Source organism: Ruegeria sp. BHSC037, assembly GCF_059613045.1.
Map to the genome: position 1 here is coordinate 1 of NZ_JBXWRT010000011.1, position 112,254 is coordinate 112,254.

General features: G+C 63.8%; 110 protein-coding genes (1 of these 110 only partly in view). 66 read left to right on the forward strand and 44 right to left on the reverse strand.

Translation table 11 applies throughout. From position 1 onward, the window contains the following. The 4 genes from AC2FMN_RS11830 to AC2FMN_RS11845 form a co-directional block, all read left to right on the forward strand. Positions 1 to 817: DUF2339 domain-containing protein (locus tag AC2FMN_RS11830; RefSeq protein WP_496688367.1), on the forward strand; the 817-nt coding region annotated here is incomplete at its 5' end. Positions 818 to 983: 166 nt separating this feature from the next. Beyond that, on the forward strand, positions 984 to 3,902 hold the full coding sequence (gene ileS, locus AC2FMN_RS11835) for an isoleucine--tRNA ligase (protein WP_496688369.1): 2,919 nt from the start codon (positions 984 to 986) through the stop codon (positions 3,900 to 3,902). A gap of 85 nt (positions 3,903 to 3,987) precedes the next feature. Further along, entirely contained in the window at positions 3,988 to 4,443 is a 456-nt protein-coding gene (locus AC2FMN_RS11840; RefSeq protein ID WP_496681329.1) for a methylated-DNA--[protein]-cysteine S-methyltransferase, read from the forward strand. A 76-nt stretch (positions 4,444 to 4,519) separates the two neighbouring features. Then, positions 4,520 to 4,987, forward strand: a complete 468-nt coding sequence (locus AC2FMN_RS11845; protein WP_496681332.1) for a hypothetical protein — start codon at positions 4,520 to 4,522, stop codon at positions 4,985 to 4,987. Between the two features lie 27 nt (positions 4,988 to 5,014). On the opposite strand, the gene AC2FMN_RS11850 is transcribed toward AC2FMN_RS11845, so the two are convergent. From AC2FMN_RS11850 to fsa, 4 genes are all read right to left on the reverse strand, one after another. Further along, entirely contained in the window at positions 5,015 to 5,710 is a 696-nt protein-coding gene (locus AC2FMN_RS11850; protein WP_496688370.1) for a CDP-alcohol phosphatidyltransferase family protein, read from the reverse strand. A gap of 91 nt (positions 5,711 to 5,801) precedes the next feature. Continuing rightward, the gene (locus tag AC2FMN_RS11855; RefSeq protein WP_496688372.1) at positions 5,802 to 6,722 is read right to left on the reverse strand and encodes a tyrosine recombinase XerC; all 921 of its coding nucleotides are present in this window, start codon (positions 6,720 to 6,722) and stop codon (positions 5,802 to 5,804) included. Then, positions 6,719 to 7,426 carry a DUF484 family protein gene (locus tag AC2FMN_RS11860; RefSeq protein ID WP_496681337.1) on the reverse strand — a complete coding sequence of 236 codons (708 nt, stop codon included), beginning with the start codon at positions 7,424 to 7,426 and terminating at the stop codon, positions 6,719 to 6,721. The genes AC2FMN_RS11855 and AC2FMN_RS11860 overlap by 4 nt, the downstream gene beginning before the upstream one ends. Positions 7,427 to 7,629: 203 nt before the next feature. Next, positions 7,630 to 8,283, reverse strand: a complete 654-nt coding sequence (gene fsa / locus AC2FMN_RS11865) for a fructose-6-phosphate aldolase (RefSeq protein WP_005977921.1) — start codon at positions 8,281 to 8,283, stop codon at positions 7,630 to 7,632. A 91-nt stretch (positions 8,284 to 8,374) separates the two neighbouring features. On the opposite strand from fsa, the gene AC2FMN_RS11870 reads away from it, so the two are divergent. From AC2FMN_RS11870 to AC2FMN_RS11885, 4 genes are all read left to right on the forward strand, one after another. Continuing rightward, positions 8,375 to 10,570, forward strand: a complete 2,196-nt coding sequence (locus tag AC2FMN_RS11870) for a primosomal protein N' (protein ID WP_496688374.1) — start codon at positions 8,375 to 8,377, stop codon at positions 10,568 to 10,570. A 77-nt stretch (positions 10,571 to 10,647) separates the two neighbouring features. Further along, complete coding sequence (locus AC2FMN_RS11875; RefSeq protein WP_496688376.1) at positions 10,648 to 11,880, forward strand: MFS transporter; 1,233 nt, start codon at positions 10,648 to 10,650, stop codon at positions 11,878 to 11,880. 68 nt (positions 11,881 to 11,948) lie between these two features. Continuing rightward, a complete protein-coding gene (locus AC2FMN_RS11880; protein WP_496688378.1) occupies positions 11,949 to 12,827 on the forward strand; it encodes a 50S ribosomal protein L11 methyltransferase in 879 nt (292 codons plus the stop codon). Positions 12,828 to 12,925: 98 nt separating this feature from the next. After that, positions 12,926 to 13,279, forward strand: coding sequence for a hypothetical protein (locus AC2FMN_RS11885; protein WP_490362348.1), 354 nt, complete (start codon positions 12,926 to 12,928; stop codon positions 13,277 to 13,279). A gap of 99 nt (positions 13,280 to 13,378) precedes the next feature. Here the strand turns inward: AC2FMN_RS11885 and AC2FMN_RS11890 are convergent, their stop codons facing one another. Next, complete coding sequence (locus tag AC2FMN_RS11890; RefSeq protein WP_496681344.1) at positions 13,379 to 13,591, reverse strand: DUF1127 domain-containing protein; 213 nt, start codon at positions 13,589 to 13,591, stop codon at positions 13,379 to 13,381. A 327-nt stretch (positions 13,592 to 13,918) separates the two neighbouring features. Between AC2FMN_RS11890 and ruvC the strand changes: the two genes are divergently transcribed. From ruvC to AC2FMN_RS11980, 18 genes are all read left to right on the forward strand, one after another. Further along, positions 13,919 to 14,416, forward strand: a complete 498-nt coding sequence (gene ruvC / locus AC2FMN_RS11895) for a crossover junction endodeoxyribonuclease RuvC (RefSeq protein ID WP_496681345.1) — start codon at positions 13,919 to 13,921, stop codon at positions 14,414 to 14,416. Continuing rightward, positions 14,413 to 15,084 (forward strand): Holliday junction branch migration protein RuvA, encoded by a 672-nt coding sequence (ruvA, locus tag AC2FMN_RS11900; protein WP_496681347.1) that lies wholly within the window; start codon positions 14,413 to 14,415, stop codon positions 15,082 to 15,084. Before ruvC ends, ruvA begins: the two co-directional genes overlap by 4 nt. 4 nt (positions 15,085 to 15,088) lie before the next feature. Continuing rightward, the gene (ruvB, locus tag AC2FMN_RS11905) at positions 15,089 to 16,108 is read left to right on the forward strand and encodes a Holliday junction branch migration DNA helicase RuvB (RefSeq protein ID WP_149775762.1); all 1,020 of its coding nucleotides are present in this window, start codon (positions 15,089 to 15,091) and stop codon (positions 16,106 to 16,108) included. Between the two features lie 62 nt (positions 16,109 to 16,170). Then, a complete protein-coding gene (locus tag AC2FMN_RS11910) occupies positions 16,171 to 16,794 on the forward strand; it encodes a hypothetical protein (protein ID WP_496688380.1) in 624 nt (207 codons plus the stop codon). Further along, entirely contained in the window at positions 16,791 to 17,174 is a 384-nt protein-coding gene (gene ybgC, locus AC2FMN_RS11915) for a tol-pal system-associated acyl-CoA thioesterase (protein WP_496681352.1), read from the forward strand. The genes AC2FMN_RS11910 and ybgC overlap by 4 nt, the downstream gene beginning before the upstream one ends. Before the next feature lie 108 nt (positions 17,175 to 17,282). Further along, complete coding sequence (gene tolQ, locus AC2FMN_RS11920) at positions 17,283 to 17,978, forward strand: protein TolQ (RefSeq protein ID WP_496681354.1); 696 nt, start codon at positions 17,283 to 17,285, stop codon at positions 17,976 to 17,978. Between the two features lies 1 nt (position 17,979). Continuing rightward, complete coding sequence (gene tolR / locus AC2FMN_RS11925) at positions 17,980 to 18,456, forward strand: protein TolR (protein ID WP_496688381.1); 477 nt, start codon at positions 17,980 to 17,982, stop codon at positions 18,454 to 18,456. 9 nt (positions 18,457 to 18,465) lie between these two features. Further along, entirely contained in the window at positions 18,466 to 19,557 is a 1,092-nt protein-coding gene (gene tolA / locus AC2FMN_RS11930; protein WP_496688383.1) for a cell envelope integrity protein TolA, read from the forward strand. Next, positions 19,554 to 20,873, forward strand: coding sequence for a Tol-Pal system beta propeller repeat protein TolB (gene tolB / locus AC2FMN_RS11935; protein ID WP_496688385.1), 1,320 nt, complete (start codon positions 19,554 to 19,556; stop codon positions 20,871 to 20,873). The genes tolA and tolB overlap by 4 nt, the downstream gene beginning before the upstream one ends. Positions 20,874 to 20,962: 89 nt before the next feature. Beyond that, positions 20,963 to 21,463, forward strand: coding sequence for a peptidoglycan-associated lipoprotein Pal (pal, locus tag AC2FMN_RS11940; protein ID WP_496688387.1), 501 nt, complete (start codon positions 20,963 to 20,965; stop codon positions 21,461 to 21,463). A gap of 4 nt (positions 21,464 to 21,467) precedes the next feature. After that, positions 21,468 to 22,292 carry a tol-pal system protein YbgF gene (gene ybgF / locus AC2FMN_RS11945; protein WP_496688389.1) on the forward strand — a complete coding sequence of 275 codons (825 nt, stop codon included), beginning with the start codon at positions 21,468 to 21,470 and terminating at the stop codon, positions 22,290 to 22,292. After that, positions 22,289 to 23,542, forward strand: coding sequence for a tRNA lysidine(34) synthetase TilS (gene tilS, locus AC2FMN_RS11950; protein WP_496688391.1), 1,254 nt, complete (start codon positions 22,289 to 22,291; stop codon positions 23,540 to 23,542). The genes ybgF and tilS overlap by 4 nt, the downstream gene beginning before the upstream one ends. Before the next feature lie 76 nt (positions 23,543 to 23,618). Further along, positions 23,619 to 25,535 carry an ATP-dependent zinc metalloprotease FtsH gene (gene ftsH / locus AC2FMN_RS11955; RefSeq protein ID WP_496681367.1) on the forward strand — a complete coding sequence of 639 codons (1,917 nt, stop codon included), beginning with the start codon at positions 23,619 to 23,621 and terminating at the stop codon, positions 25,533 to 25,535. 95 nt (positions 25,536 to 25,630) lie between these two features. Continuing rightward, on the forward strand, positions 25,631 to 26,206 hold the full coding sequence (locus AC2FMN_RS11960; RefSeq protein ID WP_496688393.1) for an MOSC domain-containing protein: 576 nt from the start codon (positions 25,631 to 25,633) through the stop codon (positions 26,204 to 26,206). Positions 26,207 to 26,371: 165 nt separating this feature from the next. Then, positions 26,372 to 28,048, forward strand: a complete 1,677-nt coding sequence (locus tag AC2FMN_RS11965) for a formate--tetrahydrofolate ligase (protein ID WP_496681371.1) — start codon at positions 26,372 to 26,374, stop codon at positions 28,046 to 28,048. 57 nt (positions 28,049 to 28,105) lie between these two features. Next, positions 28,106 to 28,411: a chorismate mutase gene (locus AC2FMN_RS11970; protein WP_496688395.1), complete on the forward strand. Its 306-nt coding sequence runs from the start codon at positions 28,106 to 28,108 to the stop codon at positions 28,409 to 28,411. Between the two features lie 55 nt (positions 28,412 to 28,466). Beyond that, complete coding sequence (gene folD, locus AC2FMN_RS11975) at positions 28,467 to 29,357, forward strand: bifunctional methylenetetrahydrofolate dehydrogenase/methenyltetrahydrofolate cyclohydrolase FolD (protein ID WP_496688397.1); 891 nt, start codon at positions 28,467 to 28,469, stop codon at positions 29,355 to 29,357. A gap of 233 nt (positions 29,358 to 29,590) precedes the next feature. Further along, on the forward strand, positions 29,591 to 30,325 hold the full coding sequence (locus AC2FMN_RS11980; protein ID WP_496688398.1) for a LytTR family DNA-binding domain-containing protein: 735 nt from the start codon (positions 29,591 to 29,593) through the stop codon (positions 30,323 to 30,325). A gap of 4 nt (positions 30,326 to 30,329) precedes the next feature. On the opposite strand, the gene pdeM is transcribed toward AC2FMN_RS11980, so the two are convergent. From pdeM to AC2FMN_RS12055, 15 genes are all read right to left on the reverse strand, one after another. Then, positions 30,330 to 30,992: a ligase-associated DNA damage response endonuclease PdeM gene (pdeM, locus tag AC2FMN_RS11985; RefSeq protein WP_496688399.1), complete on the reverse strand. Its 663-nt coding sequence runs from the start codon at positions 30,990 to 30,992 to the stop codon at positions 30,330 to 30,332. 43 nt (positions 30,993 to 31,035) lie between these two features. Beyond that, positions 31,036 to 33,444 carry a ligase-associated DNA damage response DEXH box helicase gene (locus AC2FMN_RS11990; RefSeq protein WP_496688401.1) on the reverse strand — a complete coding sequence of 803 codons (2,409 nt, stop codon included), beginning with the start codon at positions 33,442 to 33,444 and terminating at the stop codon, positions 31,036 to 31,038. A gap of 52 nt (positions 33,445 to 33,496) precedes the next feature. Further along, positions 33,497 to 34,804, reverse strand: coding sequence for a DUF8689 domain-containing protein (locus AC2FMN_RS11995; RefSeq protein ID WP_496688403.1), 1,308 nt, complete (start codon positions 34,802 to 34,804; stop codon positions 33,497 to 33,499). Between the two features lie 118 nt (positions 34,805 to 34,922). Beyond that, the gene (locus tag AC2FMN_RS12000) at positions 34,923 to 35,468 is read right to left on the reverse strand and encodes a prepilin peptidase (RefSeq protein ID WP_496688405.1); all 546 of its coding nucleotides are present in this window, start codon (positions 35,466 to 35,468) and stop codon (positions 34,923 to 34,925) included. A 3-nt stretch (positions 35,469 to 35,471) separates the two neighbouring features. Continuing rightward, a complete protein-coding gene (locus tag AC2FMN_RS12005; protein WP_496688407.1) occupies positions 35,472 to 36,323 on the reverse strand; it encodes a tetratricopeptide repeat protein in 852 nt (283 codons plus the stop codon). 30 nt (positions 36,324 to 36,353) lie between these two features. Next, complete coding sequence (locus tag AC2FMN_RS12010) at positions 36,354 to 36,935, reverse strand: tetratricopeptide repeat protein (RefSeq protein ID WP_496688409.1); 582 nt, start codon at positions 36,933 to 36,935, stop codon at positions 36,354 to 36,356. A gap of 4 nt (positions 36,936 to 36,939) precedes the next feature. Continuing rightward, on the reverse strand, positions 36,940 to 37,923 hold the full coding sequence (locus tag AC2FMN_RS12015; protein WP_496688411.1) for a type II secretion system F family protein: 984 nt from the start codon (positions 37,921 to 37,923) through the stop codon (positions 36,940 to 36,942). A gap of 10 nt (positions 37,924 to 37,933) precedes the next feature. Further along, entirely contained in the window at positions 37,934 to 38,902 is a 969-nt protein-coding gene (locus tag AC2FMN_RS12020) for a type II secretion system F family protein (protein WP_496681400.1), read from the reverse strand. 11 nt (positions 38,903 to 38,913) lie between these two features. Then, complete coding sequence (locus tag AC2FMN_RS12025; protein WP_496688413.1) at positions 38,914 to 40,362, reverse strand: TadA family conjugal transfer-associated ATPase; 1,449 nt, start codon at positions 40,360 to 40,362, stop codon at positions 38,914 to 38,916. A gap of 27 nt (positions 40,363 to 40,389) precedes the next feature. Continuing rightward, positions 40,390 to 41,625: a CpaE/TadZ family protein gene (locus AC2FMN_RS12030; RefSeq protein WP_496681406.1), complete on the reverse strand. Its 1,236-nt coding sequence runs from the start codon at positions 41,623 to 41,625 to the stop codon at positions 40,390 to 40,392. A gap of 198 nt (positions 41,626 to 41,823) precedes the next feature. Then, positions 41,824 to 42,453, reverse strand: coding sequence for an OmpA family protein (locus tag AC2FMN_RS12035; protein ID WP_496681407.1), 630 nt, complete (start codon positions 42,451 to 42,453; stop codon positions 41,824 to 41,826). A gap of 16 nt (positions 42,454 to 42,469) precedes the next feature. Next, positions 42,470 to 43,879 carry a type II and III secretion system protein family protein gene (locus tag AC2FMN_RS12040; protein WP_496688415.1) on the reverse strand — a complete coding sequence of 470 codons (1,410 nt, stop codon included), beginning with the start codon at positions 43,877 to 43,879 and terminating at the stop codon, positions 42,470 to 42,472. Between the two features lie 207 nt (positions 43,880 to 44,086). Beyond that, positions 44,087 to 44,968 carry a Flp pilus assembly protein CpaB gene (gene cpaB / locus AC2FMN_RS12045; RefSeq protein ID WP_496688417.1) on the reverse strand — a complete coding sequence of 294 codons (882 nt, stop codon included), beginning with the start codon at positions 44,966 to 44,968 and terminating at the stop codon, positions 44,087 to 44,089. A gap of 232 nt (positions 44,969 to 45,200) precedes the next feature. Further along, the gene (locus AC2FMN_RS12050) at positions 45,201 to 45,437 is read right to left on the reverse strand and encodes a Flp family type IVb pilin (RefSeq protein ID WP_496681412.1); all 237 of its coding nucleotides are present in this window, start codon (positions 45,435 to 45,437) and stop codon (positions 45,201 to 45,203) included. A gap of 227 nt (positions 45,438 to 45,664) precedes the next feature. Then, entirely contained in the window at positions 45,665 to 45,907 is a 243-nt protein-coding gene (locus tag AC2FMN_RS12055) for a Flp family type IVb pilin (protein WP_496688419.1), read from the reverse strand. 352 nt (positions 45,908 to 46,259) lie between these two features. Between AC2FMN_RS12055 and AC2FMN_RS12060 the strand changes: the two genes are divergently transcribed. Continuing rightward, a complete protein-coding gene (locus tag AC2FMN_RS12060; protein ID WP_496681417.1) occupies positions 46,260 to 47,126 on the forward strand; it encodes a lytic transglycosylase domain-containing protein in 867 nt (288 codons plus the stop codon). Between the two features lie 49 nt (positions 47,127 to 47,175). Here AC2FMN_RS12060 and AC2FMN_RS12065 read toward each other — a convergent pair whose 3' ends face one another. The 5 genes from AC2FMN_RS12065 to tldD form a co-directional block, all read right to left on the reverse strand. Continuing rightward, positions 47,176 to 47,802, reverse strand: a complete 627-nt coding sequence (locus AC2FMN_RS12065; protein WP_490361858.1) for a 3-oxoacid CoA-transferase subunit B — start codon at positions 47,800 to 47,802, stop codon at positions 47,176 to 47,178. Then, complete coding sequence (locus AC2FMN_RS12070) at positions 47,802 to 48,506, reverse strand: CoA transferase subunit A (protein WP_040634234.1); 705 nt, start codon at positions 48,504 to 48,506, stop codon at positions 47,802 to 47,804. Before AC2FMN_RS12070 ends, AC2FMN_RS12065 begins: the two co-directional genes overlap by 1 nt. Positions 48,507 to 48,620: 114 nt before the next feature. Beyond that, the gene (topA, locus tag AC2FMN_RS12075; RefSeq protein WP_496688421.1) at positions 48,621 to 51,236 is read right to left on the reverse strand and encodes a type I DNA topoisomerase; all 2,616 of its coding nucleotides are present in this window, start codon (positions 51,234 to 51,236) and stop codon (positions 48,621 to 48,623) included. A gap of 144 nt (positions 51,237 to 51,380) precedes the next feature. Continuing rightward, complete coding sequence (dprA, locus tag AC2FMN_RS12080; protein ID WP_496688423.1) at positions 51,381 to 52,517, reverse strand: DNA-processing protein DprA; 1,137 nt, start codon at positions 52,515 to 52,517, stop codon at positions 51,381 to 51,383. Between the two features lie 226 nt (positions 52,518 to 52,743). Beyond that, entirely contained in the window at positions 52,744 to 54,165 is a 1,422-nt protein-coding gene (tldD, locus tag AC2FMN_RS12085; protein WP_496688425.1) for a metalloprotease TldD, read from the reverse strand. 176 nt (positions 54,166 to 54,341) lie between these two features. Between tldD and coxB the strand changes: the two genes are divergently transcribed. The 11 genes from coxB to AC2FMN_RS12140 all read left to right on the forward strand — a co-directional run bounded on the left by coxB (position 54,342) and on the right by AC2FMN_RS12140 (position 64,309). After that, positions 54,342 to 55,253 carry a cytochrome c oxidase subunit II gene (gene coxB, locus AC2FMN_RS12090; RefSeq protein ID WP_496681428.1) on the forward strand — a complete coding sequence of 304 codons (912 nt, stop codon included), beginning with the start codon at positions 54,342 to 54,344 and terminating at the stop codon, positions 55,251 to 55,253. 82 nt (positions 55,254 to 55,335) lie between these two features. Further along, the gene (cyoE, locus tag AC2FMN_RS12095) at positions 55,336 to 56,292 is read left to right on the forward strand and encodes a heme o synthase (RefSeq protein WP_496681431.1); all 957 of its coding nucleotides are present in this window, start codon (positions 55,336 to 55,338) and stop codon (positions 56,290 to 56,292) included. Further along, positions 56,289 to 56,450: a cytochrome c oxidase system small membrane protein gene (locus tag AC2FMN_RS12100; protein ID WP_170587672.1), complete on the forward strand. Its 162-nt coding sequence runs from the start codon at positions 56,289 to 56,291 to the stop codon at positions 56,448 to 56,450. The genes cyoE and AC2FMN_RS12100 overlap by 4 nt, the downstream gene beginning before the upstream one ends. Then, a complete protein-coding gene (locus tag AC2FMN_RS12105; protein ID WP_496681434.1) occupies positions 56,450 to 57,025 on the forward strand; it encodes a cytochrome c oxidase assembly protein in 576 nt (191 codons plus the stop codon). Before AC2FMN_RS12100 ends, AC2FMN_RS12105 begins: the two co-directional genes overlap by 1 nt. A 22-nt stretch (positions 57,026 to 57,047) precedes the next feature. Then, on the forward strand, positions 57,048 to 57,863 hold the full coding sequence (locus AC2FMN_RS12110) for a cytochrome c oxidase subunit 3 (protein WP_496681436.1): 816 nt from the start codon (positions 57,048 to 57,050) through the stop codon (positions 57,861 to 57,863). Between the two features lie 172 nt (positions 57,864 to 58,035). After that, positions 58,036 to 58,713 (forward strand): SURF1 family protein, encoded by a 678-nt coding sequence (locus tag AC2FMN_RS12115; RefSeq protein ID WP_496688427.1) that lies wholly within the window; start codon positions 58,036 to 58,038, stop codon positions 58,711 to 58,713. Beyond that, positions 58,710 to 60,098: a threonine synthase gene (gene thrC / locus AC2FMN_RS12120; protein ID WP_496688429.1), complete on the forward strand. Its 1,389-nt coding sequence runs from the start codon at positions 58,710 to 58,712 to the stop codon at positions 60,096 to 60,098. Before AC2FMN_RS12115 ends, thrC begins: the two co-directional genes overlap by 4 nt. Continuing rightward, positions 60,095 to 61,357, forward strand: a complete 1,263-nt coding sequence (locus AC2FMN_RS12125) for a M16 family metallopeptidase (RefSeq protein WP_496688430.1) — start codon at positions 60,095 to 60,097, stop codon at positions 61,355 to 61,357. The genes thrC and AC2FMN_RS12125 overlap by 4 nt, the downstream gene beginning before the upstream one ends. Continuing rightward, complete coding sequence (locus tag AC2FMN_RS12130) at positions 61,357 to 61,941, forward strand: GNAT family N-acetyltransferase (RefSeq protein WP_496681444.1); 585 nt, start codon at positions 61,357 to 61,359, stop codon at positions 61,939 to 61,941. The genes AC2FMN_RS12125 and AC2FMN_RS12130 overlap by 1 nt, the downstream gene beginning before the upstream one ends. Positions 61,942 to 62,033: 92 nt before the next feature. Beyond that, a complete protein-coding gene (locus AC2FMN_RS12135; RefSeq protein WP_496681447.1) occupies positions 62,034 to 62,852 on the forward strand; it encodes an MBL fold metallo-hydrolase in 819 nt (272 codons plus the stop codon). Between the two features lie 38 nt (positions 62,853 to 62,890). After that, complete coding sequence (locus AC2FMN_RS12140) at positions 62,891 to 64,309, forward strand: FAD-binding oxidoreductase (protein ID WP_496688432.1); 1,419 nt, start codon at positions 62,891 to 62,893, stop codon at positions 64,307 to 64,309. Positions 64,310 to 64,346: 37 nt separating this feature from the next. Here AC2FMN_RS12140 and AC2FMN_RS12145 read toward each other — a convergent pair whose 3' ends face one another. The 4 genes from AC2FMN_RS12145 to AC2FMN_RS12160 form a co-directional block, all read right to left on the reverse strand. Then, a complete protein-coding gene (locus AC2FMN_RS12145) occupies positions 64,347 to 64,829 on the reverse strand; it encodes a fasciclin domain-containing protein (protein WP_005977763.1) in 483 nt (160 codons plus the stop codon). A gap of 169 nt (positions 64,830 to 64,998) precedes the next feature. Further along, positions 64,999 to 65,538 (reverse strand): adenine phosphoribosyltransferase, encoded by a 540-nt coding sequence (locus tag AC2FMN_RS12150; protein WP_170337941.1) that lies wholly within the window; start codon positions 65,536 to 65,538, stop codon positions 64,999 to 65,001. 105 nt (positions 65,539 to 65,643) lie between these two features. Further along, positions 65,644 to 66,273 (reverse strand): LysE family translocator, encoded by a 630-nt coding sequence (locus tag AC2FMN_RS12155; RefSeq protein ID WP_496688434.1) that lies wholly within the window; start codon positions 66,271 to 66,273, stop codon positions 65,644 to 65,646. Positions 66,274 to 66,334: 61 nt separating this feature from the next. Next, complete coding sequence (locus AC2FMN_RS12160) at positions 66,335 to 67,207, reverse strand: S-methyl-5'-thioadenosine phosphorylase (protein ID WP_496688436.1); 873 nt, start codon at positions 67,205 to 67,207, stop codon at positions 66,335 to 66,337. A gap of 216 nt (positions 67,208 to 67,423) precedes the next feature. On the opposite strand from AC2FMN_RS12160, the gene AC2FMN_RS12165 reads away from it, so the two are divergent. Then, positions 67,424 to 69,058, forward strand: coding sequence for a SulP family inorganic anion transporter (locus AC2FMN_RS12165; RefSeq protein WP_496688438.1), 1,635 nt, complete (start codon positions 67,424 to 67,426; stop codon positions 69,056 to 69,058). A gap of 133 nt (positions 69,059 to 69,191) precedes the next feature. Here AC2FMN_RS12165 and AC2FMN_RS12170 read toward each other — a convergent pair whose 3' ends face one another. Further along, positions 69,192 to 69,797, reverse strand: coding sequence for a flavin reductase family protein (locus tag AC2FMN_RS12170; protein ID WP_496688440.1), 606 nt, complete (start codon positions 69,795 to 69,797; stop codon positions 69,192 to 69,194). Positions 69,798 to 69,869: 72 nt separating this feature from the next. Between AC2FMN_RS12170 and AC2FMN_RS12175 the strand changes: the two genes are divergently transcribed. The 5 genes from AC2FMN_RS12175 to AC2FMN_RS12195 all read left to right on the forward strand — a co-directional run bounded on the left by AC2FMN_RS12175 (position 69,870) and on the right by AC2FMN_RS12195 (position 72,908). Further along, positions 69,870 to 70,364, forward strand: a complete 495-nt coding sequence (locus AC2FMN_RS12175) for a GNAT family N-acetyltransferase (RefSeq protein WP_496688441.1) — start codon at positions 69,870 to 69,872, stop codon at positions 70,362 to 70,364. Positions 70,365 to 70,418: 54 nt separating this feature from the next. Beyond that, positions 70,419 to 71,168, forward strand: a complete 750-nt coding sequence (locus AC2FMN_RS12180; RefSeq protein WP_496683365.1) for an EcsC family protein — start codon at positions 70,419 to 70,421, stop codon at positions 71,166 to 71,168. Positions 71,169 to 71,273: 105 nt separating this feature from the next. Next, on the forward strand, positions 71,274 to 71,768 hold the full coding sequence (locus AC2FMN_RS12185; protein ID WP_496688442.1) for an NUDIX hydrolase: 495 nt from the start codon (positions 71,274 to 71,276) through the stop codon (positions 71,766 to 71,768). 51 nt (positions 71,769 to 71,819) lie between these two features. Beyond that, positions 71,820 to 72,266, forward strand: a complete 447-nt coding sequence (locus AC2FMN_RS12190; RefSeq protein WP_496688444.1) for a DUF1178 family protein — start codon at positions 71,820 to 71,822, stop codon at positions 72,264 to 72,266. A 3-nt stretch (positions 72,267 to 72,269) separates the two neighbouring features. Beyond that, on the forward strand, positions 72,270 to 72,908 hold the full coding sequence (locus AC2FMN_RS12195; RefSeq protein ID WP_496688446.1) for an SDR family oxidoreductase: 639 nt from the start codon (positions 72,270 to 72,272) through the stop codon (positions 72,906 to 72,908). Here AC2FMN_RS12195 and AC2FMN_RS12200 read toward each other — a convergent pair. Next, complete coding sequence (locus AC2FMN_RS12200) at positions 72,902 to 73,258, reverse strand: hypothetical protein (RefSeq protein ID WP_496683357.1); 357 nt, start codon at positions 73,256 to 73,258, stop codon at positions 72,902 to 72,904. The two genes, AC2FMN_RS12195 and AC2FMN_RS12200, sit on opposite strands and share 7 nt — an antisense overlap. A gap of 166 nt (positions 73,259 to 73,424) precedes the next feature. Between AC2FMN_RS12200 and AC2FMN_RS12205 the strand changes: the two genes are divergently transcribed. From AC2FMN_RS12205 to AC2FMN_RS12230, 6 genes are all read left to right on the forward strand, one after another. Then, the gene (locus AC2FMN_RS12205) at positions 73,425 to 74,663 is read left to right on the forward strand and encodes an aspartate kinase (protein ID WP_149775707.1); all 1,239 of its coding nucleotides are present in this window, start codon (positions 73,425 to 73,427) and stop codon (positions 74,661 to 74,663) included. A 46-nt stretch (positions 74,664 to 74,709) separates the two neighbouring features. Next, positions 74,710 to 76,953: a phosphoenolpyruvate--protein phosphotransferase gene (gene ptsP, locus AC2FMN_RS12210; RefSeq protein ID WP_496683355.1), complete on the forward strand. Its 2,244-nt coding sequence runs from the start codon at positions 74,710 to 74,712 to the stop codon at positions 76,951 to 76,953. 147 nt (positions 76,954 to 77,100) lie between these two features. Further along, positions 77,101 to 78,546, forward strand: a complete 1,446-nt coding sequence (zwf, locus tag AC2FMN_RS12215) for a glucose-6-phosphate dehydrogenase (RefSeq protein ID WP_496683352.1) — start codon at positions 77,101 to 77,103, stop codon at positions 78,544 to 78,546. 1 nt (position 78,547) lies between these two features. Then, positions 78,548 to 80,353: a phosphogluconate dehydratase gene (gene edd, locus AC2FMN_RS12220; RefSeq protein ID WP_496688448.1), complete on the forward strand. Its 1,806-nt coding sequence runs from the start codon at positions 78,548 to 78,550 to the stop codon at positions 80,351 to 80,353. A 4-nt stretch (positions 80,354 to 80,357) separates the two neighbouring features. Continuing rightward, entirely contained in the window at positions 80,358 to 80,993 is a 636-nt protein-coding gene (eda, locus tag AC2FMN_RS12225) for a bifunctional 4-hydroxy-2-oxoglutarate aldolase/2-dehydro-3-deoxy-phosphogluconate aldolase (RefSeq protein ID WP_496688450.1), read from the forward strand. 52 nt (positions 80,994 to 81,045) lie between these two features. Beyond that, a complete protein-coding gene (locus tag AC2FMN_RS12230) occupies positions 81,046 to 82,236 on the forward strand; it encodes a pyridoxal-phosphate-dependent aminotransferase family protein (RefSeq protein WP_496688452.1) in 1,191 nt (396 codons plus the stop codon). Here the strand turns inward: AC2FMN_RS12230 and AC2FMN_RS12235 are convergent. Further along, on the reverse strand, positions 82,233 to 83,342 hold the full coding sequence (locus tag AC2FMN_RS12235) for a pyridoxal phosphate-dependent aminotransferase (RefSeq protein ID WP_496688454.1): 1,110 nt from the start codon (positions 83,340 to 83,342) through the stop codon (positions 82,233 to 82,235). The genes AC2FMN_RS12230 and AC2FMN_RS12235 overlap by 4 nt on opposite strands. A 144-nt stretch (positions 83,343 to 83,486) precedes the next feature. On the opposite strand from AC2FMN_RS12235, the gene AC2FMN_RS12240 reads away from it, so the two are divergent. Further along, on the forward strand, positions 83,487 to 84,269 hold the full coding sequence (locus tag AC2FMN_RS12240; RefSeq protein ID WP_496688455.1) for a crotonase/enoyl-CoA hydratase family protein: 783 nt from the start codon (positions 83,487 to 83,489) through the stop codon (positions 84,267 to 84,269). A gap of 27 nt (positions 84,270 to 84,296) precedes the next feature. Here AC2FMN_RS12240 and AC2FMN_RS12245 read toward each other — a convergent pair whose 3' ends face one another. Then, complete coding sequence (locus AC2FMN_RS12245; protein WP_496688456.1) at positions 84,297 to 85,463, reverse strand: benzoate/H(+) symporter BenE family transporter; 1,167 nt, start codon at positions 85,461 to 85,463, stop codon at positions 84,297 to 84,299. Positions 85,464 to 85,590: 127 nt separating this feature from the next. Beyond that, complete coding sequence (locus tag AC2FMN_RS12250; RefSeq protein WP_496688458.1) at positions 85,591 to 88,752, reverse strand: valine--tRNA ligase; 3,162 nt, start codon at positions 88,750 to 88,752, stop codon at positions 85,591 to 85,593. Positions 88,753 to 88,897: 145 nt separating this feature from the next. Between AC2FMN_RS12250 and AC2FMN_RS12255 the strand changes: the two genes are divergently transcribed. Next, positions 88,898 to 91,189: a xanthine dehydrogenase family protein molybdopterin-binding subunit gene (locus AC2FMN_RS12255; RefSeq protein ID WP_496688460.1), complete on the forward strand. Its 2,292-nt coding sequence runs from the start codon at positions 88,898 to 88,900 to the stop codon at positions 91,187 to 91,189. Then, positions 91,167 to 92,246 carry a T6SS phospholipase effector Tle1-like catalytic domain-containing protein gene (locus AC2FMN_RS12260; RefSeq protein WP_496688462.1) on the forward strand — a complete coding sequence of 360 codons (1,080 nt, stop codon included), beginning with the start codon at positions 91,167 to 91,169 and terminating at the stop codon, positions 92,244 to 92,246. The genes AC2FMN_RS12255 and AC2FMN_RS12260 overlap by 23 nt, the downstream gene beginning before the upstream one ends. Positions 92,247 to 92,249: 3 nt before the next feature. Here AC2FMN_RS12260 and AC2FMN_RS12265 read toward each other — a convergent pair whose 3' ends face one another. Both AC2FMN_RS12265 and AC2FMN_RS12270 read right to left on the reverse strand, forming a co-directional pair. Further along, positions 92,250 to 92,894: an NUDIX hydrolase gene (locus tag AC2FMN_RS12265; RefSeq protein ID WP_496688464.1), complete on the reverse strand. Its 645-nt coding sequence runs from the start codon at positions 92,892 to 92,894 to the stop codon at positions 92,250 to 92,252. A 6-nt stretch (positions 92,895 to 92,900) separates the two neighbouring features. After that, on the reverse strand, positions 92,901 to 93,479 hold the full coding sequence (locus AC2FMN_RS12270; protein ID WP_496688466.1) for a GcrA family cell cycle regulator: 579 nt from the start codon (positions 93,477 to 93,479) through the stop codon (positions 92,901 to 92,903). 126 nt (positions 93,480 to 93,605) lie between these two features. Between AC2FMN_RS12270 and AC2FMN_RS12275 the strand changes: the two genes are divergently transcribed. After that, positions 93,606 to 94,409 carry an ABC transporter permease gene (locus AC2FMN_RS12275; RefSeq protein WP_496688468.1) on the forward strand — a complete coding sequence of 268 codons (804 nt, stop codon included), beginning with the start codon at positions 93,606 to 93,608 and terminating at the stop codon, positions 94,407 to 94,409. On the opposite strand, the gene AC2FMN_RS12280 is transcribed toward AC2FMN_RS12275, so the two are convergent. After that, positions 94,399 to 95,289 carry a DMT family transporter gene (locus AC2FMN_RS12280; protein WP_496688470.1) on the reverse strand — a complete coding sequence of 297 codons (891 nt, stop codon included), beginning with the start codon at positions 95,287 to 95,289 and terminating at the stop codon, positions 94,399 to 94,401. The genes AC2FMN_RS12275 and AC2FMN_RS12280 overlap by 11 nt on opposite strands. 295 nt (positions 95,290 to 95,584) lie before the next feature. Between AC2FMN_RS12280 and AC2FMN_RS12285 the strand changes: the two genes are divergently transcribed. The 3 genes from AC2FMN_RS12285 (at position 95,585) to AC2FMN_RS12295 (ending at position 98,168) form a co-directional block, all read left to right on the forward strand. Further along, positions 95,585 to 96,772, forward strand: a complete 1,188-nt coding sequence (locus tag AC2FMN_RS12285; protein WP_496688472.1) for an aspartate aminotransferase family protein — start codon at positions 95,585 to 95,587, stop codon at positions 96,770 to 96,772. 68 nt (positions 96,773 to 96,840) lie between these two features. Next, positions 96,841 to 97,767, forward strand: coding sequence for an ornithine carbamoyltransferase (gene argF, locus AC2FMN_RS12290; RefSeq protein ID WP_149775691.1), 927 nt, complete (start codon positions 96,841 to 96,843; stop codon positions 97,765 to 97,767). 56 nt (positions 97,768 to 97,823) lie between these two features. After that, complete coding sequence (locus AC2FMN_RS12295; protein WP_496684125.1) at positions 97,824 to 98,168, forward strand: 5-carboxymethyl-2-hydroxymuconate Delta-isomerase; 345 nt, start codon at positions 97,824 to 97,826, stop codon at positions 98,166 to 98,168. Positions 98,169 to 98,182: 14 nt separating this feature from the next. Here AC2FMN_RS12295 and AC2FMN_RS12300 read toward each other — a convergent pair whose 3' ends face one another. Then, positions 98,183 to 98,788, reverse strand: coding sequence for a ferric reductase-like transmembrane domain-containing protein (locus AC2FMN_RS12300; protein WP_496684123.1), 606 nt, complete (start codon positions 98,786 to 98,788; stop codon positions 98,183 to 98,185). Positions 98,789 to 98,793: 5 nt separating this feature from the next. After that, positions 98,794 to 99,282, reverse strand: a complete 489-nt coding sequence (locus AC2FMN_RS12305) for a twin-arginine translocation pathway signal (RefSeq protein WP_496688474.1) — start codon at positions 99,280 to 99,282, stop codon at positions 98,794 to 98,796. A gap of 206 nt (positions 99,283 to 99,488) precedes the next feature. Here AC2FMN_RS12305 and AC2FMN_RS12310 point away from each other — a divergent pair, with 206 nt between their 5' ends. From AC2FMN_RS12310 to AC2FMN_RS12320, 3 genes are all read left to right on the forward strand, one after another. Further along, positions 99,489 to 100,331 (forward strand): phytanoyl-CoA dioxygenase family protein, encoded by an 843-nt coding sequence (locus tag AC2FMN_RS12310; RefSeq protein WP_496688475.1) that lies wholly within the window; start codon positions 99,489 to 99,491, stop codon positions 100,329 to 100,331. A gap of 102 nt (positions 100,332 to 100,433) precedes the next feature. Continuing rightward, positions 100,434 to 101,396 (forward strand): pirin family protein, encoded by a 963-nt coding sequence (locus tag AC2FMN_RS12315; RefSeq protein WP_496688477.1) that lies wholly within the window; start codon positions 100,434 to 100,436, stop codon positions 101,394 to 101,396. A gap of 78 nt (positions 101,397 to 101,474) precedes the next feature. Further along, complete coding sequence (locus tag AC2FMN_RS12320; RefSeq protein WP_496688479.1) at positions 101,475 to 102,470, forward strand: 2-dehydropantoate 2-reductase; 996 nt, start codon at positions 101,475 to 101,477, stop codon at positions 102,468 to 102,470. Here the strand turns inward: AC2FMN_RS12320 and AC2FMN_RS12325 are convergent. Both AC2FMN_RS12325 and hrpB read right to left on the reverse strand, forming a co-directional pair. Continuing rightward, complete coding sequence (locus AC2FMN_RS12325) at positions 102,467 to 102,922, reverse strand: NUDIX hydrolase (protein WP_496688481.1); 456 nt, start codon at positions 102,920 to 102,922, stop codon at positions 102,467 to 102,469. The genes AC2FMN_RS12320 and AC2FMN_RS12325 overlap by 4 nt on opposite strands. A gap of 70 nt (positions 102,923 to 102,992) precedes the next feature. Continuing rightward, positions 102,993 to 105,443 carry an ATP-dependent helicase HrpB gene (gene hrpB / locus AC2FMN_RS12330; RefSeq protein WP_496688483.1) on the reverse strand — a complete coding sequence of 817 codons (2,451 nt, stop codon included), beginning with the start codon at positions 105,441 to 105,443 and terminating at the stop codon, positions 102,993 to 102,995. A 126-nt stretch (positions 105,444 to 105,569) separates the two neighbouring features. Here hrpB and meaB point away from each other — a divergent pair, with 126 nt between their 5' ends. The 5 genes from meaB to AC2FMN_RS12355 all read left to right on the forward strand — a co-directional run bounded on the left by meaB (position 105,570) and on the right by AC2FMN_RS12355 (position 109,627). After that, positions 105,570 to 106,547, forward strand: coding sequence for a methylmalonyl Co-A mutase-associated GTPase MeaB (gene meaB, locus AC2FMN_RS12335; RefSeq protein WP_496688485.1), 978 nt, complete (start codon positions 105,570 to 105,572; stop codon positions 106,545 to 106,547). Between the two features lie 146 nt (positions 106,548 to 106,693). Next, positions 106,694 to 107,845 carry a Hint domain-containing protein gene (locus AC2FMN_RS12340; RefSeq protein WP_496688486.1) on the forward strand — a complete coding sequence of 384 codons (1,152 nt, stop codon included), beginning with the start codon at positions 106,694 to 106,696 and terminating at the stop codon, positions 107,843 to 107,845. A 158-nt stretch (positions 107,846 to 108,003) separates the two neighbouring features. After that, a complete protein-coding gene (rpmB, locus tag AC2FMN_RS12345; RefSeq protein ID WP_040634222.1) occupies positions 108,004 to 108,291 on the forward strand; it encodes a 50S ribosomal protein L28 in 288 nt (95 codons plus the stop codon). Between the two features lie 434 nt (positions 108,292 to 108,725). Then, positions 108,726 to 109,115 carry a hypothetical protein gene (locus AC2FMN_RS12350; RefSeq protein ID WP_496688488.1) on the forward strand — a complete coding sequence of 130 codons (390 nt, stop codon included), beginning with the start codon at positions 108,726 to 108,728 and terminating at the stop codon, positions 109,113 to 109,115. Positions 109,116 to 109,159: 44 nt separating this feature from the next. Next, entirely contained in the window at positions 109,160 to 109,627 is a 468-nt protein-coding gene (locus tag AC2FMN_RS12355) for a copper chaperone PCu(A)C (protein WP_496688489.1), read from the forward strand. Positions 109,628 to 109,707: 80 nt separating this feature from the next. Here the strand turns inward: AC2FMN_RS12355 and AC2FMN_RS12360 are convergent, their stop codons facing one another. Together AC2FMN_RS12360 and AC2FMN_RS12365 are read right to left on the reverse strand one after the other, a co-directional pair. Further along, the gene (locus tag AC2FMN_RS12360) at positions 109,708 to 110,316 is read right to left on the reverse strand and encodes an HdeD family acid-resistance protein (protein WP_496681669.1); all 609 of its coding nucleotides are present in this window, start codon (positions 110,314 to 110,316) and stop codon (positions 109,708 to 109,710) included. A gap of 52 nt (positions 110,317 to 110,368) precedes the next feature. Beyond that, positions 110,369 to 111,064, reverse strand: a complete 696-nt coding sequence (locus AC2FMN_RS12365) for an NAD-dependent deacylase (protein ID WP_496688491.1) — start codon at positions 111,062 to 111,064, stop codon at positions 110,369 to 110,371. A 27-nt stretch (positions 111,065 to 111,091) separates the two neighbouring features. On the opposite strand from AC2FMN_RS12365, the gene AC2FMN_RS12370 reads away from it, so the two are divergent. Continuing rightward, positions 111,092 to 111,535 (forward strand): low molecular weight protein-tyrosine-phosphatase, encoded by a 444-nt coding sequence (locus AC2FMN_RS12370; RefSeq protein WP_496688493.1) that lies wholly within the window; start codon positions 111,092 to 111,094, stop codon positions 111,533 to 111,535. Here AC2FMN_RS12370 and AC2FMN_RS12375 read toward each other — a convergent pair. Next, positions 111,532 to 112,254 carry the 3' portion of a LysR family transcriptional regulator gene (locus AC2FMN_RS12375; protein WP_496681678.1) on the reverse strand. It continues 231 nt past the right edge of the window, so only the last 723 of its 954 coding nucleotides appear in the window; its start codon lies beyond the right edge, outside the window; the stop codon is at positions 111,532 to 111,534. The genes AC2FMN_RS12370 and AC2FMN_RS12375 overlap by 4 nt on opposite strands.

The following is a 112,254-nucleotide window of genomic DNA, read 5'->3' on the forward strand; positions in this document are numbered from 1 at the left end:
CCCGCTGGACCGACCTGTCGCCAAGGTCATGTTAGACAGTGCGGCTTGGGCGACGGGCGGCGTTCTGGTGTCGCTGCTGCTGCTGCGCTGGTTGGAAGGGCTGGGCGAGGGCGGTGCCGACGACAGCCATTGGGGGATGGGCCTGCTGTCGGCCATTTGGCTGCTGTTGGCATTCGCGCAGGTGCAGCGGTTTGCGCTGGGCGGGCGATTGAACTGGGTGCGGGTCGCATTGGGCGTGTTTTTCGCCGCGCATGGCCTGTTGTGGCTGGCGCTGGCTGCGACAGTGGCCAACCCTGTTTTGCGTTTTGGCGCAGATCCTGTTCTGGGACCTCCGATCGTGAACACGCTTGCCATTGCCTATTTGCTGCCGGCCCTTGTCATCGGTCTGTTCGCGTGGCGAATCCCCACGATGCCGGCCCAGTTGCGGCTGGTCTGCCAGGGGGTGTCCATCGCGCTGGGTGCCTTGTGGCTGGGCCTGACCATCCGGCATTTCTGGCAGGGTGCGGCAGGAATGTATGAAGGCAACGGCGTGTCCCAGCCCGAGCTTTATACCTACACGCTCGCGCTGCTGGTGATCGGCGCGGCGCTGTTCTATCAGTCGTTGGCCCGCGGTTCGAACCTGATGCGCAAGGCCGGGCTGGCGGTGATCGGGCTGGCGGTGGCCAAGGTGTTCCTGATCGACATCTCAGGCCTGGGCGGCCTGATTCGGGTGTTTTCGTTGCTGGCTTTGGGGCTGGCGCTGGCGGGTTTGGCTTGGCTGAACCGCTGGGCCAAGCTGCGCCATTCGCCGCAGGGGCCGGAAGCTCTGGACCAATAGGCACAACCGGCCTATAAGCCCGGCCATGCAAGACGTTCTGGCCATTATCATTCGAATTATTTCCCCGGCGCTCTGAGTTTCCGAGACGCCGGGCAAAGGTGCTTGAGTTCATCGCACCGACCGCTTCGATCCAAACACGCCAAGATCATCCAAGGGACGCCTCTCCATGTGCGCCGACACGACCCAGACACCCGACTATAAAGACACGCTGAACCTGCCCCGAACCGAATTCCCCATGCGCGCCGGCCTGCCCAAGCGCGAGCCCGCATGGCTGGACCGATGGGAGAAGATCGGCGTCTATGACCGACTGCGCGAAAAGCCGGGGCGCAAGCCGTTCATCCTGCATGACGGCCCGCCATATGCCAACGGGCACCTGCATATCGGCCACGCGCTCAACAAGACGATCAAGGACATGATCGTGCGGTCGCATCAGATGATGGGCTTCGACGCGCGCTATGTGCCCGGCTGGGACTGCCACGGCCTGCCGATCGAATGGAAGATCGAGGAACAGTACCGCAAGAAGGGCAAGAACAAGGACGAGGTTCCGGTCATCGACTTCCGCCAGGAATGCCGCAAGTTCGCCGAAGGCTGGATCGATATACAGCGCGAAGAGTTCAAGCGCCTGGGCATCACCGGCAACTGGGCCGATCCCTACGTCACCATGGACTATCACGCCGAGGCGGTGATCGCGGACGAGTTCATGAAGTTCCTGATGAACGGTACGCTGTATCAAGGCTCGAAACCGGTGATGTGGTCGCCGATCGAGAAGACCGCTCTGGCCGAGGCCGAGGTCGAGTATCACGACAAGGAAAGCTTCACCATCTGGGTGAAGTTCAAGGTGGTGAACACCGGCGACACCACGCTGGACAACGCCTATGTTGTGATCTGGACCACGACGCCCTGGACCATGCCGTCGAACAAGGCCGTGGTCTATGGCAAGGACATCTCGTACGGGCTGTACGAAGTGACCGGCCGCCCCGAGGAATGCTGGGCTCGGATCGGTGACCGGTACCTGCTGGCCGACAACTTGGCCGCCGACGTGTTCGCGCGCGCGCGACTGGACGACACCATGTACCGACGCCTGTGTGACGTCACGCAGGACGATCTGGCCAAGATCCAGCTGCAGCACCCGCTGGCAGGGGCCGAAGGGTCCAACGGCGAATGGGACGACATCCGCGATTTTCGCGCGGCCGATTTCGTGACCGATACGGAAGGCACCGGCTTCGTCCATTGCGCGCCCTCGCACGGGATGGAGGAATTCGAGCTGTACCGCGATCTGGGCATGCTCGAGCAGGTCATCACCTACAACGTGATGGACGATGGCAGCTTCCGCGCTGACATGCCGTTCTTCGGTGGCAAGTACATCCTGTCGCGCAAGGGCGGCGAGGGCGACGCGAACAAGGCCGTGATCGACAAGCTGGCCGAGGTCGGCGGGCTGCTGGCGCGTGGCAAGATCAAGCACAGCTATCCGCATTCGTGGCGGTCCAAGGCGCCGATCATCTATCGCAACACACCGCAATGGTTCGTGTCCGTGGACCGCAAGCTGGACGACGGCATGAACCAGATGGGCGACACCATCCGCGAACGCGCCCTGCGCTCGATCGACGAACTGGTGAAATGGACGCCGCCGTCGGGCCGCAACCGCCTGTATTCGATGATCGAGGCACGCCCCGACTGGGTTCTGTCGCGCCAGCGTGCCTGGGGCGTGCCGCTCACGTGTTTCACCAAGAAAGGCGCTCTGCCCACCGACCCGGATTATCTGCTGCGCAACGCGGAAGTGAATGCCCGCATCAAGGCCGCGTTCGAAGAACACGGTGCCGATGTCTGGTACACCGACGGGTTCAAACAGCAGGTGCTGGACGGCATCGTCAACCCTGACGATTATGACCAAGTGTTCGACGTTCTGGACGTGTGGTTCGACTCGGGCTCGACCCACGCATTCGTTCTGCGCGATCGCGAGGATGGTGCGCCCGAGGGCATCGCCGATGTCTACATGGAGGGCACCGACCAGCACCGCGGATGGTTCCACTCTTCGATGTTGCAGGCCTGTGGCACGATCGGCCGCGCGCCGTATCGCAACGTGGTCACGCACGGGTTCACGCTGGACGAGAAGGGCAACAAGATGTCCAAATCGCTCGGCAATACCATCGTGCCGGAGGAGGTCATCAAGCAATATGGTGCCGACATCCTGCGCCTGTGGGTGGCCCAGACCGACTATACCGCCGATCAGCGGATTGGGCCGGAAATCCTGAAAGGGGTCGCCGACAGCTATCGCCGTCTGCGCAACACGATGCGTTTTATGCTGGGTTCGCTGGCCGATTTCACCGAGGCCGACCGGATCGACCCGGCCGAGATGCCGCGTCTGGAACGTTGGGTGCTCAGCCGCCTCGCCGAATTGGACGAGCAGGTCCGCAAGGGCTATGCCGCGTTCGACTTCCAGGGCGTGTTCAGCGCGGTGTTCAACTTTGCCACGGTCGACCTGTCGGCCTTCTATTTCGACGTGCGCAAGGATGCGCTGTATTGCGATGGGGACACCCCGCGCCGCAGGGCCGCGCGCACGGTGCTGGATATCCTGTTCCACCGTCTGACCACCTGGCTGGCACCGATCCTGCCGTTTACGATGGAAGAGGTCTGGCTGGAGCGGTTCCCGGGCGAGGACAGCTCGGTGCATCTGGTCGACTTCCCCGACACGCCTGCCGATTGGCGCGACCCCGCGCTTGAGGAGAACATGGCCAAGATCCGCCGTGTACGTCGTGCGGTGACCGCCGCGCTGGAAGTGCAGCGCCGCGACAAGGTCATCGGCTCCAGCCTCGAAGCCGCGCCGGTCGTGCATGTCGAGGATGCCGAAACCCGTGACCTGCTAGCCACTTTCGACGTGGATGACTTGTGCATCACCTCGGGCCTGACTGTCACCGCCGACCCGGCCCCGGCCGAGGCCTTCCGCCTGCCCGAGGTCGAAGGCGTCGGCGTCGTGTTCGAAAACGCCGAAGGGGCCAAGTGCCAGCGTTGCTGGAAGATCCTGCCGGATGTGGGGCGCCACGCGCATCCCGGTGTCTGCGGTCGCTGCGACACCGCCCTGAGCTGAACGTAAACCCCGAAAGCCCCCCGCCATAGCGCGGGGGCTTTTTTTGCGACTTGCGGGCGGCGTGCTGATCTGAAACCCTGCAGCCATGCCGATGATTGCGGTTCAAACCCAGTTCGGATGCCTCGGGATCGAGGAAGAAGGCGGCGCCATCACTCGGCTGGTCTGGGGCGGCCAAACGGAGGGCGATACGACTCCGCTGCTTGCCGAAGCCGCCTCGCAGGTGATGGCCTACGCCGAAGGCAGCCTGCGCCGCTTCGACCTGCCGCTGCACGTCAACGGATCAAAGTTTCAGCGTGCGGTCTGCGCGGTGATGTCTGCAATTCCCTTCGGTGACACCCGCACCTATGGCGACATTGCGCGCGAACTGGGGCACCCCGCACAGGCCGTGGGACAAGCCTGCGGAGCCAATCCGATTCCGGTGATCATTCCCTGCCACCGGGTGTTGGCTGCGAACGGGCTGGGCGGGTTTTCCGGCCAGGGCGGAATCGAGAGCAAGGTGGCCTTGTTGCGCCACGAAGGCGCCGCGAGCCTGCTGATCTGATCACCGGAATCCAGTTGCAATCCCCCGCAAAGCGTCCCAACCTGAGATGGAATTCGACAGCGAAGGACCGCATTGCATGACCGCTCAGACAGACCCGGCTGCCCGCAAGAAAGCCATCATCGACCGCCTGATGGCCCTGGAAGCCCAGGAGCTTGAAGTCGCGCAGGCCCATCACGAGGCCTTTTTGAAAGAGTCGCAGCTGGACGATCGCGAGGTGCATGACAAGGACGACATCGCCGCCTCGCGCGAGAGCGCCGATCTGGCGGCGGCTTTCGACGGGCCGGTGCATGCACATCATGCCAAGATCGACGTGATCGAAAACACCGATTTTGGTCCGAAACAGACGGTCGAGCCGGGCGCGGTGGTCAAGCTGAATGACCGGCATTTCGTCGTCTGCGTCTCGACCACGCGATTCGACGTTGACGGGGACACCTATATGGGGATTTCACCCCAAAGCCCGATTTACCTTGCGATGGCCGGTTTGCAGAAGGGCGACGTGTTCACCCACAACGGAACCGAATTCGAGATCCAGGAAATCCTGTGAGCTTCGGCCTCGCCCTGCGCGGCGGGGTCATCCGGTCCTTTGCGGGATCAGTTGCTGGGCAATACCAGCAAACACCAGATACAGGCTGGTGACGACAAGGCCCCAGTGCGCCCAGCTTTGCGGGTGGAAATCGACCCAGGCGGCCCATCCGGCGAAAAACGTCCAGGCGAAGGCCATGGGCAGGGAAATGTTGCGCCAGCGTTCCGTACGCACGGGGTGGATGAATTTCAGCGGCAGGAACATCGCCACGGCCAGCAGCGCCACAAGGATCAGGCTGAACCAGAAATCGGGTTTCAGCGCGAAGATCACCACCACGACCATGTTCCAGCAACCCGGGAAGCCGGAAAAGGAATTGTCCTTGGTTTTCATCCGCGTGTCGGCGAAATACATCGCGCTAGCGAAGGTGATGACGATAATTGCGAACCAGCCGGTCCAACCGTCCATCAGGCCGGATTTGAACAGCGCATAGGCCGGAATGAACACGTAGGTCAGATAATCGATGATCAGGTCCAGCAGCACCCCGTCGAACTCGGGCGCGTTTTTCTTGACGTGGTAGTGCCGCGCCAGGGGTCCGTCGATTCCGTCGACAATGAAAGACACCACCAGCCAAAGGAACATCAGGCTCCATTTTTCCTCGACCGCTGCCAGCATGGCCAGCATGGCAAAAACGGCACCAGTCGCGGTGAACAAATGGACGGCTAAGGCTTTGAATCTGAGTGTCATGGCCCGTGTCATGTACGATGCGCGCCCGAGATGCAAAGCAAAATCCCACCCCTAAGGGTCTATGCAGGCGGTCGCGGCGATTCCGTTGCGTTCAGGCCTTGGGGTGGGTGCGGTTGTAGACCTCCATCAGCCGCGCGGTATCGACGGCGGTATAAGCCTGCGTTGTGGACAGAGACGCGTGTCCCAGCAGTTCCTGAATGGCTCGGAGGTCGCCACCGGCCGACAGAAGGTGCGTGGCAAAGCTGTGGCGCATGGCATGGGGCGTGGCCGTTGCCGGCAGGCCCAACTGCATGCGCGCCTTTGCCATGACGCCTTGGATCGCCCGTGGGTTCAGCGCCTTGCCACGCACACCGCGGAACAGTGGGGCGGTTGCACTTTGCGGGTGCGGGCACAACTCCAGGTACCGGTCCACCGCCTGCCGTGCGGCGGGAATGACCGGAACGATTCGCTCCTTGTCGCCCTTGCCGACGATTCTGAGCGTCTCGGGCAGGGGCGCGTCGGCGCCGGTCAGCGAGAGCGCCTCGGAAATGCGTAGTCCGCAGCCATAGAGCAGGGTCACCACGGCCACGTCGCGGGCGGCGACCCAATCCGAACTGGATTGCAACTCGACCGCCTCGATCACGGCGCGGGCGGCGTCTTCGGCTAGGGGGCGCGGCAGCTTTTTGGTGAATTTCGGCGCGCGGGTGGACAGGACGGCGGTGGGCTCGAACCCCTCGCGCTCGGCCAGCCAGCGGTAGAAGCTTTTGACGGCCGACAGCTTGCGCGCCAGGGACCGAGCGCCGACGCCGGTGTCGCGCTGTTGCGCCATCCAGGCCCGCATGTCCGAAACGCTGATCCGTTCCAGCGCGGCCAACCCCTGACGTTCGCTGTGATGCAGGGTCATGAAGGCCAGGAAATCGGTGACATCCCGACGATAGGCGTTGGTGGTGTTTTCCGACCGGCCCGCAAGCGCCGAGAGACTCTCCAGCCACACTTGTAGCGCATCGCGGCAGGCCGGAGAGATCAGGCTCATGACAGCCAGTGGCGCATCGACCGTTCGAACACGCCGGCGAAAAACGCCAGCAGATCGGTGCCCAACTGCGGAGAGAAATGCCGCGGGTCGCGCGCGCCCATCACGATCATGCCCGGCAGGCGGCCCGTGCCCAGGTCCAGCAGCATGCAGGCTTCGGATTGAAGTTCGCCGGCCTGATCACCGTGCACCAATCGGTTGGGTTGGTGAATCTCGCGCAGCACGACGTCGCGGGCCGGGCCGCCGCGGTCGTGGCTCAGGTAGCGGTCGATGAAGCCGGGTTCGGCCACCGTTAGAATACCGTCCAGCCTGGCGATTCCCGGATCGTGTTGCGCGGCCGTAGTTTCCAGAACAAGAGTGATCCGGTCGACCCGCAGGATGTCGGCGACGTCGGTGCCCAGTGTGCGCAGGAAATCCTCGAACTCCGCCGGTTCGAGAAGACGCAGGATGGCGCGGTGCACCTGGTTGGTGCCGGCCAGGTTCTCGTAGGCGGCGGCGATGACCGAGCGGTGCGTGTCCTCCAGACGATCCAGCCGCGCCTCGAGCCGCTGCATGGCGATTCCACGCAGGTCGATGATGTTGTCTCCGCGGGCGCGTTCGTTCGCGGCGACCAGCGCCTGCATCAGGTCCTTGTCGTCCAGCACCGCATCCGGTTTTGCCAGAATCGCTGCGCGGAGGTTGTCCTCGAGTTTGGGGTTGCTGCTCATATCCTGTCCGGTCTTTTTTGTTGGGTGCGTTATAGCACGGGTGCCCGGAAATACCTTGGGAAAAATGCACGTTTAGGTGGATTAGGTGCCGAGTGTGGGGACTTGGCTCCCGCCTGCACGGGCCTGATCGCTGATCAGGCCCGTGCAGTTGGGCCAGGCGCGGCCCCTGGCGGGGCCGCGCGGTGGTGCTTGGGATTAGCGGTTCACAGGATTTTCTGGCCGGTCTTGGCCCAATCCGACAGGAAGGCCTCGAGCCCCTTGTCGGTCAGCGGGTGGTCAGCCAGCTTCTTGATCACGGCGGGCGGGGCGGTGATCACGTCGGCGCCGATGCGGGCGCTGTCGGCCACATGGTTCACGCTGCGGATCGAGGCGGCTAGGATTTCGGTTTCGAACCCGTAATTGTCATAGACCTGACGGATGTCGGCGATCAGGTCCATGCCGTCGAGGTTGATGTCGTCCAGACGTCCGATGAAGGGCGAAATGAAGGTCGCGCCCGCCTTGGCCGCCAGAATCGCTTGGTTGACCGAGAAACACAGGGTAACGTTAACCATCTGGCCCTCGTCGCTGAGCGTCTTGCAGGTTTTCAAACCGGCCCAGGTCAGCGGCACCTTGACGGCGATGTTCGGTGCGATCTGCGCCAGCTTGCGGCCTTCGGCGATCATGTCCTCGGCCTCGGTGGCGACGACTTCGGCGGAAACCGGGCCATCGACCAGGTCGCAGATTTCCTTGGTCACTTCCAGAATGTCGCGACCCGATTTCAGGATCAGCGAGGGGTTGGTGGTGACGCCGTCCACCATGCCCAGGTCGTTCAACTCGGCGATGGCGTCGATTTCGGCTGTGTCTACGAAGAATTTCATCGGGGCAGTCCTTTGATGGGTTGGCCTTGCTCGCGGATGCCTTTACCTCAAAGAGACCCGTGCTGAAACCCCTGCTGAAGAAAGGCGCGCATTGAGCGACCCGGTGCATTTCGACCAAGGTGAGCTGGTGGCGGTTGTGACGACCCAGCCTCTGGACCGGACGTTGGATTACAAGGCGCCCGAGGGGGGGTGTTTCCTGGGCGCCTTCGTCGAGGTGCCGCTGGGTCCGCGCAAGGTGTTGGGCGTGGTCTGGGGGGCCGGGCGCGGTGATTTCGATCGCAGCAAGATCCGCTCGGTCATCAGGGTGCTGGACGTGGCGCCCATGCGCCAAGAGATGCGCCTGTTCCTGCAGCGTGCGGCCGACTACACGCTGACGCCGATGCCGGCCATGCTGCGGCTGGCCACCCGCGCGCCCGGGCTGGGCGACCCGCTGTCGATGCGCAAGGTCTATCGGCTGGGCAGCGGCACACCCGACCGCATGACCGACGCCCGCGCCCGGGTGCTGGAGGTGCTGCGTGATTATGGCGGCCTGGCCTTTACTCTGAAAGAACTGGCCGAGATGGCCGGGGTCACTTCGTCGGTCGTCAAAGGGTTGGTCAAGCAGGGCGCCGTGCGTGAGGAGGACAGCCCCCGCGACCTGCCTTATCCGACGCTGGATCCGGACCGGCCCGGCAAGGCTCTGACCCCCGATCAGACCGCTGCCGCCGACACGTTGCGGGCGGCACTGCGCAGCGGAACTTATGGCACCACGCTGCTGAAGGGCGTGACCGGGTCGGGCAAGACCGAGGTCTACCTTGAAGCGGTGGCCGAAGCGCTGCGCATGGGCCGGCAGGCGCTGGTGCTGCTGCCAGAAATCGCGCTGACCGCCGAGTTTCTGACGCGGGTCGAGGAGCGGTTCGGCGCGCGCCCGGCCGAATGGCATTCCGGTGCCACGATGACTGAACGCCGCCGTGTCTGGCGCATGGTCGGGCAGGGCGATGCGCAGATGGTGGTGGGCGCGCGGTCGGCGCTGTTTCTGCCGTTCCGCGATCTGGGCCTGATCGTGGTGGATGAGGAACACGACACCTCTTACAAGCAGGAAGACGGGGTGCATTACAATGCGCGCGACATGGCGGTTCTGCGGGCGGCGATCTGCGGGTCGCGCGTGATCTTGGCCAGCGCGACACCGTCGCTGGAAAGCTGGGCCAATGCCGAGGCCGGCAAGTATGACCGACTGGACCTGACCTCGCGCTTTGGGGCGGCGGTGCTGCCGGACATGAAGACCATCGACATGCGCGCCGAGAAGATGCAGCCGGGCACCTGGATTTCCCCCAGCCTGCGCCAGGCGGTGCAGGCGCGCATCGAGAAGCGCGAACAGTCGCTGCTGTTCATCAACCGCCGGGGATATGCGCCGGTGACGTTGTGCCGGGCCTGCGGCGAACAGATCGCCTGCGACCACTGCGATGCGCGCATGGTCGAACACCGGTTCCTCAAACGTCTGATGTGCCACCAGTGCGGTGAGACCAAGCCCATGCCCGAGGCCTGCCCCGCCTGCGGGGTCGAGGGCAAGCTGGCCCCGGTCGGCCCCGGCATCGAACGTCTGGCCGAAGAGGCCGAGGCGACCTTTCCCGACGCCCGCATCGCCATGCTCAGTTCCGACCTGTTCGGCTCGGCCCGGGCGCTGAAGTCCAAGATCGAAGAGATCGCCGAGGGTGACGCAGATATCGTCATCGGCACGCAACTGGTGGCCAAGGGGCACAATTTCCCGAACCTGACGCTGGTCGGGGTGATCGACTCGGATCTGGGCCTGCACGGGTCCGACCTGCGCGCGGCCGAGCGGACCTTTCAACTGATGCGGCAGGTGGCGGGCCGGGCCGGGCGGGCCGACAAGCCGGGGACGGCGCTGCTGCAGACTTTTCAGCCCGAACACCCGGTGATCCGCGCGATTCTGTCGGGGGACGAGGAAGGGTTCTGGCGGGCCGAGGCCGCCGGGCGTCAGGCGGCCGGGGTGCCGCCCTATGGCCGGATGGCGGGAATCGTGCTGTCCGGCCCCGAGGTTGGGCCCGTCTTTGACATCGGCAACGCATTGGCGCGCAATGACGCGCCGCTGCGGCAGATCGGGGCACAGGTATTTGGGCCGGCCCCGGCGCCGATTGCCCGCATCCGTGGGCGGCACCGGGTGCGGCTGCTGATCAAGGCGCCCAAGGGGGCGCCGATCCAGGACGCCATCGCCCGCTGGATCGCACCGGTGCGCCTGAAGGGCGACATCCGCCTGACCGTCGATATCGACCCGCAGAGCTTCTACTGACCCTGCATCAGCGCAGACCCGATGTGCACGGGGGATTTCCTCTCGCCAGCCGGGCGGATTGGGCGTAGAGAACTCTCATGCTGAAACCGATGCCCCTGTCCCAGGCCCAGAGCCTGCCGTTCTGGCGCCGCCCCGTCACTTTGCTGTTCGTGATGGCGCTGACCATGCCAATTGCGTTCAATGCATGGAGCGCACTGCTGAACAACTTTGTGATCGAAGTCGCGGATTTCGACGGGGCAGACATCGGCCTGCTGCACACGGTGCGCGAAATCCCGGGCTTTCTGGCCGTTGGCGTGATCGCGGTGATCCTTTTCGTGCGCGAACAGGTGCTGGCCATGATTTCGCTGATGCTGCTGGGTGTGGCCACGGCGGTGACGGCCTGGTTTCCCAGCCTCGGCGGGCTGCTGTTTGTGACCCTGTTCAGCTCGATCGGGTTTCACTACTACGAAACGGTGAACCAGTCGCTTCAGCTGCAATGGCTGCCCAAGGACCGCGCCCCGCAGGTGCTGGGGTGGCTGGTGGCGATGGGATCGGCCGCGACGCTTGTGGTCTATGGGCTGATCGTGCTGACCTGGGATCGGTTCGATCTGTCCTACAACACGGTCTTTATGGCGGCTGGTGGTTTGACCGCGGTGCTGGCGCTGTTCTGCCTGATCGCCTATCCGCAATTCGATGCGCCGACACCGCAGACCAAGAAAATCGTGCTGCGCCGCCGCTACTGGCTGTACTATGCGCTGCAGTTCATGGCGGGCGCGCGGCGGCAGATCTTCGTCGTGTTCGCGGGGTTCATGATGGTCGAACGCTTTGGCTTCGAAGTGCATCACCTGACCAGCCTGTACCTCATCAACCTGATCATCAACATGGCCGCCGCCCCTCTGCTGGGCAAGGCCGTTGCGGTGTTTGGCGAGCGGCGCACGCTGATCTTCGAATATCTGGGCCTTGCCATCGTGTTTGCGGCCTATGGCGGCATCTACTGGTTTGGATGGGGCGTGCTGCTGGCGGCCATTCTCTACGTCATCGACCACGTGCTGTTCGCGCTGGCTTTGGCACTCAAGACCTATTTCCAAAAAATCGCCGACCCGGCCGATATTGCACCCACCGCGGCGGTGGCCTTTACCATCAACCACATCGCGGCGGTGTTTCTGCCGGCGCTGCTGGGGTTGTTGTGGGTCGTGTCGCCCGGGGCGGTGTTCGGTCTGGCGGCGGGCATGGCGCTGATCTCTTTGGCGCTGTCGCTGCTGATCCCGCGCCATCCCGAGCCGGGGAACGAGACCGTCTTTTCGAAATACGCCCCCGCACCGGCCGAATGACACCCGGGACGCTTGACCTCGACGGCTGACGGCCCTAGGCGCAAAGGCGGTTTCTGCAGGAGGTTCCCATGCCTACATTCACCGCCTTGACTACCCTGAAAGGCAAAGCCGCGGCCGAAAGCCTCGGCGAAGCGATGGAGCGTCTGGATCCCGAACCCACCGGCGTGGGCGTTTTTGAGGTCGAGGACGGCTCGGGCCTCTGGGAGGTCGGCGGCTATTTCACCGAAACCCCGGACGAGGCTGCACTGGCCCTGCTGGCGGCGGCTTTCGAAGCCAAGCCGTTCGTGGTGTCGGAACTGCCGGAAACCGACTGGGTCGCCCATGTCCGGCGCGAGCTGGCCCCGGTCGAGGCCGGGCGGTTTTTCGTCTATGGCAGCCACGATGCCGACAAGCTGCCCGAGGGACGCATCCCGCTGCTGATCGAGGCGGCGATGGCCTTCGGCACCGGGCACCACGGAACGACGCTGGGATGTCTGAAGGCGCTGGACAAGCTGATTGAGAATGGGTTCGAGGCCAGCAAGGTCGCCGACATCGGCTGCGGTACGGCGGTTTTGGCGATGGCGGCGGCGCGGGTCTGGTCGGGCGAGATTCTGGCCAGCGACATCGACGAGGTTGCCGTAGAAGTGGCCGAGGCCAACTTGAAGGCCAACGGCATGGCCGGGGCCGTCCGTTGTGTCGAGGCCGCCGGATTTGACCATCCCGACCTCCAAGCGGCGGCGCCTTACGATCTGATTTTTGCCAACATTCTGAAGGGTCCGCTGGTAGCCCTTGCGCCGGAAATCGCGCAGAATCTGCGCGGAGGCGGACATGCGATCCTGTCGGGAATCCTCAACGAGCAGGCCGACGAAGTGGAATCGGTTTATACACGAAACGGGTTCAATACGATGGATCGATCAATGATTGGTGAATGGACGACGCTAGTCTTAACCAAACAGGGCGCAAATTAGACCATTTGCAGGAGTTTTGTGGATTTTTGCCACGGTTTTGACGCATTCTCCTTCTACCGTCATCCAATGAATTTGGGGGGCGGTTTTTGGAGGCTGCCATGACAGGAAAACAACTTGAATTCGATCAGCGCGTTCATCGGCTGACAAAGAAACACAACAAGATGAGCCGCGGCTATCGCGCGACCATGCGCAAAGATGGTTTGGTCGTCATGAAACCCCAACGGGTGCGCTCGGCCGTTCCGCTGAAGGTTCTTGTCATGTGTCTGGTCGGGGTGTTTGCATTCAAGGCTTTCCTGTTGTCCAGCCTGGGACCGTCCGGGTACCAAACCCGGCTCGACGTGCTGAACGGCGGGACAGCGATCGAACAGGCCGGTGCATGGGTCATGCAGATCGATCCGGTGACACAATTCATGTCCGATCAATTCAAGGCGATCATCTACAAGCTGTCTTGAACGCAAACACCGCGCACCTTCCGGTCCGCGGTGTTCGTTTTTTGCCCCCGCCTCTGAACCGATGGCTGGAGTGAGCAAGTGAGTGGTGGTGGCTGTCGTTCAGCGGCGGCCTTCGGCGACTGCGTCGATGTCGCCCCGGCACAGGCCGATGTCTTCCAATTCACGATCGCTCAGGCCGTTCAGCGCCTTGCGGGTGATGCGGGCATCATTCCATTCGATAACGGCGTTCACGATCGAGGCCAGAAAAGCGCCGATACGGCCTGCAAAGCCGATCGAGCCAATTGCGGCGCGGGTGGGTTCCAGTGCAGCCATATCCTGCTTCCTTCTGGTTGGTGCTTCATTCCAAATGCTGCGCGGCAGCTAATGACGAAGGTGCGCCCGAGCAAGGCACAAAATTGCATGTGTCCCATGCAGATTTTGCAAGGGTCCCGATACCTGAAAAAGCCATGAAAAAAAGGTGAAAAATGACCCCCGAGCCATGTCGATTTCAGACCTTTCGGCGTCGGATTCAGGCCGCCGTGTCGCAGGTGGAGCATAGGTGTCGTTTTTGGGTGTGGTGTCAATTCGCTTGGAAAATGTTCACGCTTCGTGCTAATCGATGAAAAAGATCACGAAAACCCGAGCAGGCCGAGGCACAACATGCGAATTCTGGGCATCGATCCGGGGCTGCGCACCCTGGGATGGGGCGTCATCGAATCACATGGCAGCCGGCTGAGCCACGTTGCCAACGGCCTGTGCAAATCCGACGGGGATGATCTGGGCGAGCGGCTTTTGTCGCTGCACAACCAGATCGTCGAGGTGATCGCCGAGCATCAACCCGACCAGGCAGCGATCGAACAGACCTTCGTCAACAAGGACGGCGCTGGGACGCTGAAGCTGGGTCAGGCGCGCGGAGTGGCGTTGCTGACCTTGGCGCAGGCCGGGTTGCCGGTGGGCGAATATGCGCCCAACCGGGTCAAGAAAACCGTGGTGGGCGTAGGGCACGCCGAGAAGGAGCAGATTCTGCACATGGTCAAACTTCAGCTGCCGGGATGCCAGCCCAAGGGGGCCGATGCGGCGGACGCGCTGGCGATCGCTATCTGCCATGCGTTTTACGGAGCGACGCCGCAGGCCCGCATCAAACAGGTGGTCTCATGATCGGCAAGCTGACAGGACGCATCGACTACCGCGCGGCGGATCACCTTCTGATCGACGTGCGCGGGGTCGGCTACATCGTCTATTGCTCGGACCGCACCATGGCGGCCCTGCCCGGCGTGGGCGAGGCGGTCTCGCTGTACACCGATCTGGTGGTGCGCGAGGACCTGATGCAGCTTTACGGCTTTCTGTCACTGGTCGAGAAAGAATGGCACCGGCTGCTCTGCTCGGTTCAGGGGGTGGGGGCCAAGGTGTCGCTGGCCATTCTGGGGGCGCTGGGGCCGGACGGGGTCAGCCGGGCCATCGCGCTAGGCGATTGGGGCGCGGTAAAGGCGGCCAAGGGTGTCGGGCCTAAGACCGCGCAGCGCATCGTGCTGGACCTGAAAGACAAGGCGCCCGGCGTCATGGCGATGGGCGGCACGGTGACCGAGGCAATGGACGGCCCCGTGGCCGAGGTGGTTGAACCCGCAGACCCGGCGCCGGCCCCCGTGCGGTCCCCGAAACCCGGCGCGGGTGCGGCGTCGGCGGGTGCTTTGTCGGCGCTGTCGAACCTGGGCTATGGCCCGTCCGAGGCCGCCTCTGCCGTGGCCGAGGCCGCCGCCAATCTGCCCGATGCCGGCGAGGCCGAATTGATCCGCGCGGCGTTGAAACTGCTGGCTCCGAAAGGCTGAATGAATGGTTGATGCCGACCCGACCCTGCGCCCGCAGCCTCTGCCCGAGGACAACGACCGCGCCTTGCGCCCGCAGGGGCTGGACGAATTCATCGGCCAGGCCGAGGCGCGGGCCAATCTGCGCATCTTCATCCAGTCGGCCCGCCAGCGGAACGAGGCGATGGACCACACGCTGTTCCACGGCCCTCCGGGCTTGGGCAAGACGACGCTGGCGCAGATCATGGCGCGCGAACTTGGGGTGAACTTCCGCATGACCTCGGGGCCGGTTCTGGCCAAGGCCGGGGATCTTGCGGCGATCCTGACCAACCTCGAAGAGCGCGACGTGCTGTTCATCGACGAGATTCACCGCCTGAATCCGGCGGTGGAAGAGGTGTTGTACCCGGCGATGGAGGATTTCGAGCTGGATCTGGTGATCGGCGAGGGCCCCGCGGCCCGCACCGTGCGGATCGAGCTGCAGCCCTTTACCCTGGTCGGGGCGACCACGCGGATGGGCCTGCTGACCACCCCGCTGCGCGACCGGTTCGGTATTCCCACCCGGCTGCAATTCTACACCGTGGACGAGCTGCACGAGATCGTCACCCGCAACGCCCGCAAGCTGGGCGCGCCGGCCGATGACGACGGTGCGCGCGAGATCGCGCGCCGGTCGCGGGGCACCCCCCGTATCGCCGGACGGCTGCTGCGGCGGGTCGTGGATTTCGCCATTGTCGAAGGCGACGGTCGCATCACGCGCGAGCTGGCCGATGGCGCGCTGACGCGGCTGGGCGTCGACAATCTGGGTCTGGACGGGGCCGACCGCCGCTATCTGAAACTGATCGCCGAGAATTATGGCGGTGGCCCGGTGGGGATCGAGACCTTGTCGGCCGCCCTTTCGGAAAGCCGCGACTCGCTGGAGGAAGTGATCGAGCCCTATCTGCTGCAACAAGGCCTGATCCAACGCACGCCGCGCGGCCGGATGCTGGCGCAGAAGGCCTGGACGCATCTGGGCATGGCCGCGCCTAAGGGGCAGAGCGACCTGTTTGGTTGAAGCCGCCGGCCTCAGACTTTAAGGCTGGGGCGAGAGAATTTTCAAAAGACGAAGGGCAGGGCGTGACACCCGAAGAGATCCAGGCGCTGTTTACCCGATCCGATGGCGCGTTCCTGTTTGCGCGCTGGGGCCGTCCGATCGTGCCTATCGTGTTCGGGGTCGAGGATGAAACCCTGGCCACGGTCAAGGGCGCGTTCGAGGCGGTGGTTGCGCTGGCCGATCACAAGATGGCCGAGACCGACCCCGAACTGGGCGCGAACTGCATGGTTTTCTTCTTTCGCGAGTGGAGCGAGTTGCCCGAGGTTCCAGACCTGGATCGTCTGATACCCGATCTTGTCCCGCTGGTTGCGCGGCTGGAGGGCGCCGGGGCGAACCAGTACCGGATTTTCCGCTTCGACGAAGACGGCGCGATCCGAGCGGCTTTCGTCTTTCTGCGGATGGATCGCGAGTTGTCGAAGGTGCCGGCTGAAACCCTGGCCCTTTCGCAGGTCGTTCAGACCATTTTGCTGTGGTCCGACACGGCGTTCCGCGACCGCTCGCCCCTGGCCGTGGCGGGCGAGACGACGATCCTTCGGCCCGACATTGCCGGGCTGATCCGCGCCGCCTATGATCCGGTTCTGCCGGCGGTGGCACAGGACCCTTCGCACGCGCTGCGCCTGTTTGCCCGGATGGAGCGTCCGCAATGAAACACGTCTTTCCCATTCGCGTCTATTACGAGGACACCGACATGGGAGGCGTCGTCTATCACGCCAACTACCTGCGCTATATCGAGCGCGCCCGGTCGGATTGGGTCCGGAATCTGGGCAATGACCAGAACGCAATGCGTGAGGCGGGTGTCGTCTGGGTCGTGCGGCGCGTCGAGGCCGACTATCTTGCCTCGGCCAGGTTCGACGACGAGTTGATCGTCGAGACCGAGGTCGTCGCGATCTCGGGCGTGCGTCTGACCATGGCACAGCTGATCCGTCGGGGTGACACCGAGATCTTCCGCGCCACCGTCACCGCCGTCTGCATCAACAAGGACGGCAAGCCGATCCGGTTGCCGGCAGAGATTCGCGCATTGATGTAACAATTTGCTCAGGCCCGGCGGTTCTGATGGCATTTTGCACGCAACTGCGCTAGCGTTCGGTAAAACAAGGCCGAACAACGGCCGTCAGGCAAAACAAAGAGCAGGTTCATGGAAGCTGAAACGCTGGCGCTTGCGCAGGAGATCGATTTCTCCATGTGGGGGCTGTTTGCCCGCGCGACATTCATCGTCAAAGTCGTGATGCTGATGCTGGTCGTCGCATCCTTCTGGTCGTGGTCGATCATCATTCAACGGCTGATCAACTATCGCGCGGCCCGGCGCGAGGCGGAGGCATTCGATCAGGCCTTCTGGTCGGGCAATCCGCTGGACGAACTGTTCGAGCAGATCGGACCGCAGCCCGATGGCGCATCGGAAAAGATCTTCGCGGCCGGGATGATCGAATGGCGCAGGTCGCATCGCAACGACGGCGGGCTGATCGCGGGGGCCACGGCCCGTATCGACCGGTCGATGGACGTGGCCATAGCGAAAGAGGCCGAAAAGCTGAACAAGGGCCTGCCGATCCTGGCCACGGTGGGGTCCACCGCGCCCTTCATCGGGCTGTTCGGCACGGTCTGGGGCATCATGAACGCCTTCATCGAAATCGCCGAGCAGCAGAACACCAATCTGGCCGTCGTGGCGCCGGGCATCGCCGAGGCGCTGTTGGCCACCGGTTTGGGCCTGCTGGCGGCGATTCCGGCAGTGATCTTCTACAACAAGCTGAGCGCGGACAGCGACCACATCGTCGGTGGATACGAGGCATTCGCCGACGAATTCGCGACCATCCTGTCACGCCAGTTGGACAGCTGACATGGGCGCGGCGATGCAGCAATCGTCGGGCGGCAACGGGCGTCGCCGCGGACGCCGCCGCGGGCGTGCCCAGCCGATGGCCGAGATCAACGTCACCCCCTTCGTGGATGTGATGCTGGTGCTGTTGATCATCTTCATGGTTGCCGCCCCGCTGATGACGGTGGGTGTTCCGGTCGACCTGCCCAAGACGGCGGCCAGCGCCTTGCCCGGCGACAACGAGGAACCGCTGACCGTGACCATGACGGCGGATGGGCGGGTGCAGATTCAGACCACGGACGTCGCGCGTGACGAACTGGTCGGCAAATTGCGCGCCATCGCGGCCGAGCGAAGCAGCGACCGCGTGTTTCTGCGGGCCGACGGCGCGATCCCATATGCGCAGGTCATGCAGGTCATGGGCGCGTTGAACGCGGGAGGCTTTTCCAATGTGGGCCTGGTCACCGACACCGGCGGACCGTCGCTGGACGAAGGCCAAGAGTGAGGCCGCGCGGTGGATACCGGCACCAAGATTTCGGCGATTGCCCACGTCACCCTGATCGGCTGGGCCTTGTTCGGCGGCACCTTCCGCTCCGAGCCTCTGCCGATGGCCGTACAGGAGGTGTCGGTGATCTCGGCCGAGCAATTCGCGGCGCTGACTGCACAGCGGGAGGCTCCGGCGGTGGCGGTGGCGCCTGGTGGGCTTGAAACTCCGGACGCAGAACCCCCGGCGCCTCAGCTCCCTGAGCCGGTTGATGAGGAACCACCGCGACCCGAAACCGTGACTCCGCCGGAACCAGACCCCGAGCCTCAGCCCGTCCCCGTCGAGGCACCGCCCGAGCCGGAAATCATCGAACAGCCCCCGGTTCTGGCGGAGCCCGAACCCGAGATGGCCGTTTTGCCCGCCTTGCCCGAGTCTCAGCCGCGCCCCGCCGACAAGATCGCGCCGGAACCCATCGCGCCGCCACCGCCGGATGCCAAGCCCGATGACATCGAAACACCGGCCGTTTCATTGGATGAGGGCGCCGAGACCCAGCAAGAACAACAGGATCAGACCGCCCCTGAAGAGGCGACCGACCAGATCGTGACCGAAGCGGAACAAGGCAAGGACCTGTCGCCCCAACGTTCGCCGCGCCCGCGGGTACGGCCCAGCCGGCCGCAACCAACCGCTCAGGCCGAGGTGGCCGAGACCAATACACCATCCGAGCCGGCCCCGCAGGATCAGGCCGCCATCAACGATGCCCTGGCCGAGGCGCTGGGTGCCGCCGAGGAACCGGCCGGCCCGCCCCTGACAAGCGGCGAGAAAGACGCGATGCGTCTGGCCGTATCGCGGTGCTGGAATGTGGGGTCCCTCTCGACCGACGCCCTGCAAACCGTCGTCGTGGTCGGCTTTTCGCTGAACCGCGACGGCACGATCGTTGCGGGCAGCCTGCGGATGCTGGACAGCTCGGGCGGGTCGGCGGGCGCCGCGAAACAGGCATACGAGGCCGCCCGACGCGCGATTTTGCGCTGTGGTGCCAAAGGATACGACCTTCCTGCTGACAAATACGCGCATTGGAAGGATATTGAGATCACCTTCAATCCCGAGAGGATGCGGATCAAATGATGAAACTACTGACCAGCCTCCTTGTCGGCCTGACCTTGCTGTCGGCCCCGGCGTCTGCCCAGACAGGGCCGCTGAGGCTGGAGCTGGATCAAGGCATCATCGAACCGATGCCCTTCGCTGTGCCGAACTTCGTGCCCGATACCCCGGCCGCCACGCAATATGCCACCGACATCAGCCGCGTGGTCGCCACCGATCTGACCGGCACCGGCCTGTTCCGCGAAATCGCGCCCGAGGCCTTCATCAGCCAGGTCAGCAGTTTCGAGGCCCCGATCCAGTTCGCTGACTGGAAGGCGATCAACGCCGACGCGCTGGTGACCGGCGCGGTGAACCTCTCGGGCAATACCCTGACGGTGCGGTTCCGGCTGTGGGACGTGTTTTCGGGGCAGGAACTGGGCAACGGGTTGCAGTTTTCGGGCCCGATCGATGGATGGCGGCGGATGGCGCACAAGGTGGCCGATCAGGTCTATAGCCGCATCACGGGCGAGGGTGGCTATTTCGACAGCCGCGTCGCCTATGTGTCGGAAAGCGGCCCCAAGGATCAGCGGCGCAAACGGTTGGCCATCATGGACTACGACGGCGCCAATGTGCAGTACCTGACCGACAGTGCCGCCATCGTTCTGGCGCCGCGCTTTTCACCGGCGGGCGACCGGCTGCTGTACACCAGCTATGAAAGCGGCCGCCCGCGCATCTATCTGCTGGATGTGGGCCGGGTGAAAAAGCAGGAGCTGAAAACGCAGGACGGCACCATGAGCTTTTCGCCGCGGTTCTCGCCCGACGGTCGCTCGATCGTCTATTCGCTGACCCAGGGCGGCAATACCGACCTGTGGAAGATGGATCTGGCCTCGGGGCAGAGCGTACGCCTGACCAATACGCCTGCCATCGAAACCGCGCCAAGCTATTCGCCGGACGGTTCGCGGATCGTCTTTGAAAGTGATCGGTCGGGCCAGCCTCAGTTGTATGTGATGCCCGCCAATGGCGGCGAGGCGACCCGCATAAGCTTTGGCCAGGGCCGCTATGGCACACCGGTCTGGTCGCCGCGGGGCGATCTGATTGCCTTCACCAAGCAGAACAAGGGCCGCTTCCACATCGGCGTGATGCGCGTGGACGGCAGCGAAGAGCGTCTGCTGACCGCCTCGTTCCTGGATGAAGGTCCGACCTGGTCGCCCAATGGCAGGGTCATCATGTTCACCCGCGAAACACAGGGGGCCAGCGGGCGGTCTACGCTGTATTCGGTCGACATCTCGGGGCGCAACCTACGCCCGGTCCGCACACCGGACGGGGGCAGCGATCCGTCATGGGGGCCGTTGTTGAAATGAACTGATCGTCAATGATGGCGACGTTCACAAGGTACCTTGGCTGTGATAGACAGGCGTCAAACAACAAAATGGAACCAGAGGCGATTGAAATGAACGTATTGAGCAAGATCGCGGCACTGGGCGCGCTGGCGCTGGTGACCGCCTGTACCAACAATGATCCTTCGGCCCTGGGCGGGGCAGGCGGGGCCGGGGCGCTGGTGCCGGGTTCGGCCAGTGATCCGCGCTCGCCGGCCTATTTCCAGCAGGCGGTCGGTGACCGGGTTCTGTTCGCGGTCGATCAGTCCACGCTGACGCCCGAGGCGCGGACCATTCTGCAGGGCCAGGCCGATTGGCTGCTGGCCAATACCGACTATACCGCCACCATCGAAGGCCATGCCGACGAACAGGGCACGCGGGAATACAACCTGGCGCTGGGCGCCCGCCGGGCCAATGCCGCGCGCGAGTTTCTGATTTCGCGCGGGGTGGCCGGGAACCGCCTGCAGACCATCAGTTATGGCAAAGAGCGCCCGATCGAGATTTGCAGCACCGAGGAATGCTACTCCAAGAACCGCCGCGCGGTGACGGTGCTGACCGGTTCGACCGCGGGGTGACGGTATGAAGGTTGCAGGTTTGGTGCTGGCGGCGGCCCTGACCGTCGCCACCGGGGCGCAGGCGCAGGATCAGCAGACCCTGGCGGATATCCGGCAGGAGCTGACCGTGCTGCATGTAGAAATCCAGCGGCTCAAGCGCGAGTTTTCGACCACCGGCGCGCCCGCGCCAAACCTGTCCGGCAGCTCGATCCTGGAACGGGTTGATGCGATTGAGGCCGAATTGCAGCGGCTGACCCGCCAGACCGAGCAGTTGAACCAGCGTATCCAGAACATCGTGAGCGACGGCACCAACCGGATCGGTGATCTCGAGTTTCGGCTTTGCGAGCTGGAGCCGGGCTGTGAGTTCAGCGGCGAGCCGACCGCGCCCCTTGGCGGCGAGGACGCCGCGACGATCGTCACCCCACCGGCGCCGAACATCGCAGAGGGTGCCGGCCAGGTCGAGCTTGCCGTGGGCGAGCAGGCCGATTTCGACGAGGCGGCGCAGGCCCTGGCCGATGGTGATTTCCAGACGGCCGCCGACCTGCTGGCGCAATTCGACGCCAAGTATCCTGGCAGCCCGCTGGCCGCCGAGGCCAATCTGCGCCGCGGTCAGGCGTTGGAAGGGCTGGGGGACACGCGTGAAGCCGCGCGGGCGTTTCTGGCAAGTTTTACCGTCGAATCCGAGGGTCCCGTAGCCCCCGAGGCCCTGTACGAACTGGGCGCTGCGCTGGGCCGTCTGGGACAGGTCGAACAGGCCTGCATAACCTTGGGCGAGGTTTCGGTGCGCTTTCCCGATTCGGGTTTCGTTTCCGCGGCGTCGCAGGAAATGGCGTCGCTGGACTGCTCTTGACCCGCGACACCGAGAGCCTTCTTTCCGGGCTTCGGACGCGGCTGCCCAGCCCCTTGCCGCCTCGGCTGGGAGTCGCGGTTTCGGGCGGCAGCGATTCAACCGCCCTGTTACATTTGCTGGCGCGCGTCGCAGGGGGTGAGGGCATCCGCCTGTTCGCGGCCACGGTGGACCACGGCTTGCGTCCCGAGGCCGGGGATGAAGCGGCCCGGGTGGCTGCGCTGTGCGAACAGATGAATATCCCGCACACGATCCTGGAATGGAGGGATTGGGACGGGTCAGGCAACCTGCAGGATCAGGCCCGGCGGGCGCGGTATCAATTGCTGCGCGGTTGGGCGGCGGAACGGGGCATAGCGGCCATCGCCCTGGGGCACACGGCGGATGATCAGGCTGAAACCGTTCTGATGCGCCTTGCCCGCGCGGCTGGCGTTACCGGCCTGTCGGCCATGCCCATGATGCGGGACATGGGAGGCGTCACCCTGTATCGGCCCTTGCTGTTTGCCACCCGTGCCGATCTGCGCGCCTATCTGGACACGGAAGGGGTCAGCTGGGCAGAGGACCCTTCGAATCAGGACCGTCGGTTCGACCGGATCAAGGCCCGGCAGGCGCTGGCGGGCTTGTCCGAACTGGGGATCACTGCCGAAACTCTGGCGCGCGTCGCTGAGAACATGGGACGGGCAGATCAAGCCTTGCAACGATATGCGCGGGAAATGGCCCAGAGCATCGCGACCCAGCACGCGGGTAGTATCCAGTTGGACCGGGCGGGCTTCGCCGCCGCTCCGCCAGAAGTTCAGCGACGGCTGGTCGTGGGGTTCGTGCGTTGGATCGCGGGGGAAGACTACCCTCCGCGTCAGGCCACGGTCGCGCGCGCGATGGCCGCGATTGCGGCAGGGCAAGCCGCTGTGATCGGAGGATGCCAGATCGTTCCGTCCGGGAAATTTGCGTGGATTTGCCGAGAGCTGAACGCCGTGTTCGGGAAGGTTGCCAGGCCGGGCGACCTCTGGGATGGGCGCTGGATTCTGCGCGGGCCGGACACCGACGGCACCGAGACGCGCGCGCTGGGCGAGGTTGGACTGAGACAGTTACCGGACTGGCGCGCCGAGGGATTGCCGCGGGTCGTGCTGAGTTCGACGCCCGCGGTCTGGCGGGGCGATCACCTGCTGTCGGCGCCGCTGGCTGGTCTGGCCAATGGCTGGATGGCTGAAATCGTCCCCGCGCGGGCCCAGGTTCAGGCCGCGTTTTTATCGCATTGAACCTGCGCCAATCATCTCTATTTTAAGGGTCAACACGGCAGGTTGTGATCTGCCGAAGTCTTTTGGGAGATATTTCTTGGGCAACGCGCGCAACATCGCCTTCTGGGTCGTTCTGTTCCTGCTGATCCTTGCATTGTTCAACCTGTTCAGCGGTCCAGGTGGAACGCTTCAGAGCAACGAACGCACCTATTCCGATTTCGTCAGCGCCGTCGAAGCGGGCGACGTCAAGAACGTGACGCTGGACGGGGAACAGATCCGCTATACCACGGGGTCCGGCGGCAACTATGTCACGATCAAACCCGGCGATGCCGAGGTCACCAAGCTGCTGATCGAGAAAGACATCCCGGTTCGGGCAGAGAAGCAACAGCAATCGGGTTTCCAGTCGTTCCTGATCACGCTGCTTCCCTTCCTGCTGTTGATCGGTGTCTGGGTCTATTTCATGAACCGGATGCAGGGTGGCGGCAAAGGCGGTGCCATGGGCTTTGGCAAGTCCAAGGCCAAGATGCTGACCGAAAAGCATGGCCGCGTGACCTTTGACGATGTGGCGGGCATCGACGAGGCCAAGGAAGAACTGGAAGAGATCGTCGAGTTCCTGCGCAACCCGCAGAAATTCTCGCGCCTTGGCGGCAAGATCCCCAAAGGCGCGCTGTTGGTCGGCCCTCCGGGTACCGGTAAGACGCTGCTGGCCCGAGCGATTGCGGGTGAGGCCGGCGTGCCATTCTTCACCATCTCGGGTTCGGACTTCGTCGAGATGTTCGTGGGTGTCGGTGCATCCCGTGTGCGCGACATGTTCGAACAGGCCAAGAAGAATGCGCCTTGCATCGTCTTCATCGACGAGATCGACGCCGTGGGTCGCCACCGTGGCGCCGGTTACGGCGGTGGCAACGACGAACGCGAACAGACGCTGAACCAGCTGCTGGTCGAGATGGACGGGTTCGAGGCCAACGAAGGCGTCATCATCCTGGCAGCAACCAACCGCAAGGACGTGCTGGACCCGGCGCTACTGCGCCCCGGTCGGTTCGACCGTCAGGTGACCGTCGGCAATCCCGATATTAAAGGACGCGAGAAGATCCTTGCGGTGCATGCCCGCAAGACGCCGCTTGGCCCGGATGTCGATCTGCGCATCATCGCGCGCGGCACACCCGGGTTCTCGGGCGCCGACCTTGCCAACCTGGTGAACGAGGCGGCTTTGATGGCCGCGCGGGTCGGTCGGCGTTTCGTGACCATGGAGGATTTCGAGAACGCCAAGGACAAGGTGATGATGGGGGCCGAGCGCCGCTCGATGGTGTTGACTCAGGACCAGAAGGAAAAGACCGCCTATCACGAGGCAGGCCATGCCGTTGTCGGCATGACCCTGCCGCTGTGCGATCCGGTCTACAAGGCCACGATCATTCCGCGCGGCGGTGCGCTGGGCATGGTGGTCAGCCTGCCCGAGATGGACCAGCTGAACTATCACAAAGACGAGTGCGAGCAGAAGCTGGCCATGACCATGGCGGGCAAGGCCGCCGAAGTCATCAAATACGGCGAGGATCACGTCTCGAACGGCCCGGCCGGCGACATCATGCAGGCCAGCCAGCTGGCGCGGGCCATGGTGATGCGCTGGGGCATGTCCGACAAGGTCGGCAATATCGACTATGCCGAGGCGCATGAGGGCTATCAGGGAAATACCGCCGGGTTCTCGGTTTCGGCCCATACCAAGGAGTTGATTGAGGAAGAGGTCAAGCGCCTGATCCAGCAGGGATACGAGCGCGCGCACCAGATCCTGACCGACCATCACGAGGAATGGGAGCGTCTGGCGCAGGGCCTTCTGGAATACGAAACCCTGACCGGAGACGAGATCAAGCGGGTGATGAAGGGCGAGCCACCGCACGCAGGCGATGACGAAAGCGGTACACCCGATCAGGGTGGCGCGGCCAGCGTGACGGCAATTCCGAAGACCAAGCCCAAGAAATCTCCGCCCGAGGGCGGGATGGAGCCCGAACCCACTGCCTGACGCAAAAAACCCGGCCCACGCGCCGGGTTTTTTCTTGCCTTTCCTGCAATGGGACGCAGGCTGCGACGGATAAACCGACAGACAAGGAAACTCCCATGCCCGTTTTGCGCGAAACCGATTTCAAGGCTACGGTCGTCTGGCTGGGGCATGTCCCGGCCGGGGACTCTCTGCGTGCCCGCTCGGTAGACCGGCTGGACCTTGATTTCGCGGGCGACAGCGGTGCGCGCCATCAAGGGCTGAACCGCCCTTCCTGCGTGCGGGTCAGCAACCTGTATCCACGGGGCACGGAGATCCGCAACGTGCGCCAGTTGACGATCCTGTCGGCCGAGGAACTGGCCGATATCGCCGACGAAATGGGTATCGACAGCTTGGACCCGGGTCTGCTGGGGGCCAGCGTCGTTGTGCAGGGGATTCCGGATTTTACCCATGTCCCGCCATCCTCTCGCCTGCAGGCCAGCGGCGGGATGACACTGACCATCGACATGGAAAACCGCCCCTGCGTGCTGCCTGGCCGCGAGATCGAGGCTGACGCGCCCGGCCATGGCGCTGGGTTCAAGCCAGCCGCACAAGGGCGGCGCGGGGTGACGGCCTGGGTCGAACGACCGGGGGCCGTGACGCTGGGCGACACCCTGACCCTGTTTGTTCCCGATCAGCGCCCCTGGTCGCCCTGACGCGCAAGCGTTTCCCATTCGAAACCGCTGAACGGTGACAACGCCGTTTCGCGGCTCGAAAATGTCGGAATCCACATCCATTCCCGCAGAGCACGACGGTATGGGTTGAACAGCACCGGCGCTTGGCGTCGGTTTTGCACGGAATTCAATCAGGGACCTTGCCCAATGAGCTACAAATCCGACATTGAAATCGCGAGAGAGGCGAAAAAGCTGCCGATCCAGGAGATCGGGGCCAAGCTGGGCATCTCCAGCGACGATCTGCTGCCCTATGGCCACGACAAGGCAAAGGTCAGCCAGAGCTTCATCAACTCGGTTCAGGACCGCGAGGACGGCAAGCTGATCCTAGTGACCGCGATCAACCCGACCCCGGCGGGCGAGGGCAAGACCACCACCACCGTCGGTCTGGGCGACGGCCTGAACCGCATCGGCAAGAATGCGATGATCTGCATCCGCGAGGCCTCGCTGGGCCCGAACTTCGGCATGAAGGGCGGTGCTGCGGGCGGCGGCTATGCGCAGGTCGTTCCGATGGAAGAGATGAACCTGCATTTCACGGGCGACTTCCACGCGATCACCTCGGCGCACTCGCTGCTGTCGGCGATGATCGACAACCACATCTATTGGGGCAACGAGCAGGAAATCGACGTGCGCCGCGTTGCCTGGCGCCGCGTGGTCGACATGAACGACCGCGCCCTGCGCCAGATCACCTGCTCGTTGGGTGGTGTGGCCAATGGCTTCCCGCGCGAAGGTGGGTTCGACATCACCGTGGCCTCAGAGGTGATGGCGATTCTGTGCCTGGCCAACGACCTGAAGGATCTGGAAAAGCGTCTGGGCGACATCATTGTGGCCTATCGCCGCGACAAGTCGCCGGTCTATTGCCGCGACATCAAGGCCGAGGGCGCGATGACCGTTCTGCTGAAGGACGCGATGCAGCCCAACCTGGTGCAGACGCTGGAAAACAATCCGGCCTTCGTGCATGGCGGCCCGTTCGCCAACATCGCGCATGGCTGCAACTCGGTCATTGCAACCAAGACCGCGCTGAAGGTGGCCGACTATGTCGTGACCGAGGCCGGTTTCGGGGCCGATCTGGGCGCCGAGAAGTTCATGAACATCAAGTGCCGCAAGGCGGGCATCGCGCCGTCGGCGGTGGTGATCGTGGCCACGGTGCGTGCGATGAAGATGAATGGCGGCGTGGCCAAGGCCGATCTGGGCGCCGAAAACGTCGCGGCTGTACAGTCGGGCTGTGCCAACCTGGGCCGCCACATCGAGAACGTGAAATCCTTCGGTGTGCCGGTCGTCGTCGCGATCAACCACTTCGTCACCGATACCGATGCCGAGGTTCAGGCGGTCAAGGATTATTGCGCCGAGCATGGGGTTGAGGCGGTTCTGTCGCGCCATTGGGAGCTGGGCTCGGAAGGGTCCGAGGATCTGGCCCGCAAGGTCGTGGAACTGGCTGATGCCGGCACCGCGAATTTTGCGCCGATCTACCCCGACGAGATGCCGCTGTTCGAAAAGATCGAGACCATAGCCAAGCGTATCTACCGCGCCGACGAGGTGCTGGCCGATGCCAAGATCCGCAACCAGCTGAAGGAATGGGAAGCCGCCGGATACGGCAACCTTCCGGTCTGCATGGCCAAGACCCAGTATTCCTTCTCGACCGATCCGGCGTTGCGCGGGGCACCCACCGGTCATTCGGTTCCGGTGCGCGAAGTACGCCTGAGCGCCGGTGCTGGCTTTATCGTGGTGGTGTGCGGCGAGATCATGACCATGCCCGGCCTGCCCCGCAAACCGGCGGCCGAGACGATCCGACTCAATGACGCAGGCCAGATCGAGGGCTTGTTCTAAGCCGCCGAATAAGACATCTCGTGGTCCGGGGAATCCCCGGGCCATGAGGAGATTGCGATGTCCACTCTGACACCGCCGCAGGACTGTAGAACCATGCAGGAACTGCGGAATCAGATCGACAAGCTGGACCGTCAGCTGATCGAGTTGCTGGTGACGCGCGCAACCTATATCGACCGCGCGTCCGAGCTGAAGCCGGGCGAGGGCCTTCCGGCCCGAATCCCTGAGCGTGTCGAAGACGTGGTGCAAAAGGTGCGTTCGAACTCGGTCGATTTGGGCCTGGACCCCGATCTTGCCGAAAGGCTGTGGCGCATCCTGATAGATTGGTCGATCGCGCGCGAAGAGCGTGTGCTTGGCCCGAACTGAACGAACCGGGTGCCGCATGCGCCCGGCCCGGTGTTTAAACAGAAGGGATCGAGGGATGGTAGCCCAGGTTATCGACGGCAAGGCGTTTGCAGCAAAGGTGCGCGCGCAGGTGGCCGACAAGGTCGCGAAGCTGAAAGAGGAACACGGCATCACGCCCGGTCTGGCCGTGGTGCTGGTGGGCGAGGACCCCGCCAGCCAGGTCTATGTCCGCTCGAAGGGCAAGCAGACCGTCGAGGTCGGCATGAACTCGTACGAGCACAAGCTGGACGCCGATACCTCCGAACAGGACCTGCTGGCGTTGATCGACAAGCTGAACAACGATCCGGCGGTGCATGGTATCCTGGTGCAGTTGCCGTTGCCCAAGCATCTGAATGAAGACCTGGTTATCAATGCGATCAACCCCGCCAAAGATGTGGATGGGTTCCACATTTCGAACGTGGGCCTGCTGGCCACCGGGCAGAAGGCCATGGTGCCCTGCACCCCGCTGGGCTGCCTCATGATGCTGCGGGATCATCATGGCTCGCTGTCCGGCTTGGATGCGGTGGTGATCGGTCGGTCGAACATCGTGGGCAAGCCGATGGCGCAACTGCTGCTGGGCGACAGCTGCACCGTGACCATCGCGCACAGCCGTACCAAGAACCTGCCCGACGTGGTGCGCAGTGCCGATATCGTCGTGGCCGCCGTGGGCCGCCCCGAGATGGTGCCCGGAGACTGGATCAAGGAGGGCGCAACTGTGATCGACGTGGGCATCAACAGGATCGAGCGCGATGGCAAGACCAAGCTGGTCGGGGATGTAGACTATGCAAGTGCGGCCGAACGGGCAGGTGCGATTACCCCCGTTCCGGGCGGTGTCGGACCGATGACGATCGCCTGCCTGCTGGCGAATACCCTGACGGCCTGCTGCCGGGAAAATGGTCTGCCCGAGCCCGAAGGTCTGACCGCATGACCACAGGTTGCGGCCAGAGCATGGCCGCAACCTGGCGACCGGCTGGACGCAATGGCCGGCCATCCTGACTGCTCGGATTGCACACGAATAGTTTACTGGCGACCGATCGTATTGGATGCCGGTCGGTTTCATGATAATTCCATCTTATCAGAGTGTTGAAAGGTGAACGCGCCCGGCAGTCCCGGCCTGAACGGTGTGGGATCGGGGTGGGGTGGTGAGTTGGAATGACGTCGATGTTGCGCGGTATCGGGGCCGAGTGCACGCCGCAACGGCTTGTGGCTGGTTTTGTCTTTGTTCCGTTGTTGGCCTACACGGTCAATCCGTTCAACGAACTGGAATTGTCCTACCCTCTGCGGTTGGCGTTTTGGACCGGACTCATGGCTCTGGCGATTCTGGCGGTCAGAAGTGGGCGAAAATTCGCCTTGCGACGTTTTGGGCATTTGGGAATGACGACGCGCGACTATGCCGTCGCGCTGATGATCATTTTGTTTTTTACGCCGGTGTTCTGGGCCTTCACCGTGCTCCTTTTTACGGCTTGCGGCTACCAGTCTCCGGGATTCGGCGCGGTCGGTGCCTATGGGGTGTTGTTGGGAACAGGCCTTGTTCTGGTGTCCAAAAGCAGCAGGAATGACTCTGCCGAGCAGCGGCCCATGGAATGCCCGCGTCTGGTTCGGCGCCTGCCCGAGGATTTCTCGGGCGACATTGTTCGGCTCAGCGCTCGGGGTCACCACGTCGACGTCGTGACGACGCAGGGGGTCTACACCGTGCGTCTTCGCCTGAGCGATGCCATGGACGAAATGGACCCGGTCATCGGCCATTGTGCGCACAGGTCTCATTGGGTGACCGAGGCAGCGGTCGAGGGTGTCGAGAAAGCCGGTGGCAAGCTGTTCCTGCGCCTTTGCAATGGCGATCTTGTCCCGGTCAGCCGGAAATACAAACCGAATCTGGAAGAAGCCGGTCTGGTCTGACCGGTCACCGCGTCATGGCGGTGAGGCGCGGCTGCACCCCGGTCAGGATCGCGCGCGCCTCGGGCCCCATCAAGCCGGACAAAGCGGTATCACTGCTGCGCAGCCCTCCGGTATAGGTGCCATAGGCCGGAAGAATCAGCCGCTGATCGTCGAAGAGAAACGCCGGACGTGTGATCAAACGGCCCCGGGCCCGCAGCCGCACCTTGGGGTGATAGTGACCCGAGACTTCGCCCTGCGCATCGTTTTGGGCGATGTGGCGAAATACCAGCGGCGCGCGGCGCCACTCGGCCAGGTGGGCGCCGCTCAGGGACACGGGCCCCGGATCGTGATTGCCCTCGATCCAGATCCACAGGCGGCCGGCCTGCAGGGTCGAGATCCGCAGACGGTCCGCCTCATCCAGCGTATCAGCGGCCTCAATGTCGTCGAAGCTGTCTCCAAGGCAGATCACGGTCTTGGCCCCGGTCCGCTCCAGGTCAGCGGTCAGGCGCGTCAGCGTGTCGCGGGTGTCATAGGGGGGCAGGGTTGGGCCGCCCCGCCGTGCCATGCGGGCCGATTTCCCCAGATGCAGGTCCGACACGCACAGCAGGTCATGATCGGGCCACCACAAGGCACCCGAGCCGAGGGCGTGCAGGCGCACGCCGGAAAACGAGAACGCGAGGCTGTTCATGGTCCGGTCCTTGCCTGATCCGCGCGTATTTTCAACCTGATTCTCAGTCCGGCGACAGACCCGCGGCCGCCAGCAGGCGGGCGCTTTCTTCGGCCAGAAGCCGTTCTTCGGCCGCGCCCTTGACCGGAACCTTTCCCACCTCGAGCAGCAACGGCGCCGCCAGCGGTGACACCCGATCCAGCCGGACCAGGTCGATCCGGTCGCCGATACGCGCGATCATCGCCTCGATCCGTCCGAAATCGACCAGCCCGCGCATGGCTTCTTCGCGGGTGATCTGCATCAGCAGGTGGTCGGGGTCGTATTTCAGCAGCGTGTCGTACAGGATGTCCGACGAAAAGGTCGCCTGCCGCCCGCTTTTGCGTTGGCCACCTGTATTGCGCTCGATCAACCCGGCGATGGTGGCCGAGGCGCGGAAAGTCCGCTTCATCACCGCATTGCCCGCCAGCCAGTTGTCCAACCCGTCGCGTAGGGCCTCGATCTGGAACAGGGGGCTGGGGTCGGTCACCGCGTCCAGGCCCCAGATCAGCGTGGCATAGTCGGTCGCGACAAAGCCCAGCGGGGCCAGCCCGGTTTCCTCCATCCGTTTGGTCAGCAGCAGGCCCAGCGTCTGTTGTGCGTTGCGTCCGGCAAAGCCGTAAACGCACAGGTTTTCGCGGCCGTCATTTGGAAAGCTCTCGATCAACAGCCGGTCACGCTCGGGCAGCCGCGACATCCGACGTTGCAGATCCAGCCATTCACCCGTATGTTCGGGCAGTTGCGGCCAGTCGGGCTGTGCGAACATCCGCAGGATGCGATCGCTCAGCTGAGTCGAGGTGGCGAACTTGGTGCCTGAGAAGGTGGCGACCTTGGGCTTTTTGTCCGCACGGCGCGTGACTTCGACAACCGTTTCGCGCAGTCCTTCATAGCGCACGATCTGACCGCCGATCAGGAAGGTGTCGCCGGGGGTCAGCGATGCGGCAAAGGCCTCTTCGACCTCGCCCAAGGGTTTGCCGCCCCGGTTGCGCTTCAGCCTGACCTTCAGGGTATCGCTGTCCTGGATCGTGCCCAGGTTCATGCGGATGCGTTGCGCCGCGCGAGGGTCGCGCAGCTGCCACAGCCCGTCGGGGCGCTGTTGCAGGCGCTGCCAGCGGTCATAGGCCCGCAGCGCATAGCCACCGGTGGCGCAGAACTCCAGACAGGCATCGAAGGCCGCGCGGGACAGATCGGCATAGGGCCCGGCCGAAGTGACCTCGGCATACAGGGCATCGGCATCGAACGGCCCGGCGCAGGCCGCGATCAGGATGTGTTGGCACAATACGTCACGCGGGCCAGAGCCGCGCGGCTCGCCGTCCAGGTCGTGTTCGCGCGCGGCCTCCAGCGCGGCAACACATTCGACCACCTCGAACCGGTTTGCAGGCACCAGCAGAGCCTTGGACGGCGCGTTGTAGCGGTGGTTGGCCCGCCCGATCCGCTGGACCAGGCGCTTGACGTTTTTGGGGGCGCCGATCTGGATCACAAGATCCACGTCGCCCCAGTCGATCCCCAGATCGAGGCTGCCGGTGCAGACGATGGCGCGCAGGTCTCCACGGACCATCGCCGCTTCGACCCGTTCGCGCTGTTGCCGGTCGAGGCTGCCGTGGTGGATGCCGATGGGCAGGCCTTCGTCATTGGCCAGCCACAGGTTGTGAAAGAAGATCTCGGCCTGGGCGCGGGTATTGTGGAAGATCAGCGTCGTCTTGTGCTGCCGGACCTGCTCCAGCACCGCCGGGATGGCATAGGCCGCGCCGCCCCCGGCCCACGGCGGCATTTCGGCCGTTTGCAACATGGCGATATCGGGGTCGGGGCTGGGGTCTGCCATAACGATGTTGCAAGGGTCGGGGTGGCGGGCCAGAAAGCGCGCGATGGCGTCCGGGTCCTCGACTGTGGCCGACAGGCCCACGCGCCGCAGATCGGGACACAGCGTCTGAAGGCGGGCCAGGGCCAGCATCAACTGGTCGCCCCGCTTGCTGTCGGCCAACGCGTGTATCTCGTCCACGATCACGCGCTGGACGCCCCGGAACATGCGCGGCGCGTCCTCGTAGGACGTCAGCAGCGCCAGGCTTTCCGGGGTCGTCAGCAGAATATGCGGCGGGTCCACGCGCTGGCGTTTCCTCTGGGTGGGGGTGGTGTCGCCGGTGCGGTCTTCGACCCGGATCGGCAACCCCATCTCATCGGCCGGGCCGCGCAGGTTGCGTTTGATGTCGGCGGCCAGCGCCTTGAGAGGCGAGACATAGATCGTGTGCAGCCCCTCATACCCATCGGCCAGTTCGATCAGCGAGGGTAGGAACCCGGCCATCGTCTTGCCGCCGCCCGTGGGCGCGATCAACAGCGTCGCCGGGGCCTGCGCCCTGTCGATCATGGCCTGTTGGTGCGGGTGGAGGGACCATCCCCTGGCAGAGAACCAGGCGTCTATTCGGGCGGGAGTCTGCGTCATGGACGCAGACTAGCCCGCCCGGTGTCAAAGCGGAATGCGGTTTGGGATCGTCTTATTTGACGATTTTCTCGTCCTTGACGAACATGTTCGCCCAGGCGCGGTCGATCAATTCGGGGCTCATCTGATAGGGGATGCCCTCGAACTCGCAGATCGAGATCATCTGGTCGATCAGGAAGATCGGCTGATAGTTCGCATAGACATTGTTGATGGTCGGGTATTTGACCTTCAACAGATGCACCAGCGCGGCCTCGTCCAGCGGCATTCCGCGCTTGCGGGCGACCATGGCAAAGATCTTCAGGAAGTTTTCCTGGTTCGGGCCGTCAATTTTGATCTTGAAGAAGATCCGGCGCAGCGCGGCCTGGTCGAAGATCTCGTTGGGGTGAAAGTTGGTCGAGAAGATAACCAGCGTGTCGAAGGGCACCTCGAACTTTTCACCAGACTGAAGACCCAGAATGTCCTTGCCTTCTTCCAGCGGAACGATCCACCGGTTGATCAGGGCCTGCGGCGGCTCGGCCTGGCGGCCAAGGTCGTCCACGATGAAGATGCCGCCGGTCGATTTCAGCTGCAGCGGCGCCTGATAGGTGCGTGCCGTAGGGTTGTAGACCAAGTCCAGCATGCTCAGCGACAGTTCACCGCCCGTGATCACCGTGGGGCGTTCACATTTGACATAGCGCGAGTCGAACCGCTTGCGGCGGCGCAGGCTGTTGGGGTCGTCGGGTTCGTCTTCGATCGCGTTGTGCACGATCGGATCATAGACGGTAATCACCTGGCCGGCATATTCGATCGCGCGCGGCACATAAACATTGTCGCCCAACGCATCGCGAATCCCGTTCGAGATTGAGGACTTACCGTTGCCCGGCGGACCATACATCAGGATCGACCGGCCAGCGCTGACCGCCGGCCCCAGATGGTCCAGAAGGCTGTCGGGCAGGACAAGATGACCCATGGCGCTGGTCAGTTGCTCGCGGGTGACTTGGATGTTGCGGATCGACTGGCGCTTGACCTGTTCGCGATAGGCATCCAGCGGCACGGGCATAGCGCCGAAATACTCGGACTGGCTCAGCGCATCCAGCGCCCGCGCCTTGCCGGCATCGGTCAGTTGATAGCCCATCTCGTTTCCGCTGTTGGCGTTCAGCGTGCCGGTCGCCTCGAGCAGTTTTTGTTCGCGGGCGATATCGACCAGTTCCTGCGTGACCGATGCCGGCAAGCAGACCGCCTGGGAAATCTGTGTGACCGTGTCGACGTTCTTGCGGAAGATGGTCTTGAGAAGGATGTCCCGCATCATCACCAGCGGAAGCTGCATTTCCTCCAGCCCTTTCGGGGAAGGGGGGGCCATCACGGAAGTGGTCTGCATATTCATGAGCGCTGCTCGTCCATCAAAATGTCACACGATAGTCCCCTGTTAAGGGGCGGATGTGGAAAATCTGGCGCAGCTTTGTGGCAGCACAATGGCGCGGGCGCGGCGCAGGAAAGATGGTTTAAGAACCGTAAATGGCGCCGAGAATTAGGTAGATGGCCAGAGCCCCGGCAAGCGCCAGACCCATAGGGAATTTCTTGCCCTGGTCCCAGCTTTCCCATTCTGGCGCGAACCGGCGCAGGCCGGTATGTTTCGCCAGTCGGTGGGTCGTGAACGCTGCCAAGACCGTGGCCATCAGGATGGCGGCAACCGACAGAAGGTCGCCCAACCAAACATAGGGGGCGGCGGCGGCGCAGAATTTGGCGTCACCGGCCCCCATGACGCCTGCGGCGTTCAGCAGGATGCCAAGAAACAGGACCACGATCAGGTGATACAACTGCCAGGCGTAGACCGGCAGCGAAAAGGACAGCGGGCCGAGCGTTCCGTGCAGCCAATCGCCCGACCAGGGTGGAACCGCGATCAGGCCCACCACCGCGAACACGGCCGCCAAGGCGACGACCGCGTGGTTCTTGATGCGCATCTCACGCATGTCGGTAAAGGCGACATACAGGCAAATGGGCAGGACAAAGGGCAAGAACCACAGTGCCGCGGCAGAAGGGATGGTCATCTATCAGGCTTCCTCGAGTGCGCGCAACGATCGCACCGCCTCGTCGAAATACTGCGGGTGCGTCGCGATGGCCTCGCGGAACAGGTTCTTTGCCAGGTTTACGTCGCCGCGCTTGACGGCCGAGATCGCCATCGTGTTCAACAACTCGGCCCGTTCAGCCTGGGTCATGGGAATCACGGGCATGGAATAGTTGCCCTGTGCGGCTCGGGCCAAGACCAAATTGTTCTTGGCGGTGAACAGGTTTTTGTCCTGGCGGATGGCCTCGGTGAACAGCCGCTCGGCTTCGGCATACTGGCCGCGGCTCAGTTTGGAATACCCCCAATTGTTCATGACACCGGCCGGTCGGGTCGTCAGACCCACGGCAGTCTCATAGAAATGATCGGCGCGTTTCCAATCCTTGTTGGCATCGGCGACCAAGGCTTCGAGGCGGTATCGCTTAAAAGTCTCGTGCGTCGGCGGCACGGAATCAAGGACTGCCTTGGCATCTTTCCAGTTTCCGCTGCGGACCAGCGCATCCGCATATTCCACCCTGTCGGCGCTGGTGGCACCGGGCATCGTGGTCACGCGTTTCCACGCGACCGCGGCTTCGGTGCTGCGTTTGGCGCGAACCAGAGAAATGGCCAGCCCACGCTGCAGGTCGATCCGGTCGGGGTTCTTGCTGGCGGCGCCCTGGAAATAGGTGACGGCCTCGTCCGGGTTCGACGCATTCAACATCACGTCGTTCAGGTTGGTCTCGTCGATGACGTTCACTTCCTGGAACGTACGTTCGACCTTTTCCTGCTCGGTTTCCTTGGCGCAGGCCGTCAAGATCAGCCCGCATGCCGCGACTGTGGGAATCAGAAAGCTGTGGCGCATTTTTTGCGTCCCTTGCTGCTCGTGCCTCTGTTATCGGTTCCTGCGCAACAGGAATGCCCCATCCCCTTGTTGCTCAAGCCGGAATTCTTGTTCTTGCGTAGTATTATTAACAGGATTTTCCATTTTTGCGAGTGCCAAGCGCAGATTGTCCCGGATTGCGTCACTTTCGCCATTGTCCAGCGCATAGGCCCGTTGGAACACCTGCGAGGCTTCGGCATATTCACCGGTTTCCATCAGCAACACGCCCAGATTGTTCCAGGCGATCGGCCATTCCGGGTCTTTCTCCACGGCTTCGCGCAACAGCGGTTCCGCCTGGCCAAGACGCCTGAGCCCAAGATTGGCGGTGCCGATCGAGGTCAGGATCTCGGCGGTCATCCCTTCGACCAGCGCTGCGCGGGTGAAAGACTCCAGCGCCAGTTCGTATTCTCCGGCGGCCATCAGGCGGTTGCCGACGGCAACTTCGTCGACCGGGCCGCCCTTGGGGTCGATCCCCGGGGGGTAGGGGCCTTGGGTCAGGCCTGTCTCGGTACACGAAACCACCGCGGATGCGGCCGCGGTGGTTGTCAGGATGAAAATCCCTGTTCTTGTGACGCGAAGCAGCGACGTCTGCATCCGGCTATTTGCTCATGTTCGTAAAGTCCATGATCCCCTTGGCCGAAGGCCCGATCAGAATGATCAGCAGCGGCGGGACCGTCAGCATCATTGTGGCAAGCGTCATTTTGGTTGGCAACTTGTTTGCGGCCTCTTCCGCGCGCATAACCCGCTTGTCACGCATCTCGCCCGCATAGACCCGCAATGCATCGGCGATCGAGGTGCCGAAAGTCGCCGATTGGATCATCACGGTCACGAACGAGCTGACGTCCTGCACGCCGCAGCGGGTGCCGAAGTCGCGTAGAACCGTGTCCTTGTCCTTGCCCGCCTTCATTTCATAGGCAACGGTTTCAAATTCCTGGGCGATTTCCGGATAGGATGATTGCATTTCGGACGCCACGCGAACGATGGCCTGATCCAGCGACTGACCCGCTTCCACGCAGACTAGCATCAGGTCAAGCGTATCGGGGAAGCCGGCGGTGATGGCTTCTTTGCGTTCTTCGATGCGGCGCGTGATCCAGTATTTGGGGATGTAATAGCCGATGGCACCGGGCACCAGCACGCGGATCATCATCTGCTGGCCGGTAAATTCCTGCCCGTTGTTGAACACGGTGACCAGCAACACCCCGATAATGATGCCGGAAATTCCCAAAGCGAACTGCGCAAAATGGAAGAACCGAACCGCGTCCTTCGACCGGTAACCGGCCTGACGCAGCTTGAGCTCCATGGCGGAATATTCTTCCTGGTCCTTCGGCTCAAGAAAGTTGGCGAATTTCTCCAACTGTTCGTTGCGGCTTGAATTGCGCAGCTGGTCCTTTTTGCTCTTTTTTTCGCGCTTGGGCGCCGCGTTGGCGCGCTGCAGCTTCTTCAGAGGGTCTTCGGGCTGGTTCAGCAGAATGGGGATGGTGATTAGGATCATGAACAGGCCCAGCACGCCCACGACGATCAGCGGCCCGAACTCTCCCAACTGCTGGGTCAGAAAATCATTGATTTGGTTCAGGATTTCCATGCTTGCCCCTTCAGACCTTGATGTTGGTGAGGATGCGCATCACGATCAGGTTCAAGGTCAGCATGATGCCGACAACGAAGCAGGCCGGGATGAACCACGGGTGATCAAGGACCGAGTCATAATAATTTGGGTCCTTCACCAGGATAAACAGCAGGCAGCCGACAGGGAACCCTGACAGAAACTTGCCCGACCATTGTGCCTCGGCGGTGATGGCCTTGACGCGCCGAAACAGACGGAAGCGGGCCCGGATCACCTTGGCAAGACCGGCAAGGATTTCGGCCAGGTTGCCGCCGGACTGCTGTTGAATACCCACCGCAACGGCCAAGAAGCGAAGGTCCTGCATGTCCAGACGCTCGGCCATGTCCTTGAGCGCTTCGCCCACGTCGCGGCCATAGGCGCATTCGTCGGCGATCACACCAAATTCGGTACCCAACGGGTCTTCGACCTCGTTGGCGACGATCTGGACGGACGATACGAACGGGTTGCCCACCCGCAGCGAGCGCACCATCAGTTCGACCGCATCCGGCAGTTGTTCCTCCAGCATGGCCATCCGCTTTTTGGCCTTGCTGTTCACCCAAGCATAGACCGCACCGACCCCGATCGCCACCGACAGCGCAACCCGCAACAGTGTCTCGGTGCGGGTGCCGATGCTCAGCCCCATGAAGGCAACGATCGACAGCAGGGCCATCATCATGATCAACTGGCGCGGGCTGAAGGCGATCGCTGCCTTTTGCGCCTTGTCGGCCAACAGGGAATAGAGCGGGATGCTCTGCGATTTCATGTGCTGCTGCATTTCCTTGCGCAGCTGTTCCAGCACCTGTTCGCGACCGACACCCTTGTCAAGCATGTCCAGACGGCGATTGACCTTGCTGTTCAGGCTGATGGACTTGCCGAAAGCCACCAGATAGATGCCTTCGACCAGCGCCAGAACCCCGACGAAGATCGCGACATAGATGAGCGCCTCGGTAGGCAGTTGCATGTCCGGCTCTCCTACATGGTCGTCGGTTCATAGATCGATGCGGGCAGGTCATACCCCCAAAGACGGAACCGTTCCGAATAGTGGCTGCGTACGCCCGTGGCCGTGAAGTGACCGATGATCTTGTTATCGGGTGTCAGGCCAACGCGTTGAAAACGAAAGATTTCCTGCATCGAGATCACGTCACCTTCCATGCCTGTAATCTCGGTGATCGAGGTCATGCGGCGCGAGCCGTCCTGCAGGCGGCTGGCCTGCACGATCAGGTTCACGGCGCTTGCGATCTGGCTGCGCACGGCCTTGATCGGCATTTCGATCCCGGCCATCGCGATCATGTTTTCCAGACGCGAGATACCGTCGCGGGCCGAGTTGGCGTGGATCGTGGTCATCGAGCCGTCGTGGCCGGTGTTCATGGCCTGCAACATGTCGATCACCTCGGCGCCGCGTGTCTCGCCGACGATGATGCGGTCGGGGCGCATCCGCAGGGCGTTCTTCAGACAGTCGCGCGGGCTGACTTCGCCCTTGCCTTCCACGTTGGGCGGGCGGCTTTCCATCCGGCCAACATGGGTCTGCTGCAGCTGCAGTTCCGCCGTGTCCTCGATGGTCAGGATGCGTTCGGCATCGTCGATGAAGCTGGACAAAGCGTTCAGCGTGGTGGTCTTACCCGAGCCGGTACCACCCGACACGATGATGTTTAGGCGGGTGGACACCGCGGCCTGAAGATAAGCGGCCATTTCCTCGGTAAAGGCGCCGAATTTCACAAGGTCGTCGATGCTGAGCTTGTCTTTCTTGAATTTCCGGATCGACACCAGCGATCCATCCACCGCGATCGGGGGGACCATCGCGTTGAAACGCGACCCATCTGCCAGGCGGGCGTCAACATAGGGGTTCGACTCATCGACACGCCGGCCCACGGCCGACACGATCTTGTCGATGATCCGCATCAGGTGCTTTTCATCCTTGAAGGTGACGTCGCTCAGCTCTAGTTTGCCGAACCGTTCGACAAAGATCTGATGCGGGCCGTTGACCAGAATATCGCTGACCGTGTCGTCCTGCAGCAGCGTTTCCAGAGGACCGAGTCCGGTCACCTCGTCATACAGCTCTTTGTTCAGCTGCGAGCGGTCTTCGCGGTTAAGAACGATGTTCTTGGCTTCCAGGACTTCGCTTGCGATGGCGCTGATCTCGGCCCGAAGTTCCGCCTCGGAGGCGTTTTCCAGCGCAGCCAGGTTCAGGTTTTCCAGAAGCTCGCGATGCAGCTCGATCTTGATTTCGCTCAGGCGCTCTTTGCGCTTGCGCTCGCGGTCCATTCCCTTGACTTCGCCCTGTTTTTTGACCGCGGGCTTGCGCGCGACGGCCGTCGAAGATGACGGCTGGGCCGAGCTGGCAGGTGCTTCCGGCGACTTGGCGTTCTCGGTCGGCGTGGCCACCGGCTGAGCGGCTGGTTGCTTCTTGTATCGTGAAAACACGGCGGCTCCTCCCCTTGGGGGCTGTGATTATGCGGCCTCGGCGCTGTTGCTGCCGAGGCTGTGCAATGACTGAGCAAGTTTGGCGATTTCCCGACGCAGCGGGTTCTTGGCGGCGGAATTGGCCAGCGGCAATCCGTGATCGCCGGCCTGAAGAACCGGTTTGCCACCATCCGGCAGCTGCAGGTCGATTGAAATGCCCAGGCTTTCGCCCATGCGCTTGACCCGGCTCTTGCCATTGAGATCGGTGAATTTCGGCGCGCGGTTCAGCGCGAAACGCAACTTGTTGAAGGGCAGTTCCTCGGCCTGAAGCGCCCGCTTGAGACGCAGCGCGTTCTGGGCCGAGCGCATGTCGAGTTCGATCAGGGCGAAGTACACATGTGCAGCCTGCAACACCGTTTCGGACCAATGCACCAGCGTCTTGGGCATGTCGATCAGAACGTAGTCATAGTGTTTGCGGGCCATGTCGATCACGCGCTGAATATCTTCGGGCGTGAGAAGGTCCAGCGGCACCATGTCCGACGGGGCCGTCAGCACGTCGAGCTTGTCATCGAATTTCTGCAGCGCCTGTGCGAACACGTCATCATCCATGGCGGCCGTGTCCGACAGCATCTCGAACACGGCTTCGCGGCGGGGAAGATCCAGATAGGTCGATACGGTCCCGTACTGAAGATCAAGGTCGATCAGGCAGACCCGAGGGGCATCCTTGCCCGAAACGGTCGCAAGTTCCCAGGCAAGGTTCACCGCCATGGTCGTGGCGCCGACGCCGCCGGCCAATCCTTGAACCACCAGAAGCGCGCCTTCCTTCGGCGACCCGGCCGCCAGCGGCACAGCGGTTGGTTGCGGCACCGGTTCGGGATCGGGCTGGTTTATTCGGTCGATGGCTTCTTGCAACTCGTTTTCCGGCAGAGGGTAGGGAACGAACTCGTCCGCCCCCTTGCGCAGCAGTTGATGCAGCGCCGCCGGCGTGACGTCTTCGGCGATCAGAACAACCTTGATGTTTTTGTCCTTGGCCTTCGTGATGATCTCGCCCATCAGCGTCAGATCGTCTTCATCCTCGCCATCGATGGCCAGAGCCACGAATTGAAGGGATTCGGCTTCGGGTTGGTTGAAAAAGGCAAGCGCTTCGGCAAAACCAAGATCACCCCAGCGTTCACCCAGGGCGGTTTCCATGTCCTCGATCAGCAGGTCGAAGTTCTGCACGTCCCGGCTGATCGTACATGCCAGAATGGCGGTATCATCATTTTGCGGCGTGGCGCTCGTCATTAACACAATCCTCGTCGTAGGAGCGCAGCAAACGTCGATACGGTCGAGAATCGTGTGTCGGTTTGCTGTCGCCCTGTTGCGGCCAATTTCGGCCGCAGGTCACCCAATTGTTCACAATGTCGCTTGGAACTGGGGCAAGAATGGGGCGCAAAAAAACCAATTGTAGGGAAACGGGCGACGATGTCGCCCGATTTCCAATTATTGTTCGCTGGTCTCGCCCAGCGCCGTCTCGCGGCTCAACTTGCTCGGGTAGGTCGCGCTTTCGACATACTCGCGATAGATGACCTCGGCGTATTTCCCATCCAGGATGTTGGGATGGCGGTCCACAAGGCCGGATACCTCGGTCACGGTGCGCCGGTTGCGGCGGTCGCGATTCGGTGTCGCCACCAAAGGCTTGGTCTTGCCGAACGACACCAACGCCTCGAGGCGCGCGCGTGAGATCCCCTGCTGAACAAGGAAATTCACCGCCGCATTCGCGCGGCGCAGACCCAGGTTGTAGTTGTAGCTCTGCGAGCCGACCGCATCCGTGTGTCCATAGACGCGGAACCGGGCTTCGGGGAACTGTTTGATCCAGTTGGCCTGCTGCAAGAGGATCCGGCGCGCCGACTCGTCCAACTGGGCGCTGTCGAAGGCAAAGTTGATTTGGGTCGGGACCTCGGCCGCGAAGCGCTGAGCCAGGATCTGGCCATAGGACAACTCGCCGTTCATGACCTGAACGTTGTTCAGGGTCGCATTGCCAAAGGCGCCTTGGTCGATCTCGTAGCCGGCTTCTCGGGTGCAGTTGGCAACCGCGACTGCAAGACCCAGTGTGATCATCCACTTTTGCATTGGTCTGTCCTCCCTATCAGTCCAGGACATAGCCGTAGGAACTGCCGAAATCCTGTTTGGCAACTTCCGACGCCGCGCCGTTGCCCGTGCGCTCGGTGCGGGCTACACGACCATTGACGAAAAGGTCGAATTCGCTTGGCGGTTTGACCCGATCCGTGGGCAAGGCCAGCGCTTCGCCGCGCGTCGGCGACACAAGATGCGCGGTGATGATGATCACCAGTTCGCTCTGCTCGCGCTGGTATTCGGCGCTTCGGAACAATGCGCCCAGCACTGGAACGTCGCCCAGCCAGGGGATCTGATTGCTCAGGTCGGTAAAGTCGTCCTGGATCAGGCCCGCGATCGCAAAACTTTCCCCGTCGCGCAGTTCAACCGTCGTGCTGGTCTGGCGCGTGATGAAACTGGGAACGTTGTCGCCGTTGATGGTGAAGTTCGAGCTGGTGTCGATGCTGGACACCGACGCGGCCATCTCGAGGTTGATCAGGTCACCGTCAACGACCCGCGGCACAAAGTCGATCTCGACGCCGAAGGCCTTGTATTCGATGGCAACCACGCCGTCATCCTGCGGCACGGGAATCGGAACCTCGCCACCGGCGAGGAACGTCGCCTCCTGGCCGGACAGGGCCGACAGGTTCGGTTCAGCCAAGCTGCGGGCCAAGCCTTTGGCTTCCAGCGCTTCGAGCAGCAGGCGAACCTGGGTCGACCCCGCGCCGAAGCCGAACAGGATGGCGCCCGTATTGGACTGGGCCACCGGAATGTTGTTGGCCAAGGCATTGGTCAGGGCGCCCTGGTTGTTCAGAGTGTTGATGCCGCCGGTCACGTCACCGCCGCCAAAGCCCAGTGAGGCTGACAGGTTCTTGGCCACCGAGCGGTTCATTTCGGCAAAGCGGACCTTCAGCATGACCTGCTGCACACCACCGACATTCATCAGGTTCGATACGCGTTCGGGGGCGTAGCGCTCGGCCAGTTCCAGTGCCCGCGCCAGCTTGGCCGAGCTGGAAACCGTGCCAGACAGCACGATCCCGTCATTGGCGGTGCGCACCTCGATCGGTTCGTTTGGCAGAATCTGCTTCAGGCGCTCTTTGAATTCGGTCACGTCCGGTGCGACCCGAACACGCACATTGGTGATCAGATTGCCGGCGCCGTCGAACAAGGTCAGCGTCGTCATGCCGGGCGCCTTGCCCAACACATAGATGGTGCGGTCCGAAAGCGACGAAATATCCGCGATGCCCGCATTCGCGATGCTGAGCTCCGCGAAAGGTGTTTCGCTTTCTACTACGATGGCGCGGTTGATCGGCACATCCAGCGTTTCCGCCGTACCTTTCTTGACCACGCGAAGATTTTCGGCCCAAGCGGCATCGAAGCCGGCCGGGCTCGTAACAAGCGCTACCCCCAAAAGGGTTGCGCCAATCCAGGAACGAAATGTCATGTGACCTGCCTCTCCGATCACCACTCAGTTTTTTGTGGGTCTGTTGCCCTATGATGGCGAACTGTGCGCGAATTCGGGTTTTATTGCAATAATCAAGGGTTTCCGGAATTTTCCTTATGTGGAGAATGGGCAACAACCAAAACGAGAGAAGCCGCGCACAAAGCGCGGCTTCATTCCGAATTTGGCTGGCAAGCTATTGAGCAAGCATCAGTTTGTGCAGGGGATCGGCGTCTCTACGATCTGATCGCCCCGGCGGGTCCGAATGGTGCAGACCTTCTCCTCTTGCTTGACCGGAGCTGGTGCGCTCTCCTTGATGCCCAACAGCTTACGCTGGTCCATTTCGATGGCGCTTGCGACGGTTTCATCCTGTACGCCCACCAAAGCCAGCGACAGCCGCCCGGTGTTTTGCGCCTGCGCCAGCGCCGCGATCTGTTCGGGGGTGGCGGCCACCGTCACCGTTCGGGCAATGGTCGTGCCCGTCACGTCGGAACCGGCCGTCTGGTCCACGGCGATCAATTCGATATTCGGCTGGATCAGGCGCGTGATCTCGCCGTTCGCGCCCTCGACCGCGCCCCGCAACGACCCGGTCCAGTACACATCGACCACATCCCCGGGGCGCAGGAAGCCCGAAACGCCCGAGGCCACGTCCACACTGATGGCAAAGGCGCGTTTGCCCTTTTCCAGCAACGAGGTCAGGCCGGCTGGTTCACCCGGTTTGGTGATCTTCACCGCCATGATGGCCTCGTCCTTTTCCATCGCACGCAAAACGAACCGCTCGTTCTGGCCCGTTTCGGGGAACAGCGCGGTCATGTCGGTGAACGTGCCTTCGGGAATCGCGTTTTCGGGCCATTCGACCACGCGCACATCCTCGGCGGTCAGCGGTTCACCATATTTCAGTTTGCGAGTCGAGACGATGACGCCCACGGTTGGCACCACGTCGACTTTGGCATTCGCGAGCGCCTCTTGAGCCGCCTGTCTTTCCCGGGCCAGTGCGTTTTGATACTCGGCAATGTAATTTCGGGCCATGTACACCGCGCCACCAGCTAGGGCGACCCCGATGATCAGGACAAGTCCAAAAACAGCTCGCATGCGTTCACCTCTTTATTTTGTTGGTCGCACGTGTATCGGCCCAAACAAGACATTGAAACAGCATATTTGATAAATCGGAATTGTGTCGAAATGTGGGACAAATTCCGGATTTTCGCCAGGGTTGTTGGAGAAACGCTCCAAGTGACGTCCCCGCGCAGCAAAGCGCCGCGCGAAATTCTGTCTGGTCAACCTTGGCAATGCCCGAGACTCACCCGGGAAGTGTTTCGAGGCCTCAACTTCCGCTGGTGCCCGCGGTCACGATTCCGCCGTTCCCTCCAGCGCTGGTGCCAGTGCTGACGGTTGAACCGCTCAAAGCGGTGTCAACGTTGCCACCCATGTTGGTGGTGGCCGTTTGAATGACCAGATATGTCACCATCGACAGTCCCACGACCAGCGCGGTTATGACAACCCAATCAACTGTGACGGCACCTTCTTCATCGCGAATGAAATCACTTGCAACTCGAATCATGGCGTATACCTCTTAACCGTCGGCGTCCCGTGTCTTGCGCGAACCGCGCAGCAGGTGCCGACCATACCGTTGCTTTCTTCTCCTCGTGCAACCCGGCTGCCCGTCCATGGCGGACAGCAGGTTGGCCGGGCGGGGAACTATGCTCGGTTCAACACACGAAGTCTTACGTTTTGGTTAAAAAAAAGGCCGCGCCAGTTTGGCGCGGCCCAGAATGCATGTTTCGGGGCTTAGCTGCCGCCGGTGCCGGTGCCTGCGGTGGTGATACCACCGGTTGCGCCGGCGTTGGTGCCGGTCGAAACGGTTGCACCGCTCAGAGCGCTGTTCACGTTGGTGGCCAGGCCGGTCGCGCCGCCCGAGATCTGCGTGTAGGCAACGGTGCCCAGGCCCACGACGGCCGCGGTCAGAACGACCCAGTCAACAGTCACGGCGCCGCTTTCGTCGTTGCGGAATTTTTTGAAGAGCTTGATCATGTTACGTCCCTCCTAAAGGATCACTAAGCTAATAAAACCTCGGGGTCTTTCCAGAGCGTCCTCTCTCAGTCTGCTCATGACCGTCTCGGTATGGCATTATGTTTGCCCTGCCCGCATGGCAGGATTTGGGCCAAACAGATGATTTTCTTCCGCGTGCTTAACTTTTTAGTCATTTTTCTTTCAACGCACTGAATTATAACAAAAAAAATTTTCTCATATCTTCGGGGCGGGGAGCGTTCCGATGCAAAATTGCGGCAAATGAGGCAAAAACGCCCCAATTCATGTGGTTTTTCTGGCCCGCAGCGCGGATTCGCGTAACAAATCAACGCCAAAAGAAGATGAGGCAGGCAAGATGAGAATCCCGAGCGTACTGACATGCGCCGGCGTATTGGCGTTTGCAGCAGCTTTCGTTGCACCGGCCCAGGCCACCGATATCGAACCGCGCGGCGTCTACAAACGGATCAAGGCGCCCAAACCGGGTGCGCGCCCGCATGTCACCGTCCAGATATCGGCCGAGGAACATGCCAAGGCGCCGTCGGCCCCCAGCACAGGCGCCACGCTTGTCGTGCCCGACATCATTGCCCGCACCAAAGTACCGGCGGCCAACCTTCCGCAGATCCAGCCCGAGAAAACGCCCGAAGGTGCATACAAGGCCTTCTGGGCGAGGATTTCGCCTGACATGGCCCAGGCTGGTCCGGGAAGGCTGGATCCAGCGCTTCAGGCGCTGGCAACGGTCGGGGTCGCTTCGCCGCGGCTTCAAACACTGCAGCGCATCGTCGAGCAGCGCGGCGTGGATATCCTGCGCTCGACCGTGGGCACCAAGGTATCGCCCGCTCTGGTGCTGGCGGTGATGTCGGTGGAGTCCGGCGGACGCGAGACGGCCGTCAGCTCGGCCGGGGCGCAGGGGTTGATGCAGCTGATGCCCGCCACCGCCAAGCGGTTCGGGGTGACTGACAGCATGCTGCCGGAGCAGAACATTGCCGGTGGCGTGAAATATCTCGACTGGTTGATGGGAGAGTTCGGGAGCGATCCGATCCTCGTGCTCGCCGGTTACAACGCAGGCGAGGGCGCGGTGCGCAAGCACAATGGCGTGCCGCCTTACGCTGAAACCCGCGACTATGTGCCCAAGGTGCTGGCGGCGTTCCAGGTCGCCCGCGCCTTGTGCGCCACACCTCCCGATCTTGTTTCCGACGGTTGCGTGTTTCAGACCATGAAGTGAAAAAGGCCCGCGCAATCGCGGGCCTTTTCAATTCCCAACGCCAACCGGGTCAAGCGACGATGGTCGCCTCGGTCGCCGCGCGCATGTCTTCTTCGGTGACGCCATCGGCCAGTTCTACGATCTTCAGGCCGCCTTCGACGACGTCCAGCACGCCCAGGTTGGTGATGATGCGGTCAACCACGCCCTTGCCGGTCAGCGGCAGGGTGCATTCCTTCAGCACCTTGCTGTCGCCGTGCTTGTTGGTGTGGTCCATCACAACGATGACCCGTCCGACCCCGGCCACCAGGTCCATCGCGCCGCCCATGCCCTTGACCAGCTTGCCCGGAATCATCCAGTTGGCCAGATCGCCTTTCTCGTCGACCTCCATCGCGCCCAAAATCGCCGCCGCGATCTTGCCGCCGCGGATCATGGCAAAAGACGTGGCGCTGTCGAAATAGGCGGTGCGGGGCAGTTCGGTGATGGTCTGTTTGCCGGCGTTGATCAGGTCGGGGTCCTCTTCGCCCTCATAGGGGAAGGGGCCCATGCCCAGCATGCCGTTTTCCGATTGCAGGGTGATGTCCTTGTCGCCCACATAGTTCGCCACCAGCGTCGGAATTCCGATGCCGAGGTTCACATACATGCCGTCTTCAAGTTCCTCGGCCGCACGCGCGGCCATCTGATTGCGGTCCCAGGGCATTACGCTTCCTCCTTCTTGCGGGTGGTGCGCTGTTCGATGCGCTTCTCGTGCTGACCTTGAATGACCCGGTGCACATAGATGCCGGGCAGGTGGATGCAGTCGGGATCCAGCGAACCTCGCGGCACGATCTCTTCGACCTCGGCCACGCAGATCTTGCCGCAGGTCGCCGCCGGCACGTTGAAGTTGCGGGCGGTCTTGCGGAACACCAAGTTGCCGGTGTCGTCGGCTTTCCATGCCTTGACGATGGCCAGATCGGCAAAGATCCCCTCCTCGAGGATGTAGGTCTCGCCGTTGAACTCCTTGTGCTCCTTGCCCTCGGCGATCACGGTGCCGACGCCGGTCTTGGTATAGAAGCCCGGGATACCCGCGCCGCCGGCGCGCATGCGCTCGGCCAAAGTACCTTGTGGGGTGAATTCCAGCTCAAGCTCGCCCGACAGGTACTGGCGCATGAATTCGGCGTTCTCACCGACATACGAGCTGATCATCTTCTTGACCTGCCGCGTCTGCAGCAGAATGCCGATGCCGAAATCGTCGACGCCTGCGTTGTTCGAGGCAAAGGTCAGATCCTTCACGCCCGACTCCTTGATCGCCTGCAGCAGCAATTCGGGAATGCCGCACAGGCCGAACCCGCCGGCCGCGATCAGCATGCCATCCCGAAGTATCCCATCGAGGGCCTCGGTGGCATTGGCATAGACTTTCTTCATGGAAAACTCCCCCAATGACATGGTGATGGGCAGGTTGTGCCGCCACGTCATTGGGAAGTCAATGAAACCTGCGGGCGGGTGGTATTTCTACCTAACCGCCCGCGGGGGCCGGGATCAGCCAGCTTTCTTCTTGGTGGCTTTCTTCTTGGGCGCGGCCTTTTTGCGGGTGCCTTTCTTGGCCGCCTTCTCATTGACCAGTTCCACCGCCATTTCGGGCGTAACGTCCTCGGGCTTGATGTCCTTGGGCAGGGTCGCGTTGACCTTTTCCCACTTCACATAAGGCCCATAGCGCCCGTCCAGAACCTGGATCGCGCCGCCATCGGGATGCTCGCCCAGTTCCTTCAGCGGTTTGGCCGCAGCCCGTCCCCGCCGCCCGGGGTTGGCGCGCTTTTCCGCCAACAGTTCGACGGCCCGGTTCATGCCGATTTCGAACACGTCGTTGGGATCCTTGAGATTGGCGTAGACCGGCTTCGCCTCGTCCGGTAGCTGGTGCATGATATAGGGACCGAAGCGCCCGAAATTGGCGCTGATCATACCGCCCTCGGGGTGTTCGCCAATCTCGCGCGGCAGGCTCAGAAGGGTCAGCGCCTTCTCAAGGTCCATGGCATCCTTGTTCCAGCCCTTCGGCAAAGAGGCGCGCGGCGGTTTCTTGTTCTCGCGCGTGGCTTCGCCGCGCTGGACATAGGGGCCGAAGCGTCCGGATTTCAGCCAGATCTCATCCTCGCCATCCATGCCCAGCAGACGTTCCTCGCCCTCGGCTCCTTCACCGGCGATGGGGCGGGTATAGGTGCATTCGGGGTAATTCCCGCAGCCCACGAATCCGCCGGTCCGCGAGGTTTTCAGATGCAGCCGTCCGACCCCGCATTTGGGGCAGATGCGCGGATCCAAGCCATCCTCGCGCGGGGGGTACAGCTGCGGGGCCAGCGCCTCGTCCAGCTTGTCGAGCACTTCTGAAATCCGCAACTCGGACGTCTCGGCGATCGCGGCCGAGAAATCGCGCCAGAACTTGGACAGCAGGTCCTTGTAGTCGCGGGCGCCGGCGCTCACCTCGTCCAGCTGCTCTTCGAGGTTGGCAGTGAATTCGTATCCCACATACTGGCGGAAGAAATTCAGCAAGAAGATCGTGACGATCCGGCCCTTTTCCTCGGGGATCAGGCGGTTCTTGTCCTTGCGGACGTAACCGCGGTCCTGAATCGTGGTGACGACCGAGGCATAGGTCGAGGGTCGCCCGATACCCAGTTCTTCCATCCGTTTGACTAGGGTCGCCTCGGTATAGCGCGGCGGGGGCTGGGTGTGGCGTTGCAGCGCCAGAACCGTCTGGTTGTCCGACAGGATGGCCTTCTTGTCCGCGCCGTCGGCGGTAGCCTTGTCAAACTGATCCTTCAGCGTGGTCTTGGCAAAGCGCGCCGGATCACCCTGCATGATCTGGGGCAGGCGCTTGTCATCCTCGTCCTCGACATCGTCGCGGCCTTCCTCGTAGACGCGCATGAAGCCGTCGAATAGCACGACCTGACCGGTGGCGCGCAGGCCGACCTGACCGTCATCGCTGCCGATTTCGACGGTGGTGCGTTCCAGCCGCGCGGCCGCCATCTGGCAGGCGATCGTACGTTTCCAGATCAGATCGTACAGCTTGCGCTGATCGTCATCCGACAGTTTCAGGGCGGCCGCATCCTTGGTCATGTCCGTGGGCCGGATGCATTCGTGCGCTTCCTGCGCGTTCTTGGCCTTGTTCTTGTACATGCGCGGGCTGTCCGGCACGTATTCGGCACCGAACCGGTCCTTGATCGCGTCCCGCGTGGCCGCCACGGCCTCGGGCGCCATGTCGATGCCGTCGGTTCGCATATAGGTAATGTGCCCGGCCTCGTACAAACGCTGGGCTACCTGCATCGTGTGGCGCGCGCCCATACCGAACTTGCGGCTGGCTTCCTGCTGCAGGGTCGAGGTCATGAACGGAGCGCTGGGGTTGCGCGCGGCCGGCTTGGCCTCGACCGAGGTCACGCTCAGCGCGCGGCTGGTGATGGCCTGCACTGCCAGTTCGGCCTGGGTGGCGTTGGCGATGTCATGCTTGTCCAGCTTTTTGCCGGCCAGCGTGACCAGCCGCGCCTCATAGGTTTGGCCGCGCGGCGTTTCGAACAGCGCCTTGACCGACCAATATTCGACGGGCTTGAACGCCTCGATCTCCATCTCGCGCTCGACGATCAGGCGCAGGCAGACCGATTGCACGCGTCCGGCCGATTTCGCGCCGGGCAGCTTGCGCCATAGAACCGGCGACAGGTTGAAGCCGACCAGATAGTCCAGCGCGCGCCGGGCCAGATACGCCTCGACCAGAGGCATGTCGACCTGGCGCGGGTTCTGCATCGCCTTGGTCACCGCATCCTTGGTGATGGCGTTGAAGGTCACGCGCCGAACCTCGGTGTCCTTCTTGATCGAGCGGCGTTTGGTCAGCGCCTCCTGCAGGTGCCAGCTAATCGCCTCGCCCTCGCGGTCGGGGTCGGTGGCCAGGATCAGCGCGTTGTCATCCTTGAGCGCATCCGCGATGGCCTTGACGTGTTTGCGGCTATCGGCGGCGACCTCCCATTTCATGGAAAAATCGTGGTCCGGATCGACCGATCCGTCTTTCGGAGGCAGGTCGCGAACATGGCCGTACGAAGCCAGAACCGTGTAGTCGGGGCCGAGATATTTGTTGATCGTTTTTGCCTTGGCCGGGGATTCTACAACAACTACAGGCATTTAGTCTAAAACCTCGCTCGACGGATTGGGCGGCATGTATGGCCGTGCAAGATGTGGAGGGCAAGGCGGATTTGTCAATGCACTGTATTGCGCGTCCGAATTCCGGTGCGCTGCGAGCCGGTGAAACGACAAATCGAACCCGGGTCAGACGGCCAGAGACAACAGCCCGCCCGCCTGTCTTTGGATGCGCCCCGCCAGCTCCAGTTCGACCAGAATCGGGCCGACGGCGCTGGCCGGAACCTGCACGTCCCGGATCAGTTGGTCTTCGGCCACCGGCGAAGGACCAAGGCGCGACAGGATCATGCCCTGCAAGTCGTCGGTCGAAATCGGATGCACGTGATCCGGAGCGGGCTGCGGGGCAGCGGACGCATCGAACAGATCGGTCGTCTGTGGAGGCAGGGCTTCGATCACGTCGTCGACCGATCGCACCAGCGTGGCGCCTTCGCGGATCAACAGGTTGCACCCCGCCGCGCGCGCGTCGAACGGATGGCCCGGCACGGCCAACACGTCGCGCCCCTGGTCCAGAGCGTCGCGCGCAGTGATCAGACTGCCGGATTTGGCAGCGGCTTCGACCACCACCACCGCCTGCGCCAGGCCCGAGATGATCCGGTTGCGACGGGGAAAATGCCGGGCTTGCGGGGTGACGCCCATGGGCTGTTCGGACAGGCGCAGACCCCGCAGCGCTATATCGCGGGCCAAATCCGTGTTCTCGGCCGGATAGATGACGTCGACACCACCGGCCATCACTGCGACCGTTCCAGATTCCAACGCGGCCTTGTGGGCAGCGGTATCGATTCCCCGCGCCAACCCCGAAACCACGACATAGCCTTGTGCGCCCAGCCCGTCTGCCAGTGCGCGGGCCATCCGTGCGCCCAACGACGAACAGTTCCGAGCCCCGACAAGGGCAATCATCTTCCGATGCAGGATTGACGTATCCCCAATTGCCCAAAGCAGGGGGGGCGCATCGGACAAGTCCGCCAGCATTGAGGGGTAGTCAGCCGAGCCAAGGCACAAAAGCCGCGCTTTGGCGGCTTTTGCGGCCTTGAGCTCTGCCTCGATCACGCCGGGTGGGCATGTTTCATACCCTTTGACTCCGGCAGCGCGTGCCACTTCCGGCAGCGCGGCCAGCGCATTCTGCGCCGAGCCATGTTCGTGCAGCAGGCGCCGGAACGTGGCCGGGCCGACCTTGCGCGAACGCATCAGACGAAGCCAAGAAAACCGGTCCTCTTCCGTGGTGGGTGGGAGTGGGGGGTGAATGGAAGATTGCTGCTCTTCGGTCATCCGTGGCTCCGCCTGATTGCAGAACTGGTTTACGGCTGGCCGGGTTAACAGCGCGTGAATCTCGAAAAATTTTAGGAGTTAAGGCGAGTGTTTTAGGCGTGATTGTCGATATAATATTGAAAAGATAACGAAAATTTTTTTCCTGCCTGGCGTCCGCGCGGGTGCGAAATGTTTGGAAGGGCGGCCCCGGTTAACCGAGCCGAGGCCGCACTGACCGTGGTTCGCCTCAGGCGGCAGACCCGCCCACGGTAAGGCCATCCATCAAAACGGTGGGCTGGCCCACACCGACCGGAACCCACTGGCCGTCCTTGCCGCAGGTTCCCATACCCGGATCCAACGCCATGTCATTGCCCAGACCCCGGATACGCTTCAGCGCCGACGGGCCGTCGCCGATCAGCGTCGCGCCCTTGACCGGGGCGCCGATCTTGCCGTTCTCGACCCGGTAGGCCTCGGTGCAGCTGAACACGAACTTGCCGTTTGTGATGTCGACCTGGCCGCCGCCGAAACCCACGGCCCAGATGCCGTCCTTGATCTCGGCAACCAGATCCGCCGGGTTGGCATCGCCGCCCAGCATGATCGTGTTGGTCATGCGCGGCATTGGCTTGTGCGCATAGCTTTGCCGCCGTCCGTTGCCGGTGGGGGTCACCCCCATCAGGCGCGCGTTCTGGCGGTCCTGCATGTAGCCGGTCAGGATCCCGTCCTCGATCAGCACGGTGCGCGAACTGGGCGTGCCCTCATCATCCACGGTGATCGAGCCCCGGCGATCGGGGATGGTCCCGTCATCCACCACGGTCACGCCCTTGGAGGCGATCCGCTGCCCCATCAGCCCGGCGAAGGCCGAACTGCCCTTGCGGTTGAAATCTCCTTCCAAGCCGTGGCCGATCGCCTCGTGCAACAGGATGCCAGGCCAGCCGGGGCCCAGTGCGACTTCCATCACGCCGGCCGGAGCTGGAACGGCGTCAAGGTTGACCAAGGCAATGCGCAAGGCTTCGCGGGCCTTGTCCTGCCAATCGGCCGGATCAAGCAGCCCGTCGAGCCCGACCCGTCCGCCGCCGCCGGCCGAACCGCTCTCGCGGCGGCCGTTCTGCTCGACGATGACCGAGACATTGACCCGCGTCATCGGGCGCACGTCGCGCACCAGGGTCCCGTCAGGGCGCAGGATCTCGACCTCCTGAACCGATGCGGCAATCACCGCGCTTACCTGAACAACGCGCGGATCAAGGTCGCGGGCGAAGCTGTCGATCTGGCGCAGGGTCTCGATCTTGACCGGAAAGCTGGCGGATTCGATCGGGTCCTCGTCGGTGTACAGTTTCTTGTTCGTCGCTCGCGGTGAGTCGGCAAGTGTCCCTCCACCATCCCCGACGGCCAGCCGCGCGGTTTCGGCCGCGCGTTTCAATGCCGGGATGGATACGTCGGTAGAATGGGCATATCCTGCTACTTCACCCTGAACCGCCCGCAGGCCGAACCCCTCGGACGCATCGTACGAGGCCGACCGCAGACGACCGTCATCAAAGACAAGAGATTCGGACTTTCGGCGCTCGACGAACAGCTCGCCGTCCTCGGCGCCATCGGTGGCTGACCGCAGCACGGCCAGCGCCTCGTCTTGCGGCAAAACGGTTTCGAACGGGCGAAACGGGGCGTGAGTCATTGGTTGCGGCCTTTCGGATTTGATCCAGATCAAAAATAGCGTCTGTTTGACGCAAGCATTTTGCTTTATCTAGCCCCCGGAATATGGTTTTTAACGCGGCCAAAGACAACGGGAGAGGTGTGACCGATTCACACCTGTTCGCCAGAGACGCAAAGATCAAACGATCAGGACAGAAAATGAAGAATGCTTTGATGCTTTCGGGGGTGTTCGCAGCCCTCTCCAGCCTTCCCGCCATGGCTCAGGACCTTGAGATCATCGGCAAGCCGGTCGACGGCGGCATGGGTTTCCAGCCCGCGGCCACCAGCCTGGCCGAAGGGATTCAACGCCTTGATGGCATGATTCTGGTGATCATCACCGCGATCTGTCTGCTGGTCGCAGGCCTGCTGGTCTATTGCATCGTGCGCTACAACCAGCGTGCAAACCCGACGCCGGCGCGATTCTCGCATTACACCCCGGTCGAGATCGCCTGGACCCTGGGCCCGATCCTGATTCTGGTTTTCATCGGGGCATTCTCGCTGCCGGTTCTGTTCAAGCAGCAGGAAATCCCCGAGGGTGACGTCGTCATCAAGGTGACCGGCAACCAGTGGTACTGGACCTACGAGTATGTCGATCACGAATTTGCCTTCGACAGCTATCTGTTGGGGCACCCCGCCACCCTGGACGAAAGCGCCCGTCCGGCCGATGCCGAAGTTACGCCGTTCGTTCTTGATGACGCGATGCGCGCCAAGCTGGCCGATGCCGGCTACAGCGAGGATGAGTGGCTGCTGGCCACCGACACCGCCGTCGTGGTGCCCGTCAACAAGGTGGTGGTGATGCAGGTCACCGCGGCCGACGTGATCCATTCGTGGACGATTCCGGCCTTTGGCGTCAAGCAGGACGGTATTCCGGGCCGCCTGGCCGAGCTATGGTTCAAGGCCGACAAGGAAGGCATCTATTTCGGTCAGTGTTCCGAGCTGTGCGGCAAGGACCACGCTTACATGCCGATCACCGTCAAGGTCGTCAGCGAAGAAGCCTATGAGGAATGGCTGAAATCGGCGCAGGAAGAATATGCCGGCTTGCCCGCGTCGTTCCAGATCGCTGCGAACTGACCGCCTTAGGGCCTGAGGCCCGATCGAAACCAAGGACAGGCTGCGCGGGTTTCGCGCAGCTTTCGCACCACAAGGACCTGTCATGACTGACGCGAGCATCAATGCCAGCACACTTGCCGCACAACCCCGTGCGGACGAGGCCGGCTTTGGCGACTATTTCGCGCTGCTCAAGCCGCGGGTGATGTCGCTTGTCGTGTTCACCGCGTTGGTGGGGCTGCTGGCCGCACCTGTGTCCGTGCACCCCTTCGTCGGGTTCTGCGCGATCCTGTTCATCGCCATCGGCGGCGGCGCCTCGGGTGCACTGAACATGTGGTGGGATGCGGATATCGACAAGGTAATGAAGCGCACCAAGGGTCGTCCGATCCCGTCGGGCAAGGTCGAACCCGGCGAGGCGATGGCGCTGGGCCTTGCCCTGTCGGGCCTGTCGGTGATCATGCTGGGCTTGGCGACCAACTGGTTCGCGGGCGCGTTTCTTGCCTTTACCATCTTTTTCTATGTCGTGATCTACACGATGTGGCTCAAGCGCCTGACACCGCAGAATATCGTGATCGGCGGCGCTGCGGGAGCGTTTCCCCCGGTGATTGGCTGGGTTGCCGCCACGGGTTCGATGACGCTCGAACCGTGGCTGATGTTTGCCCTGACCTTCATGTGGACACCGCCGCATTTCTGGGCGCTGGCGTTGTTCATGCGCTCGGATTATGACGACGCGGGCGTGCCGATGCTGACAGTGACGCATGGACGCCGCGCCACACGGACCCATATCCTAGTCTATACCGCATTGCTGGCCCTGCTGGCCGTGGGCACTGCTTTCTCGGGCATCGGTGGCCCGATTTACTTGGCTGTGGCCGTAGTTTTGAACGCGCTGTTCCTGCAGGGGGCCTGGGCCATCTCGCGTCGCACCGAAGACGATGCCGAGGCGGACAATTTCAAGGTCGAGCGCAGCTTTTTCAAGCTGTCGCTGCTGTACCTGTTCCTGCATTTCGGCGCGATTCTCGCCGAGGCGTTGCTGAAACCCTACGGGTTGGGAGGCTGGTCATGAGCCTGCGCAAAAGCCATGAGCTGCACCAGCGCCGGTTCGGCCGCAACCTGGGTGTTGGGCTGACGTTGGCGGCGTTCATCGTGATCATCTTCGGCCTGACCATCGTCAAGGTCTCGGGCAGCGATTTCGGTGTGTCCACCGAGGAGGTTCAGAACTGATGGCTTTGACCGGACCGCAGAAGACCGTTGCGCAGACCGTTGGTCTGGTTGTTCTGATGGGCAGCCTAGCCTGGGCGGCTGTGCCGTTTTACGACTGGTTCTGCCGGGTCACCGGGTTCGGGGGCACCACCGGAGTGGCTGAGGCCACGCCTGATGAGATCCTCGACCGTGTGGTGACCGTTCGCTTCGACGCGTCCAAGGCCAAAGACATGCCGTGGGAGTTCAAGCCCGTCGAGCGCGAGATGAAGGTGCGTATCGGCGAGACCGGTCTGGCGTTCTACGAGGCGTACAACCCGACGAACAAGCCAGTTGCGGGACAGGCATCGTACAACGTGACGCCCTATTCCGCCGGAGGATACTTCCAGAAAATCGCCTGTTTCTGCTTTGAAGAGCAGGTTCTGGAGCCCGGTGAGCGGGTCGAAATGCCCGTAACTTTCTTCGTCGACCCCGAAATGGTGGAAGACCCCGAAGCTCAGTATGTTCATACGATCACGCTGTCGTATACATTCTACGAAATCGACCTGCCCGAGGGCTATGCCGCCCTTGATGCGCAGGCAGAAACAAACACGAACTAACGCCTGTAGGTGAGGGACGCTGATGGCACACGCAAAAAACCACGATTACCACATTCTGGCCCCGTCGATCTGGCCGCTGATCGGCTCGATCGGTGGCTTCGTCATGCTGTTCGGAGCCGTCTTGTGGATGCACGGAGTGACGTCCTTCGTGTTCTGGGCCGGTCTTGTGGCGGTTCTGTACACGATGTTCGGCTGGTGGTCGGACGTGGTGGCCGAAAGCCGCGCCGGTGACCATACACCGGTCGTGCGCATCGGTCTACGCTATGGCTTCATCCTGTTCATCATGTCCGAGGTGATGTTCTTCTTTGCCTGGTTCTGGTCGTTCTTCAAGCATCGGATGTACCCGATGTACGAGTATGCCGGTACTGAATACGTCCAGCCGGATATCCACGCGGTGGATCCGTTCCACCTGCCGCTGATCAACACGCTGATCCTGCTGCTGTCGGGTTGTGCCGTGACCTGGGCACACCACGCCCTGGTGCACGAAAATGACCGCAAGGCACTGGTCCAGGGCCTGGCAATCGGCATCTTTCTTGGGGTCGTTTTTACGGCTTTGCAGGCCTATGAATATTTTGAACTGCTGGCCCACGAAGGATGGGAATTCGGCGGCGACCAGTTCTATTCGAACTTCTTCATGGCCACCGGCTTCCACGGTGCACATGTGATCATCGGCACCATCTTCCTGACGGTCTGTCTGATCCGTGCGATGCGGGGCGATTTCACTCCGGAAAAACACATCGGCTTCGAGGCGGCTGCCTGGTATTGGCATTTCGTCGACGTCGTCTGGCTGTTCCTGTTCTTCGCGGTTTACATTTGGGGCCAAGCACCGCTGATGTAACGCCCGCGAGGCTGTCGAATTGCAAAAGCCGCCCCTCGGGGCGGCTTTTTCTCGATCAGGGGCGCATGGGATTGCGCCCCGTACAATTGCACGGTTGCATTTCCGTGCGCACAGACCGTAACAAGACGCCGGCTTGACCCCGAGCCGGTATGACACGCAACAAGGGCCAGATATGCGCCGCATCCTGTTTCTGCTGATTTTCGGGTTCGCCGGGCTGGCGGTTCTTGTGTCTCTGGGCACTTGGCAGGTTCAGCGTCTGGCGTGGAAAGAGGGCATTCTGGCCGACATCGAAGCCCGGATCGCCGCCGATCCGGTATCGCTGCCCGAGGCGGTCGATCCCGATGCCGACCGTTATCTGCCCGTCGAGGTTTCGGGCGAGATGCTGCCCGGCGAAATCCATGTACTGGTTTCGGTCAAGCAGGTCGGGCCGGGCTATCGGATCATCGCGCCGTTCCGAACTGGTGATCGCACGATCCTGGTGGACCGGGGCTTTGTCCCCACAACGGCCAAGCAGGCCGAGCGCCGGACCGGCCCCATGCAGGTTGTCGGAAATCTGCATTGGCCGGATGAGATCGACAGCTACACCCCCGATCCGGACCCGGCGGGCAACATCTGGTTTGCCCGCGACGTGCCCGCGCTGGCCGATGCGCTTGGGGCCGAACCGATCCTACTGGTTGCCCGCAGCCAGACCGATCCCACCATCACGCCGCTGCCGGTGGATACGGCGGGTATTCCCAATGACCATCTGCAATACGCGGTGACATGGTTCGGCTTGGCGCTGGTCTGGGCCGCAATGACCGGATATTTCCTGTGGCGCGGCCGCGCCCCATCAGAAAGTGACGCGCAATGAAATACATCTCGACCCGCGGGCAGGCGCCCGAACTGAGCTTTGAAGAGGCGATGCTGACCGGTCTGGCCCGCGACGGTGGCCTTTACCTGCCTGCCGAAATTCCGGTTCTGAGCCAGGACGAGATCGCCGCGCTGGCCGGGCTGCCCTATGAGGAGATCGCGTTCCGCGTTATGTGGCCGTATGTCAGCGGCTCTTTCGCCGGGGACGAGTTCAAAGAGATCATTGCACGCGCCTATGCCGGGTTCGGTCACGATGCCCGCGCGCCGTTGAAGCAGCTGAACGAGAACCACTTTCTGCTGGAACTGTTTCACGGGCCCACGCTGGCCTTCAAGGATTTCGCCATGCAGCTGATCGGTCAGCTGTTCCAGGTGGCGCTGAAACGGCGGGGCGAGCGTGTTACCATCGTGGGCGCCACCAGCGGTGATACCGGATCGGCCGCGATCGAGGCGTTTCGGGGGCTGAATGCGGTCGATGTGTTCATCCTGTTCCCGCATGGCCGCGTGTCCGAGGTGCAGCGCCGCCAGATGACCACCCCCGCCGACAGCAACGTGCACGCGCTGGCCGTCGATGGCGATTTCGACGACTGTCAGGCCGCCGTGAAGGACATGTTCAACGATTTCGACTTCCGCGACGGGGTCAAGCTGGCGGGGGTGAACTCAATCAACTTTGCCCGGGTGCTGGCGCAGGTGGTCTATTATTTTTCGGCCGCGACCAGCCTGGGTGCGCCGCACCGCAAGGTCAGCTTCACGGTGCCCACCGGCAATTTCGGCGACATCTTCGCCGGCTATATCGCCAAGCGGATGGGTCTGCCCATCGACCGTCTGGTGGTGGCGACCAACCAGAACGACATCCTGCATCGCTGCTTGTCGGGGCAGGGCTATTTCAAGGGCGACACCATCCCCTCGATCAGCCCGTCAATGGACATTCAGGTCAGCTCGAACTTCGAACGCGCGCTGTACTATGCCTATGGCGAAGACGGGCGGGCCGTGGCGCAGTTGATGGACGAGTTGAAACAGGGCGGCTTCCACGTCAGCCAAGGCGCGATGGAGGCTCTGCGCGAAAGTTTCGACTCGGGTCGTGTGTCCGAAGCGGAAACGCTGGCCACGATCAAATCCACGCTGCAACACAGCGCCGAGTTGGTCTGCCCGCACACTGCCGTGGGCATCAAGGTGGCCGAGGACACCCGCGCCGCCGATGTGCCGATGGTCACGCTGGCCACCGCGCACCCTGCGAAATTCCCCGCCGCGGTCGAGCAGGCCAGCGGTGTGCATCCGCCTCTTCCCTCGCGCATGTCCGATCTGTATGAACGTCCGGAACGGGTGACCCGCATCGCCAACGATCTGGGCGCCATCGAGGATCATATCAAAAGGCACATTGCTGAGTGACTGTCAGACTGGACCAACTAACGAACGGCTTTCGGATCGTCAGCGAACAGATGCCGGGGCTGCAATCGGCCGCCATCGGCATCTGGGTGACCGCCGGCGGGCGGCACGAGCGGATCGAACAGAACGGCATCGCGCATTTCCTCGAGCACATGGCCTTCAAGGGCACCGAGCGGCGCTCGGCCCTGCAGATCGCCGAGGCGATCGAGGATGTGGGCGGCTATATCAACGCCTATACCTCGCGCGAGGTGACGGCCTATTACGCCCGGGTGCTTAAGGATGACGTGGCGCTGGCGATGGACGTGGTCGGCGACATCGTCCTGAACCCCGTCTTCGACCCGCGCGAGATCGAGGTTGAGCGCGGCGTGATCCTGCAGGAGATCGGCCAGGCGCATGACACGCCCGACGACGTGATCTTTGACTGGCTGCAGGAACAGAGCTATCGCGATCAGCCGCTGGGCCGCACCATCCTGGGGCCGACCGAACGGGTCAGCGCCTTTTCGCGCGACGACCTGTCGGCCTTCGTAGCCGAGCACTATGCGCCCGACCAGATGATCCTGTCGGCGGCGGGCGCCGTCGATCATGACCAGCTTATGAAACTGGCCGAAGAGATGTTCGGCCATCTGCAACCCCGCAAGGGGCTGCTGCCTGAGCCCGCCCGGTTCACCGGCGGCGAGGCGCGGCGGGACAAGGTGCTGGAGCAGGCGCATTTCGCGTTGGCGCTGGAAAGCCCGGGCTATCGCGATGACGAGATCTATACCGCACAGATCTATTCGACCGCGCTGGGCGGCGGCATGTCCTCGCGCCTGTTCCAGGAAGTGCGCGAGACTCGCGGGCTGTGCTATACGATCTTTGCCCAGACCGGCGCCTATGCCGACACGGGAACGACCACAATCTATGCCGGAACCTCGGCCGATCAGGTGGGCGAGCTGGCCACCATCACCATCGACGAGATGAAGCGCGCCGCCGAGGACATGAGCGCCGAGGAGGTTGCCCGCGCCCGGGCGCAGATGAAGGCCGGGATGCTTATGGGGCTGGAAAGCCCCTCGAACCGGGCCGAGCGTCTGGCCCGGCTGGTGCAGATTTGGGGCCGTGTTCCACCGCTCGAGGAAACCGTGGCCAAGATCGACGCGGTCAGCACCGCTGACGTCCGCGCCTTTGCCGAGAAGATGGCGGTTCAGGCCCCGGCGGCGCTGGCGCTTTATGGGCCGGTCGGTAGTGCGCCGACGCTCGAGCAGTTGCAGGAGAGGCGCGCGGCGTGATGCTGTTGGGCAGACGCAGGCTGAAACTCGAGACCGAGCGGTTGAGCTTGCGCCCGCCCGTGCATTCCGACTTCAACGACTGGGCCGCGCTGCGGCTGGCCTCGCGCGAGTATCTGACCCCGTGGGAGCCGATCTGGGCCAAGGACCATCTGACCCGCAAATCGTTCACCAACCGTGTCTACTGGGCGCAACGCTCGGTGGCCAATGGCACGGCAGTTCCGCTGTTCCTGTTCCGCCGCGCCGACGACGTTCTGGTGGGCGCCATCACGCTGGACAACATCCGCCGGGGGCCGGCGCAGGCCGGAACCCTGGGATATTGGACCGGGCAGGTTTTTGCCCGGCAGGGGTATATGCGCGAGGCCATCGGCGCCGTGGTGCATTACGCCTTTACCCGCCTGGACCTGAGCCGGATCGAGGCCGCCTGCCTGCCGGAAAACGCCGCCTCTCGCGGGCTATTGGAAAGCTCGGGCTTCAAATACGAGGGCGTGGCGCAATCCTATTTGCAGATCAATGGGCGTTGGCGGACACATGTACTCTATGCGTCGCTGCGTTCGGACCGGCGCGGGCGGACGGACGCGGGCTAGGCCGCCCGTTCGGCGCTGGTGCTGGCGGGACTGTTTGCAAAATCTTGGCCCCGTGACGTGACTCGGGTACCGGATGCGCTAGACTGTCTGGCATGAGGAGTATTTTGACGGGTCTGATCTTGCTGGCAGGGACGGCGGCGGCGCAGGAGCGTCGGCCGAGCCATTGCATCGCCATCGCCCAGAACACCCCCGGAATCCAATATCTGCACAAGGCGGCGTGGCAGGATCCGGTGCCCGAATTTTCGGTCCGGATTAGCTATGTCGCGCATGCGTCCTTTCTGATCCAGACACCGGGCGGGCTGAATGCGGTGACCGACTATACCGGCTTCATCGGCGGCGCGGATCTGATCCCCGACATCGTGACGATGAACCACGCCCATGACACCCATTGGACCGCCTATCCCGATCCGGCCATACCGCATGTGCTGCCGGGGTGGGGCGAGTTCGGGCAGGGCATCGAACACCATCTCGATCTGGGCGAATTGCTGGTGCGCAACGTTTCGACCGATATTCGGTCCGCGTATGGCGGGGTGGAAGAGCGCGGAAACTCGATCTTCGTGTTCGAGGTCGAAGGCCTGTGCATCGGCCATCTGGGGCATCTGCACCATGTGCCATCCGACGAACAGTTCGCGGCCTTGGGGCGGCTGGACGTGGTCATGGCGGCGGTGGACGGGGGCACGACCATGCCCTTGCCCGAGATGATCTCGGTCCTGCAACGGCTGAAAAGCTCGGTCATCATTCCGATGCACTGGTTCTCGGGATATTCGCTGGACCGGTTCCTGGCCGATATCCGATCCGACTTTCCGGTGCGCCGGGACGGGGTTTCGGAAATCGAAGTATCGCTGCGGACCTTGCCGGACCGCCCGACGGTGGTGGTGCTCGAGCCGCGATACTTGATGGAGCTGGAATAAGCCTTGCCGTCCGCCGCAGGCTTGGGCATGCAGAGGGCATGCATTTGAACCCTGCCGACGAAACCTTTGCCGAAACCATCCGCGCCTGCCTGGGTGACGATATTCTGCGCTCGGTCGAGCCGCGTTATCTGGAAGAGCCGCGCAGCCGCTTTGCCGGGCATGCGGGTCTGCTGGCCTTGCCTCGCACGGTTGAGCAGGTCGCAGCCTTGGTGCGGTTGGCGTCCGAGGCCCGCGTGCCGGTGGTGCCATACGGTGGCGGCACTGGCCTTGTGGGCGGGCAGGTCATGGCGGATGGCCCCGCGCCCCTGATCCTGTCGCTCGAGCGGATGCGCGCGATACGGGCCGTTTACCCAACCGAAAACATCCTGATCGCCGAGGCCGGCGCGGTGCTGGCCGACATTCAGGCCGCGGCCGAGACGGCCAACCGGCTGTTTCCGCTGTCGCTGGCGGCGCAGGGGTCCTGCCGGATCGGGGGAAACCTGGCCACCAATGCCGGGGGCTTGAACGTCCTGCGCTATGGCAACGCGCGGGATCTGTGCTTGGGGCTCGAAGCGGTTCTGCCCAACGGGGACATCTGGCACGGGCTGGGGCGGCTGCGCAAGGACAACACCGGCTATGACTTGCGCAACCTGCTGATCGGATCCGAGGGCACGCTGGGGGTCATCACCGCCGCCTCGCTCAAGCTGTTCCCGCGTCCTGCCGGGCTGGGCACGGCGATCTTTCAGGTGACCAGCCCCGAAGCGGCGATCGACCTGCTGGCACTGGCCCGGGACCATCTGGGCGAAACCGTCAGCGCGTTCGAACTGATCCACAGACAGGGGCTGGATTTTCTGGCAGAGGTCTTGCCGGACGTGCGGCAACCCTTTGACACACCGCCGGAATGGTCAGTCCTGATCGAGCTGGGATTGCCGACCGAGCACGAGCCCGAGGCGGCGCTGGAGTCCTTGTTCGTCGCTGCCGAGGCCCGCAGTCTGGTGTCAGACGGCGTCATCGCCCAGAGCGCCGCGCAGCGCGACGCGCTGTGGTCGGTGCGCGAACGCATCCCCGAGGCGAACCGGTTGATCGGTTCGGTGTCCAGCCACGATATCTCGGTTCCGATTTCGCGGATCCCCGACTTCATCCGGCAAGGCGGCAGGGCGATTGCCGCCCTTGGACCGTTCCGGGTGAACTGCTTTGGTCATCTGGGGGACGGCAACCTGCACTACAACGTCTTCCCGCCCAAAGGCCGCGACCGGGGCGAGTTCAATGACCGGCGCGCCGCGATCAAGCGCACGGTTCATGACTTGGTGCAAGAATTTGAAGGATCGGTCAGTGCCGAGCATGGGGTGGGCCGTTTGAAGACCGGCGATCTGGAACGCTATGGTGATCCGGCCAAACTGTCGGCCATGCGCTCTATCAAGGCTGCTTTGGACCCGCTCGGCATAATGAACCCGGGCGCCGTCCTGTCAAATGCGTGAGTGCGGCCCGGTGCGCCGGGCCGCAACTACCAATCCGTTACGATGCGGGCAGGATAACCTTGTCGATGACGTGGATCACGCCATTGCTGGTTTCGATATCTGCCTGAACGACATTTGCGTCATTGACCATGACACCGTTGTCGAGGTCGATTGTGATCTCTCCACCCTGAACGGTGGCGGCAGTCATGTCGTCGGACAGATCACCCGACATCACCTTGCCCGGAACCACGTGGTAGGTGAGGATCGCGACAAGCTGATCCTTGTTCTCGGGCTTCAGAAGCGTTTCCACGGTGCCTTCGGGCAGAGCGGCAAATGCCTCATCGGTGGGCGCGAAAACGGTGAAGGGGCCTTCGCCCTTCAGCGTGTCAACCAACTCGGCCGCCTGTACGGCTGCGACCAGAGTGTTGAAACTGCCGGCGCTTACAGCGGTGTCCACGATGTCCTTGCCGTGGCCGTCGGCCATGGCAGCGGTCGAAAACAGGATACTGGCGACGCCGGCAACAGCGAATTTGCGAAACATGATCTACTTCCCTTGTTGAGGATGTCATCGGCGACATCAGGGGCGATACGGCGATAGGCCGGAAAGGGATCATGTGTCGGCGGCAAAAAACCGACTGGAAAACGAACGACCCTGCGCTAAGCACGCGGTGTTTCCAGCGGCAAGTCACGAAATCGTGACTGTTGTCTGTTCACAGCCCTTCGAATTCGCACAGGACATGGACGTCCATGCCCATCTCCTCCAGCACCTTCCGCCCACCCAGCTCGGGCAGGTCGATGATGAAGGCGCAGCTTACGATTTCACCGCCCAGACGTTCGATCAGCTTGATGCCTGCCGCAGCAGTGCCGCCGGTGGCGAGTAGGTCATCGACCACCAAAACCTTTTCGCCGGGCTGGATCGCGTCATCGTGGATCTCGACGATGGCCTCGCCGTATTCCAGCTTGTATTCCTCGCTGATCGTGGTGCCCGGCAGTTTGCCCTTCTTGCGGATCGGAACGAAGCCGACACTCAGCTGGTGCGCGATCGCGCCCCCCAGGATGAAGCCACGCGCCTCGAGCCCCACGACCTTGTCGATGCGTTCGCCGGCATAGGGGTGCAGCATCTGATCGATGGCCATGCGAAACCCACGCGGATCGGCAAACAGGGTCGTCACGTCGCGGAACATGATCCCTTCGTGGGGGAAATCGACGATGGTCCGAATGTAATCCTTGACCGTTTTGCTTCTGGACATGGGGCGACCCTTCTTGCGTCAGAACACGGCGGTGTTTGGCGCATCGCGGCCAGTCATGCAAGCGGCAGTTGCCGGCCTGCGCGTTTTTGCTGCGGAGGGGGCGGCTCAGGCCGGGCGGCGCAGTACCGCAGTGGCCACGCCCATTCCGATCAGGGTCAGTCCTCCGAAACGGGTCATGCCGGTGATGATGCCGGGGCGGCCGATTACGCGGCGCAGCCGGTCGGCCAGCAGCGCATAGGCCAGGGCGTTCAGCCCGGCCAATCCCACGAAAGTGGCGATCAAAATGGCGAATTGCGGGCCCAACGGCTCGGCCGGGCGCAGGAATTGCGGCACGAAGGCGATGAAGAAAGCGATGGATTTGGGGTTCAGCGCAGTGACAGCGGCCGCATGGCCGAACACGCCGCGCGCGGTGACGGCGCGCTTGGTAGCAACCGCCTGCATACCGCCGGACGGCGCACTGCGCAGCAGCTTGATGCCCAGCCAGACGAGATATGCGGCGCCCACCCATTTCAGCACCGAAAACAGGGTGGCCGACGCTAGCACCAGTGCCCCAAGCCCCAGCAACGACGCGGTCATGGCGATCAGGTCCCCCAGCGCAACCCCTGTGGCCGAGGCCACGGCCACGCTGCGCCCTTTGGACAGCGCATAGCTCAGCACCAACAGAACCGTCGGTCCCGGGATCAGCAGAAGGGCGGTCGAGGCGGCGACGAAGGCCAGCCAAAGTTCAAGATCCATCACGCACCTCAGTCAGATCCGCCGCAGCAAGCCTGAAAAAACACTTGGCCGAAAGGGCCATTCATAACACCCGGCCTGCCACCGCATCCAGCTTGGCCAGCAATAGCGGGTCGCGCTTTTCCGGAGCTGTCAAAATCGCGTGGTCCAGCGCCCGGTCGCAGCCATGCGGGCAGGGCGCGCGGTCTGCTCCCAGCAGGGCGGGCAGGCCTTTGACCAACGCGCGCGCCTTCTCGGCATTACCGGTCAGCGTCGCGATGATCGCGGTCACGTCCACCTCGCCGTGATCGGGGTGCCAGCTGTCATAGTCGGTAACCATCGCTACCGAGGCGTAGCAAAGCTCGGCCTCGCGGGCCAGTTTGGCCTCGGGCATGTTGGTCATGCCGATCACGTCGCAGCCCCACTGCTCGCGGTACATCTTCGATTCCGCCAGCGTCGAGAATTGCGGCCCTTCCATCGCCAGGTAGGTGCCGCCACGGTGCACGGTGATACCGACCGCCCGGGCGGCGGATTCACAGGCATCGCCCAGGCGCGGGCAGGTTGGATGGGCCACGCTGACATGGGCGACGCAGCCGGTGCTGAAAAAGCTTTTCTCGCGGGCGAAGGTGCGGTCGATGAACTGATCCACGATCACGAAATCTCCCGGCGCCATGTGCTCGCGGAAGGACCCGCAGGCCGAAACCGAGATCACGTCGGTCACCCCCAGCCGCTTCAGCGCGTCGATATTGGCGCGATAGGGCACCTCGGTCGGTGAATGCACATGCCCGCGCCCGTGGCGGGGCAGAAAGGCCATCCCGATGCCGTTCAATGTCCCGGTCAGGATCTGGTCGGACGGCGCGCCCCAGGGCGTTTCCACGGTAACCCATTGCGGCGTTTCCAGCCCATCGATGTCATAAATTCCCGATCCGCCGATGACGGCAATCTTTGTCTGGGCCACGTTCGTTCTCCGCTGCGATACCTGCCTCTGGGAATTTCTGCGGTCTCATCGGGCATTTGGCAAGGCTTGCCGGTGTTTTTGCGCCCCACAGGGGCCACAAGGCGCGCGGCCTTGCAGTTTTTGCATGACAGCCTGCCATCGATGGGCTAGCAGACAGCGCCGAAGGCGGGTATACGACCGCCTTCGCGCGAACATTCTGACCCACAGGACCATTTCATGCCCCGAGCCTTGCTGGCAAGCTTTGCCAATCGCCTCGCTATTCCCGATCTGAGCTGGATGCCGGACGAAAAGCTGACCCCCGCCCGCCTGCGGATCGAGCTTCTGTCGGGCCTGACCGTCGCCCTGGCCTTGGTGCCCGAAGCGGTGGCCTTTGCCTTCGTCGCCGGGGTTCATCCGCTGGTGGGCCTCTACGCGGCGTTCCTGGTGGGGCTGATCACCGCGCTGATTGGGGGCCGTCCGGGTATGATCTCGGGCGCAACCGGTGCGCTGGCGGTCGTCATGGTGGCTCTGGTGGCGCAGCACGGGGTCGAATACCTGTTCGCCACGGTGGTCTTGATGGGCATTCTGCAGATCATCGCGGGGGCCATGCACTGGGGCCGGTTCATCCGACTGGTGCCGCATCCGGTGATGCTGGGCTTTGTCAACGGCCTGGCCATCGTAATCTTTCTGGCGCAACTGGGCCAGTTCAAGGTGCCGGGCACGATGGAAAACACTGGCCACGGCATGAGCGGCGGTGAATGGCTGTCCGGGATGCAACTCTATACGATGCTGGGGCTGGTCGCGCTGACCATGGCGGTGATCTGGGTGATGCCGCGCATCACGCGCATCGTGCCAGCGCCGCTGGCGGGCATCGTCGTGGTTGCCGCGTTGGTGATCGGCATGGGGCTGGATGTCCCGCGCGTCGGTGACCTGGCCTCGATCGAGGGCGGACTGCCGAAATTCCATATCCCCATGGTTCCGCTGAACTGGGAGACCTTCGAAATCATCCTGCCCTACGCCGTGATCCTGGCCGCCATCGGCCTGATCGAATCTCTGCTGACGCTGAACCTGGTGGGCGAGATTACCGGCAAGCGCGGCGGTGCATCGCAGGAATGCATCGCGCAGGGCACCGCCAACGTCGTGACCGGGTTCTTTGGCGGCATGGGCGGCTGTGCGATGATCGGGCAGTCGATGATCAACGTGAAGTCCGGCGGCCGCACGCGCATCGCGGGGATCGCTGCCGCGCTGTTCCTGCTGGTGTTCATACTTGTCGGTTCGCCTCTGATCGAACAGATCCCGCTGGCCGCGCTGGTTGGCGTGATGTTCATGGTGGTGATCGGCACCTTCGCCTGGAACTCGTTCAACATCCTGCGCAAGGTACCGCTGACCGACGCCTTCGTCATCGTTCTGGTCACCGTCGTCACCGTGATGGAAGACCTCGCCGTGGCCGTCGTGGTCGGTGTGATCGTTTCGGCGCTGGCCTATGCCTGGAACAACGCCAAGCGCATCCACGCGGTCACCCGCGACTCCGAAACCGAGAAAGGCGCCAAGGTCTACGAGATCAAGGGCCCGTTGTTCTTTGGCTCGTCCGAGGGGTTTGTTGAACTGTTCGATGTCCAGAACGACCCGGAAACGGTGATCGTGGACTTTGCCGACAGCCGAGTGGTTGACCAATCGGCCCTGCAGGCCATCGAAAACGTCGCCGCGAAATACGAGGCGGCAGGCAAGCGTGTCATGCTGCGCCATCTCAGCCGCGACTGTCACAAGCTGCTCAAGAAAGCGGGTCACCTGATGGTCGATAGCGACGATGACCCGGATTACGGCCTTGCGGTCGACTATTCTGTTCGAACCGGCATTCTGGGCGGCCACTGAGGAAATGCGAGGCTCTGCCTCGCGCTCCGGGATATTTACAGCCAGATGAAGAACGCGCGAGTCCTTCATCTGGCCAAAATTATCCCGGGGGAGTCGCGCACAGCGCGGCGGGGGCAGAGCCCCCAAACCCGGCTCAATCGTCTGGACGATTGAGGGAAAACAATTCCGTAACCACCGAGTAGTCGCGATAGCCAAGCCGCGACAATGGTTGAAAGGTGGTGACGTCGAACTTGCCGTCCTTCAGGCAGTCATCGCGCAGGTGCACGCCGATGACCTCTCCGAAAACCACCCGGTTGGCTTGGCCAGGCAACGTGACGATCTGGGTCAGTTTGCATTCCAGCGCGGCAGGGGCGCCTTCGATGCGGGCGCATGGGATGGTTTCGCATTCCACCGGTGTCAAGCCGGCGTGGGCGAACTCGTCCACCTCTTTCGGAAGGCTGGCCGAGCTTGCGTTCATCGCATCCCGATGGGCCTGGGCCACCACGTTGACGCAAAAGACGCCGGTCGCCTCGATATTGGCGATGCTGTCCTTTCCGCTGTCTTGGTCGTGCTTTGTGCCGGTGGAGGCGAACATTACCTGCGGAGGAGTATAGGCGACCCCGTTGAAGAACGAATAGGGCGCCAGGTTGTTGATTCCGTCCGCGCCGCGGGTCGAGATCCATCCGATCGGGCGCGGCGTGATGATGGCGTTGAACGGGTTGTGCGGCAATCCGTGACCGTCTTCGGGGCGATAGAACATCTGATCTCCAAGCGTTTGCTCAAGGCCTAGCGAAGTGCTAGGGCGATTTCCAGAGTCGAAAAGAGGGCCGCGGTGCAGCAGTTCGGGATCAGGCCGGAAGAGCCGGAGGATTGGTGGGAAGTCGAAGCCCTCTACGACCTGTGCTTTGCGCCGGGGCGCGAGGCGCTGTCGTCCTACCGCTTGCGCGACGATGTTCCGCCAGTGTCAGGGCTGTCGATGGTGGCGCGCGACGGGCAGGGGATTTTGGCCGGGGCCATCCGATTCTGGCCCGTTCATGTTGGCGCACACGATGCGCTTTTGCTGGGGCCCGTGGCCGTCCACCCAACCCACCAGGGCGAAGGGTTGGGTGGTTTTCTGATCCGTGAAGGCATCGAAGCGGGGCGGGCCAAAGGGTGGGAGCGGGTCATGCTGGTCGGTGACGCGCCCTACTATTCACGCTTTGGGTTTGCCCGGCTCGAGGGGGTAGAGATGCCGCCGCCAACCAACCCGGATCGTGTGCTTGGCCTGGATTTGGCGCCCGGCGCCTGGAAGGGAATAGGCGGAGAAGTCACGCGTTGGACACGCTGACCTATTGAAAGCGCGCGCACTGATGCCGATCTTTCGGGGGCAGGAGGAGACCGGATGCACGATATTTTGCGAGTGCAGCGCCCTGACCCCGAAGCCGAGCTTGACCGACTTGCGGGATACTATCGCGACGCCGGGGGCGCCGGCGTGAAGTTTCTGAACCGCATGGGCGGATCGGCGGAATCATTGCTCGAGCAATTGCCAGTTCCGGTTCGATCGGGTCTGACGGGGGCCACCGAACAGGCGCTGTGGGTGGCCGTCCGTGCGGCGAACGGATCGCGGCGCGCAGTTCCGGATCAAGAGCCGTGGGTCAACACGATCGTCGCCACCACCATGGGCGCAGTTGGCGGTACGGGTGGCTTGACCACCGCGCTGATCGAACTGCCGGTCACGACGACCATGCTGTTGCGTGCGATCCAGGGGGCTGCCGCCCGCGAGGGGTTCGATCCATCGGCCGAAAACGTCAAGTTCGACTGCGTGCGGGTTCTGTCCGCCGCCGGCCCGCTGTCGCATGACGATGGCGCCGACCTGGGTTTCTTCTCGGTGCGCCTGACATTGACCGGCCCGGCGATACAAAAGCTGATCGCGGCCGTTGCGCCCAGACTGTCGGTGGCGCTTGGTCAGAAATTGGCCGCGCAGACCCTGCCGGTGCTTGGGGCCGTTGCCGGGGGCGGCATCAACTATGTCTATTCCCGTTATTACCAGCAGATCGCCCGGGTTCACTTCGGCCTGCGTCGGTTGGCCGTCGACGCCGACATTCCACATGAAGATCTGGTTCAGCGGTTGGAGCGCCGCATAATTGGGTGACAGATCGCCCCAAATTGGACAATTCCGCCTGAAGTGGTAGTTTGAAACTGACCGACCTGCGGGATAAGCGGGCGGTTTAGCAGGAAAATGAGGCCTGTCGAGAGGATGCTGAACGTGAAAGACGCCGGGATTTCGTCGGACGGCGCATTCGCCTCCGAGCCACTGCCGGTCATTCGGCAAGTGGCGGCCTTGTGCCATCGACAGACGCAGGCAGGGCTTGAAGTTCTGTTGATATCTACGCGCGGGTCCGGCCGCTGGATCATTCCCAAGGGTTGGGCAATAACCGGTCTGAGCGACGCGGAGTCCGCCGCGCGCGAGGCTTGGGAAGAGGCCGGCGCGACCGGCCATTGCGACACCCGGCGTATCGGAAGTTTCGCCCATGCCAAGCACCACAAGCGGCTGGGGCGCGTGATGTGTCTGGTCGACGTCTTCCCTCTGCGGGTCACCGAGGTGGCCGAAATTTTCCCCGAGGCCGGTCAGCGGCGCAGGGCATGGTTCAAGCTGGACGAGGGGGCCGACAGGGTTGCCGGGCGGGACCTGTCCGCATTGCTCCGGGGCTTTTCGCCTGCTGAGGTCCGGGGCTCAGCGAGAAAGGCTTGATATCGCCATGTCTGACGGTATCTATTCAACAACCGACTTTTGGGACGCAAGATGATTCAATACGCCCTGAAATGCAGCAACGGTCACGGGTTCGACAGCTGGTTCCAGTCGGCCGATGCCTATGACAAGCTCGCCAAGGCGGGCATGGTATCCTGCGCGCAATGTGGCTGCACGTCTGTTGAAAAAGCGATCATGACGCCTCGCGTGCAAACAGGGCGCACGGCCGAATCCCAAATCCCGCGATCCGCCCCCGACCCTGGCGCAGCTCCGTCCCGTGTCGAAATCGAACGCGTTCTGAAAGAGCTGCGCACCAAGGTCGAGGCCAACTCCGACTACGTCGGGCGGGATTTCGCGCGCGAGGCCCGCAAGATTCATCTGGGCGAAGCACCCGAGCGTCCCATCTATGGCGAGGCCAGGTTGGAGGAGGCGAAGGCGCTGATCGAAGATGGTGTGCCGGTGGCGCCTCTGCCTTTCGTGCCCAGCCGAAAGACGAACTGAGCGATGCATGTTCTGATCACCGGCGCCAATCGGGGGATCGGACGGGCTCTGGCCGATCTCTACAAAGGGCAGGGCCACCAGGTCACCGGCACCGCCCGCGATGGCAGTGCCAAGGTCAAACTGGACGTGACCAATCCGGCCGATCATGCGGCGATGGCGCGCGCGCTGCAAGGGCAACCGGTTGACCTGCTGGTGTGCAACGCGGGCGTCTATCTGGACAAGGGCCAGACGATCGAGGGCTATCCGGCCGAGATGTGGGCCCAGACCTTCGCCGCCAATGTGACCGGCGTGTTTCTGACTATTCAGGCCCTGCTGCCCAATCTGCGGGCCGCCCGCGGCAAGATCGCGATCATCTCGTCGCAGATGGCCTCGCACACACGGGCGCCAGGAGGGAGTTATATCTATCGTGCTTCAAAAGCTGCCGCGCTGAATCTCGGGCGCAACCTGGCGGTCGATCTGAAGCGGGACGGCATCGCCGTCGGTATCTATCACCCCGGATGGGTGCGGACGGACATGGGCGGTCAGGCCGCCGACATCACCGTCTCACAGGCCGTTGCCGGGCTGGCCGAGCGTTTCGAGGCGCTAAGCCTGGATACCACCGGGTGTTTCGAAACGTGGGACGGGCAGGCGCATCCTTACTGAGCTGCCAGCGCTGCTTTGGGAATCTCGTAGACTTCACCGGGATCGATGAAGATCACCAGAATATCGCCGCGGGTTTCCGACGTGATCTGTGCGGTTGCGCTGCTGGAATCCGGCTTTCCATCGGTGAAATAGATGCGGCGCACCTCGCCAGTGGGCAGTTGTACCGCCAGCGTGGCGGTTCCGTCCTCTTTACGGCGCAACTCGGCCGGGCAGCTTTGCAGGGGTTGGCCGGACAGGGCAGTGCAAGGCACGGTTCCCAAGGCGTTTTGACCATCCGTGCCGGACAGGGTGGCCACCTGGGCCACCGCAGGTGTGGACATCAGGGCAAGGGCGGAAACGAAACGCAGCATGAAAAACCTCATGGTGTAAACGGCTGATCCCACGCTGGCATTGCCGGCACCGGTTGTAAAGCGGCCGCGCGCCGCAGGGCGCGCCCCTTTGCACTCTTGCCCTATCGGGTCCCCTCGCATAAGACGCACGGGACCGGAAATCCAAGGCGCGGAGACATTTGCCCCCATGCCCGTACTCGTGATGAAATTCGGCGGCACATCCGTCGCCAACCTCGACCGCATCCGCCGCGCGGCCAAGCGCATCGGCGTCGAAGTGGCCAAGGGCTATGACGTCATCGTCATCGTGTCGGCCATGTCGGGCAAGACCAACGAACTGGTCGGCTGGGTTGACGAGATCTCGCCGCTTTATGACGCGCGCGAATATGATGCCGTAGTTTCCTCGGGCGAGAATGTCACCGCCGGTCTAATGGCACTGACCTTGCAGGAAATGGACATCCCCGCCCGCAGTTGGCAGGGCTGGCAGGTGCCGCTGCTGACCGATGGCGCCCATTCGGCGGCGCGGATCCTGGACATTCCGACCGACAACATCAACCAGAAGTTCGGCGAGGGCATGAAGGTCGCCGTGGTGGCGGGTTTTCAAGGCCTCAGCCCCGAGGGGCGGATCACCACGTTGGGTCGGGGTGGCTCGGACACCACCGCAGTGGCTTTTGCCGCGGCCTTCGACGCCGAACGCTGCGACATCTACACGGATGTGGATGGCGTCTATACCACCGATCCGCGCATCTGCGAGAAGGCGCGCAAGCTGGACAAGATCTCGTTCGAGGAAATGCTCGAACTGGCCTCGTTGGGGGCCAAGGTGCTGCAGACCCGCTCGGTGGAGCTGGCGATGCGGTACAAGGTGAAACTGCGTGTTCTCTCGAGCTTCGAGGAACAGTCCGACGAGGCCGGAACCCTGGTCGTCGACGAGGAGGAAATCATGGAATCCAATGTAGTCTCGGGTGTGGCCTATTCGCGGGACGAGGCCAAGATGACCGTCGTGTCGGTCGCCGACCGCCCCGGCATCGCCGCGATCATCTTCAACGCGCTCAGCGATGAGGGGATCAATGTCGACATGATCGTGCAGAACATCTCGGACGAGGGGCGCACGGACATGACCTTCTCCTGCCCCACCAACCAGGTGGCGCGCGCCGAAAAGGCGCTGCTGGCGGTCAAGGAGCGTGGTGATCTGAACTATGCCGAACTGGTCGCCGATACCGATGTGGCCAAGGTTTCGGTTGTGGGAATCGGCATGCGCTCGCAGTCGGGCGTGGCGGCCAAGATGTTCAAGGTACTCTCGGATGAGGGGATCAACATCAAGGTCATTACAACCTCCGAGATCAAGATTTCCGTGCTGATCGACCGGAAATACATGGAACTTGCCGTTCAGGCGCTGCATGATGCCTTTGAACTGGACAAGGCGGCCTGAGCGTTTCGGCCAAGGTCCCGCCTGACACCGCAGGATAGACCGGGCGATGGCAGACGGAATGGAAACGGAATCCCGCAAGCTGCTGGGGCGGCTGCGCGAGGAGATGGCAAGCGAGGCGGCCGGTCAGGAGCGTCTTGACCGGATCACGCACCTGATCGCGGACAGCATGCGGTGCGAGGTGTGCTCGATCTACCTGTTCCGCGACGACGAAACCCTTGAACTCTGCGCGACCGAAGGGCTTGCCCCCGAAGCTGTGCACCAGACCCGCATGCGACTGGGCGAGGGCCTGGTGGGGCGCGTGGCCAAGTTCGGCAAGGTGATCAATACAGCCGATGCGCCTTCGGAAAAGGGTTTCCGCTACATGCCGGAAACAGGCGAGGAGCGGTATTCGTCGTTCCTGGGCGTGCCGATCCAGCGGCTGGGCCAGAAGCTGGGCGTTCTGGTCGTGCAGTCGCGCGACGCGCGCGAGTTTTCCGCCGACGAGGTCTATGCGCTGGAAGTGGTCGCGATGGTGCTGGCCGAGATGGCCGAGCTGGGCGCCTTCGTGGGCGAAGGGGCGGCCTTGTCGCCGTTGCACCAGCAATCGCGGCTGTTGCGGGGTGGGCCCGCGCAGGAAGGGTCGGCCGAAGGTCATGTTTGGCTGCACGAACCGCGCGTCGTGGTCACCAACCCCATCGCCGATGATCCGCACCGCGAGCTTGAGCGCCTGAACGCGGCGGTCGAAGAACTGCGCGTGGGCGTCGACAAGATGCTGGAAATCTCGCGGGGCGGCGATACCGAACAGCTGCAGGTCCTGGAAGCCTATCGGATGTTTGCCAATTCCAAGGGCTGGATGCGGCGGATGGAGGAGGACATCGCCCGCGGCCTCAGCGCCGAGGCGGCGGTTGAAAAGGAGCAGTCGCAGGCCCGCGCTCGGATGAACCAGGTCACCGACCCTTATCTGCGCGAACGGCTGGCCGATCTGGACGATCTGTCGAACCGCCTGCTGCGCATTCTGACGGGGCAGGGCCGCGACAACGGCAAGGAGATGCCGCCCGATCCGATCCTCGTGGCGCGCAATATAGGCCCCGGCGATCTGCTTGAATATGGTCGGTCGCTGAGGGGCATCGTGCTCGAGGAAGGCTCGGTCGGCAGTCATGCCACCATCGTCGCCCGCGCCTTGGCCATCCCGCTGGTTGTGCATGTGGGCCGGATCACGACCGAGGCTTTGAACGGCGACCACATTTTGGTCGATGGCGACGAGGGGGTGGTGCATCTGCGCCCCGAGGATACCGTGGTCAGCGCCTTCCGCGACAAGATGGCCATGCAGGCCGAAGCGCAGAAACGCTATGCCTCGATCCGTGAAACCCCGACCGTGACCAAGGATGGCGAGCGGATAAACCTGGTGATGAATGCCGGCCTGATGGCCGACCTGCCGTCGCTCAAAACGTCTGGGGCCGAGGGCGTTGGCCTGTTCCGCACCGAATTGCAGTTCCTGATCCGCAACCAGATGCCGAAGCGGTCCGAACTGGTAGCGCAGTACAAACGCGTTCTCGATTCGGCCGATGGCAAGCGCGTGGTATTCCGAACGCTGGATATCGGGTCGGACAAGGTGCTGCCCTACATGAAGCATGTCGCCGAGCCCAACCCGGCGCTGGGCTGGCGCGCCATACGCGTGGGCCTGGACAAGCGCGGGGTCATGCGCATGCAGCTGCAAGCGCTGATCCGCGCCGCGGAGGGGCGACCGTTGACGGTGATGTTCCCCTTCGTGGCGCAAGCCGATGAATACCGCGAGGCCCGGTGGGAGGTGAACAAGACTATCGAGCGCGAAAAGCGCCTGGGCCATGTTCTGCCTGAAACGCTTGAAATCGGGGCGATGTTGGAAACACCGTCATTGGCCTTTGCCCCCCAGAAATTCTTTGACGAGGTCGATTTCATCTCGATCGGTGGCAACGACCTGAAACAGTTCTTCTTCGCCGCCGACCGCGAGAACGAGCTGGTGCGACGCCGCTATGACACCCTGAATGTCAGCTTCCTCAGCTTGATCGAGCGCATCGTCGAACGGTGCGGAATTTCCGACACGCCGCTGAGTTTCTGCGGCGAGGATGCCGGCCGCCCGATCGAGGCGTTGTGCCTGGCGGCGATGGGCATCCGCACCCTGTCAATGCGCCCGGCCTCGATCGGCCCGGTCAAGAGCCTGCTGCTGCGGTCCAACCTGCAGGAGGTCCGCAAGATCATCGCCGACGCCCGCCATCGCGGCGAACAATCGGTGCGCCCGGCGATCATGGAGTATCTGCGCGCCAACGGCTGAAGGCATGATGGCCGCGAAAAAAGGGCCCGTTAGCGAAATCCGGGCTTGCTTTTTGGGCTTGGTCTTTCTATCCAAGCCACAAATGTTAGCGGTAACAGGGTGTCTGGCTGCAGACTGCGCCGGATTGTCCGAAAAAGGGAGCCAGCCATGGTTTCACGCGTAATCCCCGTAGATCCATTCGATCTGGTCCTGTTCGGCGCGACCGGAGATCTGGCCCAGCGCAAGATCCTGCCGGGCCTCTACCATCGGTTCGAAGTGGGGCAGATGCCCGAAGATGCGCGCATCATCGGGACCGCGCGGTCGGATATGGACGATGACGGGTTCCGTGCTCAGGTGCGCAAATCGATGAAGGAATTCGCGCCGTCCTTCAAGAAAGACGTTCTGGACCGGTTCCTGGCCCGGGTCGAATACGTGCCCGTGGATGCGCTGGGCGAAAACGGCTGGGACAAGCTGGCCAAGTCACTGCGCCCCGACGTGGTGCGCGCCTTTTACCTGTCGGTCGGTCCGAAACTGTTTCCCGGCATCGCGCAGCGCCTGCATGATCACGGGCTTGCCACGCCCGACAGCCGCATCGTGGTCGAGAAACCCTTTGGCCATGACCTGGCCTCGGCCAAGGCGCTGAACGAAGGTTTGCGCGCCTGTTTCGAAGAACATCAGATCTATCGGATCGACCATTACCTAGGCAAGGAAACGGTGCAGAACCTGATGGCGCTGCGCTTTGCCAACTCGCTGTTCGAACCGCTGTGGAACGCGACCCACGTGGATCATGTCCAGATCACCGTGGCCGAAACCGTCGGGGTCGAAGGGCGTGGCGCCTATTACGACCAGTCCGGCGCGATGCGGGACATGGTGCAGAACCACCTGGTGCAGCTTTTGTGCCTGACTGCAATGGAGCCGCCTTCGACCTTTTCGCCCAACTCGGTGCGCAGTGAAAAGGTCAAGGTGATCGAAGCACTGGAACCTGTGGCCTCGACCGACATCGCCCGCGGCCAGTACCGGGCGGAAAAGGGCGGCGACGGGTATGTCGATCATGTGGGCAACCCTGACAGCCTGACCGAAAGCTACATCGCGCTGAAGGTACGCGTGGGCAACTGGCGCTGGGCGGGAGTTCCGTTCTATCTGCGCACGGGCAAGCGTCTGCGCGCGCGTGAATCCGAAATCGCGGTGTTTTTCCGCGACCCGCCGCACACGATCTTTCCCAATGTCGGCCCGCTGCACGGCAACGTGCTGGTGATCCGCCTGCAGCCCGACGAGGGCATCACCCTGCGCACCACGATCAAGGATCCCGGCCCGGGTGGCTTCCGCCTGACGGATGTGGCGCTGGACATGAGCTTTGCCGAGGCGCTGGGTGCCGATGTGCGCGCGCAGGACGCCTATGAGCGGCTGGTGATGGACGTGATCCGCGGGGACCAGACCCTGTTCATGCGCGGCGACGAGGTCGAGGCCGCCTGGGCTTGGGTCGATCCCATCATCAAGGGCTGGGAAGAGCGCGGCGACCGTCCCTCGCGCTATGATCAGGGCAGTTCCGGCCCGGAAGACGCATTGATGCTGATGCATCGCGACGGGCGCCGCTGGCGCCAGATCGGAGGTTGAGATGGTTCACAACGTCATCACCGATGTCACCCAAAGAATAATCGAGCGTAGCGCCGATCCCCGCCGCACCTATCTGCAGCGGATGGAGCAGGCTCGGTCCGAAGGGCCGGCACGCGCGCATCTGTCCTGCAGCGGCCAGGCCCACGCCTATGCCGGGGCAGGGGCCGATCAGCAGACGCTGGCCACCACCAGCGTGGGCAATCTAGGCATAGTCACCGCCTATAACGACATGCTGTCGGCGCATCAGCCGTTCGAGCGCTATCCCGAACTGATCCGGCGCGCGGCCCGTGCCGCGGGCGGCACCGCGCAGGTGGCGGGCGGGGTGCCGGCCATGTGCGACGGGGTCACGCAAGGTGAGGCCGGGATGGAACTGTCGCTGTTCTCCCGCGACGTGATCGCGCTCGCGGCGGCGGTGGCGCTCAGCCACAATACATTTGACGCGGCGGTGTTCCTGGGGGTCTGCGACAAAATCGTGCCGGGGCTGGTGATCGCAGCGCAGAGCTTTGGCCATCTGCCGGCGGTGTTCCTGCCCGCCGGCCCGATGACCAGCGGCCTGCCCAACGACGAAAAGGCCAAGGTGCGCCAGAAATTCGCCGCCGGCGAAGCCACGCGCGAAGAACTGATGGCCGCCGAAATGGCCGCCTATCACGGGCCGGGCACCTGCACCTTCTACGGCACCGCCAACACCAACCAGATGTTGATGGAGTTCATGGGCCTGCACCTGCCGGGCTCCAGCTTCGTCAACCCCAACACGCCGCTGCGCGATGCGTTGACCGAGGAAGGCGCCCGCCGTGCCCTGTCGCTCAGCGCGCTTGGCAACAATTACACGCCGGTGTGTCAGATCCTCGACGAACGGGCTTTCGTGAACGGCATTGTGGGGCTGATGGCCACGGGCGGGTCGACCAATCTGCTGATCCACCTGATCGCCATGGCCCGTGCCGGGGGTATCGTGCTGGACTGGCAGGATTTCTCGGACATCTCGGGCGTCGTGCCCCTGGTCGCGCGGGTTTATCCCAACGGTTTGGCCGACGTGAACCATTTCCATGCCGCGGGCGGGCTGGGGTATACCATCGGCACGTTGCTGGACGAAGGCCTGTTGCATCCCGACACGCTGACCGTGGCGGGGCAGGGGCTGCATCACTACACGCAGGAACCCAAGCTGATCGATGGCGCGCTGGTCTGGGAGGACGGCGCCGGCCACAGTCTGAACGAAAAGATCCTGCGCCCTGCCAATGACCCGTTCCAGCCCACCGGTGGCCTGTCGCGCCTGAGCGGCAATCTGGGTACCGGCGTGATGAAGGTCTCGGCCGTGGCGCCCGAACACCAGGTGGTCGAGGCCCCTGTGCGCGTCTTCCACGACCAGGACGAGGTCAAGGCCGCGTTCAAGGCCGGCGAGTTCACCGGCGATGTCATCGTCGTGGTCCGCTTCCAGGGGCCCAAGGCCAATGGCATGCCAGAGCTGCACTCGCTGACGCCGATCCTGTCGATCCTGCAGGGGCGCGGGCAGAAGGTGGCTCTGGTGACCGATGGCCGCATGTCGGGGGCCTCGGGCAAAGTGCCCGCGGCGATCCATGTCTGCCCCGAGGCGCTGGATGGCGGCCCGATCGCCAAGCTGCGCGATGGCGACCTGCTGCGCGTCGACGCGGTGCAGGGTCAGCTTGAAATCCTGACCCCCGGCGTGCTGGACCGCCCCGTCGCCACCGCCGATCTTTCGGCGCATCAATACGGGGTCGGCCGCGACCTGTTCACCACGTTCCGCAACGCCGTCGGCTCGGCCGATGCCGGTGCCAGCATTTTCGGAGCCTGATCCTATGTCCGCAAAAACCCAACGCACCCGCGAGATCTGCGGATTGGCGCCCATCGTCCCGGTTCTGGTCGTCGATGACGCCGCGCATGCCCGCCCGCTGGCCGAGGCACTGGTGGCCGGTGGCTTGCCCGCGCTCGAGGTGACCTTGCGCACGCCCGCCGCGCTGGACGCGATCCGCGCCATGGCGCAGGTGCCCGGCGGGGTCGTGGGGGCCGGCACACTGGTCACGCCCGAAGATGTCCGCGCCGCGAAAGAAGCCGGCGCGCAATTCGGCGTATCGCCCGGTGCTACTGATGCCCTGATCGCCGCCTGTGAGGCCGAGGGCCTGCCGCTGCTGCCCGGCGCGGCCACCGCGACCGAGGCGATGCGCCTGCTCGAGCAGGGCTATGACATGCTGAAATTCTTCCCGGCCGAAGCTTCGGGCGGGGCGCCTGCGCTCAAGGCGATCGGCGCGCCGCTGCCGCAGATCACCTTTTGCCCGACAGGCGGCGTTTCGCCCGCCAACGCGCGCGACTACCTGTCCCTGCCCAATGTGATCTGTGCGGGCGGCAGCTGGGTCGCGCCGAAACAGATGGTGGCGCAGGGCGAGTGGGCGGGGATCGAAGCCCTCGCGCGTGAGGCGGCCGCGCTGATGGATTGACCTCGCCTGACCCGGCGCTAGGGTGGGCGCCACAACAGGCAGGTTGATCCACATGACAGACAATATGTCCCTAGCCCAAGGGCGAAGTTATCTGGCCATTCCGGGCCCTTCCGTGATTCCGGACGCGGTGCTGCAGGCCATGCACCGCCCGTCGCCCAATATCTACGCCGGCGAGTTGGTCGAGATGATGCCCGACCTGACGGCCGACCTGCGCCGCGTGGCCCGTACCCGGCACGAGGTGGCGATCTACATCGCCAACGGCCACGGCGCGTGGGAGGCGGCACTGTCCAACGTTCTGGCGCCAGGGGAAACCGTGCTGGCTCCGGCTTCGGGGCGGTTCACCCATGGCTGGGCGGAAATGGCCGAGCGTCTGGGCGTCAAGGTCGACCTGATCGATTTCGGCCCCTCCAACCCGTGGGACATGGACCGGATTGCACAGACCTTGCGGGCTGATGCCAACCACCGGATAAAGGCGGTTCTAGCGGTTCATGTGGACACGTCCAGCTCGATCCGCAACGACATTCCGGCGCTGCGGGCGCTGCTGGACGATCTGAACCACCCGGCATTGCTGATGGCGGATTGCATCGCCTCGCTGGGCTGCGACCGTTTCGAGATGGATGACTGGGGCGTCGATGTCATGGTCACCGCCTGCCAGAAGGGGCTGATGACCCCGGCGGGCATGTCCTTCGTTTTCTTCAACGACCGGGCCAAGGCCAAACGGGCCGCGATGCCGCGGGTTTCGGGCTATTGGGACTGGCAGCCACGATCAGAGCCCGACTGGTTCTATCAGTATTTCGGCGGCACCGCGCCGACCCACCACCTGTATGGTCTGCGCGCCGCCCTGGATCTGATCCATGCCGAAGGGATTGAGCAGGTCTGGGCCCGCCATGCGCGGCTGGCACAGGCCGTCTGGGCCGCCTGCGAGAGGTGGGCCGAGGGCGGGGCGCTACACCTGAACGTTGGTGATCGCACGCATCGCAGCCATGCCGTCACCGCCCTGCGCCTGACCGAGGGTCGCGGCACGCCTCTACGCAGCTATACCGAGCGGCATTTGGGCCTGACCTTGGGTATCGGGCTGGGCATGGCGGACGAGGACGCGTGTTTCCGGCTGGGCCACATGGGCCATCTGAACGGTCACATGGTCATGGGCCTGCTGGGCGGCATCGAAACCGCCATGGCCGCGTTGGAGATCCCGCGCGGGTCCGGCGCGCTCGAGGCTGCGGCGGCGGTTCTGGCGGGCTAGGCGTTGCGCGCTGCCGCCAGCGCCTGCGGCAGGGCGGCGGCAAAGGCGTCCAGATCGGCCTCGGTGCCGCAACTGACGCGGATGCAGCGGTTCTGCGGGGCTGCAAATGGCATCCGCACAAAGATCCCTTGCGCCACCAGCGCCTCCAGCACCGCCTTGGCAAATGCTCCGTCGTGCCCACAGTCGATTGCCACGAAATTGGTGGCCGAGGGCAGCGGGCTCAGCCCGTTGTCACGCGCAATAGCGCCGATCCGGTCGCGGGCCGAGACTATCCGCGCCTGTACCTGCTTCAGCCAGTCTTGATCGTGCAGGGCGGCCAGCGCCCCGGCCTGCGCCATGCGGTTCATGCCGAAATGGTTGCGCACCTTGTTGAAGGCCGAGATCAACCCGGGCGCTCCGATCGCATAGCCGACCCGCGCGCCGGCCATGCCGTAAACTTTGGAAAACGTGCGCATCCGGATCACGCGCGGATCATCCGCCGCGACCGGCGCGGCGGTGCCGTCAGGCGCGCATTCCACGTAAGCCTCGTCCAAAACCAGCAGACAGCCGTCCGGCAGGGCGTCCAGCGCCGCGACGATGTCCGCGCCGCGGTGCCAGCTGCCCATCGGGTTGTCCGGGTTGGCCAGATAGACCAGCTTGGCCCCGACCTCGGCCGCCTTGGCGAACAGGGCGGCCGGGTCTTCGTGATCGTTGGCATAAGGCACCTTGTGGATCGCCCCGCCATAGCCCGCGACGTGGTAGTTGAAGGTGGGATAGGCCCCGTCCGAGGTCACGACCGCATCGCCCGGACCGACCATCAGGCGCACCAGATAGCCCAGCAGCCCGTCGATGCCTTCGCCGACCACGATGTTGTCGGGGTTGATCCCGTGGTGATCGGCCAGCGCATGGCGCAGATCGTGGTTCTCGGGGTCGCCATACATCCAGATGCCGTCAGCGGCCTGACGCATCGCCTCGATCGCGCGGGGCGAGGGGCCGAACACGCTCTCGTTCGCGCCCAGCCGGGCGACGAAGGGCGCACCGCGCTGGCGCTCCTGCGTCTCGGGGCCGACGAAGGGCACGGTTGCAGGCAGGGATTGGGCAAGCGGGGTGTATCTGGGTCCGGTCATGGGCGCAGATAATCCCAAGGGCATGGCCGGGGCAAGCCTTGCATGGGGCCGGGGCGTCCGCACTGATCTGCCCTCACGTCGGGCTGGCGTCGGCTGCGGGTTTCGGGGCATGGTTTGCCCGGAACATCAAACCCGGAGGCCCAGATGGCGCGCGTATCAGTCGAATACAGGAACCACATCGCCCACGTCACCCTGACCCGCGGCGACAAGATGAACGCGCTGGATGATGCGATGATCAAGGCGATCCTGGCAGCGGGGCAAGAGGTCGCCGCCTCGGACGCCCGTGCCGTGGTGCTGTCGGGCGAGGGCAAAAGCTTCTGCGCGGGGCTCGACATGGCCAGTTTCGCGACCATGGCGCACAAGGACCCGACCGAGTGGCTGATGACCCGCAGCCATGACGACGCGAATGAGATGCAGGAACTGGCGCTGGTCTGGCGCCGCGTGCCGGTGCCGGTGATCTGCGCCATTCAGGGCGTGGCTTATGGTGGTGGCCTGCAGATCGCGCTGGGCGCCGATATCCGCATTGCCCATCCCGACGCCAAGCTGGCCGTGATGGAGATGAAATGGGGCATCATCCCCGACATGGGCGGCATGGTCCTGTTGCCGAAACTGGTGCGGTCGGACGTGCTGCGCCTGCTGACCTACACCGCGCGGCCCATCGGTGCTGCACAAGCCGCCGATTGGGGGTTGGTCACCAGCCTGTCGGATGATCCGCTGACCGAAGCCATCGCACTGGCCGAGGATATTGCGGGCAAGAGCCCCTCGGCCATTCGCGCAGCGAAACGTCTGATCGAGGTGGCCGAATGCAAGTCGCGCGCCGAGGTTCTGCTGGCCGAATCCGCCGAACAGGTCGAGTTGATCGGCAAACCCGACCAGATGGAAGTGGTGATGGCCCAGATGCAGGGCCGCAAGCCCGAGTTCAAATAGAGCTCGCGGGCCGCAGCCAGTTAGCCCTCAGCCCCGCAGGCGCGTCGTCACCCCATAGGCGATGCCGCCTGCCAGCAGACCCCAGACCGCCGCGCCCAGGCCGAACACGGTGATGCCCGAGGCGGTGATGGCAAAGGTCAGGATCGCGGCTTCGCGCTCGGCCGGAACCTCGAGCGCGGCGAAGGTGGCATTGGCCATGACGCCAATCAGCGCAACGCCGGTCAGCGTGCCCATCAGCATCGGATCGGCATGGGCGGCAAACCCGGTGATGGCCACAGCGAATACCCCGAACAGGCAATAGAACACCCCAGCCATGACCGCAGACCAATAGCGCTGATTCCGGTCGGGGTGGCTGTCCTCGTTCGAACACATGGCGGCGGTGATGGCCGCGAGGCAGGTTGCAGGCGCGCCGAAGAAGGCCGACAGGATGCTGGCCCCGCCCACGGCCGAGAACAGCCGTCCTGCGACCGGGGCATAGCCAAAGCTGCGCATGACCGCGATGCCGGGGATGTTCTGAGTGGCCATCGTGACCACGAATAGCGGCACCCCGATGCCAATCATCGACGGGACCGAGAAAGTGGGCGTGGTCCAGACCGGCGCGGCCAGCAGGTGGTCGGGGCGGACCGATGGGCCGTCAGAAAACAGAACGACGACCAGCGCGGCGGCCAGAACGGCGGCGGGGACCGCCAGCAGTCTGTGCACGCGTCCAGCGATGAACCAGGTCAGGATCACCGGCAGGGCCTGCCAGGGGATCTCGACCGCGGCCTTGAACGGGACGATGCACAGCGGCAGCAGCACCCCGCCCAGCATCGCCTGCGCCAAGGAGGTGGGAATGGCCGCGGCCAACCGCCCCACAGGGCGCCACAGCCCGGCCAACACGGTCAGCGCACCTGCAAACAGGAACGCGCCGGTGGCACCCGAGAATCCCGCAGCCGGCGCGGCCGAAACCGCCAGCAGCGCCGCACCGGGCGTGGACCAGGCCACGCTGATCGGTTGGCGGTACCACAAGCTGAGCAGGATGGCAGCCAGCCCCATGGCAAGGGCGGCCATCATCAGCCCCGATGCCGCCTGCGGCCCCGAGGCACCCATGGCGTCCAGCCCCTGCAGGACAATCGGAAACGAACTGAAAAAGCCGACTATGGCCACGACCAGCCCGGTTGAAACGGTCTGCATCGGCGGAAAGGGTCTGGACATGGGGCCCTCGGTGGATTGGTCCCGAGATTGCTAGCAACCGTTTGGCCCGGTGAACAGGGGTGGGTGGAAAAAACCCCGCCGGGCGTACGCGGCGGGGTTTCTTCGAGCGAGTGCGGGGGCTGACGGATCAGGCGATCTCGGCCAGTCGGGCCAGCGCTTCGTTGATGCGGGCCTCTTCCTCTTCGCGGGCGGCTAGGTTGGCCTTGGCCTCTTCCACCACCTCTTCCGGGGCCGAGGCCACGAATTTGGGGTTGTTGAGACGCCCGCGCAGACCGCCCAGTTCCTTGGCCAGTTTGCCCTTGGCTTTTTCCAGCCGTTCCTTTTCGGCGCCGATGTCGATGATGTCGGCCAGCGGCAGGCCAAAGGACGCGCCGGGCGCCGCGATCGAGATCGTGCCCTTGGGCAGCGTATCGGCCTTGGTCAGGCTGTCGATCCGGGCCAGCCGCATGATCAGCGCCTCGTTCCGGTCCCAGGCGGCTTGGCCGTGGGCGTCGATCTCGGTTACTAGCATCGGCACGTACAGGCCCGCCGGAACGCGCATCTGGGCGCGGGCCGAGCGGGTGTTCTCGATCACCGAGATCACCCAGTTCATCTCGCGATCCGCGTCGGCATCGACCAGATCCGCGGCGGCATAGGTTGGCCAGTCGGCATGCACCAGCATCTTGGCGCGGGTGCCGGTCAGGCCCCACAGCTCTTCGGTGATGAAGGGCATGATCGGGTGCAACAGGATCAGGCACTGATCCAGAACCCAGCGCATGGTGGCGCGGGTCTCGGCCTGGGCCTCGGCATCGTCGCCCTGCAGCAGCGGTTTGGACAGTTCCACGTACCAGTCACAGACCTTGCCCCACACGAAGGCATAAAGCCCGTTGGCGGCATCGTTGAAGCGATAGCTCTCCAGCGCCGCGTCGACCTCTTCCCGCACGCGGGCGGTTTCGCCGATGATCCAGCGGTTCACGGCCGCCTTGGGCTGCAGGTCGGCCACGTCAAGTTGCGGCACGGCGTCGGTGAAGACCTCGTTCATCTCGGCAAACCGGACGGCGTTCCACAGCTTGGTGCCGAAGTTGCGATAGCCGGTGATGCGCTCGCGCGACAGTTTCAGCACGCCGCCGATGGCTGCCATCGACGCGTTGGTAAAGCGCAGCGCGTCGGCGCCGAACTCGTCCACGATTTCCAGCGGGTCGATGACGTTGCCGGTGGTCTTGGACATCTTCTTGCCCTTCTCGTCGCGGACGAGCTGGTGCAAATAGACGGTGTGGAACGGGATTTCGTTCACCACGGCCAGTTGCATCATCATCATCCGGGCGACCCAGAAGAACAGGATGTCGAACCCGGTGATCAGGACATCGGTGGGGAAGTAGCGCTCCAACTCCTCGGTCTGTTCGGGCCAGCCCAGTGTGCCGATGGGCCACAGGCCGGACGAGAACCAGGTGTCCAGCACATCCGGGTCGCGCCAGACCGGATAGACCAGCTTGGTCGGATCGCGGTCGATCGCGTATTGCGCCAAGCTTTCGGCGAACCGGTGGATCGCCTCGTGCTTGTCGGCCACCTCGATCACCGTGGCGTGGCTGAGCGGGCTGGGAATGTCGGCATTGTCATCCAGGAACTTTCCGGTGACGTCCTCGAAGCTGGCGGCGCACTCCATGACCGCGCCCCGGTGCAGCATGCCGCCTTCGTTCAGCAGCCGGCCCAGTTCGACCAGGTCCAGCTCGCCGTCGTTTTCGTCATCCTTGAAATCCTCGGCCGACAGGTCCAGCCCGTACCAGACCGGAATCTGATGCCCCCACCACAGCTGGCGGCTGATGCACCAGGGCTCGATGTTCTCCAGCCAGTGGTAATAGGTCTTTTCGCCCGATTCCGGGATGATCTTGACCCGGCCGTCGCGCACCGCGTCCAGCGCGGGGCCCACGATCTTTGACGTCTCGACGAACCACTGGTCAGTCAGCATCGGCTCGATCACCACCTTCGAGCGGTCGCCGAAGGGCTGCATGATCGGTTTGCTTTCGACCAGCGGCACCAGCGCGTCGGCGCCCTCGGCATCGGGTTTCAGCGCGGTCGATCCCAGGCGCGGATCGTCCGCACGGGTCATCACGGCCAGGCCTTCGGCGGTGATTTCTTCGACCACCTTGGCGCGCGCCTCGAACCGGTCCAGGCCGCGCAGATGGTCGGGCACCAGGTTGATCGCGTCGATCTCGTTCTCGGTGAATTCGCGCCCACGGGCATATTCCTGGGCCTTGGCGGCTTCGTCCGCATAGGGCGCGCCGTCGGCCCGCATGTGGCCGCGCGTGTCCATCAGGCGGTACATCGGGATCTTGCCGCGCTTGGCCACCTGATAGTCGTTGAAATCATGCGCGCCGGTGATCTTCACCGCGCCCGAGCCGAAATTCGGGTCGGGGTATTCGTCGGTGATGATCGGGATCTGGCGGCGATGCTCTTTCGGGCCCACCGGGATTTCGCACAGCTTGCCGACGATCGGCGCATAGCGTTCGTCCGACGGGTGCACCGCAACCGCGCCGTCGCCCAGCATGGTCTCGGGGCGGGTCGTGGCGATCGAGATATAGTCGCGCTCTTCCTCGAGGATGACGTTCCCGTCCTCGTCCTTTTCGACGTAGGTGTAGGTCTCGCCCCCGGCCAGCGGGTACTTGAAGTGCCACATGTGGCCGGCGACCTCGATATTCTCGACCTCGAGGTCCGAGATCGCGGTCTCGAAATGCGGGTCCCAGTTGACCAGCCGCTTGCCGCGGTAGATCAGGCCCTTGTCGTACATGTCGACAAAGACCTTGATGACCGCGTCATGAAAGTTGGGGCTGTTTTCGTGGCCCGTGCGCGGGTCGCCGGCCGCGCCGGCCATGGTGAAGGCGTTGCGCGTCCAGTCGCACGAAGAGCCGAGGCGTTTCAGCTGCTCGATGATGGTGCCGCCGTATTCGCCCTTCCACTCCCAGACCTTCTCAAGGAACTTCTCACGGCCCAGTTCGTTCCGACTGGGTTGTTGCGTGGCGGCGAGCATCTTCTCGACCTGCATCTGGGTGGCGATGCCGGCGTGGTCCTGGCCGGGTTGCCACAACGTGTCGAACCCGCGCATCCGGTGCCAGCGGGTCAGGATGTCCTGCAGGGTGTTGTTGAACGCATGGCCCACATGCAGCGCGCCGGTCACGTTCGGCGGCGGGATCATGATGCAAAAGCTCTCGTCGCGCGACTTGTTCGCGCCTGCCTTGAAGGCTCCGGCCTCTTCCCAGGCCTTGTAGATCCGGGCCTCGGCCTCGGCCGCGTTGAATGTCTTGTCCATCGCCATCGGGTGCGTCCTGCGTCATCGATCATGGGTCAGCGCCTGCAATAGCGAATGGCGGCGGGAAGGGAAAGGGCCAAGCACCCCGCGCACTGGACATCCGCCGCATCACGGCTAGGCTCGCGGTCTGAGGCAGCGAAAGGGGCGCGTCATGGAAAAGTTCGGCAAAAGCCAGCCGGTCTCCAGGACCGAGGATCAGCGGTTCCTGACCGGGCAGGGGCGCTACATGGACGATACGGTACCACCTGGCGCACTGCACGCAGTGTTCTTTCGCAGCCCGGTGGCGCATGGCGACATCACCGGGCTTGACCTTGACGCCGCCCGCGCCGCGCCCGGCGTGCGGCTGGTGCTGACCATCGACGACCTGATCGCCGCCGGAATCGACCCGGTGCTGAGCGCCACGATCCTTGTCAACCGCGATGGCACCCGCGCCGCCAATCCCCCGCGCCACATGCTGGCCCGCGACCGGGTGCGGTTTGTCGGCGAGCCGGTGGCGATGGTCGTCGCCGAAACGCTGGCGCAGGCCCGCGACGCCGCCGAACTGACCTGGATGGACACCGCCGACCGCCCCGCCAAGCTGGACCTTGCGCCGGGCGGTGAGCCGCTGCACCCCGAGGCGCCCGACAACCGCGCCTTTGACTGGGCCGTGGGCGACGAGGCCGCGACCCAGGCCGCCTTTGACGCCGCCGCCCATGTCGTGTCGCTGCAGGTGGCCGACAACCGGGTGATCGTGAACTCGATCGAGCCGCGCGGCTGCAACGCGGTCTGGTCCGACGGGCGGCTGCATTTCAGCTATGGTGGGCAGGGTGTCTGGGGGATGAAGGCGCAGTTGGCCGACAAGCTGCGGCTGGACCCGCAGGCGGTCCATGTCACAACGCCAGACGTGGGCGGCGGGTTCGGCATGAAGGCGATGCCGTATCCCGAGTATTTCTCGGTCGCGGTAGCGGCGATGCAACTGGGCCAGCCCGTGCACTGGATGTCGGACCGGACCGAGGCGATGCTGTCCGACCACCACGGGCGCGACCTGACCTCGCTGGCCGAACTGGCCTTTGACGAGGATCTTCGCATCACCGCCTACCGGGTGCACAGCCGGTGCAACCTGGGCGCCTACAACAGCCATTTCGGCCAGGCGATCCAGACCAACCTGTTCAAATGCGTACTGCCTGGCGTCTATGACGTGCAGAAAACCTATTTGCGGGTCGAGGGGTTCTATACCAACACCACCCAGGTCGACGCTTATCGCGGTGCCGGCCGCCCCGAGGCGATCTATGTGCTGGAACGCGCGATGGACCGCGCCGCGCGAGAACTGGGCGTCGATCCGTGGGAGCTGCGCCGCCGCAACTTCATCCGGCCCGACGCCTTTCCCTATGTCTCGGCCACAGGTGAAACCTATGACGTGGGCGATTTCGACATGGTCCTGTCCCGCGCCGCCGAACAGACCGCCGGTTTCGCCGCGCGCAAGGCCGCCGACGCCGAACGCGGTCTGATCCGAGGGCAGGGGATTTGTTACTATATTGAAAGCATTCTGGGCGACCCTTCCGAAGGCGCAAAAGTCGAATTCTGTCAGGACGGCACCGTGAATCTTTATGTCGGGACGCAATCGAACGGGCAGGGGCACGAGACGGTCTATGCCCAGTTCCTGTCGGATCAGACGGGGATCCCGGCCGACCGGATCCGGGTCGTGCAGGGCGACAGCGACCGCATGGCGCAGGGCGGCGGCACCGGCGGGTCGCGCTCGGTCACGGTCCAAAGCGCGGCGACGCTGGTCACGATTGACCAGATGATTGCCGCATTCACGCCCTATCTGGCGGATAAAATGGGGGTCGAGGAAAGCGATGTGACCTTCGACCATGAAACCTTTCGCGCGCCGGGGTCGAACCTGACGCCCACGCTGATCGAAGCGGCTGAAATGGCCCGCGCGGATGGCCGCGCCGACCTGCTGCAGCACGAGGCCCGCACGCGGCTAGAGGCGCGCAGCTATCCCAACGGCGCCCATGTCGCCGAGATCGTGATCGACCCGGAAACTGGCACAACATCGGTCGACCGCTATACGGTGGTCGATGATTTCGGCAATCTCATCAACCCGATGCTGGCCGAAGGCCAGGTGCATGGCGGGGTGGCGCAGGGCATCGGTCAGGCGCTGTGCGAACACGTTGTGCATGATGCCGAAGGGCAACTGCTGACGGCTACCTTCATGGACTACGCCTTGCCCCGCGCCGACGACCTGCCGATGATCAGGTTTACCTCGGCGCCGGTTCCGTCAACGGCCAACCCGATGGGAATGAAAGGCTGTGGCGAGGCAGGCACGGTCGGCGCATTGGCGGCCGTGGCAAACGCAGTTCAGGACGCGCTGTGGGATCACGGGGTGCGACAGGCGGACATGCCTTTTACACCGCGCAGGGTTTGGGAAATGCTGTCGGATGCAGTTGACGTGGATCGGTAGAAAACTCCTCGGATGGCTTGGCCGCCCGCTGCGGTCGGAACATTCCGGTGAAACGCGTCATCGCGAGCCGATCAGCCATGTCATCATCCTTGACGGCACCATGTCCACGCTGGAACCCGGCCGAGAAACGCATGCCGGCCTGACCTATCGGATGTGCCGCGAGATGGGTGGCAACGTCTCGGTGTTCTACGAAGGCGGTGTCCAGTGGGACAGCTGGAAATCCACTCTGGACGTTATGATGGGACGCGGGATCAATCGGCAGATTCGCCGGGCCTATGGCTATCTGGCGTCGCGCTATGAGCCGGGCGACCGGATTTACTTGATCGGGTATTCGCGTGGTGCCTATGGGGTGCGCAGCCTGGCGGGCGTGATCGACATGATCGGGCTGCTGCGCCCCGAACACGCGACCGAGCGCAACATCAAGCAGTCCTACCGCCACTATGAGAACAATCCGCGCGGCAAGGCCGCGCAGGATTTCCGGCGGCTTTATTGTCATGATGGTGTCGAGATCGAGATGATCGGCGTCTGGGACTCGGTCAAGGCACTGGGCCTGCGGCTGCCGCTGCTGTGGCGCCTGGCCGAAGAGCGCCACGCCTTCCATCATCACCATCTGGGGCAGGCGACGCGAAACGGCTATCACGCGCTTGCGATGGATGAGACGCGCGAAGTGTTCACTCCGGTTCTGTGGCAGGACACCGCCGACTTCAAGGGCCGTGTCGAACAGGTCTGGTTCCGTGGCACCCATGGCGACGTGGGCGGGCAGCTCAGCGGGTTCGAGCCGGCGCGGCCGCTGGCCAACATTTCGCTGGTGTGGATGCTGGACAAGGCCGAATTGCACGGTCTGCCGCTGCCCGAGGGCTGGCGCAGCCGGTTTCCCACCGATCCGCACGCGCCATCGGTCGGCACCTGGCGCGGGTGGGGCAAGATCTTTCTGCTGCGCCGCCACCGGTTGGTCGGGCAGGACCCGTCGGAACGACTGCACGTCTCGGTATCACCCAACGAGCTGCCGAAATGGGTGCATCTGCCGGCCGGGCCGCATTCGCACCCCGCGCAATAGGTTTCAGTCGAAACTCGCCGGACTGGGCGCACGGCGATGCGCGTCAAAGGCGGCGTGGATATCCGCCTCGAGGTTGCGCACCTGCGAAAGGGCGGGCAGCGCATCGGGCGCGAAGTAGCCCGCATCGCTGGTTTCGGCGCCTGGCTGCGGCGCGGTGCCGGACTCTGGGTCGCACAGGAAGAACAGCTTGTAGAAATCGCGGGCATCCGCCGGGTAGGGGTGCCGGGCCTTGTGGCGCAGGGCGTACAGGCTGTGCGCCCTGACCTGCAGCCCGGCTTCCTCAAAGACCTCGCGTTCGATGTTCTCTGCCGGAGAGCTACCGATATCTGCAAACCCGCCCGGCATGGCCCACAACCCGTCGCTGCGCTCGCGCACCAGCAGGATGTGGCCGTTCTGGATCACGGCGCCGCGGATGTCGATGCTGGGGGTGGCGTATCCGCCTGCATGGGGCGGTATCAGCCCCTCGATCCGCGACACGGGCACCCGGCCCAGATCGGCCAGCATGGCGCGGGCGATGCCGGCGATCTCGTCATAACGCTCGCGGTCGAAAGGGTCGGTGGTAAAGTGCTGGCCTGTCTCGGCCAGCGCTAACAATCGTTTGGCCTGCGCCAGCCAGGTATCCTCCGTCGCGGTCGGATCCCGGCGCACCGGGTATTACCGACGCCGGTCGCGGCGCGCACTCATGGGTTGGAAGGCGACACCCACATGCGCCTCGCAATAGGGTTTGCCCGGCTCGGCCGGCAGACCGCAGAACCAGAAATCATCCGTGGCCGGATCGCCCACGGGCCATTTGCAGGTCTTCTCGGTCAGTTCCATCAGAGACAGCTTCTTGGCCTTCTTCTCAACCTCGTTGACCTTGGCAAGCGCCTCGGGGCTGATTTCATTGGCCGAGGGCTGCGGCGGCAGCGGCTGGCCGGCCGGAATGATCTGGCGGCGCGGCGGCGTGGCCGGTTTCGCCTCGGCGGCCGGTGCGGCTGCCGCGGGGCGGGCCGGCTCGGTCTTGGGGGCGGGTTTGGGCTTGGCTTCGGCCTTGGGCGCGGGGGCCGGTTTTTCCTTGGGCTCGGCCTTGGCGGGTGCGGCGCCGGTGGTCCGGTTCGACAGGCCCAGGCGATGGACCTTGCCGATCACCGCATTGCGGGTGACCCCGCCCAGTTCCTTGGCGATCTGGCTGGCCGACTGGCCTTCGCCCCACATTTTCTTGAGCAGTTCTACGCGCTCGTCTGTCCAGGACATGGGTAGCCTTTCAAAAGCGGGAAAGCGGCCTCGGTCACGGGCCGCCTTCGGAATTCGTCTCAGCGCCCTATTCTAATCACTGCGGGCCGAGTTACAAGCGGTCATCGAATCAGATTGGGGGCAGGAATGCAGAATCTCGCGGATCAGGACATGCGCCGTTTCGGAGCGGTCAACTGGATTGGGTTGTGGACACTGGCCCAGCGCGAAACCCTGCGCTTTCTGGCGGTCTGGACGCAGACCCTGCTGGCGCCTCTGGTCACTGCTGGCCTGTTCCTGCTGATCTTCAACATCGCTGTCGGCCCGGGGCGGCCGGATGTGATGGGCGTGCCCTTTCTGACCTTTCTGGCGCCCGGGATCATGATGATGACGGTGATTCAGAACGCCTTTGCCAACACTTCGTCCTCGATGGTGATCTCCAAAGTGCAGGGTAACATCGTGGACACGCTGATGCCGCCGCTGTCACCGCTCGAAATCCTGCTGGGCTATCTGGCGGGCGGCATTGCGCGGGGCGTGCTGATCGCGCTGGTCGTGGCAGCGGCCCTGGCGCTGGTGTTGGGGCTGGTGCCGGCGCATCCGCTGATCGCGCTGGCCTTCGTGGTGCTGGGCGGTGCGTTCATGGGCGGTCTGGGCCTGTTTGCGGGCATCTTCGCCAACAAGTTTGACCAGATGGCGGCCATCACCAACTTCATCGTCACCCCGCTGGCCTTCCTGTCGGGCACCTTCTACTCGGTCGAGGCGCTGCCGCCGCTGCTGAACCGCCTCAGCCATGCCAACCCGGTGTTCTACCTGATCGACGGGCTGCGGTTCGGGATGATCGGCGTGTCGGACAGTTCGCCGCTGCTGGGGCTGGCCGTCTGCGGCGGGGCCACGTTGGCCGTCTGTGCGGTGACTTGGCAGATGCTGCGCACGGGCTACCGGCTCAAGGCCTGACCCGCCGCGCCCGACCTTCGCGCCACACCAGGATCAGCGCTCCGGTCAGGATGATGCCCGACCCGGTCACGCTGACCGCATCCGGGATCACGTCGAACACCGCAAAATCGTACAGGCCCGCAAAGATTAGCGTGGCATAGCTGATCGGCGCCACGAACGAGGCATCGGCCCGCGCCATGCCGTTGACGAAACAGGCCTGCGCACAGGCCATCAGCACCCCGATCCCGACCAGCGCTGCCCATTGCGCGGACGCAGGCGGTGCCCAGACCGCCAGCACCGCGACCGTGGCGATGGTCACACCCATCGCGTTATTGACCAGCAGGATCTGGATCGGCGCCTCGCGGCCCGACAGTTTCTTGATGAAGATCAGCTCCATCCCGATCACAGCCGCCGCACCCAGCGCCAGCAGGGCGGCGGGCTGAAAGCTTGCGGGCGTCGGGCGCAGCAAGATCAACGCGCCCGCCAACGCCACCGCTGCGGCCAGCCAGCGCCAGGGGCCGACGCCCTCTTTCAACAGCGGGATGGCCAGCACCATCGCGAATACCGGGTTCAGGAAAGATATCGCGGTGGCATCGGCAATCGGGATGTAAGCGACCGAGGCGAACATCAGCGAAATCCCCGCCCAGCCGAAACTGGTGCGACCCAGATGCAGCCCCCAATGCGGTCGCCGCAGCCGGGGGCGCAGCACCGCGACGGTGGCCGCGATCGCGACGAAAGCGAACAGGAACCGCCCGTGGCTGATCTGCAGCGGATGCAGCGGCGGGCCCAGCGCATCGGTGCCCAGCGCCTTGGCCAGCAACGTGGTGCCCGCGATGAAGGCGCTGGCGCAAAAGATCAGACCGGCGGCCAATGCCGGGTTGTGAGCCTTGGGCGTGAACATGGCCCAGCGGTGCGGCAGAGCGGCCCGAATGACAAGCCCCAAACGCCCACGGTTCCAACAAATTCAACTGTCATCGCGATTTCGGCTTTTCACATCGTGACGGTCCCGCTATACGAGCACCCATGATCAAAACCGTGCATATCCTGCCGCTCCGACGCCGACGCATCACCGCGTAACCGGCCCGTTTGATCCTGCGCGCGCGACCCAAATCCGCGCATCTCTCACCAAATCTGTTGACGAACCCGGTCTCAGTGTTTCAGTCACTGGGTTCAAGTTTTCCAAAAAGGATGATCCGATGATCCCGTCCGTTCTGCCGACCTACAATCGTGCTCCGCTGACCTTCGTTAAGGGCGAAGGCGCTTGGCTGACCGAGGCGGACGGCCGACGTTTCCTTGACCTGGGCGCGGGGATCGCGGTGAACGCGCTGGGCCATGCCCACCCGGCCCTGGTCAATGCCTTGACCGAGCAGGCGCATGCGCTGTGGCACGTGTCGAACCTGTACCAGATTCCGCAACAGCAGGCGCTGGCCGACAAGCTGGTGGATCTGACCTTCGCCGACACTGTGTTCTTCACCAATTCGGGCACCGAGTCCTGCGAACTGGCGGTCAAGATGGCCCGCAAGCATTTCCACGACAAGGGTCAGCCGGAAAAGGTCGAGATCATCACGTTCGAGGGGTCTTTCCACGGCCGGTCCTCGGCGGGCATCGCCGCGGCCGGGTCCGAGAAGATGACCAAGGGGTTCGGCCCGCTGCTGCCCGGGTTCGTACATGTCGCCTTCGGCGATCTGGAGGGCGTGACCAACGCGATCAACGACAAAACCGCCGCGATCATGATCGAGCCGATCCAGGGCGAGGGCGGTATCCGCCCCGTCCCCGATGTCGAGCTCAAGGCCCTGCGCCAGATCTGCGACGACAACGGGCTGCTGCTGATCCTTGACGAGGTGCAGTGCGGCGTCGGCCGCACCGGGAAACTCTTTGCCCATGAATGGGCGGGCATTACGCCCGACATCATGATGGTGGCCAAGGGCATCGGCGGGGGCTTTCCACTGGGTGCGGTGCTGGCCACCGAAGCGGCCGCCAGCGGCATGACCGCGGGCACCCATGGGTCGACCTATGGCGGCAACCCGCTGGGCTGCGCGGTGGGCTGCGCGGTTCTGGACCATGTGGCGACCCCGGCCTTCCTGGACGGCGTCAACCGCAAGGCGGGTCTGCTGCGCCAAAAGCTCGAGGGCCTTGTCGCCGATCACCCCGACGTGTTCGAAGAGGTCCGCGGATCCGGCCTGATGCTGGGCCTGAAATGCAAGGCGCCCAACGCCGACGTGGTCACGGCCGGTTATGACAACGAAGTCATCACTGTGCCCGCGGCCGACAACGTGATCCGCCTGCTGCCGCCGCTGACCCTGACCGAGGATGACATTGCCCAGGCCCAGATCCGCCTCGAGAAAGCCGCCCGGCAGGTTCAAAGCCAACTCGCCTCGGCCTGACGCCCCCTATTCCCAAATGCGCCGGGGGCGACGCGCCCCGGCAACCGACAGTGAAAAAGCGAACCGACATGAACCATTTCCTTGATATCCACAAAACCGACGCCGCCGCGCTGCGGTCGATGATCGACCAAGCCGGCGCGATGAAGCAGGCCCGGTTGGGCCGTCCCAAGGCCGCACCCGACGACGAACAGCCGCTGGCCGGCCGCATGGTGGCGCTGATTTTCGAAAAACCCTCGACCCGGACCCGCGTTTCGTTCGATGTGGGCGTGCGCCAGATGGGCGGGCAAACCATGGTGCTGTCGGGCAAGGACATGCAGCTGGGCCATGGCGAGACTATCGCCGACACCGCCCGCGTGCTGTCGCGCTATGTCGACATGATCATGATCCGCACCTTCGACGAAACCATCCTGACCGAGATGGCCGAATACTCGGACGTGCCGGTGATCAATGGCCTGACCGACCGCACCCATCCTTGCCAGATCATGGCCGACGTGCTGACCTACGAGGAACACCGCGGCCCCATCGCCGGGAAAAAGGTGGTCTGGACGGGTGACGGCAACAATGTCTGTGCCTCGTTCCTGCACGCGGCGGGCCAGTTCGGTTTTGACCTGACCTTTACCGGCCCGGCCCAGTTCGACCCCGAGGAAGAGTTCATGGGTTTCGCCCGCCAGAAGGGCTCGAAAATCGTGATCGAGCGCGACCCATACAAGGCCGTCGAAGGCGCCGATCTTGTCGTGGCCGACACCTGGGTTTCGATGCACGACTCGCAGTCGGCCAAGGAGCGCCGCCACAACCTGCTGCGGCCCTATCAGGTCAACGCGGAACTCATGTCCCACGCCAAACCCGATGCGCTGTTCATGCACTGCCTGCCCGCCCACCGCGAGGAGGAAGCGACCTCCGAGGTGATGGACGGGCCGAACTCGGTGATCTTTGACGAGGCCGAAAACCGACTGCACGCGCAGAAGGCGGTGATGCGCTGGTGTTTGGGTGTCTGAAGCCCCTTAGAAATTCTATGGGAGCCGCTGGTTCTCTTTCAATTCTGGAGGCTCCCATGCCGCACGTCGTCCTTGAATTTTCAGCCGGGCTTGAGCAATCGCATGATTTTCAAGCCATATGCGAAGATCTCTATAAGGTCCTCGCCACGCATGAGGAATTTGACGCACCAACGCTCAAAATTCGCGCGATGCCGATCCCGTATTCCCACATCGGGACCGAGCCGCAGACGTTCATTCATGCCACTCTATTCCTGATGCAGGGCCGGGACGAGCCGACGCGAACCGAACTGAACACAATCATTCTGGATGTTCTGGCCGCCGGTGCACCGGCGGTCGGCAGCATCACGGTGCGGGATGTAGAGATGAACCGCGCCACCTATGCAAAGCGCCTGGCGACCTGAGCTGCGCCTGCCGTCTAAACTCGCGGTTTCACGTCCCAGACCTGCAATCTGATCAAGGCCCCGACGCAGGCGAACAATACAAGCCCACACAATGCGGCCTTGGTGACGGTTTCCATTGCGCCCTCGATCAGCAGGGCATGTACGACGGTGCCTAGAATGGTCACCAGCGCAAGACTGGCATGGGCCAACCGCCAAAGGCGGAACCGCCATCCCAGTCGGCTGCGCAGCGCGGCTAGCGCCACGGCGGCGAACGCTGCCAACATGGCCACCACGCCCCAAGCCGAGAAAGGGGTAGGCGACCGGAAAAGCAGGGCATCCACCACATCCGGGGGGCTGGTGACCCACAGCCCGCCGACGTGCAGGACAATCATGGCGATCAGGGTTATCCCGACCCAGCGGTGCACCATTCGGCTGCTCATCGCCGTCAGCCCCGGCAATACGCGCGCGGCCAGCAGCGGCTGTACCAGAAGCAATCCCAACCCGATAATCCCGGCAAAGCCTGCTGCGATGTAGATCGGGCTGCGCCATGCCAGATACGGGCTGAACCCCGCCACCACCACAGGCACCGCAACGGCGGCGATCAGCGCCAGCCAGACCGCGAGGACGCCCGGGCGCGGCACCGGGTTCAGACCGGTTGCAGAACGAAATGCGCGGCGAGGGTCTTGTCGCGCGCACTGGACATGATCGGGCGCAGGAACACGGTCTCGAATTCGCCGCTGTCATAGGCCAGATGTCCGTGCGGCTGACCAAAGGCGGGCACGATCTGCGGCATCTCCAGCCGGAATTCTCCGTTCGCATCGGTCAGGGTGGCACCGTGGCTCTGAGGGTCGCGTTCGTGGCCTTCTGTGGTATGCGCCCAGATCTGGATGCGCTGACCGGGCAAGGGCGCGCCGTCGCCGGCCCGCCTTACTGTGCCGGTCATCCAGAAACCGCCGCCGCCGATCCGGTCGACGATCGGCGCGCCCGGGCGATAATTGTTCGATCCACCCCGCATCGACGGGGTCGGCGCCAGCCCATTTGCCCGCGCAGGCATGATGAGGCCGCTGCCGGCCGTGGCGACCAGAGCGGTGCCGGCCACCAACATGGTTCTTCGGTTCAGTGAATCTCCGGGCATCTAAACCTCTCCTGTGCTGACCCGGCAGCTGTTCCAACCGCCACAGTAGAAGAATAGCACGATCGCGGCTCATTCCGAGCGTTCCGGGCAAAAACCGGCCAACCGGCGGACGAAAGCGCATGGAATGGACCAAGGCGGCAATAATCTTTGACGCCTGCGCCATTCGGGTGCGATCCTTTTCTTTGCGCCACCAAGGGGGGAAGCCGATGACAGATGCCAACCTGCTGACAAAGGATGAAATCGCCGCCTTCCGCCGCGATGGTGCGGTGGTGCTGCGCCAGAAATTCGGCGCGGACTGGCTGGAGTTGCTGCGCGCGGGCATCGACGCCGATCTGCAAACCCCGACCGAGAACTTCACGCGCCACACCAAGGACCCGGACGCGCCCGCCTATCTCGAGGATTACTGGGCCTGGAGCAAGATCCCCCAGTTCGAGGAATTCGTCCGCAACTCGCCCTGCGCGCCGATAGCTTCCGAATTGCTGGGCGCCGCGCCGATCAATCTGGTGATGGACAACTGGTTCCTGCGCGAGGCCGGATCGACCTCGCGCCCGCCATTCCATCAGGACCTGTCCTATTTCGATTTTGAAGGCTCGATGTGCGTGCTGTGGTTGCCGCTTGAACCGGTCAGCAAGAACAACGGGATCGCTTTCGTGCGCGGCTCGCACCTGTGGGACAAGCTGTTCATGCGCGTACGCTTTACCGACGGGCACCCCAGTTACGAACCCACGCAGGTTGCAGGCCGCACCTATCACCCGCCACCAGACGTGAATGCCGATCCCGGCGCTTATGACCTGCTGCAATGGGACATGGATCTGGGCGACTGCATCTATTTCGACATGCGCACGCTGCACGGGGGGCTGTCCTCGGTCACGCCCACGGAAACCGTGCGCCGCTTCACCCTGCGCATGACCGGGCCGGACGGGGTGATCCGGTATCGCGGCGATTGGGCCAAGGAGGAGCGGGCGCAGTTTGAGGCCGCCGGCTATGCCGAGGGCGACCGGATCGCCGGCCCGTTCTTCCCGCAGCTCTGGCCCCGCGTACAGGGCTGATCCGGGCTGCAGCCTATCTGTGCGCAGATGCACTTTGTCCGCCGGTATTTTGCGCTAGATTGGCAAGAGTGAACATCCCGCCGCACTGGATTGGAGGCCGACATGAGCTGGAACCCCACCCACAGCCCCGAATGCGTCAGCGAAGGTTCGGCGCTGGAAACCCTGATCATCCCGCGCGCCCGCGATCTGGGCGGGTTCGAAGTGCGCCGCGCGCTGCCCTCGGTCAAGCGCCAGTTGGTGGGGCCCTTCATCTTTTTCGACCAGATGGGACCGGCCGAGTTCATCACCGATGGCGGCATCGACGTACGCCCGCATCCGCATATCGGGCTGGGCACCGTTACTTATCTGTACGAGGGCGAATTTGAACATCGCGACAGCCTCGGAACCCATCAGATGATCTATCCCGGCGAGGTCAACTGGATGGTCGCGGGCCGCGGCGTCACCCATTCCGAACGCACCAGCGCCGAAACCCGCGCCAAGCGGCACAGCCTGTTCGGCATCCAGACCTGGATCGCGCTGCCCGAAGCGCACGAAGACATGGCCCCCGATTTCGAACATCACAAGCAGGCCGCGTTGCCGCATATCCAGGATGCCGGTGTCAGCGCCCGGCTGATCCTCGGCTCGGCCTATGGGGAAACCAGCCCGGTCACGATGCTGTCGGAAACCTTCTATCTGGACGTGCAACTGGACCCCGGCGCTGCCTTCCCGTTGCCCGACGATCACGAGGATCGGGGCGTCTACGTCACCCAAGGCTCGGTCGAGATCGCGGGTGACCGGTTCGAGGAAGGCCGCATGATGGTCTTCCGCCCGGGTGACCGCCTGTCGGTGACTGCCGGGCCGGCGGGGGCGCGGCTGATGGTGCTGGGCGGAGCCACGATGAATGAGGATCGGTATATCTGGTGGAACTTCGTTTCTTCCTCGAAGGACAAGATCGAAACGGCGATCCGCGAATGGAAATCCGCCGATTGGGCCAACGGCGCCTTCCACCTGCCGCCGGGGGACGAGGACGAGTTCATTCCGATTACCCCGGAACTGGAACGCACCAAGCCCCGGCGCGCGCGCTGAACGTCACGTCAGCGCCCGCCCGGCTTGCCTGCCCAAGGGATCCCGGCGATCCTTAGCGGCAAACGGGAAGGGGACGGCATGAGACTGGTGATCGCGGGCGCGGGCAGCATCGGATGCTACTGCGGGGGGATGCTGGCCGATGCCGGCCACCACGTAACCCTGCTGGGCCGGGCGCGGGTGCTGGACTCGATCCGGCAGAACGGGCTGACCGCGACCGACTATTCGGGCCTGCGTAAAACGATCCCTGCCGACCGTCTGACCCTTTCTGAAGACCCTGCCTGTCTGTCCGACGCCGATCTGGTTCTGGTCACAGTGAAAACCGGCGCCACCGTCGAAATGGCCGGCCTGATCGCCGCGTACACCCCGGCCGCGGCCCCGGTCATTTCGTGGCAGAACGGGATGGAAAACGCCCGCACCCTGCGCACCGCGCTGCCCGGACGGGACGTGCGCGCCGGGATGGTGCCGTTCAACGTGGTGCCTGCCGGTCCGGCCACCTGGCATCGCGCGACATCCGGCGACATCGTGATCGAGTCCGGTCCCGGCGCGCTGGCCCGCCGCCTGTCCACGCCCGATCTGCCCGTCACCGAAACCGACGGGATCGAGGCGGTGCAATGGGGCAAGCTGGTCATCAACCTCAACAATGCGCTGAACGCGCTGTCGGGTCTGACCCTGCGCGAGCAGCTGTTGAACCGCGACTGGCGCCGCTTGATGGCTGACCAGATGGCCGAGGCGCTGGCGGTTCTGGCCGCCTCCGGGCGCCCCGTGGCCTCTACCACGCCGCTGCCGGGCTGGATGACGCCGCATATCCTGCGCCTGCCCACGCCGCTGTTTTCGCGCATCGCGGCGCGGATGCTGACGATCGACCCCGCCGCGCGCACCTCGATGGCCTATGATCTGGATGCCGGTTGCCCGACCGAAATCGACAGCCTGCAGGGCGAGATCATCCGCTTGGGCTGCGAAACCGGCGCGCCGACCCCGATCTGCGACCGGGTGGCAGAGCTGATCACGCAGGGCGAGACGGGTCCGCTGACCCCCGACCAGATTCGTGCCGGGCTGCGCTCTGCCGTTGGTTAGATCCGCAACAGCAGCTTTTTCAGCTCCGGTTCGTGGACGCGTTCGGACGCCTCTTGCGGCGAGACCCATTCGCGGGTGCGTTCGTGCATTTCGGGAAATTCATCGGCCAGGTCGGTGACCCGCAGCCGATAGACCGTGGTGCAAACCGGATCGATCGCGCCGCTTTTGCGGACCTTGCCGTAGCAATAGCTGCCGACCGGCTCCGGATCGACCTCGGCGTTGCGCACGCCGGCCTCTTCCCAGGCCTCCTGCGCTGCGGCCTCGGCCCCGTTCAGTCCGTCAATCGGCCAGCCCTTGGGGATGATCCACCGCCCGGTGTCGCGACTGGTGACCATTAGCACCTGCGTATCGGGGCCATCGCCACGGGTACACAGCGCCGCGAACTGCACGAGGCGCGGACGCTGAAACAGGGGTTTCAGGACCCCCTCCCAGAATTTTTGCAGCCATGTCATTGCGGGTGCCTGCCGTTTTTTGTTGTTCTGCCTTCAGGACGGCGAGAGATATCAACCTGACAGATGGTATTCAAGCACCCCTGCGTTTGGCCCGCAGGGTCGGGTCGGCTTGGGTCGGGTCCTCGGGCCAGGGGTGCTTGGGGTATTGCGCGCGCATGTCCTTGCGTACATCTGCATAGGACCCGGCCCAGAACCCCGGCAGGTCGCGGGTGATCTGGATCGGGCGTTGCGCGGGGGACAGAAGGGTGACCTTCAGCGGCTCGCCCCCCACCATCGGGTGCTGGGTGACCCCGAACATCTCCTGCAGGCGAACGGCGATTTCGGGCACCGCTTTGCCATAGTCGATCGGGACCTTGCGCCCCAGTGGCGTGACAAAGGCCGGGGGCGCGCGGCGGTCCAGTTCCAGCATCTGGTCCCAACTCAGCCGCGCCTGAAGGGCGGGCAGCAGGTCGAACCGCTTCCAATCCTCGGCGCTGCGCACGCCGGTCAGCATCGGCAGCAGCCAGTCCTCGAGCGTTGTCATCAGCCCGCTTTCCGAGAAATCGGGCAGGTCGACGCCTGCCGCCCGCACCAGCTCGACCCGCGCGGCCAGTCGCGCAGCCTTGCCCTCCAGCCTCAGGCCCAGATCGCGCACGCCGTCCAGCATCGCGCGGGCCACGGACTCGTCGGACACGTCCTTCCAGATGCGGTCATCGAGCACCAGCGCACCGAACCGTTCCTGCCGCCGGGCCACCACTCGGCGGTCCCGTTTCGACCAAGCGCAGGTCTCGACCCATTCGATCTGGTCGGCGAACAACGCGCGGATCTCGGCTTCGGTGATCTGCGCGGCCATGCGCAGCCGGGCCTCGCGCGGGTTGCCGTCAGTGTCGATCGCCACAAGGTATGGCGCTGCGGCCATCGGGTCGCCGGGGTCCATCACCACGCCCTTGCCGCCCGACAGCACATAGCGCGGCGCGTCGCCCTTGCGCCGCTGACCGACCCGGTCGGGATAGGCCAGCGCGGCCATCGCCGCCGGGCCCAGCGGGTCGCCTTCAGTCTTGATCTGGCCGTGCAGCCGCTTCGCCTCGGACCGGATCCGGTCCAGAATGCCGGGATTGGCGGGCCAGACCCGGTTGCGCTGGTAGGCGCGCGGATCGCGCAGCGCCTCGAGCCGCAGCGACAGGTCCACTGGAGCGCCCTTCAACGGGTCGCGCTCGGCCATCAGGGCAGCCAGCGGGGCGGCCTGCGCGCCGGCCGTGACCAGCATGTGTCCCAACCGCGGATGCAGGGGCAGGCCAGCCAGTGCGCGGCCATGTTCGGTGATACGGCCCTTGCCGTCCAACGCGCCCAGCATCCGCAGCAGCGCGCGCGCCTCGGCCAGCGCCCCCTCGGGCGGTGGTGTCAGAAAGGCCAGATCCTGCGGCTCGGCCCCCCACAGGGCCAGTTCCAGCGCAAGTCCGGTCAGGTCGGCGGCCTCGATCTCGGCGGGTGGAAAGGCGGGCAGGGCGCCTTCCTCACCCTTGGACCACAGGCGAAAGCACAGCCCTTCGGCCACGCGGCCCGCGCGGCCCGCGCGTTGGGTCGCCTCGGCGCGTGTGACGCGCTCGGTCACCAGCCGCGACATGCCCGAGCCCAGATCGAACCGCGCGCGGCGGGCCTGTCCCATGTCCACTACCACCCGGATGTCCGGAATGGTCAGCGAGGTCTCGGCGATCGAGGTGGCCAGCACCACCTTGCGCCCGGTCTCGGCAGGCGCAAGGGCGGCGCGCTGGGCGGCAAAGGGCAGGGCGCCGAACAGCGGCCGGATCGCGCAATCGCCGGGCAGCCGGCCGGCCAGCGCGGCCTCGGCCCGGCGGATCTCGCCCTCGCCCGGCAGGAACACCAGAATGCCGCCGCCGGTGGTGCGGGTCTCGCGCTCGGCCTGAACCACCAGGTCGACCAACGCGTCCAGCCGCCGCGCCTGCGGGCCCAGCGGGCGGTCCAGCCAGCGGGTCTGAACCGGAAAACTGCGCCCCTCGGATGTCACCAGCGGCGCGTCCATCAACCGCGCCACCGGATCGGCATCCAGCGTGGCCGACATCGCCAGCAGGATCAGGTCGTCGCGCAGCGCGCCGGCGACCTCGAGGCACAGGGCCAGCCCCAGATCGGCGTTCAAAGAGCGTTCGTGGAATTCGTCGAAGATCACCGCACCCACACCGGGCAGGTCGGGTTCGGATTGCAGCATCCGGGTCAGGATGCCTTCGGTCACCACCTCGATCCGGGTGGCTTTCGACACTTTCGCCTCGCCCCGCACGCGATAGCCGACGGTCTGGCCCGCGCGTTCGCCCAGTGTCTCGGCCATGCGTTCGGCGGCGGCGCGGGCGGCCAGCCGCCGCGGTTCCAGCATCACGATCCGCCCGTCGCACAGGCCGGCGTCGCGCATCGCCAGCGGCACGCGCGTGGTCTTGCCGGCCCCGGGCGGAGCCTGCAGCACTGCGCGGCCGCGCGCGCGCAGCGCGACGATCAGGTCGGGCAGGGCATCGTCGATCGGTAGACGGGTCATACCGCCTTATCGCCAAAGCCCCGTCCAAGGTCCAGAACGCCTGCGTCAAATCCCGCGCGCGGCGGTACTGGACAAACTCGGCCCATCCCCGTCATCTAGGGCAGATTTCGACGAAGGACCCCGCCCATGACCACAGCCGAGCTTGCCGACAGGATCCTCAAAGGCGACCGCCGGGCGCTGGCCCGCGCGATCACCCTTGTCGAAAGCACCCGCGCCGATCACCGCGCCCAGACGGCGCAGCTGATCAATGCGCTGTCGGGCGCCGGGCGGCAGGCGCTGCGCATCGGCCTGTCGGGAACGCCGGGGGTAGGCAAATCCACCTTCATCGAGAGTTTCGGCATGATGCTGATCGGGCAGGGACTGCGGGTGGCGGTTCTGGCGGTCGATCCCAGCTCGGCCCGGTCCGGCGGCTCGATCCTAGGCGACAAGACCCGGATGGAACGCCTCAGCCGCGAGCCGAACGCCTTCATCCGCCCCTCACCCAGCCAGAGCCACCTAGGCGGCGTCGCCCGCCGCACGCGCGAGGCCATCGCCCTGTGCGAGGCGGCCGGGTTCGACGTGGTGCTGATCGAAACGGTGGGCGTGGGCCAGTCGGAGACCGTGGTGTCGGAAATGTCTGACCTGTTCCTTCTGTTGTTGGCCCCGGCCGGCGGGGACGAATTGCAGGGCGTCAAGCGGGGCATCATGGAGATGGCCGACATGATCCTTGTGAACAAGGCCGACGGCGACCTGAAAGCCACCGCTACCCGCACCTGCGCCGATTATGCCGGGGCGCTGCGCCTGCTGCGTAAACGCCCGCAGGACCCCGAGGGATTTCCCAAGGCGATGACAGTCTCGGCGGTCGAGGAGCGCGGCCTAGACCAGGCCTGGGCCGAGATGCAGGCCGTGGCCGACTGGCGCAAACAGAACGGGCATTGGGATGCCAACCGCGCCGAACAGGCCCGCTATTGGTTCGACCAAGAGGTGCGTCACGCCCTGCTCGCCAAGCTGGAGACCCCGCGGGCCCGGTCCGAGATGGATCGGCTGGGCGCCGAGGTCGGGGCAGGGCGGCTCAGCCCCTCGGCCGCGGCTGAACGGATGTTGCAGGCACTTGCGCAGATCTAGGCGCCCTGTGGGCGCGGCAACGAAAGCTTTGTGCAGCAGCGTGTTGTCATGTAGCCTGAACGCGAAAACCGAGGCCGGCCGGCTGCATTGGACAGGGCGCCATATCTTGCACGCAGGACGGGCAAACGCGACGGGACGGGCCGACCATGCCCAATATCAACGGGACGAATGGCAACGACAATATCGATGTCAGCAATGACAGCGGCACGCTGAACGGCTCTCCGCAAGGCAGCCCGATCGACGGCATTCGCGCGCGTGGCGGCAATGATGTCGTGACCGTTTCCAACAGTACGATTTCCGGTTCGGTGCGCGGCAATGCCGGGATCGACACGCTGATGATCGTCAACAGCGCCATTGGCGGTCGCCTGACCGCCGGTGCCGACGACGACACCGTGACGGTGCAAGGTTCGACCATCGGCAACATTCGCCTCGGCAGTGGCAATGACACGTTGACGCTGCAGGCAACCTCGGTGTCCGGCGACATCCAGGGCGGGTCGGGTAGCGATACGCTCAACTTGCCGGCCGGGACGGTCGTCACCGACAGCAGCTTTGGCACGTTCACTGTCGTCGATGGCACCAGCTATTCTCTGACCAGCGGATCCTTCGCCCTGCCATCCGGCCAGACGATCACCTATTCGCAGTTCGAAAAAGGATCCGGCGTCCCCTGTTTCACCCGTGGCGCGCGCATCCTGACACCGCATGGTCCGGTGCCCATCCAGAACCTGCGCCTTGGGCAGCTGGTCCGGACCGATTCGGGCGGCGACCAGCCGATCCGCTGGATCGGATGTCGCGCGTTCAGCGCGACCGAAATCCGGGCAAACCCCAAGCTGGCCCCGGTGCGGATCCTTGCCGGTGCGCTTGGGGCCGGGCTGCCTGCGCGCGATCTGCTGGTGTCTCGGCAGCACCGGATGCTGGTCCAGTCCCCCATCGCGCGGCGCATGTTCGGGCAGGATCAGGTGTTGATCCCCGCCATCAGGCTGACGGCGCTGCCGGGCATCTTCGTCGATGACGCCATTCCGGGGGTGGAGTATTTCCACCTGCTGTTCGACCAGCACCGAATCGTGTTTGCCGAGGGCGCTCCAACTGAAAGCCTGTTCACCGGCCCCGAGGCGCTGCGGTCGCTGGGCGCGAAAGCGCGAGAAGAGATCCTCGCCATCTTTCCGCAATTGGCAGGCGGGGTTCACGTGTCGAACCCGGCCCGCACCATTCCACGCGGGCGCCAGCAGGCCCGATTAATCGCGCGGCACCTGCGCAACGCAAAACCGTTGCTGGCCGAAAACTGGGGTGCGGGGACATGATCGGGAGGGGGAGCAAAGATTTCGCGCTACCCGTCTTGACCCTTGAAGCGATTCCCACTAAACGCATCCAACCAGTTTTCGGGCGCGACTTCGGGTTGCGCCCCTTGTGATTTGGCCGCGTGCAGCAGCCCGGCCCACCAGAAACAAAGGATGAAACCATGTCGCGCCGTTGCGAACTGACCGGAAAAGGCCCGATGACTGGCAACAATGTCAGCCACGCCAACAACAAAACCAAGCGTCGCTTTCTGCCCAACCTGAACGACGTGACCCTGCAGTCGGAAACGCTGGGTCGCGGCGTCAAGCTGCGCATCTCGGCGGCTGCCCTGCGCTCGGTCGACCACCGCGGTGGTCTGGACGCCTTCCTGGCCAAGGCCAAGGATGAGGATCTGTCCCCGAACGCACTGAAAGTGAAGAAGGAAATCGCCAAGGCACAAGCCTCGGCCTGATTTCCCCACAGGTCTTGTTTTTAGCCCCCGTGCCTGTTGGCGCGGGGGCTCTTCGTTGCGCAGACATCTTTGTACGGGTTTGGGCCTTCGCGGGCGCGCATCCTTGACGCCAAACAATTTCGCGTCAAACGGTGAAATTGTTCACATACAATGCGCGAGAATCTTCTTAAGCATGTACGTATTGCAGCGGCGGAGCGATGAGATGTCTGCGAAAACCTCCAAATTTCTTTCAGTCCTTTCGACAATTCTGGTCGAGTCGGTATCCATTTGCACCCGGATGCAACGGCGGGTGAACCGCCTGCACACAGGCCTGACGACCCAGCGCGACGACCGCGATTTTTTCTGACCTCCCTGACAACTGGACACGGGGCAGCCCATTTTTTGGCCGCCCCGTTTTTTTGCAGCGCCAAACTGTCTCAGGCGGGTCAATCCCCTTGTCGGATTTCCTCGATCGCGCCTATACCTCGGGCGAGATGACCCGGACCCTGCGTACGATCCTGCCGATTGCCCTGTCGCTGCTTCTTGCGCTGACAGCACAGAGCGTTGCCGCCTCGCGCGGCATGGACAGGGCCGTGGGGCAGATGGTGCTGTGTACCGGCACGGGGCCGGTCGTGGTCTACATGGACGAAAACGGCCAGCCGACCAAGGCGCCGCATTATTGCCCGGACTATGCTCTCAGTCTTCTGGGGGCGGTGTTTGCCGACCAGCTACCGCATCCTCTTGCACCGGATCGGGTCCAGCCCGGCCCGCTGCGCGGAACCTCTGATTTGGTGGTCGCGCTGGTCCACGGTCAATCGGCCAGGGGGCCTCCGATCCGCGTCTGAGATCGTTTCCAAAACATTCAGACACGTTTCAAGGAGAGGCCCAAATGCGCTTCCAATCCACTTTTCTGGCAACTTTGGCTGCTACCGTCTTGTCCACCGCCGCTTTTGCCGACAGCATCATCTCGGTCGAGGATGCTTATGCCCGATCCTCGGGCATGAACGCCAAGGCCGGTGCGGCATTCATGATGATCAAGAACACCGGCGACACCGATGACCGGTTGGTTTCGGCCCAGTCGGACGTCGCCGCGCGGGTCGAGCTGCACACGCACAAGATCGACGAGAACGGCGTCGCCAAGATGATGCAGGTCGAGGAAGGCTTTGCCATCCCGGCCGGCGAAGCCCACATGCTGCAACGTGGCGGCGACCACGTGATGTTCATGGGGATCAAAAAGCCGTTCGAGCAGGGTGCGAAAATTCCGGTCACTCTGGTGTTCGAGCAGGCCGGCGAGGTGCAGGTCGAGATCCCAGTCGATCTCGAGCGCCAGGACGGTCACATGAAGCATTCGAACTGACGGCACGCCTGTCTTCTGGCCGCGCTGCGGCCGTCATCCGTGCGTCAGGCCGGGCAATGCCCGGCCTGTTTGCGTAGGACCTATCTGTTGACGGTGCGGATGGTCACCCGATCGCCCGCGCGCTTGAACCGGGCCGCCATGAACAGCATGACCGCGGCGAAAGCCAGCGCGGAAAAGGCGATGGCCCAGCCCAATGCCACCAGCCCGCTGCCGGGCCAGAAGATCAGCACCAGCCCGATCACCAGCGCCACAAGGCCCGAGTTGCGTACCGTGGCTCGCTCGGGGTCCAGCGGGTGCATCTGACCCAGCGACATCAGCGACCCGATGCCGATGATCAGCGCCCAGGCCCCCAGCAGGAAGAACGCCAGTCTGGCGGTGCCCTCGGGCCAGATCAGCAGGACCAGCCCGATCAGCACCGCGCCGAAACCCGCACCGCCGATCAACCCGCGCCGGCCAAAGCCCAGCAGCGTCAGCCCGCCATCGAGGATCAGCAGAACACCCACCAGCCGCAGCAGCAGCGCGATGCTGCCGGTAGGCCAGAACAGCGCCGCGATGCCCACCGCCCCCGCCAGCAACCCGCGCAACAGGAAGGTCCACCACAGGTCAGCAAGGGTTTCCCCTAGCGCTGCACGCCCATCCAGCGCGCCGTCATCCAAGACCTCGCCCTGCGGCCTGTCCGGTTCGGTCATTGCAAACTCCCTGTCTGGTTTGGTTCAGCATAGCCTGCGGGGCGGCCTCAAGTCACCTCTGAGCCAACAGGAGATCGACCCAGTGCGGCACCACCTGCGTTGCCGGTCCGAACAGGGTCTCGTCGAAACTGGATACGCCTGCCGAGGGCTCCAGGTTCAGCTCGACCGTTCGCGCGCCGGCGGCGATCGCCTCGTGCACGAAGGCCGCGGCCGGGTAGACCTGTCCCGAGGTGCCGATGGCCGCGAAGATATCGGCCTGCGCCAGGTGGCCATAGATCTGATCCATGAAATACGGCATCTCGCCGAACCAGACGATATCGGGCCGCGCGGTCAGACCGGCGCAGGCGGGGCAGGATTCATCCACAGCCATTTCGGCCGGGGCGGGCCAGCGGTGGCCACAGGCCGCGCAGAGCGCGCCCGCCAACGTGCCGTGCATGTGGATCACACCGGTCGCGCCCCCGGCTTCGTGCAGGCCATCCACGTTCTGCGTCACGATCACCACCTCGCCGGGCCAGTCGCGCTGCAGCCGGGCCAGTGCCCGGTGGGCCGCGTTCGGCTGTGCCTGCGCCGCCTGCACCCTGCGCGCGTTGTAGAAGGCGTGAACCAGCGCGGGGTCGCGGGCAAAGCCCTCGGGGGTGGCCACGTCCTCGATCCGGTGTTGCGCCCACAGCCCGCTTTCGTCGCGAAAAGTGCCCAACCCGCTTTCAGCCGAAATCCCGGCCCCGGTCAAAATCACGATCTTTCCCATCCGCCCTCCGCGCGCTACACCCGAGTCATGTCACAGCGTATCCTGTTTGTCTGCCTCGGCAATATCTGCCGCTCGCCCGCCGCTGAGGGCGTTTTCCGCGCCCGCGCGCACCACCACGCCGCCGACAGCGCCGGCACGTCGGACTGGCATGTGGGCGATCCGCCCTATGTCCCAATGCAGCGCGCAGCCCGTGCCCGTGGGCTGAACCTGAGTGACCTACGCGCGCGACAGTTCATTGCCGCCGATTTCGACCGGTTCGACCTGATCGTCGGGATGGATGACGGCAACATCGCCAAGATCGAAGCGCTTCGCCCGGTGGGCAACGCAACCCCGGTGCGCCTGCTGACCGATTTCGCGGCCCAGACCGGTGCCGATCATGTGCCCGATCCGTACTATACGCGCGACTTCGACGGCGCGCTGGATCTGATTGAAACCGCCGTCGACGGGCTGATCGCGTATCTGGACACCTAACCGCCGATCACCCTGAACTGCCCGGACAGCCAGGGCAGGCGGGTCAGGCAAGGGTCGATCATCTGGCTCTGCATCAGGTGGCGGGTCATGCCGGCCACCTCGCGCGGGACCTGATCGGACCAGTCGGACCGGGTGAACAGGGAAATCCTGCGCGACGCAGCGCCGAACGGGGCGGGGTGCACCTCGAGCCCGTCATGGAACCGGGCGGCCCGCATGTAGCCCAGCGGCGTGGTGATCGCCCAGCCCAGCCCGCGCGCGACCATCGCCATCAGCGCCAGGTGCGAGCCGATCTCGAACCGGTCCTCGAACTCAAGCTGCGCGCGGGCCAGATGGCTTTCGATCTGGCGGCTGATCAACTGTTCGCGCGCATAGCGCAAAAACGGAAGGGATCGCAGGGCTTCCTCGTCCACAGCGCTGCCGTTGGGCGCCACAAGGATGAACGGGTCCTGCACCAGCGGATATTCGACCACGTCCTCCAGAACCTCGCCGCTGTGAGCCGATACGGCCATGTGCAGGCTCTGGTCTTCGAGCGCGCGGAACAGATCCAGGCTGGACAGGGTGATCAACTTGAACCGCGACCGGGTCAGACGCTCGGCCAGAAGCGTGGCCAGGCGAGGGGTCAGGTCATTGTCGAAATCGTCGATCAGCCCAATCGACAGGGTTGTCAAATGGCCCAGGTCCATGACCGAAAGCTCGCTTTGGGCCATCTGCAGCTCGGC

Excerpts from the sequence above, each read along its gene's own strand:
- AC2FMN_RS11840 (WP_496681329.1), top strand. The coding sequence starts at position 3,988 with ATGCCGATGATTGCGGTTCAAACCCAGTTCGGATGCCTCGGGATCGAG.
- AC2FMN_RS12035 (WP_496681407.1), bottom strand. The coding sequence starts at position 42,453 with ATGCAAAAGTGGATGATCACACTGGGTCTTGCAGTCGCGGTTGCCAAC.
- AC2FMN_RS12065 (WP_490361858.1), bottom strand. The coding sequence starts at position 47,802 with ATGCCCTGGGACCGCAATCAGATGGCCGCGCGTGCGGCCGAGGAACTT.
- AC2FMN_RS12060 (WP_496681417.1), top strand. The coding sequence starts at position 46,260 with ATGAGAATCCCGAGCGTACTGACATGCGCCGGCGTATTGGCGTTTGCA.
- AC2FMN_RS11980 (WP_496688398.1), top strand. The coding sequence starts at position 29,591 with ATGTTGCGCGGTATCGGGGCCGAGTGCACGCCGCAACGGCTTGTGGCT.
- AC2FMN_RS12315 (WP_496688477.1), top strand. The coding sequence starts at position 100,434 with ATGAGCTGGAACCCCACCCACAGCCCCGAATGCGTCAGCGAAGGTTCG.
- thrC (WP_496688429.1), top strand. The coding sequence starts at position 58,710 with ATGAAATACATCTCGACCCGCGGGCAGGCGCCCGAACTGAGCTTTGAA.
- AC2FMN_RS11995 (WP_496688403.1), bottom strand. The coding sequence starts at position 34,804 with ATGAATATGCAGACCACTTCCGTGATGGCCCCCCCTTCCCCGAAAGGG.
- AC2FMN_RS12130 (WP_496681444.1), top strand. The coding sequence starts at position 61,357 with ATGCTGTTGGGCAGACGCAGGCTGAAACTCGAGACCGAGCGGTTGAGC.
- AC2FMN_RS11850 (WP_496688370.1), bottom strand. The coding sequence starts at position 5,710 with ATGACACTCAGATTCAAAGCCTTAGCCGTCCATTTGTTCACCGCGACT.
- AC2FMN_RS12245 (WP_496688456.1), bottom strand. The coding sequence starts at position 85,463 with ATGTCCAGACCCTTTCCGCCGATGCAGACCGTTTCAACCGGGCTGGTC.
- AC2FMN_RS12105 (WP_496681434.1), top strand. The coding sequence starts at position 56,450 with ATGGCTTTGACCGGACCGCAGAAGACCGTTGCGCAGACCGTTGGTCTG.
- AC2FMN_RS12100 (WP_170587672.1), top strand. The coding sequence starts at position 56,289 with ATGAGCCTGCGCAAAAGCCATGAGCTGCACCAGCGCCGGTTCGGCCGC.
- folD (WP_496688397.1), top strand. The coding sequence starts at position 28,467 with ATGGTAGCCCAGGTTATCGACGGCAAGGCGTTTGCAGCAAAGGTGCGC.
- ybgF (WP_496688389.1), top strand. The coding sequence starts at position 21,468 with ATGAAGGTTGCAGGTTTGGTGCTGGCGGCGGCCCTGACCGTCGCCACC.
- AC2FMN_RS11860 (WP_496681337.1), bottom strand. The coding sequence starts at position 7,426 with ATGAGCAGCAACCCCAAACTCGAGGACAACCTCCGCGCAGCGATTCTG.
- AC2FMN_RS12250 (WP_496688458.1), bottom strand. The coding sequence starts at position 88,752 with ATGGCGATGGACAAGACATTCAACGCGGCCGAGGCCGAGGCCCGGATC.
- AC2FMN_RS12260 (WP_496688462.1), top strand. The coding sequence starts at position 91,167 with ATGCAGTTGACGTGGATCGGTAGAAAACTCCTCGGATGGCTTGGCCGC.
- AC2FMN_RS12190 (WP_496688444.1), top strand. The coding sequence starts at position 71,820 with ATGATTCAATACGCCCTGAAATGCAGCAACGGTCACGGGTTCGACAGC.
- AC2FMN_RS12320 (WP_496688479.1), top strand. The coding sequence starts at position 101,475 with ATGAGACTGGTGATCGCGGGCGCGGGCAGCATCGGATGCTACTGCGGG.
- AC2FMN_RS12110 (WP_496681436.1), top strand. The coding sequence starts at position 57,048 with ATGGCACACGCAAAAAACCACGATTACCACATTCTGGCCCCGTCGATC.
- AC2FMN_RS12305 (WP_496688474.1), bottom strand. The coding sequence starts at position 99,282 with ATGCCCGGAGATTCACTGAACCGAAGAACCATGTTGGTGGCCGGCACC.
- AC2FMN_RS12170 (WP_496688440.1), bottom strand. The coding sequence starts at position 69,797 with ATGTTCTATCGCCCCGAAGACGGTCACGGATTGCCGCACAACCCGTTC.
- AC2FMN_RS12005 (WP_496688407.1), bottom strand. The coding sequence starts at position 36,323 with ATGCGCCACAGCTTTCTGATTCCCACAGTCGCGGCATGCGGGCTGATC.
- argF (WP_149775691.1), top strand. The coding sequence starts at position 96,841 with ATGAACCATTTCCTTGATATCCACAAAACCGACGCCGCCGCGCTGCGG.
- topA (WP_496688421.1), bottom strand. The coding sequence starts at position 51,236 with ATGCCTGTAGTTGTTGTAGAATCCCCGGCCAAGGCAAAAACGATCAAC.
- fsa (WP_005977921.1), bottom strand. The coding sequence starts at position 8,283 with ATGAAATTCTTCGTAGACACAGCCGAAATCGACGCCATCGCCGAGTTG.
- edd (WP_496688448.1), top strand. The coding sequence starts at position 78,548 with ATGGTTCACAACGTCATCACCGATGTCACCCAAAGAATAATCGAGCGT.
- AC2FMN_RS12185 (WP_496688442.1), top strand. The coding sequence starts at position 71,274 with ATGCTGAACGTGAAAGACGCCGGGATTTCGTCGGACGGCGCATTCGCC.
- AC2FMN_RS12115 (WP_496688427.1), top strand. The coding sequence starts at position 58,036 with ATGCGCCGCATCCTGTTTCTGCTGATTTTCGGGTTCGCCGGGCTGGCG.
- AC2FMN_RS12030 (WP_496681406.1), bottom strand. The coding sequence starts at position 41,625 with ATGACGAGCGCCACGCCGCAAAATGATGATACCGCCATTCTGGCATGT.
- cpaB (WP_496688417.1), bottom strand. The coding sequence starts at position 44,968 with ATGCGAGCTGTTTTTGGACTTGTCCTGATCATCGGGGTCGCCCTAGCT.
- AC2FMN_RS12270 (WP_496688466.1), bottom strand. The coding sequence starts at position 93,479 with ATGTCCTGGACAGACGAGCGCGTAGAACTGCTCAAGAAAATGTGGGGC.
- AC2FMN_RS12235 (WP_496688454.1), bottom strand. The coding sequence starts at position 83,342 with ATGACCGGACCCAGATACACCCCGCTTGCCCAATCCCTGCCTGCAACC.
- AC2FMN_RS12155 (WP_496688434.1), bottom strand. The coding sequence starts at position 66,273 with ATGGATCTTGAACTTTGGCTGGCCTTCGTCGCCGCCTCGACCGCCCTT.
- ileS (WP_496688369.1), top strand. The coding sequence starts at position 984 with ATGTGCGCCGACACGACCCAGACACCCGACTATAAAGACACGCTGAAC.
- ybgC (WP_496681352.1), top strand. The coding sequence starts at position 16,791 with ATGAAACACGTCTTTCCCATTCGCGTCTATTACGAGGACACCGACATG.
- AC2FMN_RS12255 (WP_496688460.1), top strand. The coding sequence starts at position 88,898 with ATGGAAAAGTTCGGCAAAAGCCAGCCGGTCTCCAGGACCGAGGATCAG.
- AC2FMN_RS12275 (WP_496688468.1), top strand. The coding sequence starts at position 93,606 with ATGCAGAATCTCGCGGATCAGGACATGCGCCGTTTCGGAGCGGTCAAC.
- AC2FMN_RS11970 (WP_496688395.1), top strand. The coding sequence starts at position 28,106 with ATGTCCACTCTGACACCGCCGCAGGACTGTAGAACCATGCAGGAACTG.
- AC2FMN_RS12180 (WP_496683365.1), top strand. The coding sequence starts at position 70,419 with ATGCACGATATTTTGCGAGTGCAGCGCCCTGACCCCGAAGCCGAGCTT.
- AC2FMN_RS11890 (WP_496681344.1), bottom strand. The coding sequence starts at position 13,591 with ATGGCTGCACTGGAACCCACCCGCGCCGCAATTGGCTCGATCGGCTTT.
- AC2FMN_RS11960 (WP_496688393.1), top strand. The coding sequence starts at position 25,631 with ATGCCCGTTTTGCGCGAAACCGATTTCAAGGCTACGGTCGTCTGGCTG.
- AC2FMN_RS11965 (WP_496681371.1), top strand. The coding sequence starts at position 26,372 with ATGAGCTACAAATCCGACATTGAAATCGCGAGAGAGGCGAAAAAGCTG.
- AC2FMN_RS11990 (WP_496688401.1), bottom strand. The coding sequence starts at position 33,444 with ATGACGCAGACTCCCGCCCGAATAGACGCCTGGTTCTCTGCCAGGGGA.
- AC2FMN_RS12325 (WP_496688481.1), bottom strand. The coding sequence starts at position 102,922 with ATGACATGGCTGCAAAAATTCTGGGAGGGGGTCCTGAAACCCCTGTTT.
- tolQ (WP_496681354.1), top strand. The coding sequence starts at position 17,283 with ATGGAAGCTGAAACGCTGGCGCTTGCGCAGGAGATCGATTTCTCCATG.
- AC2FMN_RS12150 (WP_170337941.1), bottom strand. The coding sequence starts at position 65,538 with ATGTCCAGAAGCAAAACGGTCAAGGATTACATTCGGACCATCGTCGAT.
- AC2FMN_RS11845 (WP_496681332.1), top strand. The coding sequence starts at position 4,520 with ATGACCGCTCAGACAGACCCGGCTGCCCGCAAGAAAGCCATCATCGAC.
- AC2FMN_RS11855 (WP_496688372.1), bottom strand. The coding sequence starts at position 6,722 with ATGAGCCTGATCTCTCCGGCCTGCCGCGATGCGCTACAAGTGTGGCTG.
- AC2FMN_RS12195 (WP_496688446.1), top strand. The coding sequence starts at position 72,270 with ATGCATGTTCTGATCACCGGCGCCAATCGGGGGATCGGACGGGCTCTG.
- AC2FMN_RS12200 (WP_496683357.1), bottom strand. The coding sequence starts at position 73,258 with ATGCTGCGTTTCGTTTCCGCCCTTGCCCTGATGTCCACACCTGCGGTG.
- AC2FMN_RS12010 (WP_496688409.1), bottom strand. The coding sequence starts at position 36,935 with ATGCAGACGTCGCTGCTTCGCGTCACAAGAACAGGGATTTTCATCCTG.
- AC2FMN_RS12360 (WP_496681669.1), bottom strand. The coding sequence starts at position 110,316 with ATGACCGAACCGGACAGGCCGCAGGGCGAGGTCTTGGATGACGGCGCG.
- AC2FMN_RS12050 (WP_496681412.1), bottom strand. The coding sequence starts at position 45,437 with ATGATTCGAGTTGCAAGTGATTTCATTCGCGATGAAGAAGGTGCCGTC.
- AC2FMN_RS12040 (WP_496688415.1), bottom strand. The coding sequence starts at position 43,879 with ATGACATTTCGTTCCTGGATTGGCGCAACCCTTTTGGGGGTAGCGCTT.
- AC2FMN_RS12280 (WP_496688470.1), bottom strand. The coding sequence starts at position 95,289 with ATGTTCACGCCCAAGGCTCACAACCCGGCATTGGCCGCCGGTCTGATC.
- AC2FMN_RS11885 (WP_490362348.1), top strand. The coding sequence starts at position 12,926 with ATGACAGGAAAACAACTTGAATTCGATCAGCGCGTTCATCGGCTGACA.
- AC2FMN_RS12370 (WP_496688493.1), top strand. The coding sequence starts at position 111,092 with ATGTCACAGCGTATCCTGTTTGTCTGCCTCGGCAATATCTGCCGCTCG.
- pdeM (WP_496688399.1), bottom strand. The coding sequence starts at position 30,992 with ATGAACAGCCTCGCGTTCTCGTTTTCCGGCGTGCGCCTGCACGCCCTC.
- pal (WP_496688387.1), top strand. The coding sequence starts at position 20,963 with ATGAACGTATTGAGCAAGATCGCGGCACTGGGCGCGCTGGCGCTGGTG.
- AC2FMN_RS12020 (WP_496681400.1), bottom strand. The coding sequence starts at position 38,902 with ATGCAACTGCCTACCGAGGCGCTCATCTATGTCGCGATCTTCGTCGGG.
- dprA (WP_496688423.1), bottom strand. The coding sequence starts at position 52,517 with ATGACCGAAGAGCAGCAATCTTCCATTCACCCCCCACTCCCACCCACC.
- cyoE (WP_496681431.1), top strand. The coding sequence starts at position 55,336 with ATGACTGACGCGAGCATCAATGCCAGCACACTTGCCGCACAACCCCGT.
- AC2FMN_RS12145 (WP_005977763.1), bottom strand. The coding sequence starts at position 64,829 with ATGTTTCGCAAATTCGCTGTTGCCGGCGTCGCCAGTATCCTGTTTTCG.
- AC2FMN_RS12165 (WP_496688438.1), top strand. The coding sequence starts at position 67,424 with ATGCCCCGAGCCTTGCTGGCAAGCTTTGCCAATCGCCTCGCTATTCCC.
- rpmB (WP_040634222.1), top strand. The coding sequence starts at position 108,004 with ATGTCGCGCCGTTGCGAACTGACCGGAAAAGGCCCGATGACTGGCAAC.
- AC2FMN_RS12135 (WP_496681447.1), top strand. The coding sequence starts at position 62,034 with ATGAGGAGTATTTTGACGGGTCTGATCTTGCTGGCAGGGACGGCGGCG.
- AC2FMN_RS11875 (WP_496688376.1), top strand. The coding sequence starts at position 10,648 with ATGCTGAAACCGATGCCCCTGTCCCAGGCCCAGAGCCTGCCGTTCTGG.
- AC2FMN_RS12340 (WP_496688486.1), top strand. The coding sequence starts at position 106,694 with ATGCCCAATATCAACGGGACGAATGGCAACGACAATATCGATGTCAGC.
- coxB (WP_496681428.1), top strand. The coding sequence starts at position 54,342 with ATGAAGAATGCTTTGATGCTTTCGGGGGTGTTCGCAGCCCTCTCCAGC.
- AC2FMN_RS12295 (WP_496684125.1), top strand. The coding sequence starts at position 97,824 with ATGCCGCACGTCGTCCTTGAATTTTCAGCCGGGCTTGAGCAATCGCAT.
- AC2FMN_RS12015 (WP_496688411.1), bottom strand. The coding sequence starts at position 37,923 with ATGGAAATCCTGAACCAAATCAATGATTTTCTGACCCAGCAGTTGGGA.
- AC2FMN_RS12140 (WP_496688432.1), top strand. The coding sequence starts at position 62,891 with ATGCATTTGAACCCTGCCGACGAAACCTTTGCCGAAACCATCCGCGCC.
- AC2FMN_RS12070 (WP_040634234.1), bottom strand. The coding sequence starts at position 48,506 with ATGAAGAAAGTCTATGCCAATGCCACCGAGGCCCTCGATGGGATACTT.
- meaB (WP_496688485.1), top strand. The coding sequence starts at position 105,570 with ATGACCACAGCCGAGCTTGCCGACAGGATCCTCAAAGGCGACCGCCGG.
- AC2FMN_RS12285 (WP_496688472.1), top strand. The coding sequence starts at position 95,585 with ATGATCCCGTCCGTTCTGCCGACCTACAATCGTGCTCCGCTGACCTTC.
- AC2FMN_RS11880 (WP_496688378.1), top strand. The coding sequence starts at position 11,949 with ATGCCTACATTCACCGCCTTGACTACCCTGAAAGGCAAAGCCGCGGCC.
- ruvA (WP_496681347.1), top strand. The coding sequence starts at position 14,413 with ATGATCGGCAAGCTGACAGGACGCATCGACTACCGCGCGGCGGATCAC.
- AC2FMN_RS12355 (WP_496688489.1), top strand. The coding sequence starts at position 109,160 with ATGCGCTTCCAATCCACTTTTCTGGCAACTTTGGCTGCTACCGTCTTG.
- eda (WP_496688450.1), top strand. The coding sequence starts at position 80,358 with ATGTCCGCAAAAACCCAACGCACCCGCGAGATCTGCGGATTGGCGCCC.
- ruvC (WP_496681345.1), top strand. The coding sequence starts at position 13,919 with ATGCGAATTCTGGGCATCGATCCGGGGCTGCGCACCCTGGGATGGGGC.
- AC2FMN_RS12205 (WP_149775707.1), top strand. The coding sequence starts at position 73,425 with ATGCCCGTACTCGTGATGAAATTCGGCGGCACATCCGTCGCCAACCTC.
- AC2FMN_RS12230 (WP_496688452.1), top strand. The coding sequence starts at position 81,046 with ATGACAGACAATATGTCCCTAGCCCAAGGGCGAAGTTATCTGGCCATT.
- tldD (WP_496688425.1), bottom strand. The coding sequence starts at position 54,165 with ATGACTCACGCCCCGTTTCGCCCGTTCGAAACCGTTTTGCCGCAAGAC.
- AC2FMN_RS12310 (WP_496688475.1), top strand. The coding sequence starts at position 99,489 with ATGACAGATGCCAACCTGCTGACAAAGGATGAAATCGCCGCCTTCCGC.
- AC2FMN_RS12055 (WP_496688419.1), bottom strand. The coding sequence starts at position 45,907 with ATGATCAAGCTCTTCAAAAAATTCCGCAACGACGAAAGCGGCGCCGTG.
- tolB (WP_496688385.1), top strand. The coding sequence starts at position 19,554 with ATGATGAAACTACTGACCAGCCTCCTTGTCGGCCTGACCTTGCTGTCG.
- ptsP (WP_496683355.1), top strand. The coding sequence starts at position 74,710 with ATGGCAGACGGAATGGAAACGGAATCCCGCAAGCTGCTGGGGCGGCTG.
- zwf (WP_496683352.1), top strand. The coding sequence starts at position 77,101 with ATGGTTTCACGCGTAATCCCCGTAGATCCATTCGATCTGGTCCTGTTC.
- ruvB (WP_149775762.1), top strand. The coding sequence starts at position 15,089 with ATGGTTGATGCCGACCCGACCCTGCGCCCGCAGCCTCTGCCCGAGGAC.
- AC2FMN_RS12365 (WP_496688491.1), bottom strand. The coding sequence starts at position 111,064 with ATGGGAAAGATCGTGATTTTGACCGGGGCCGGGATTTCGGCTGAAAGC.
- hrpB (WP_496688483.1), bottom strand. The coding sequence starts at position 105,443 with ATGACCCGTCTACCGATCGACGATGCCCTGCCCGACCTGATCGTCGCG.
- tolR (WP_496688381.1), top strand. The coding sequence starts at position 17,980 with ATGGGCGCGGCGATGCAGCAATCGTCGGGCGGCAACGGGCGTCGCCGC.
- AC2FMN_RS12000 (WP_496688405.1), bottom strand. The coding sequence starts at position 35,468 with ATGACCATCCCTTCTGCCGCGGCACTGTGGTTCTTGCCCTTTGTCCTG.
- AC2FMN_RS12240 (WP_496688455.1), top strand. The coding sequence starts at position 83,487 with ATGGCGCGCGTATCAGTCGAATACAGGAACCACATCGCCCACGTCACC.